The sequence below is a fragment of the Parafannyhessea umbonata genome (genome assembly GCF_900111255.1).
Taxonomy (GTDB): Bacteria; Actinomycetota; Coriobacteriia; order Coriobacteriales; family Atopobiaceae; genus Olsenella_J; species Olsenella_J umbonata_A.
This window is the reverse complement of sequence record NZ_FOGP01000001.1, coordinates 386057-501399: the sequence shown is the minus strand read 5'-3', so window position 1 is coordinate 501399 and position 115343 is coordinate 386057. Positions and strand designations below refer to the sequence as shown.

Annotated in this window: 97 protein-coding genes, 1 pseudogene and 1 riboswitch (2 of these 99 running past the window's edge); of the genes and pseudogenes, 32 read left to right on the top strand and 66 right to left on the bottom strand. The window is 65.6% G+C overall.

The window, feature by feature from the left end:
- The 13 genes from BMY31_RS02130 to BMY31_RS02070 form a co-directional block, all read right to left on the bottom strand.
- Positions 1 to 313 carry the 5' portion of a YqeG family HAD IIIA-type phosphatase gene (locus BMY31_RS02130; protein ID WP_078686675.1) on the bottom strand. It extends 197 nt beyond the left edge of the window, so only the first 313 of its 510 coding nucleotides appear in the window; its start codon is at positions 311 to 313; its stop codon lies off the left edge, out of view.
- Positions 314 to 1663, bottom strand: a complete 1350-nt coding sequence (mltG, locus tag BMY31_RS02125; protein WP_091007809.1) for an endolytic transglycosylase MltG — start codon at positions 1661 to 1663, stop codon at positions 314 to 316. It abuts the gene before it with no gap.
- A gap of 9 nt (positions 1664 to 1672) precedes the next feature.
- A complete protein-coding gene (gene ruvX, locus BMY31_RS02120) occupies positions 1673 to 2086 on the bottom strand; it encodes a Holliday junction resolvase RuvX (RefSeq protein WP_078686673.1) in 414 nt (137 codons plus the stop codon).
- Positions 2087 to 2091: 5 nt separating this feature from the next.
- Positions 2092 to 4740 carry an alanine--tRNA ligase gene (alaS, locus tag BMY31_RS02115; RefSeq protein ID WP_091007806.1) on the bottom strand — a complete coding sequence of 883 codons (2649 nt, stop codon included), beginning with the start codon at positions 4738 to 4740 and terminating at the stop codon, positions 2092 to 2094.
- A gap of 130 nt (positions 4741 to 4870) precedes the next feature.
- Entirely contained in the window at positions 4871 to 6211 is a 1341-nt protein-coding gene (locus tag BMY31_RS02110) for an AI-2E family transporter (protein WP_091007803.1), read from the bottom strand.
- A gap of 4 nt (positions 6212 to 6215) precedes the next feature.
- Positions 6216 to 7046 carry a SigB/SigF/SigG family RNA polymerase sigma factor gene (locus BMY31_RS02105; RefSeq protein WP_091008088.1) on the bottom strand — a complete coding sequence of 277 codons (831 nt, stop codon included), beginning with the start codon at positions 7044 to 7046 and terminating at the stop codon, positions 6216 to 6218.
- Positions 7039 to 7407 carry an ATP-binding protein gene (locus tag BMY31_RS02100; RefSeq protein ID WP_078686669.1) on the bottom strand — a complete coding sequence of 123 codons (369 nt, stop codon included), beginning with the start codon at positions 7405 to 7407 and terminating at the stop codon, positions 7039 to 7041. Before BMY31_RS02100 ends, BMY31_RS02105 begins: the two co-directional genes overlap by 8 nt.
- Before the next feature lie 4 nt (positions 7408 to 7411).
- Positions 7412 to 7960, bottom strand: a complete 549-nt coding sequence (locus BMY31_RS02095; RefSeq protein WP_143327735.1) for a DUF948 domain-containing protein — start codon at positions 7958 to 7960, stop codon at positions 7412 to 7414.
- A gap of 71 nt (positions 7961 to 8031) precedes the next feature.
- Positions 8032 to 9435, bottom strand: coding sequence for a replication-associated recombination protein A (locus tag BMY31_RS02090; protein ID WP_078686666.1), 1404 nt, complete (start codon positions 9433 to 9435; stop codon positions 8032 to 8034).
- A gap of 8 nt (positions 9436 to 9443) precedes the next feature.
- Positions 9444 to 10691: a deoxyguanosinetriphosphate triphosphohydrolase family protein gene (locus BMY31_RS02085; protein WP_091007800.1), complete on the bottom strand. Its 1248-nt coding sequence runs from the start codon at positions 10689 to 10691 to the stop codon at positions 9444 to 9446.
- A 139-nt stretch (positions 10692 to 10830) separates the two neighbouring features.
- Complete coding sequence (locus BMY31_RS02080) at positions 10831 to 12867, bottom strand: GNAT family N-acetyltransferase (RefSeq protein ID WP_091007797.1); 2037 nt, start codon at positions 12865 to 12867, stop codon at positions 10831 to 10833.
- 199 nt (positions 12868 to 13066) lie between these two features.
- Entirely contained in the window at positions 13067 to 14509 is a 1443-nt protein-coding gene (locus BMY31_RS02075) for a 6-phospho-beta-glucosidase (protein WP_091007795.1), read from the bottom strand.
- A 129-nt stretch (positions 14510 to 14638) separates the two neighbouring features.
- The gene (locus BMY31_RS02070) at positions 14639 to 15610 is read right to left on the bottom strand and encodes a MurR/RpiR family transcriptional regulator (protein WP_091007792.1); all 972 of its coding nucleotides are present in this window, start codon (positions 15608 to 15610) and stop codon (positions 14639 to 14641) included.
- Positions 15611 to 15859: 249 nt separating this feature from the next.
- On the opposite strand from BMY31_RS02070, the gene BMY31_RS09070 reads away from it, so the two are divergent.
- The 3 genes and pseudogenes from BMY31_RS09070 (at position 15860) to BMY31_RS09060 (ending at position 16779) form a co-directional block, all read left to right on the top strand.
- On the top strand, positions 15860 to 16045 hold the full coding sequence (locus BMY31_RS09070) for a family 1 glycosylhydrolase (RefSeq protein ID WP_219334834.1): 186 nt from the start codon (positions 15860 to 15862) through the stop codon (positions 16043 to 16045).
- A 31-nt stretch (positions 16046 to 16076) separates the two neighbouring features.
- Positions 16077 to 16280, top strand: a pseudogene (locus BMY31_RS09065) (hypothetical protein); the annotation flags it as partial.
- 205 nt (positions 16281 to 16485) lie between these two features.
- A complete protein-coding gene (locus tag BMY31_RS09060) occupies positions 16486 to 16779 on the top strand; it encodes a family 1 glycosylhydrolase (RefSeq protein WP_307777416.1) in 294 nt (97 codons plus the stop codon).
- Positions 16780 to 16914: 135 nt separating this feature from the next.
- Here BMY31_RS09060 and BMY31_RS02060 read toward each other — a convergent pair whose 3' ends face one another.
- From BMY31_RS02060 to BMY31_RS02050, 3 genes are all read right to left on the bottom strand, one after another.
- Positions 16915 to 17436 carry a GtrA family protein gene (locus tag BMY31_RS02060; protein ID WP_078686658.1) on the bottom strand — a complete coding sequence of 174 codons (522 nt, stop codon included), beginning with the start codon at positions 17434 to 17436 and terminating at the stop codon, positions 16915 to 16917.
- A 3-nt stretch (positions 17437 to 17439) separates the two neighbouring features.
- The gene (locus BMY31_RS02055) at positions 17440 to 20001 is read right to left on the bottom strand and encodes a glycoside hydrolase family 3 C-terminal domain-containing protein (protein ID WP_257612351.1); all 2562 of its coding nucleotides are present in this window, start codon (positions 19999 to 20001) and stop codon (positions 17440 to 17442) included.
- A gap of 75 nt (positions 20002 to 20076) precedes the next feature.
- Positions 20077 to 21156 (bottom strand): glycoside hydrolase family 3 N-terminal domain-containing protein, encoded by a 1080-nt coding sequence (locus BMY31_RS02050; RefSeq protein WP_091007789.1) that lies wholly within the window; start codon positions 21154 to 21156, stop codon positions 20077 to 20079.
- Between BMY31_RS02050 and BMY31_RS08815 the strand changes: the two genes are divergently transcribed.
- On the top strand, positions 21070 to 21345 hold the full coding sequence (locus BMY31_RS08815) for a GHKL domain-containing protein (protein ID WP_257612350.1): 276 nt from the start codon (positions 21070 to 21072) through the stop codon (positions 21343 to 21345). The genes BMY31_RS02050 and BMY31_RS08815 overlap by 87 nt on opposite strands.
- Here the strand turns inward: BMY31_RS08815 and BMY31_RS02040 are convergent.
- A complete protein-coding gene (locus tag BMY31_RS02040) occupies positions 21329 to 21907 on the bottom strand; it encodes a DUF3267 domain-containing protein (RefSeq protein WP_078686654.1) in 579 nt (192 codons plus the stop codon). The genes BMY31_RS08815 and BMY31_RS02040 overlap by 17 nt on opposite strands.
- 285 nt (positions 21908 to 22192) lie before the next feature.
- On the opposite strand from BMY31_RS02040, the gene BMY31_RS02035 reads away from it, so the two are divergent.
- Entirely contained in the window at positions 22193 to 24247 is a 2055-nt protein-coding gene (locus tag BMY31_RS02035) for a methionine--tRNA ligase (RefSeq protein WP_091007784.1), read from the top strand.
- 23 nt (positions 24248 to 24270) lie between these two features.
- Positions 24271 to 25140 carry an alpha/beta fold hydrolase gene (locus BMY31_RS02030; protein WP_091007781.1) on the top strand — a complete coding sequence of 290 codons (870 nt, stop codon included), beginning with the start codon at positions 24271 to 24273 and terminating at the stop codon, positions 25138 to 25140.
- On the opposite strand, the gene BMY31_RS02025 is transcribed toward BMY31_RS02030, so the two are convergent.
- On the bottom strand, positions 25141 to 25806 hold the full coding sequence (locus BMY31_RS02025) for a hypothetical protein (RefSeq protein ID WP_091007779.1): 666 nt from the start codon (positions 25804 to 25806) through the stop codon (positions 25141 to 25143).
- A gap of 289 nt (positions 25807 to 26095) precedes the next feature.
- On the opposite strand from BMY31_RS02025, the gene BMY31_RS02020 reads away from it, so the two are divergent.
- The 5 genes from BMY31_RS02020 to BMY31_RS02000 all read left to right on the top strand — a co-directional run bounded on the left by BMY31_RS02020 (position 26096) and on the right by BMY31_RS02000 (position 32400).
- Positions 26096 to 26578, top strand: coding sequence for a MarR family winged helix-turn-helix transcriptional regulator (locus BMY31_RS02020; RefSeq protein ID WP_078686648.1), 483 nt, complete (start codon positions 26096 to 26098; stop codon positions 26576 to 26578).
- Positions 26566 to 28389 carry an ABC transporter ATP-binding protein gene (locus BMY31_RS02015; protein ID WP_180371326.1) on the top strand — a complete coding sequence of 608 codons (1824 nt, stop codon included), beginning with the start codon at positions 26566 to 26568 and terminating at the stop codon, positions 28387 to 28389. Before BMY31_RS02020 ends, BMY31_RS02015 begins: the two co-directional genes overlap by 13 nt.
- Positions 28382 to 30343 carry an ABC transporter ATP-binding protein gene (locus tag BMY31_RS02010; RefSeq protein ID WP_091007776.1) on the top strand — a complete coding sequence of 654 codons (1962 nt, stop codon included), beginning with the start codon at positions 28382 to 28384 and terminating at the stop codon, positions 30341 to 30343. The genes BMY31_RS02015 and BMY31_RS02010 overlap by 8 nt, the downstream gene beginning before the upstream one ends.
- Before the next feature lie 324 nt (positions 30344 to 30667).
- Positions 30668 to 31384 carry a peptidylprolyl isomerase gene (locus BMY31_RS02005; RefSeq protein WP_219334833.1) on the top strand — a complete coding sequence of 239 codons (717 nt, stop codon included), beginning with the start codon at positions 30668 to 30670 and terminating at the stop codon, positions 31382 to 31384.
- Between the two features lie 17 nt (positions 31385 to 31401).
- Positions 31402 to 32400 (top strand): septal ring lytic transglycosylase RlpA family protein, encoded by a 999-nt coding sequence (locus BMY31_RS02000; protein ID WP_091007774.1) that lies wholly within the window; start codon positions 31402 to 31404, stop codon positions 32398 to 32400.
- 18 nt (positions 32401 to 32418) lie between these two features.
- Here BMY31_RS02000 and BMY31_RS01995 read toward each other — a convergent pair whose 3' ends face one another.
- The 6 genes from BMY31_RS01995 to BMY31_RS01970 form a co-directional block, all read right to left on the bottom strand.
- Positions 32419 to 33693, bottom strand: coding sequence for a galactokinase family protein (locus BMY31_RS01995; protein ID WP_091007772.1), 1275 nt, complete (start codon positions 33691 to 33693; stop codon positions 32419 to 32421).
- Positions 33694 to 33716: 23 nt separating this feature from the next.
- Entirely contained in the window at positions 33717 to 34463 is a 747-nt protein-coding gene (locus BMY31_RS01990) for a TetR/AcrR family transcriptional regulator (RefSeq protein WP_091007769.1), read from the bottom strand.
- A 191-nt stretch (positions 34464 to 34654) separates the two neighbouring features.
- A complete protein-coding gene (dapD, locus tag BMY31_RS01985; protein ID WP_091007765.1) occupies positions 34655 to 35356 on the bottom strand; it encodes a 2,3,4,5-tetrahydropyridine-2,6-dicarboxylate N-acetyltransferase in 702 nt (233 codons plus the stop codon).
- 41 nt (positions 35357 to 35397) lie between these two features.
- Positions 35398 to 36138 carry a 4-hydroxy-tetrahydrodipicolinate reductase gene (gene dapB, locus BMY31_RS01980; RefSeq protein WP_257612348.1) on the bottom strand — a complete coding sequence of 247 codons (741 nt, stop codon included), beginning with the start codon at positions 36136 to 36138 and terminating at the stop codon, positions 35398 to 35400.
- Positions 36131 to 37021, bottom strand: coding sequence for a 4-hydroxy-tetrahydrodipicolinate synthase (dapA, locus tag BMY31_RS01975; protein WP_180371325.1), 891 nt, complete (start codon positions 37019 to 37021; stop codon positions 36131 to 36133). The genes dapB and dapA overlap by 8 nt, the downstream gene beginning before the upstream one ends.
- Positions 37022 to 37155: 134 nt before the next feature.
- On the bottom strand, positions 37156 to 38481 hold the full coding sequence (locus tag BMY31_RS01970; RefSeq protein WP_234970626.1) for a diaminopimelate decarboxylase family protein: 1326 nt from the start codon (positions 38479 to 38481) through the stop codon (positions 37156 to 37158).
- A gap of 46 nt (positions 38482 to 38527) precedes the next feature.
- A riboswitch (Lysine riboswitch) is annotated at positions 38528 to 38696 on the bottom strand.
- Between the two features lie 163 nt (positions 38697 to 38859).
- Here BMY31_RS01970 and BMY31_RS01965 point away from each other — a divergent pair.
- Complete coding sequence (locus BMY31_RS01965; RefSeq protein ID WP_091007763.1) at positions 38860 to 40017, top strand: M20 metallopeptidase family protein; 1158 nt, start codon at positions 38860 to 38862, stop codon at positions 40015 to 40017.
- Here BMY31_RS01965 and BMY31_RS01960 read toward each other — a convergent pair.
- Entirely contained in the window at positions 40007 to 40942 is a 936-nt protein-coding gene (locus BMY31_RS01960; RefSeq protein WP_143802913.1) for a hypothetical protein, read from the bottom strand. The genes BMY31_RS01965 and BMY31_RS01960 overlap by 11 nt on opposite strands.
- A 25-nt stretch (positions 40943 to 40967) precedes the next feature.
- On the opposite strand from BMY31_RS01960, the gene BMY31_RS01955 reads away from it, so the two are divergent.
- Entirely contained in the window at positions 40968 to 42242 is a 1275-nt protein-coding gene (locus tag BMY31_RS01955; RefSeq protein ID WP_159443969.1) for a relaxase/mobilization nuclease domain-containing protein, read from the top strand.
- Between the two features lie 123 nt (positions 42243 to 42365).
- On the opposite strand, the gene BMY31_RS01950 is transcribed toward BMY31_RS01955, so the two are convergent.
- On the bottom strand, positions 42366 to 42863 hold the full coding sequence (locus BMY31_RS01950; RefSeq protein ID WP_078686629.1) for a hypothetical protein: 498 nt from the start codon (positions 42861 to 42863) through the stop codon (positions 42366 to 42368).
- 265 nt (positions 42864 to 43128) lie between these two features.
- Here BMY31_RS01950 and BMY31_RS01945 point away from each other — a divergent pair, with 265 nt between their 5' ends.
- The 3 genes from BMY31_RS01945 to BMY31_RS01935 are packed head-to-tail and all read left to right on the top strand — an operon-like array spanning position 43129 to position 44927.
- Positions 43129 to 43719, top strand: a complete 591-nt coding sequence (locus tag BMY31_RS01945; protein ID WP_091007756.1) for a response regulator — start codon at positions 43129 to 43131, stop codon at positions 43717 to 43719.
- Positions 43716 to 44558: a histidine kinase gene (locus BMY31_RS01940; RefSeq protein WP_159443968.1), complete on the top strand. Its 843-nt coding sequence runs from the start codon at positions 43716 to 43718 to the stop codon at positions 44556 to 44558. Before BMY31_RS01945 ends, BMY31_RS01940 begins: the two co-directional genes overlap by 4 nt.
- 6 nt (positions 44559 to 44564) lie before the next feature.
- On the top strand, positions 44565 to 44927 hold the full coding sequence (locus BMY31_RS01935; RefSeq protein ID WP_078686623.1) for an ATP-binding protein: 363 nt from the start codon (positions 44565 to 44567) through the stop codon (positions 44925 to 44927).
- Positions 44928 to 45071: 144 nt separating this feature from the next.
- Here BMY31_RS01935 and BMY31_RS08810 read toward each other — a convergent pair whose 3' ends face one another.
- The 7 genes from BMY31_RS08810 to BMY31_RS01900 all read right to left on the bottom strand — a co-directional run bounded on the left by BMY31_RS08810 (position 45072) and on the right by BMY31_RS01900 (position 51442).
- Complete coding sequence (locus BMY31_RS08810) at positions 45072 to 45890, bottom strand: LPXTG cell wall anchor domain-containing protein (RefSeq protein WP_078686622.1); 819 nt, start codon at positions 45888 to 45890, stop codon at positions 45072 to 45074.
- The gene (locus tag BMY31_RS01925) at positions 45887 to 46678 is read right to left on the bottom strand and encodes a hypothetical protein (protein WP_143327732.1); all 792 of its coding nucleotides are present in this window, start codon (positions 46676 to 46678) and stop codon (positions 45887 to 45889) included. The genes BMY31_RS08810 and BMY31_RS01925 overlap by 4 nt, the downstream gene beginning before the upstream one ends.
- Positions 46642 to 47556, bottom strand: coding sequence for a clostripain-related cysteine peptidase (locus BMY31_RS01920; protein ID WP_078686619.1), 915 nt, complete (start codon positions 47554 to 47556; stop codon positions 46642 to 46644). Before BMY31_RS01920 ends, BMY31_RS01925 begins: the two co-directional genes overlap by 37 nt.
- A 42-nt stretch (positions 47557 to 47598) precedes the next feature.
- Positions 47599 to 47811, bottom strand: a complete 213-nt coding sequence (locus BMY31_RS01915) for a hypothetical protein (RefSeq protein ID WP_078686617.1) — start codon at positions 47809 to 47811, stop codon at positions 47599 to 47601.
- Between the two features lie 206 nt (positions 47812 to 48017).
- Positions 48018 to 49157: a pyridoxal phosphate-dependent aminotransferase gene (locus tag BMY31_RS01910; RefSeq protein WP_091007753.1), complete on the bottom strand. Its 1140-nt coding sequence runs from the start codon at positions 49155 to 49157 to the stop codon at positions 48018 to 48020.
- Positions 49158 to 49243: 86 nt separating this feature from the next.
- Positions 49244 to 51082 (bottom strand): ABC1 kinase family protein, encoded by a 1839-nt coding sequence (locus tag BMY31_RS01905; protein ID WP_257612344.1) that lies wholly within the window; start codon positions 51080 to 51082, stop codon positions 49244 to 49246.
- A gap of 6 nt (positions 51083 to 51088) precedes the next feature.
- A complete protein-coding gene (locus BMY31_RS01900) occupies positions 51089 to 51442 on the bottom strand; it encodes a phasin family protein (protein ID WP_078686614.1) in 354 nt (117 codons plus the stop codon).
- Between the two features lie 274 nt (positions 51443 to 51716).
- Between BMY31_RS01900 and serC the strand changes: the two genes are divergently transcribed.
- From serC to BMY31_RS01870, 5 genes are all read left to right on the top strand, one after another.
- On the top strand, positions 51717 to 52880 hold the full coding sequence (gene serC, locus BMY31_RS01895; protein ID WP_091007750.1) for a 3-phosphoserine/phosphohydroxythreonine transaminase: 1164 nt from the start codon (positions 51717 to 51719) through the stop codon (positions 52878 to 52880).
- Between the two features lie 100 nt (positions 52881 to 52980).
- Positions 52981 to 54195: a phosphoglycerate dehydrogenase gene (locus tag BMY31_RS01890; protein ID WP_091007747.1), complete on the top strand. Its 1215-nt coding sequence runs from the start codon at positions 52981 to 52983 to the stop codon at positions 54193 to 54195.
- A 74-nt stretch (positions 54196 to 54269) separates the two neighbouring features.
- Entirely contained in the window at positions 54270 to 55505 is a 1236-nt protein-coding gene (locus BMY31_RS01885) for a DUF1015 domain-containing protein (RefSeq protein WP_091007744.1), read from the top strand.
- Positions 55506 to 55735: 230 nt separating this feature from the next.
- A complete protein-coding gene (locus BMY31_RS01880; protein ID WP_257612343.1) occupies positions 55736 to 57235 on the top strand; it encodes a polysaccharide deacetylase family protein in 1500 nt (499 codons plus the stop codon).
- 807 nt (positions 57236 to 58042) lie between these two features.
- Positions 58043 to 60706, top strand: a complete 2664-nt coding sequence (locus BMY31_RS01870; protein WP_143802912.1) for a tetratricopeptide repeat protein — start codon at positions 58043 to 58045, stop codon at positions 60704 to 60706.
- A 227-nt stretch (positions 60707 to 60933) separates the two neighbouring features.
- On the opposite strand, the gene BMY31_RS01865 is transcribed toward BMY31_RS01870, so the two are convergent.
- From BMY31_RS01865 to frlD (BMY31_RS01835), 7 genes are all read right to left on the bottom strand, one after another.
- On the bottom strand, positions 60934 to 62346 hold the full coding sequence (locus BMY31_RS01865; protein ID WP_091007738.1) for a Sapep family Mn(2+)-dependent dipeptidase: 1413 nt from the start codon (positions 62344 to 62346) through the stop codon (positions 60934 to 60936).
- 168 nt (positions 62347 to 62514) lie between these two features.
- The gene (locus BMY31_RS01860; RefSeq protein ID WP_091007735.1) at positions 62515 to 63243 is read right to left on the bottom strand and encodes a GntR family transcriptional regulator; all 729 of its coding nucleotides are present in this window, start codon (positions 63241 to 63243) and stop codon (positions 62515 to 62517) included.
- 1 nt (position 63244) lies between these two features.
- Positions 63245 to 63970: a GntR family transcriptional regulator gene (locus BMY31_RS01855; protein WP_090991458.1), complete on the bottom strand. Its 726-nt coding sequence runs from the start codon at positions 63968 to 63970 to the stop codon at positions 63245 to 63247.
- An 89-nt stretch (positions 63971 to 64059) separates the two neighbouring features.
- Positions 64060 to 64488: a secondary thiamine-phosphate synthase enzyme YjbQ gene (locus tag BMY31_RS01850; protein WP_091007732.1), complete on the bottom strand. Its 429-nt coding sequence runs from the start codon at positions 64486 to 64488 to the stop codon at positions 64060 to 64062.
- 8 nt (positions 64489 to 64496) lie between these two features.
- Positions 64497 to 65348, bottom strand: a complete 852-nt coding sequence (locus BMY31_RS01845) for an amidohydrolase family protein (RefSeq protein ID WP_091007728.1) — start codon at positions 65346 to 65348, stop codon at positions 64497 to 64499.
- Positions 65349 to 65357: 9 nt separating this feature from the next.
- Positions 65358 to 66182 carry a fructoselysine 3-epimerase gene (gene frlC, locus BMY31_RS01840; RefSeq protein WP_078686597.1) on the bottom strand — a complete coding sequence of 275 codons (825 nt, stop codon included), beginning with the start codon at positions 66180 to 66182 and terminating at the stop codon, positions 65358 to 65360.
- 65 nt (positions 66183 to 66247) lie between these two features.
- Positions 66248 to 67048, bottom strand: coding sequence for a fructoselysine 6-kinase (frlD, locus tag BMY31_RS01835; protein ID WP_091007725.1), 801 nt, complete (start codon positions 67046 to 67048; stop codon positions 66248 to 66250).
- A gap of 293 nt (positions 67049 to 67341) precedes the next feature.
- Between frlD (BMY31_RS01835) and frlD (BMY31_RS01830) the strand changes: the two genes are divergently transcribed.
- The 4 genes from frlD (BMY31_RS01830) to BMY31_RS01815 all read left to right on the top strand — a co-directional run bounded on the left by frlD (BMY31_RS01830) (position 67342) and on the right by BMY31_RS01815 (position 71347).
- The gene (gene frlD / locus BMY31_RS01830) at positions 67342 to 68127 is read left to right on the top strand and encodes a fructoselysine 6-kinase (RefSeq protein ID WP_091007722.1); all 786 of its coding nucleotides are present in this window, start codon (positions 67342 to 67344) and stop codon (positions 68125 to 68127) included.
- Positions 68128 to 68136: 9 nt separating this feature from the next.
- Positions 68137 to 69198, top strand: a complete 1062-nt coding sequence (locus BMY31_RS01825) for an SIS domain-containing protein (RefSeq protein ID WP_091007720.1) — start codon at positions 68137 to 68139, stop codon at positions 69196 to 69198.
- On the top strand, positions 69183 to 70142 hold the full coding sequence (locus BMY31_RS01820; RefSeq protein ID WP_091007717.1) for an ROK family protein: 960 nt from the start codon (positions 69183 to 69185) through the stop codon (positions 70140 to 70142). Before BMY31_RS01825 ends, BMY31_RS01820 begins: the two co-directional genes overlap by 16 nt.
- Before the next feature lie 107 nt (positions 70143 to 70249).
- The gene (locus BMY31_RS01815; protein ID WP_091007714.1) at positions 70250 to 71347 is read left to right on the top strand and encodes an SIS domain-containing protein; all 1098 of its coding nucleotides are present in this window, start codon (positions 70250 to 70252) and stop codon (positions 71345 to 71347) included.
- A gap of 246 nt (positions 71348 to 71593) precedes the next feature.
- On the opposite strand, the gene BMY31_RS01810 is transcribed toward BMY31_RS01815, so the two are convergent.
- The gene (locus BMY31_RS01810; RefSeq protein WP_091007711.1) at positions 71594 to 73126 is read right to left on the bottom strand and encodes an amidohydrolase; all 1533 of its coding nucleotides are present in this window, start codon (positions 73124 to 73126) and stop codon (positions 71594 to 71596) included.
- A gap of 184 nt (positions 73127 to 73310) precedes the next feature.
- Entirely contained in the window at positions 73311 to 74825 is a 1515-nt protein-coding gene (locus tag BMY31_RS01805; protein ID WP_091007709.1) for an amino acid permease, read from the bottom strand.
- Between the two features lie 379 nt (positions 74826 to 75204).
- Here BMY31_RS01805 and BMY31_RS01800 point away from each other — a divergent pair, with 379 nt between their 5' ends.
- Positions 75205 to 75993 (top strand): alpha/beta hydrolase, encoded by a 789-nt coding sequence (locus BMY31_RS01800; RefSeq protein WP_078686587.1) that lies wholly within the window; start codon positions 75205 to 75207, stop codon positions 75991 to 75993.
- Here BMY31_RS01800 and BMY31_RS01795 read toward each other — a convergent pair.
- The 3 genes from BMY31_RS01795 to BMY31_RS01785 all read right to left on the bottom strand — a co-directional run bounded on the left by BMY31_RS01795 (position 75990) and on the right by BMY31_RS01785 (position 78731).
- On the bottom strand, positions 75990 to 76670 hold the full coding sequence (locus BMY31_RS01795) for a sugar phosphate isomerase/epimerase family protein (RefSeq protein WP_369821283.1): 681 nt from the start codon (positions 76668 to 76670) through the stop codon (positions 75990 to 75992). The two genes, BMY31_RS01800 and BMY31_RS01795, sit on opposite strands and share 4 nt — an antisense overlap.
- A gap of 236 nt (positions 76671 to 76906) precedes the next feature.
- The gene (locus BMY31_RS01790; RefSeq protein WP_091007704.1) at positions 76907 to 77902 is read right to left on the bottom strand and encodes an SIS domain-containing protein; all 996 of its coding nucleotides are present in this window, start codon (positions 77900 to 77902) and stop codon (positions 76907 to 76909) included.
- 55 nt (positions 77903 to 77957) lie between these two features.
- Entirely contained in the window at positions 77958 to 78731 is a 774-nt protein-coding gene (locus tag BMY31_RS01785; protein WP_078686585.1) for an SDR family NAD(P)-dependent oxidoreductase, read from the bottom strand.
- Between the two features lie 167 nt (positions 78732 to 78898).
- On the opposite strand from BMY31_RS01785, the gene BMY31_RS01780 reads away from it, so the two are divergent.
- Both BMY31_RS01780 and BMY31_RS01775 read left to right on the top strand, forming a co-directional pair.
- Positions 78899 to 79774 (top strand): Cof-type HAD-IIB family hydrolase, encoded by an 876-nt coding sequence (locus BMY31_RS01780; protein ID WP_091007702.1) that lies wholly within the window; start codon positions 78899 to 78901, stop codon positions 79772 to 79774.
- A 77-nt stretch (positions 79775 to 79851) separates the two neighbouring features.
- The gene (locus BMY31_RS01775) at positions 79852 to 80532 is read left to right on the top strand and encodes an HAD family hydrolase (RefSeq protein WP_078686583.1); all 681 of its coding nucleotides are present in this window, start codon (positions 79852 to 79854) and stop codon (positions 80530 to 80532) included.
- A gap of 93 nt (positions 80533 to 80625) precedes the next feature.
- On the opposite strand, the gene BMY31_RS01770 is transcribed toward BMY31_RS01775, so the two are convergent.
- Both BMY31_RS01770 and BMY31_RS01765 read right to left on the bottom strand, forming a co-directional pair.
- Positions 80626 to 82104, bottom strand: a complete 1479-nt coding sequence (locus BMY31_RS01770; protein ID WP_257612335.1) for a Sapep family Mn(2+)-dependent dipeptidase — start codon at positions 82102 to 82104, stop codon at positions 80626 to 80628.
- 186 nt (positions 82105 to 82290) lie between these two features.
- Entirely contained in the window at positions 82291 to 82896 is a 606-nt protein-coding gene (locus tag BMY31_RS01765) for a Crp/Fnr family transcriptional regulator (RefSeq protein WP_090991459.1), read from the bottom strand.
- Here BMY31_RS01765 and BMY31_RS08750 point away from each other — a divergent pair.
- Positions 82858 to 83130, top strand: a complete 273-nt coding sequence (locus BMY31_RS08750; protein ID WP_219334831.1) for a hypothetical protein — start codon at positions 82858 to 82860, stop codon at positions 83128 to 83130. The genes BMY31_RS01765 and BMY31_RS08750 overlap by 39 nt on opposite strands.
- A gap of 944 nt (positions 83131 to 84074) precedes the next feature.
- On the opposite strand, the gene BMY31_RS01755 is transcribed toward BMY31_RS08750, so the two are convergent.
- From BMY31_RS01755 to BMY31_RS01665, 19 genes are all read right to left on the bottom strand, one after another.
- Positions 84075 to 84848 (bottom strand): MerR family transcriptional regulator, encoded by a 774-nt coding sequence (locus tag BMY31_RS01755; protein WP_078686738.1) that lies wholly within the window; start codon positions 84846 to 84848, stop codon positions 84075 to 84077.
- A gap of 140 nt (positions 84849 to 84988) precedes the next feature.
- Entirely contained in the window at positions 84989 to 86392 is a 1404-nt protein-coding gene (locus BMY31_RS01750) for an exopolysaccharide biosynthesis polyprenyl glycosylphosphotransferase (RefSeq protein WP_180371324.1), read from the bottom strand.
- Positions 86393 to 86640: 248 nt separating this feature from the next.
- Entirely contained in the window at positions 86641 to 86844 is a 204-nt protein-coding gene (locus BMY31_RS01745; protein ID WP_013251574.1) for a cold-shock protein, read from the bottom strand.
- Positions 86845 to 87037: 193 nt separating this feature from the next.
- A complete protein-coding gene (locus BMY31_RS01740) occupies positions 87038 to 87436 on the bottom strand; it encodes a hypothetical protein (RefSeq protein WP_091007695.1) in 399 nt (132 codons plus the stop codon).
- An 11-nt stretch (positions 87437 to 87447) separates the two neighbouring features.
- The gene (gene ruvB, locus BMY31_RS01735) at positions 87448 to 88521 is read right to left on the bottom strand and encodes a Holliday junction branch migration DNA helicase RuvB (RefSeq protein WP_091007692.1); all 1074 of its coding nucleotides are present in this window, start codon (positions 88519 to 88521) and stop codon (positions 87448 to 87450) included.
- Positions 88521 to 89153, bottom strand: coding sequence for a Holliday junction branch migration protein RuvA (gene ruvA, locus BMY31_RS01730; RefSeq protein ID WP_078686569.1), 633 nt, complete (start codon positions 89151 to 89153; stop codon positions 88521 to 88523). Before ruvA ends, ruvB begins: the two co-directional genes overlap by 1 nt.
- Positions 89150 to 89803 (bottom strand): crossover junction endodeoxyribonuclease RuvC, encoded by a 654-nt coding sequence (gene ruvC / locus BMY31_RS01725; RefSeq protein WP_078686568.1) that lies wholly within the window; start codon positions 89801 to 89803, stop codon positions 89150 to 89152. The genes ruvA and ruvC overlap by 4 nt, the downstream gene beginning before the upstream one ends.
- A 156-nt stretch (positions 89804 to 89959) precedes the next feature.
- On the bottom strand, positions 89960 to 91909 hold the full coding sequence (locus BMY31_RS01720; protein ID WP_091007688.1) for a nitrilase-related carbon-nitrogen hydrolase: 1950 nt from the start codon (positions 91907 to 91909) through the stop codon (positions 89960 to 89962).
- Between the two features lie 87 nt (positions 91910 to 91996).
- Positions 91997 to 92377 (bottom strand): desulfoferrodoxin, encoded by a 381-nt coding sequence (locus BMY31_RS01715; RefSeq protein ID WP_078686566.1) that lies wholly within the window; start codon positions 92375 to 92377, stop codon positions 91997 to 91999.
- 329 nt (positions 92378 to 92706) lie between these two features.
- Entirely contained in the window at positions 92707 to 96612 is a 3906-nt protein-coding gene (gene dnaE, locus BMY31_RS01710; RefSeq protein WP_078686565.1) for a DNA polymerase III subunit alpha, read from the bottom strand.
- A 286-nt stretch (positions 96613 to 96898) separates the two neighbouring features.
- A complete protein-coding gene (locus BMY31_RS01705; RefSeq protein WP_143802910.1) occupies positions 96899 to 100486 on the bottom strand; it encodes a UvrD-helicase domain-containing protein in 3588 nt (1195 codons plus the stop codon).
- The gene (locus BMY31_RS01700; RefSeq protein WP_091007683.1) at positions 100486 to 103749 is read right to left on the bottom strand and encodes a PD-(D/E)XK nuclease family protein; all 3264 of its coding nucleotides are present in this window, start codon (positions 103747 to 103749) and stop codon (positions 100486 to 100488) included. The genes BMY31_RS01705 and BMY31_RS01700 overlap by 1 nt, the downstream gene beginning before the upstream one ends.
- A 155-nt stretch (positions 103750 to 103904) precedes the next feature.
- Positions 103905 to 104207: a YerC/YecD family TrpR-related protein gene (locus BMY31_RS01695; protein ID WP_078686562.1), complete on the bottom strand. Its 303-nt coding sequence runs from the start codon at positions 104205 to 104207 to the stop codon at positions 103905 to 103907.
- A gap of 104 nt (positions 104208 to 104311) precedes the next feature.
- Positions 104312 to 105691 carry an Mbeg1-like protein gene (locus BMY31_RS01690; RefSeq protein WP_078686561.1) on the bottom strand — a complete coding sequence of 460 codons (1380 nt, stop codon included), beginning with the start codon at positions 105689 to 105691 and terminating at the stop codon, positions 104312 to 104314.
- A gap of 323 nt (positions 105692 to 106014) precedes the next feature.
- Positions 106015 to 107175: a lactaldehyde reductase gene (gene fucO / locus BMY31_RS01685; RefSeq protein WP_091007680.1), complete on the bottom strand. Its 1161-nt coding sequence runs from the start codon at positions 107173 to 107175 to the stop codon at positions 106015 to 106017.
- A gap of 298 nt (positions 107176 to 107473) precedes the next feature.
- Positions 107474 to 108706 carry a coiled-coil domain-containing protein gene (locus tag BMY31_RS01680; protein WP_143327726.1) on the bottom strand — a complete coding sequence of 411 codons (1233 nt, stop codon included), beginning with the start codon at positions 108704 to 108706 and terminating at the stop codon, positions 107474 to 107476.
- A gap of 290 nt (positions 108707 to 108996) precedes the next feature.
- A complete protein-coding gene (gene gatB, locus BMY31_RS01675) occupies positions 108997 to 110574 on the bottom strand; it encodes an Asp-tRNA(Asn)/Glu-tRNA(Gln) amidotransferase subunit GatB (RefSeq protein WP_091008061.1) in 1578 nt (525 codons plus the stop codon).
- A 14-nt stretch (positions 110575 to 110588) separates the two neighbouring features.
- Positions 110589 to 112100 (bottom strand): Asp-tRNA(Asn)/Glu-tRNA(Gln) amidotransferase subunit GatA, encoded by a 1512-nt coding sequence (gatA, locus tag BMY31_RS01670; RefSeq protein WP_091007674.1) that lies wholly within the window; start codon positions 112098 to 112100, stop codon positions 110589 to 110591.
- Entirely contained in the window at positions 112100 to 112522 is a 423-nt protein-coding gene (locus BMY31_RS01665) for an Asp-tRNA(Asn)/Glu-tRNA(Gln) amidotransferase subunit GatC (protein WP_091007671.1), read from the bottom strand. Before BMY31_RS01665 ends, gatA begins: the two co-directional genes overlap by 1 nt.
- A gap of 411 nt (positions 112523 to 112933) precedes the next feature.
- Between BMY31_RS01665 and sufC the strand changes: the two genes are divergently transcribed.
- The 3 genes in view from sufC to BMY31_RS01650 are tightly spaced (each overlapping or abutting the next) and all read left to right on the top strand, a layout consistent with a single transcriptional unit that may run on beyond the window.
- Positions 112934 to 113695, top strand: a complete 762-nt coding sequence (gene sufC / locus BMY31_RS01660) for a Fe-S cluster assembly ATPase SufC (protein ID WP_091007668.1) — start codon at positions 112934 to 112936, stop codon at positions 113693 to 113695.
- Positions 113695 to 115137 (top strand): Fe-S cluster assembly protein SufB, encoded by a 1443-nt coding sequence (gene sufB, locus BMY31_RS01655; RefSeq protein ID WP_091007664.1) that lies wholly within the window; start codon positions 113695 to 113697, stop codon positions 115135 to 115137. The genes sufC and sufB overlap by 1 nt, the downstream gene beginning before the upstream one ends.
- Positions 115137 to 115343: the start of a SufB/SufD family protein gene (locus BMY31_RS01650; RefSeq protein WP_091007662.1), read on the top strand. It continues 948 nt past the right edge of the window; only the first 207 of its 1155 coding nucleotides appear in the window; the start codon lies at positions 115137 to 115139; its stop codon lies beyond the right edge, outside the window. The genes sufB and BMY31_RS01650 overlap by 1 nt, the downstream gene beginning before the upstream one ends.

The following is a 115343-nucleotide window of genomic DNA, read 5'->3' as shown; positions in this document are numbered from 1 at the left end:
CGAGCTCTAGCGCGCGTCTCACCGCGAAGGGGGCGGGCTTCATCGCATGGTGGACGACCTCGCAGCCCAGCTCGCGGGCGGAGCGCTCGACCTGGCTCGAGTGGAAGTTGTTCGAAACGATGCAGGTCTTGATGCCCCGGGCGCGCACGTCCTCGAGCCAGCGAGCGATCTCGGGCGGCGCGACCTTGGCGTCGCGAGGGACGCAGGTGTTGTCGCGGTCCAGGAGGACGCAGCGCACTTCTCCCCTGACGAGGTCTTCGATGGGAATCTGGTCAATGCTCTCGAAGTATCGCCACGCGTCAAACAGTCCCATTTAGACCCCCTGGTCGGCCTGCGCCTTGGCGATGGCCTCCTGATGCTGATCGTACGTCTCGGAGAACGTGTGGTTGGAGTAGGAGCCGTTCTCGATGATGAGGAAGTAGTAGTAGTTGGTCGGACTCGGCGCCAGGGCCGCCTGGATCGAGTCGAGGCTCGGGCTGCAGATGGGCGTTGGAGTGAGCCCCTTGTGCAGATAGGTGTTGTAGGGACTGTCGACCTTGAGGTCGTCGGCCGTCACGTCTCCGCCGGTGACGTAGCCCATGGTCGCGTCGCTCTGGAGGCTCATGTCCGCCTTGAGGCGGTTGTAGATGACCGACGAGACGAGCGGGCGGTCGTCGCTGGTGACGGCTTCGCGCTCGATGATCGACGCCACCTTGAGCACGTCGTAGTCGCTCACGGTCACGCCGTAGCTACTGCTGAGCGAGGCCGCGGCATCGCTCATGTTGAGGGAGTGGACCTCAGCCTTGTACTGGTCGAGCATGGCCCGGATGACAGAGTCGGCCGAGACGTCCTTGCCGCTGAAGTCGTAGGTCTTGGGGTACAGGAAGCCCTCGAGCGAGTCGTCCTGCGCCTCGGAGAGGAACGGGTAGTCGTCCACGTAGTTGGAGGCCTTGGCCTGCGCCAGGAACTCATCGGAACTGATGCCCAGCTGCTTCTGGACGGCCTCGGCGGTCTTGGCGACGGTTAGCCCCTCTGCCACGGTGAGCCTGCCCTCGTCGGAGTTGGGACCCTCGCAGAGCTGCCTCACGATGCCCGAGATGTTTCCGCCCGCCATGAGCTTGTACGTGCCGGGCTTCATATTGGACTCGGCCCGCTGGGAATCAACCTCCTCGAGGAAGACCTTCTTGTCGTCGATGACGCCGGCCTCGAGCAGGATCTTGGCGATGGCGTTGGCGCCCGAGCCCTCGGGGATGGTGACGCTCACGTAGTCACCCTGGCTCACGCCCGACGAGGCGGAATCCTGCTCCCGTCCCAGGCGGGGCAGGACGAAGACGACCAGAGAGAGGGCGAGAAGGACAAGGGCGATGCCGGCGAGGGGAAGGCACGACCTGCGCCCGCAGCGACGCTGTTGGCCGCGCTGCCCGCGGTTCGTTCGGGAGGTGGTACGCGCGCTGTGGGACGAGACGCCCCTGGCCGCGTGTGGCTTCTGGGCACCCGTGCGCGATACGGGCTGGCGGCGCTCCTTGCGGGCGTCCGCGGCCTTACGATTGCCCGCGGCCTTGCGGGCGGGGGCGCCCTTGGCGCCACCCGCGGGCTTGGAGGCCTTGGCGGTGGCGTGCTCGCGCCTGGGGGTGGGCGCCACGCCCGCGAAGTGCGCGGCCCTGCGTGTTGGTTTGTCAGCCATTCGTCTCCCCTACTCCTTGTGAGCGTCCAGCCAGGCCTGGAGGAAGAGCGACGCCGCGATCATGTCGACCCGGCCTCGCATGCTCTTCTCGCTGTATCCCTCCTCGCGCAGGATGCGCTTGGCCTCCTGTGACGAGAGTCGCTCGTCAACGAACTCGACGGGAAGACCGAGGGTCTCTCCGATCTTGCGCCCCTGCTCCATAACCTTCTGGGCCTGCGGGCCGTCCTCGCCCGAGAGGGTCTTTGGGCGGCCGCAGACGAGCACGTCGGGCTCGTAGTCCTCGACGATGTACCTAAAGGAGCGGGCGCAGGAGAGGACCTCCTGCGCCGGCAGAACCTTCACCGGGGACGCAAGCGTGCCGGACAGATCGCTCGCGGCGATCCCGATGCGCGCGTCCCCTATGTCAAGAGCGAGGGCCCTCACCTGGACTAGGCTCCCAGCAGCTTCTTGGCCGCGTCGAGGGCGGCGTCGATGCCGGAGGCGTCCTGTCCGCCGGCCTGGGCCATGTTGGGTCTGCCGCCACCACGGCCACCGACCAGGCCGGAAATCTCCTTGATGACGGAACCGGCCGAGAAGCCCGCGCTCACGGCGCCGTCGGTGGCTGCCGCAAGCAGGCCGACCTTGCCGTCAGCGTCGGACGCGATGACGACCGCGCACTCGTCCTGGATCTTGTCACGGACGGTGTCCCAGACGTTGCGCAGGTCCTTGCCGCCGATGCCTTGGAGCTTGGCGACGACCAGCTTGTAGGAGCCCATGTCGACGGCGCCGGAGACGGCGTCGGCGACCTGGTTGGAGGAGCCGCCGACCATTGCGGCCTTGAGCTTCTTCTCGACAGCGGACTTCTCGTCCTTCAGCTGCTCGACGCGCTCGAGCACATCGGCCGGACGGCACTTGAGGGCCGCAGCGACCTCGTCCATCTGGGCGAGGCGCTCGTCGACGTACTGGATTGCGCCGGCGGCGGTGACGGCCTCGATGCGACGGGCGTTGGAGCCGACGGAGCTCTCGGAGACAATCTTGAAGAATCCGAGCTCGGCGGTATTGCGGGCATGGGTGCCACCGCAGAGCTCGCGCGAGAAGGGCGCGTCGCCGTCGCCGGTGGAGACCACGCGGACGGTGTCACCATACTTCTCGCCGAAGAGGGCGACCGCGCCGGAGGCCTTGGCCTCCTCGATGCCCATGACCTTGGTCACGATTGGCTCGGCCGCGAAGATGTGGGCGTTGACCATGCCCTCGACGCGGGCGACCTCCTCGGGCGTGACAGCCTCGAAGTGCGTGAAGTCGAAGCGGAGGCGCTCGGAGGTGACCAGGGAGCCGGCCTGCTTGACGTGGTCGCCCAGGACGGCCTTGAGGGCGGCGTCGAGCAGGTGGGTCGCGGTGTGGTTGCGGCGGATGAGCTCGCGGCGGCCGTGGTCGACCGAGGCGCTCACGACGTCGCCGAGGGCGAGGCTGCCCTCGGTGACCTCTGCCTCATGGGCCACGAAGCCGCCCTCGCGCATCTTGGCGTCGAGCACGCGGAGCTTGGCACCGTCGGCCGCGAGGGTGCCGGTGTCGCCCACCTGGCCGCCCATCTCGCCGTAGAAGCTGGTCTTGTCGAGCACGACCTCGACCTTCTGACCGGCCTCGACGCGCTCGGCCTCGACGCCGTCGACGACCAGCGCGACGACCTTGCAGCCATCGACGTCGTCGGAGTCATAGCCGCAGAACTCGGTCGAGGCGAGCTTGTCGGAGAGGGCCGCCCACACGTTGTTGGCCTTGCCCCAGGCGTCGCGGTTGGCGCTCTGACGCGCACGCTCCTTCTGCTCGGTCATGGCCTGGTCGAAGGCGTCCATGTCAACGCAGTGGCCGGCGGCCTCGGCGATCTCGCGCGTCAGGTCGATGGGGAAGCCGTAGGTGTCGTGGAGCTTGAAGGCGACCTCGCCGGAGAGCGTTGCGCCCTCGCCGAGCTTGTCGAGCTCGGCATCGAGCATGTTCTCGCCCGCGTTGAGCGTGGCGCCGAAGCGGCTCTCCTCCGCGGAGATGATGCCATCGATGAGGGACTGGTTCTCGACCAGAGCGGTGTACTGGTCGCCCAGGACCTCGGTGACCTCGTGGGCGTAGGTGGTCAGGAAGGCACCCTGGATGCCCAGAAGGCGTCCGTGGTAGACGGCGCGACGGAGCAGGCGGCGCAGGACGTAGCCGCGACCCTCGTTGGAGGGAAGGATGCCGTCGCCAATCATGAACGTGACCGCGCGGGAGTGGTCGGCCAGGATGCGAAGGCTCTTGTCGGTGCTGTCGCTCGAGGCGTGGTACTCGACGCCCGAGAGCTTCTCGCCTAGGGAGATGAGGGAGCGCATGACGTCGCCCTCGTAGTTGGAGCCCTTGTGCTGCATGATGGCCGCAATGCGCTCGAGACCCATGCCGGTGTCGATGTTGCGGTGCGGGAGGTCCGGCATGGAGCCGTCCTCCTGGCGGTCGTACTGCGTGAAGACGAGGTTCCAGAACTCGAGGTATCGGTCTCCGTCGTCGCCGGGGGCGTCACCCTCGAACTCGGGGCCCTGGTCGAAGTAGATCTCGGAGCAGGGGCCGCAGGGGCCGGTGGGGCCGGCTGCCCAGAAGTTGTCCTCCTCGCCCAGGCGGGAGATGTGGTCGTACTCGACGCCGTGGCTGTGCCACAGCTCGATAGCCTCGTCGTCGTTCTCGTAGACCGTCATGTACAGGCGGTCCTTGGGCAGGCCGAGGTGCTCGGGGCTCGTGATGAACTCGTACGCCCAGGCGATGGCGTCGGCCTTGCTGTAGCCGCCGAAGGAGAAGTTGCCGAGCATCTCGAAGAAGGAGAGGTGGCGCGCGTCGCCGATGTTGTCGATGTCGTTGGTGCGCAGGCACTTCTGGCAGGAGGTTGCGCCGATCTCCCTCATGGTCTTGGTGCCCTGGTAGTACTCCTTGAACTGGTTCATGCCGGCGTTGGCAAGAAGCAGGGATGGGTCCTCGGGGATGAGGGAGGACGAGGCGTAGAGCTTGCAGCCCTTCTCCTCGAAGAAGTGAAGGAAGTCAGCGCGGATCTCCGCGGTAGTCATCGTCTTGTAGTCAGTCGTGCTCATGATTCTCCTTGTAGTCTGCCTGATGGCGCACTTGCGCTAAACATCATACGTGTGGCCGCGTGCATGCGTAAGCTCAATTGCCCATAAGTCGAGCTTCTCCAATTAAATAATGCGGGGTGCGCGGCGCGGCCTAGTCGTCGGGGTCCCCTCTGCTCACCACGTCGTGCAGGGAAAGGACCAGAGTCTCGCCCAGGCTCGGATGCGCCCCCTCGGGCCTCTGGGCCGCGACGGGGTGCAGGTTGGCGTCGGAGGGGTCGACCAGACGCGTGTTCTGGAAGAACTTGTCGTCGTCCAGCGCGTCGTAGACCGGCTCGACGTTGCCCAGTTCGTCGTGGAACGGCGTGCTCCTGAATAGCGCGCCGTCGTAGGAGACGAGCTGGCGGCCGCTCTTGGACTCGAAGTAGTAGACGAAGACGCTGCGCAGCGCCGCCGTCATGGGAATCGCGATGGCCATACCCAGGATGCCGCCGAGGGCGTTGCCCACGATGAGGCCGACGAGGGAGAGCGCGGGGTGGACCTTGACCGCCGACTGCATGACGAGGGGAGAGATCACGTTGTCGGTCAGGTTCTGGATGACAAGGGCGGCAACGAGGGTCTCGAGCGCGAGCACGGGGCTCACGAAGAGGGCCAGCAGCGAGGCGATGGCGAGGGCCAGCCACGAGCCGATGACGGGGATGAAGTGCAGTAGCAGCGCCACGATCGCCATGAGGCCGGCGTAGGGATGGCCAATGAGGGCGAACGCAACGAACGAGAGGGCCCCACAGGCCAGCGAAGTGATGACGATGCCGCGCATGTAACCGCCCATCGAACGGCTCATGACGGCCAGCAGGACCGACAGGTCGCCACCCCTCTGAGGGCCGGCGATGGTCACGAGCTCGCGCACTATGACGGGATAGTCCTTGGCGAGCCAGTAGGCGACGATGACCCCCAGCGAGAACGTGACAAGGCCGCTGACGAAAGACGCCGCGCTGGTCATGACGCCGTCCGAGAGCGTCTTGGCAAGCTGGGACGCGGACCGCAGGCCTACGTCGGAAAGGGTCCCGACTGCCTGGTTGACGAAGTACTGGACCTCGGCGGTGCGGAGGTCGCCCAGGCTCGCCCAAAACTCGTTGATGGCGTCGCGCGCCTGCGTGACGTAACTCGGCACCAACTGCAGCACCTCGACGAGCTGCGCGACGAAGGGCGGCACCAGGAGCACGACCACGGCGGAGGTCACCAGGAGCACGACGAGAAGGGCGATGAGGGCCGCGACCCCGCGGCCCACTCCCCTGTCGTCGAGCCAGTTGGTGATGGGGCTGCAGATGAAGCCGAGCAGCACGCCGACGAGAAGGAGCTCAACGGCCGGCCATATGAGCCCGAGGGCCAGGACGACGAGCACGAACACGGCGGCGACGCCGATGAGGGCCCAGCTGCGCATGGCCAGGTACTTGGTCTTCTCCGTGCGCTCGGAGCGGTCGCGCTTCTCGTCCATGCCCCTACTTTCCCATGATTCCGTCGGGATCGATCTTTTCCTGGACCTTCTGGAGCGTCCTGCGCAGGAGCCTCGAGACCTGGACCTGGGAGATGCCGAGCTTCTTGGCGATCTCGACCTGGGTCATCCCCTCGAGGAAGCGCATGCGGATGATCTCCTGCTCGCGCGGGGAGAAGTCCCTGATGGTCTCCTCGAGGACCATGCGGTCATCGGAGGCCGCAAGGTCCTCGTCCTCGGTCACGTAGTGGTCGATGACCGACGGGGCCTCGTCGTCGCCCTGGCCGCCCGCCTCGAGCGGGACCGAGCTGTATGCGCTCGAGGACTCCATGGCCTCGAGGACCTCGTCGACGTTGGAGTCGAGGGCCTCGGCGATCTCCTCGACGGAGGGAGAGCGCTGGAGGTCCTTGGTGAGCTCGTCGGTCACCTGGTTGACCTTGCTGGACAATTCCTGCAGGCGGCGCGGTACGCGAACGGACCAGCCCTTGTCGCGGAAGTGACGCTTGATCTCCCCCATGATGGTGGGCGTGGCAAACGTGGTGAACTCGAGGCCTCGCGTGGTGTCGAAGCGGTCGATGGCTTTGATCAGGCCGATCGTGCCGACCTGCACGAGGTCGTCGAGGGGTTCCCCCCTGTTCTTGAACTTTGACGCAAGGAAGCGCACGAGGTTCAGGTGGCTCATGATGAGCTGCTCGCGTGCGTCCTCGTCGCCCTCCTCCTTGAAACGCCTGAAGAGCTCCCTGGTCCTGTCCTTGTCCCAGGCGAGCCTTCCCTTGGGCATCCGAGAGGAGAGGCGCCTGCGCGGCGACTTTTCCGCTGCGGACTCTTCGCTAGGCATGAACATCGCCAATCTGCTTCGTAAGGTGAAGGACTCCCTCGTCGGTCACGAGGAACTCGTCGCACACGGCACCGAGAAGGAGCTCGACAAGGCTCAGGTCCTCGCTGCCCTCGTCGACCTCCCCGTCACCCAGGGGCAGGTCGATCGAGATGACGCCGTCGGCGATGGCAAATGACACCTCGAGGGACTCGGGACGCGTGGAGCATCCGTAGACGAAGCCCTCCTCGGCGATCATCCTGAGGTCCTCGACGTCGTCGACGCTGAGGCCGCACAGGACGCCGAGGTTGGCGGCCGTCATTCGGACAAGCCGGGCGTACTTCGCCTCGGCCGGAACGCTGAGGCTGACGATCTGGTTCTGCATGCTGTTAGTCCTCGTCCTTCTCGTTCGTTTCCTCCTCGGCCTTGACCGGGGCGTAGGTGACGTATGCGGGGGACTCGGGGGCCGCGTGCTTGGGCTTGCCCTCGAGCTGCGGGGCGGACGCGCCCTCGATCTGGCGCTGCGCGTCAGCCGGCTCCTTGCCGGTGATCTTGTTGACCATGTTGCTCACAGAGCTCGCAGCCGAGCTCGCAACCTGGCTCACCGTCTCGGTCACGCCCGCGGCGGTGCCGGAGACGGAGGAGACGTCGGCGAGAATCTCGTTGAGCTGGCTGATGCTCACGCTGGCCCCGTCAAGGGCGACGTCGACCTTGGCGACGAGCGGGTCGGCCTGCTTGAGGGCCGGCTGGAGGTCGTCCATGGCCCCGTCGAGCTTCGAGATGATGGGCTGCACCTGCTCGATGGTGTCGTTTGCGGTCCGCGTGATCTCGTCAACCGAGCTGCGCGCCTTGCGAATGGTGAGGGCGAGCTCAACCACGGCCCAAACTGCGACCACGACGAGCACCATCAAAAGGATAGTCAGCGGATCTAGATTCATCGTAGTTCTGCCCTTCTCAAACGTTGTCGGCGCAGCGCACGCGGCGCCGCGCCTAGGTGACGTATGCCATTCTACCCATTCGCGCCTGGTTTGCCCGACGCGTCGCCGCCGGCGTCGGCGAACTCCGCACGGTCGCGCGCCGTGGACTCGACCCTCCAAGACTCCCAGCCACGGGGACTGGGCTTGTAGAACGCGCCGCGCTCGAGGCCCTCGGGCAGATAGCGCTGCTCGACCCAGCCCAGGGGGTAGTCGTGGGGATAGAGGTACTCGCCGTAGTCCTCGGAGCCCGGACGCGTGCGGTCGCGCAGGTAGCTGGGAACCTCGCGGCGCGGTCCCTTCCGGACCTCGGCCAGGGCCGAGTCGATGCCGGCCTCGGCGGCGTGGGACTTTGGGGCGAGCGCGATGTAGAGCGCCGCCTGGGCAAGGTTGATGCGGCACTCCGGGTAGCCAATCACCTCGGCGGACTTGAACGCGGCCTCCGCGACCAGCAGGGCCTGCGGGTCGGCATTGCCCACGTCCTCGGAGGCGTGAATCATGATGCGGCGGGCGATGTACTTTGGGTCCTCGCCGGCGTCGATCATGCGAGCGAGCCAGTACAGCGTGGCGTCGGGGTCGCTTCCTCGCATGGACTTGATGAACGCCGAGATGATGTCGTAGTGCATGTCACCCGACTTGTCGTAGGCCAGCCCGTGGCGCGGGTTCGCCTCGAGGACGTGCTCGGCCGTAATGGTGAGGGGCGCACTCGCCTCGTCCTCTCCCTCCCCGGAACCATCAGTCGCGTCGGAATCCCCCTCGACGGGAAGGGCCATCTGGCTCGCGAGCTCGAGCGAGGTGAGCGCGGCACGGCCGTCGCCGCCCGAGAGCGTGACGATGGCCTCGAGCGCGTCGTCCTCGAGCACGAAGCGCCCGGCGAGGCCAAACTCGTCGCCCAGCGCGCGGCGCACGAGCGTGCGGATGGACTCGTCGTCGAGAGGCCCCAGCTCGACGACGCGCGAGCGCGAGATGAGCGCCTGGTTGACCTCGAAGTACGGGTTCTCGGTCGTGGCGCCCACGAGGATGACCACGCGGTCCTCGACCGCATGCAGGAGTGCGTCCTGCTGGGAGCGGTTGAAGCGGTGGATCTCGTCCACGAACAGGATGGTGCGCCGGCCCGTGGTGAGCAGGCGCGACTCCGCGGCCTCGGTGGCCTGCCGCAGGTCCTTCACGGTTCCCGTGACGGCGGAAACCTCGACGAACTCGGCGTGGGTGGTGTTGGCGATGATTCGCGCGAGCGTCGTCTTACCCGTTCCCGCAGGTCCATAGAGAAGGACCGACGACAGCGTGTCGTGCTCTATCGCGCGACGCAGCCACGAGCCGGGCCCCACGGCCTTCTCCTGTCCCACGTACTCCTCGAGCGTGCGAGGCCTCATGCGGACGGCCAGCGGCGCGTTGAGCTTGCGCTTGTAGCGCTCTACCTCAGAGAAAAGAGTGTCCATGGATGCTCCTAACCGAAATAGCTGCGCTGCGGGAAGATTTCGCGCGCCTGGGGGAAAAGCCTCTCGCAGGCGGCGACGAAGTAATCGTCGCTCATGGCGGCGATGTAGTCCACGACCACCTGATCGGGGTCGTCCTCGACCTCGTACGAACGGCCGTAGTACGAGAGGTGGCGCTCGACGGGCAGAACGTGGTGACGGAAGACCGGGGCCTCCTCCCTACCCTCCCGGAGGTCGTCGAGCGAGCTCTGGTACAACGCCGAGAAGAGCTCGCGCACGGGGCCCGAGAAGTCACCGTCGACCTCGCTGGAACCGTAGATCTTCTGGTAGTTCTCGCGCTTGGCGCGGGCGAGCTCGCCAAAGCCCTCCTCGCTCATCTCGATGCGCGGCTTGCCGAAGCTGTTCTGGACGACGTCGGCCGAGAACGCCGAGAGCGCCCAGGCGTTGTAAGCCCCACCCAGGCCGTCGTCGAAGGCGTCCTCGTCGACCAGGTGAGCCCGGATGGCGTCCTGACGGTCCTTGCCAACGTAGGCGATGATGTCGGAGATCCTGACGACGCAGCCCTCGAGCGTCATCGGCCTGAGCCTCCTGATGGCCTCGGCGCCGGACTCCCAACAGCCGGCGACCACGCGATCGAAGGTGTCGAAGTCGTTGAGGCCGCTGGTCTCGAAGCGCTGCTGCTCGAACTCGCCGTTGTGGCAGATGACGCCGTCGAGTGTCTGGAGCGAGATGTTGCGTCCGTAGAGCACGTCGAGCGCGCGGACGGACTGGACGTTGTGGAAGAACCAGCGCCCGGTGCGCTCGTGGAACACGTCGTTGAGGAAGCGCTCGCCCGCGTGGCCGAAGGGCGTGTGGCCCACATCGTGGCCCAGGGCGATGGCGTCGATGAGGTCGAGGTTGAGGCCGAGCGCGGCCCCGATGTCGCGCGCCACGCGGCTGACGAGCTGCTCGTGAAGTCCCCTGCGTGTGAGGTCGTCGTTGGCTCTGAACGAGAAGACCTGGGTCTTTCCGTTGAGACGGTTATAGGCGGGGGTATGGAGGATCTTCTCGCAGTCGCGGACGAAGGCGGGGCGAATCGAGGTGTCGCGATCCCTCTCGGCGACGTCGCGGCGGATGACCGCCGAATTCTTGCAGGCATACGGGCTCATGCGACCCTCGCTGCGCAGCGCGCGGACGCGCTCGTCGCACTCGGGGGTGAGCATGCCCGTCAGGTGGGGCGCGAGCTCATTGGCCGAGCGCGGGGCAAAGCTCTGTGACATGTGAGGCCTTTCTCGAAGTGTTTTCATCGCTAGCCTACACCATGGCGCGGACGCAAAAGCCCCGTGCGGACAATGCGCACGGGGCGGGCCCAACGATGATTTGCCCCCGATGCGGTCCCACGTCCCGGTCGGGACGGCGCTAGCGGGCGGAGCCCCCGGACGGGGCGGTGCCCATCAGGAAGGTCGGCACGCTCCCGCGCGGCGGCTCGGGCTCGGACGCCAAGAGGAAGCACTGCTCGTTGGAGGGAGTGACCTTGAAGCCGAGCTTCTTCTGCAGCCTGACGGAGGCACGGTGGTCGGGATAGACCTCGCACCAGGGCACGTCTCCGCGGTCGAGCACCTGGTTGATCTTGGCGACCTCGAGCGCCTCGCCCCATCCCTGGCGACGGTGGTCGGGAAAGACCGTAAGCATGCCAATGGAGCCGACGTCATGCTCGCCGACGAAGCCCACGAGCTCGGCAACCTCTCCCCCCTCTCCCTTGCGCAGCTCGAAGGCGCCCAGGAAGCGCCCCTCGTCGAGCATGCGAGAAAGGTCGGCGTCGCTCAGGTAGGAGGAGTTCTCGTAGCGGTCGCGGATGGCCGTCGCGAAGCTGCGGTCGAGGGGCCGGATCTCGCGGCGGACGCCCTCGTCCCGTGCGAACTTCACCCGGGCCTTGCCGGAGGCCTTGGCGCGCGGACCCGGGGCTGCGGGCGCCGTCGGAGCCAGGTCGAACAGGGAGGGCGCGACGGCCTCGTTCTTCTCCCAGAGGGCAAGGTGGTACGGGACGACCTTGGTGAGCCCGTGCGCGAGCTCGACCTCGCGCACGAGGGAGGGCTCGAGGACGTCGACGACGCCGGGCTCGACCAGGGCCTTGACCACTGCCGCGCCCACCTTCTGGTCGTCGGCCCAGAGCAGCTGCATGCCGCCGGCGTCCCTCATGAGGACGCAGCCGTCCTGGGCCAGCACGATGTCACCCTTGCCGCGGCGCGCGAGCTCGAGCGCGGGGAACGCCCTTCGCGGCGCGCCAGCGAGGATCTCGAGCGCGCGGGCGCGCCGCCCCTCGTCGCTGCCGCGGTGCGCGCACATGCATAGGTATAGACGCTCGGCAATCTGGGCCGAGCCCTCGGGGTTCGGGTGCTCGAAGCCGTCGGCCATAAGCGTGGACTTGGGGTCGAGCAGGCGCGCGCCGTCGACGAGCGTCATCTGGTCGTGGGGCGCAGTGTGCGCGCTGAGGAACACGCCGACGCTCGAGTAGCAGCTCAGGCGGTGCGAGGGATAGGCGGCCTCGTCGTGCCAGAGCGGCGTGAGCACGTAGGTGGGAACCTCCGGCCACAGGCGGGAGAGCTCCAGCAGGTAGCTGCGGATGTCACGCGAGACCAGGCGCTCGCGGCAGGGCTCGTAGCGGTAGTTCGCACCCAGCTCGACCACGATGCGGACGGGGCTGATGGAGCGGGCGAGCCCGAAGAGCGAGCCGGGCTGGAACACCTGGCCACCGATGCCCTGGTTGACCAGGTCGAGCCCCAGCCTCTGCGCGAGCAGCGACGGCCAGCCCAGCGCGGGGTCGTCGCAGACGAAGCCCTGCGCGATGGAGTCGCCCAGCACCAGGAGCTGCTCCCTCTGGGCGACGGGTTCGATGATCGACCCGTTGCCCACGACGGAGCGCACGGCACAGCCCCTCAGGCAGGGAAGCCAGATGCGCACGTGGTGCGTCTCGCCCATGCCGGGAAGCTGCATGATGCCGCCGAGCGGGGCAGCTTCAGGATCGTCGAGGTCGAAGACCACGTAGCCGTCGCCCTCCCGGGGAAGGCGGGCTGCGAGGTGACGGCCGTCCACGTCGCAGGACAGCCCGTCGTGCGGGAGGGCGCGCCCCTCTCCCCTGCCGTCGACGTAGTCGAGGACGGCACGCGTGCCCGTAGGCTCCGCATCAGGCTTGACCTCGAGGGCGACCTCGGAGGAGTCGGTGGTGAACTCGACGCAGATGCCCGAGGTGGCGCGGCCCATCTGGCGGAAGAGCCCCGGGTGCCACGCCTGGCAGCTGCCGAGGGCGCGCATCTGCTCTGCCGAGAGGCGCCACGGCCGGCACCAGCCGCCCTGCTCCGACTCGACGCGCACGGCGCCGTGCAGGAGTGCGCTGGCGTCCCTGCGGACGAGCATGCTGTCGGGAGACTTCTCCCCTATGAGTTCGCGAAGGCCCATCGACGATTCTCCGATTTATCAACATTTGTGTCTTAGGCATCCCTATTCTGCCATGGGCGCGGGACGCGTGGGAGAAAAAGTCGAATATGTCTACGCTCGCCGGCACGCAGCGGGCGCCGGGCGAGAGAGACGCGGCGGCACAGGGGGGTGTCCTCCAATGCGAGGGGACGCCCGTCGTCACTCTTTGCTTTGGCCCGAGCTAGTCCAGGTCGGCGCCGTTGGTCGCAATGACCTTCTTGTACCAGCCGAAGCTCTTCTTGGGATAGCGCTCGAGCGAGCCCTTGCCGGCGTCGTCGCGATCGACGTAGACGAAGCCGTAGCGCTTGCTCATCTCGCCGGTTGAGGCAGAGACCAGGTCGATGGGGCCCCAGGTGGTGTAGCCCCAGAGCTCGACACCGTCGTAGGTGATGGCGTCGTCCATCTCCTTGATGTGCGAGCGCAGGTAGTCGATGCGATAGTCGTCAATCACGGTCTTGCCGCCGTTGCCGTCGTCCACCAGCTCGTCCTTGGCGCCCAGGCCGTTCTCGACGACGAAGAGCGGCTTCTGGTAGCGCTCGTACAGCGAGTTGAGCGTGATGCGCAGGCCCGTCGGGTCGATCTGCCAGCCCCACTCGCTCGCCTTGAGGTACGGGTTCTTCACGCTGGCGAACACGTTGCCCGATGTCTGCCCGCCCATCTCGTCCCTGTGGGTCGTTGCGCAGCGGCTCGAGTAGTACGAGAACGAGATGAAGTCCACGGTGTTCTGAGCCAGGATCTCGCGGTCGCCCTCCTGCCAGGGAATGTCAATTCCCTCTCGCTCCATGAACTTGAGGGCGTAGGCGGGATACGCGCCGCGGGCCTGGACGTCGGTGAAGAAGTAGTTCTCGTTGTCTCGGCGCATCGCCTCGAGCACGTCGGCGGGGTCGGGGGTTAGCGGGTAGAAGCGACCTCCCGCGAGCATGCAGCCGACCCTGTTCTGCGGGTCGACCTCGTGGGCAATCTTAGTTGCCCAGGCGCTCGCCACCAGCTCGTGGTGGGCGGCGCGGTACTTGGACGCGGTCTGGTCCTCGCCCTCGTCGAACGTGAGCCCCGCTCCCATGAACGGGAGCGCAAGGATCATGTTGATCTCGTTGAAGGTCAGCCAGTAGCGGACGAGACCCTTGTAGCGCTCGAACAGCACGGCAACCAGGCGCTTGTACAGCTCGACGAGCTTGCGGTTCTTCCAGCCGCCGTACTCCTGGATCAGGTGCATGGGGCAGTCGAAGTGCGTGATGGTCACGAGCGGCTCGATGCCCCACTTGCGGCACTCCTTGAAGACGTCCTCGTAGAAGCGCAGGCCCTCCTCGTTGGGCTCGGCGTCGTCGCCGTTGGGGAAGATGCGCGTCCAGGCGATGGACATGCGATAGGTCTTGAAGCCCATCTTCCCGTAGAGCGCGATGTCCTCCTTCCACCGGTGGTAGAAGTCGACGCCCTCCAGCGCCGGGAAGTAGTGCTCCGAGTCGACCTGGCTTATGTGCTTGAGGCCCAGCATGACGGGGAAGCGGTCCTCGCCATGGGGACACACGTCGACGTTGGCCAGGCCGCGCCCGCCCTGGTCGTATCCGCCCTCGCACTGGTTGGCTGCCGTGGCGCCGCCCCACATGAATCCCTCGGGAAATGCCATTGATCCTCCTTCCGGCGCGCCAAAAGGCGCGCAGATAGCTTCCTTTCGGGAGAAGAGCATAGCGTCCGCGGTCCCCACAGCGCGTTCCAAGCTGTTCCCACTGCGCAGCGCGCGGGCAAAGGCGCCGGCCTACTCCGGCAGCACGTCCTTCACCTGGAGCTTGCGCTCGATCGCAACCACCTTCGAGAGCTTCCGTCGCACGTTGGCGTCATAGTGCGCGGCAAAGCAGCGCGAGAACAGCGCGTCGAGCACCAGGTTGGTGGCACGCTCGCCGTAGAAGCTGGCGATCTTGCTCACGAAGTGCTCCCGGGGCCGGAAGGTCAGCGCACAGTCGACGTTGCGCCGCAGCCAGTTGTTGCCGGAGTTCGTGACGCCGATGGTCGGGACGTGGCGCTCGCGCAGGTCCTCGACGTAGGACGAGGGCGGCCTCTGGTTGCTCAGGCCGGAGTACGAGACGATCACGGCACAGCCGCCGGGACCCAGCCCCTTGGCCACCAAGGGGGCCTCCTCCCTGCGCGGAACGACGCAGTCGATGCCGATCTGCCTCAGTTTGTAGGCGAAGAGCTGGCCCTGGAAGTAGTTCTGCTCGATGCCGAAGAACGCGACGTCGTCAGCTTCCAGCACGTACCGCGCCGCCTCGTCCAGCGTCGCGACGTCGAGGCTCTGGGAGGCCTCGTAGATGGCCTGCTGCTCCAGGGAGGCAATGGCGCGCACCGTACCGGTGGCGCTCGTGTCCCCCTTGAAGGGGAAGTTCGGGTCTACGTTGGGCCAGATGGAGCTCGCCTCCTCGTGGTCGCGAGCCTCCTGCGCGAACGCCTCGCTGAAGTCGGTCCAGCCCGAAAAGCCCAACGCCTGCGCAAAGCGCACCAGAGAGGGCTTCGAGGTGAAGCTGAGCTGCGCCACCTCTCCCATGGCGAGGCTCGAGACACCGGACCCCTCGTTCAGGAGGAACTGGGCGATCGACTTCTTCGACCCGGAACGTCCCTGCGAGACGCGACGGACCTCGTCGACCAGCCCGCCCGTCGGGCGTTCGGCACCTCCGGGGTTTCCCGCGCCCCTCGGCCCCCACCCCGTCTTGTCGTGCTCCTCGCTTCGTGGCATGAGCCTCCTCCCGCCGGGGCTAGCAATGACACGCACCTCAGCAAGAAACGCCAAATCGTTTCAGGTTGTTTCAGCAGCAGCGTATCACCAACCGCTCGCCTATTCGTCCTGCACGCCGTTAAATTAACCATAGCGCTCCGTTTCGTTGCATTTCGCATATATTCAAAGACGTTGAGGCGAGGGGGTCTTGTCGATTATGGAACATGAAGATGTTCCGCAACCGATTCGGACAGAGTGAAAGGGAAAGGCATGGCACGGCACGAGAGCATGCTCCCCAAGGGCTTCCTCTGGGGCGGGGCAACGGCGGCCAACCAGTTCGAGGGCGCCTACGACGCGGACGGCAAGGGTCTCTCGGTGCCCGACGTCATCACCGGGGGAACCGTCGACACCCCGCGCCACATCACGCCCGAAGGCGTGAGGGAGGACGTCTGCTAACCCAGCCACGAGGCAATCGACTTCTACCACCATCACGCCGAGGACATCAGGTTCTTCGGCGAGATGGGATTCAAGCGCTTCCGGCTCTCGGTGCAGTAGAGCCGCATCTTCCCGACGGGCGAGGACGCCAAACCCAATCCAGCGCTGGGACAACCCCAAGTTCATCGAGCTGTGGTGCGACTTCTGCAAGTTCCTGTTCACCGAGTACAAGGGTCTCGTCCGCTACTGGCCGACCTTCAACGAGATCAACTGCGCGCTGTTGGGCGGCTTCGGGGGCACCTACGGGCCGGGAATCCTTCCCGACCACGAGCGCGACCTCACCTTCGGCAGCGCCGACTGGGGCCAGCCCATCGACCCCAAGGGGCTCCGCTGGTGCCTCGAGCAGGTCGACGACCGCTACCAAATTCCCCTGATGGTGGTCGAAAAACGGCCTGGGCGCGGTGGACGAGCGCGCCGAGGACGGCAGGTTCCACGACACGTACCGCATCAACTACCTGCGCCGCCACATCGAGGAGATGGCCAAGGCCGTCGAGGACGGCGTGGACCTGATGGGCTACGCCATGTGGGGCTGCATCGACCTGGCCTCCGCCTCGACCGGCGAGACGAAGAAGCGCTACGGCTTCGTCTACGTCGACAGGGACAACGACGGCAACGGCGACCTGCGCTGCGAGAAGAAGGAGTCCTTCGGCTGGTACCGGAAGGTCATCGCGACCAACGGGGCCGACCTGGCCTAGCTCGAGCGCCCACGCCGCTCACACGTCACGAGCCCCACCGAGAAGAGCGTGGCGCCGCGGCCGGAACCCCAGCTGCGGCGCCACGCTTCTGACCATGCGCGATCCGTCACGGCAGCCCGACGGTCGGACGACCCCCTACTCCTTCGGATCCACGTCCTTCTTGCCAGGCGTGATCCAGAACTTCAGAAGCGGGAAGCTCACCACGACGGCGAGCAACGTGTTGACCACGGACGCGACCGTTCCGGCCAGACCCGCGTCCATCCCCCACAGGTCCTGGCAGAGGCTGGTCACGTGCCCGGGCAGAATCAGGTTGACGATGACGATCAGCACCGCAAGCACGGCGAACTTCGGAGCGGCCTTCCCGAAGTCGGCGTCCGACTTGAAGACCCACTTCATCTGCACGAAGAAGTTAACGACCTGAGCCATGACCTCGGCGACCAGGAAGGTCGCAAAGCCGCCCACGCCGTTCGAGCCGGCGCCGGTGTAGTCGAAGATCAGGAAGCGGAAGGGACTCGTGAGCCCCAGGCCGCCGATGAGCACCGCAGTGCCCAGCCACGTGAAGACGAAGCGCGTCGCGGTCGACACGTTGGAGAGCACGTTGAACTTGATGAACTCCCAGAGCGCCTGGTGGCGCTCGGTCCAGTCCCTAAACGACATGAGTTATTCCGCCTTTCCGTGCAGGTTCAGCTTACGTGCAAAAGTGACGTTGCGCAGCGCGCCGACGAGCAGCGCGCCGAGGAGCGGCACGAGCACCCAGGCGAGCCAGACCACCGCGAAGGCACCGAAGCCCCCGTGGGCGAGAAGCGCGATCGCCAGCGCCGGCACGAAGCCGACCAGGCCATAGCCCCTCGCCTCGCGAACGATGGCGTCGACGACGCCCATGGTGACGGGCGGCGCCATCTTGGCGATGGCGTGCAGGGGCATGTTGTAGGCAAACTCGACGTCGAGGTCGGGAGAGTTTCCGGGCTTCAGTCCCTGGCGGTGCCGCCCCTCCAGAACCAGCCAGACCAACAGCAGGATGAGGCTGCGACAGCGGTTGAGGTCGCGCAGGCAGGTGCTCCTTCCCAGGGGCGCGATCGCGTTGGGGGCGGCGTGGCCCAGCAGCGTGGCGAACTCGGCGCAGGTAACCTCGTGGACGTAGCCGGAGCCATACGACGGGAGCTCGCGGCCGGCGTAGGGGTTGGGGGCGCCCGTCCCCTTGAGCTCCGCGCCCAGCGTCTGTCGGACGTCCTCGCACGACAGGCCCAGGCGCAGCTCGTAGCGTCCGCCCTCGACCTCCCAGGAGCAGGTCCCGACGTTGTAGTACTCGAACGCGCGCGGGTCGAGGTCGATGGCGACCGTGGTCGACTCGCCCTTCTCGAGCTCGACGCGCGAGAAGCCCTTGAGCTCCTGCTCCGCGCGGAACACCTCGTGCTCGGGCTTGGCGACGTAGGCCTGGACGACGGTCGCTCCCGCACGGTCGCCCGTGTTCCTGACGTTGACCTCGATGCGCGCGGGGCGGCCCTGCTCCCACTGCGCGATTCGGGCGGAGGACAGCTCGAAGCTCGTGTACGAGAGCCCGAAGCCGAACGGGAAGGCGACGGGCACGTGAGCGCTCTGGTAGTAACGATAGCCGACGTAGATGCCCTCGCGGTACTCAGCCGTGGCGCCGTCGGAGGGATAGCGTCCCGCCGTCGGCGTGTCCTCGAGGGAAAGCGGCCAGGTCTCGGCAAGGTGGCCGCAGGGGTTGGCAGAGCCCGTCAGCACGTCATAGGCGGCCGAGGCGCCCGCCTGACCGCCAAGCCCCAGGTACAGGAGGGCATCGCAGTCACCGGACCAGGAGGTGTCGACCACGCAGCCGCAGCTCAGAAGGACGACGACCCTGTCGCAGCAGGAGCGGACGGCGCGCAGGAGCTCCACCTGGGCCTGGGGCAGGAGCATGTCGCGACGCTCCGCACCCTCGGTCTCCTGTCCACCGGCCAGACCGAGGCACACCACGCACACGTCGGCGCCCGACGCGAGGCTCACGGCCGCCGCACGGCAGGCCGCGTCATCGGAGCCGTCATGGGTGAAGCCGGGCTCGAACCCCAGAAGGTCGAGCTCCCCACGCTCGCCGACGACGTCCAGCAGCGTGTCCAGACGCGTGCATTCCACCAAAGAGGACCCGGCGCCCTGATAGCGCGGCGTCTGGGCGAAGTCGCCGACCAGGGCGACGCGCGTGCCCGGCCTCAGCGGCAGGAGCGCATCGCCCTCCCCTGCCGGAGCCTCGTTCTTGAGCAGGACGACGCCCTCGCGCGCGACGCAGCGGGCAAGATCGTGGTGGGCGTCCCGGTCAAACTCGGGGTCAGCCCCCTCGAGGGCCGCGGCGCTCTCCAGGACAAGGTGGAGCGCCTCGCGGGCGCGGGCGTCGACGAAGTGCTCGTCCAGGCGGCCGGAGCGCACGGCCTCGGCGAGCTCACGCGGCGAGTCCAGGCCCGGGGCCGGCATCTCGAAGGTGGTGCCGGCCTTCACGCCGGAGACATGGTCGACGGAGCCGCCCCAGTCGGTCACGGTCGCGCCCTCGAAGCCCCACTCGCCGCGCAGGACGTCCTGCAAAAGGCGGCGGTTCTGGCTCGCGTACGTACCGTTGATCAGGTTGTAGCTGCTCATGATCGACTTCGGCCGGCCCTCGCGCACGGCGATCTCGAAGCCGCGCAGGTAGATCTCGCGCAGCGTGCGCTCGTCGAGGACGGAGTCGGACGCCTGGCGCCTCGTCTCCTGGCTGTTCGCCGCGAAGTGCTTGGGGCAGGCGGCGATGCCCTTCTCCTGCACGCCGCGCACGAAGCCCGCGGCCATCTTGCCCGAGAGGTACGGGTCTTCGGAGAAGTACTCGAAGTCCCTGCCGCAGAGGGGGCTCCTCTTGATGCACATGCCGGGACCCAGCAGGACGCCCACCCCCAGGGAGCGGGCCTCCTCGCCCAGGGCCGCTCCCATGCGGCCGGCCAGCTCGACGTCCCAGCTGCTCGCCACCGTGACCGCGGTGGGGAAGCAGGTCGCGGGATCGCTTCCGCCAATTCCAAGGTGGTTGGCGCCGTCCTTCTGGTGGCGAAGGCCGTGTGGGCCGTCCGAGAATTCCATGGCGGGTACGCCAAGGTCAGGAAAGTCACGCGTGCCGAAGGGGGTCTTTCCCGAGAGAAGTGCGCACTTCTGCTCGAGCGTCATCTTCCCCAGGACCTCTTCGACCCGCTCATCGATGGTTGACACCAAAACCGTCCCTTCAATCGCTTGTTACCACAAAGATACTCGCACCGGAGCGCGGGCGCTCCGGTGCGCTGGGTCTTACTCGTCAGGCGCGCCGGCGTCGTCGCGAGGCTCCTTCGGCGCGGAGGCCACGGCGGAGCCGGCGGCCTGCTCCTTGAGCGCACGCCCCTTCTTGGCGCTGCGCCAGCCCAGGAACGCGCCAAGGCCGACGAGCGCTGCGGTCGCGCCGTAGACGCCATACTGCCAAGGGGCGATTCCGTACTTCACCTTGGAGCCCGGCACCAGCCCCTGCATGGCGTTGCTGTTGGTGACCGTGTACAGCACGTTGTGCATGGAGCGGCGCAGCTGCGAGACGACGGTCGCGGTGCCGGCGCGCTGGATGTCGCCGGTCATGGCCGAATAGGTCAGCTGCAGATCGCCGCCGGCCGCGAGGGACGCCATCTTGTCCATGTAGCCATAGAGGTTGAAGTCGGTGATGACCATGCCCTCGAAGCCCCACTCGTCGCGCAGGACGTCGGTAAGCAGGCTCTTTCGGCCGCCGGTCCACTCGGTGCCGATGTAGTTGAACGAGCTCATGATGCCCGTACACGCCTTCGTCGTGCGGGTGGCGACGGTTCCCTTGGAGTCGGCGATGTACTTCTCCTCGTAGGACGCCTCCTTGGCGCAGATCTCGAAGGGACGGAGGTAGCACTCGCGCATGACCTGCTCGTCAGCCCAGGTCATGAGGTGCTGAACGCGATAGGATTCCTGGTCGTTAAGCGCGAAGTGCTTGACGTAGGCATAGACGCCGTTCGAGGCGGCGCCGGAGACCTCGGCGGAGCAGATCTTGCCGCCCAGGACGGGGTCCTCCGAGAAGTACTCGAAGTTGCGGCCCGCAAACGGCGAGCGGTGCGTGTCGCAGGCAGGTGCGTACCAGCCGTCAGGGTCGCTCGTCTCGGGCTTCGAGATGGAGGCGACCTCGGCCGTCGTGTACGCGGCATCACCTTGAGCTGCATCGCCGACGGCGCCGCCCTGGACTTCATGAGGCCGTCGGACCTCTACTCGCTCTTCGGCAACGCCCTCGACAACGCAATGGAGGCCGTCGAGGGTCTGGGAGACGCCCAGCGTAGGTCGATCTCGCTCATCGTGCGGACGCGCGGCCAGATGGTCTCGATCCACGTGGAGAACTACTTCGACGGCAAGGTCAACCTGGTGGACGGGCTCCCGCAGACGACCAAGGGCGACCACAGCGCCCACGGCTTCGGGACGAGGTCCATGCGCATGATCGTCGAGAGCTACGGCGGCACCCTAACCTACCTGGCGCAGGACGACGTCCTCCACCTCAACGCGCTCATTCCCTGCCCGTAGGGGCCTCCGGCGTGCCGTCGTCGGCCATCAGCACGATGCCGGTGTCGGTGTCCAGCACGTGAGTGCACCCGGGCGTGCCCAGGACGGCCGCGGCAAGGGCAAGGTCTCCCGTGCAGCCCGCAATGTGGAGGACGACGAGCCACCATGCCATGAGCGGCATCCTCGTCGCACCGCAGACCAAGGCGAAGGCGAACGTGAGGGCGACCGAGGGCGCCAGGAGCACGATGGCGAAGCGCGCACGGGGCAGCATCGCCCCGTCCGCCGAGGTGTAGAGCATCGCGTCCGTGAAGCCGAAGCCGACCTTCACGTCAGGACCTCCCAGCAGCAGGAAGGCAGCCGCGTGGACGAGCTCGTGCACGGGAAGGGCCACGAGCGTGACGACCACCAGGATGACGAACCAGACCAGGTCGACCGCCTCGGCGTCCAAGGCGCCAAGCTCCGCCGCGATGCCCAGGGCCACGCCGCCCGCGACGCCGAGCGCGATGAGGGCCCAGGACCACTCGAGCATGCGCCTCTGCGTGGCCTCGTCCCCAAGCACGTCTATCTCCTGCAGGCGCCTCATGCGACGGCCCTCCCCTCGCCAGATTGGTCGGGCCCGACCCGCGCGGACCCCAAGCCTATCGGACACAGAGCATAGCAGAGGTCGGCGGTGCCCGCCCGACCCGCCGGGGCGCAGACCTTGGGGGTGTGATGGTAGGCACTTCTCGATGCCCAAACGACCGGCCCGTTGTGGGATAATCCCCAACGATACTCACGCGCCGCCCGCCGCCGAGGCAGCACGCCGGGGCCCCGGGACGACGCGGACCAGAAACACGCAGCTCAAGCAAGATTGGAACGAGTGAGCCACATGGCAGACACCACCACGCTCTCCGGCGCGACGCGTCCGGACTTCCCCAAGCGCGCCGTCATCACCGGCGGCATGCCCTACGGCAACAAGAACCTCCACTTCGGACACATCGGCGGCGTCTTCGTGCCCGCCGACTTCTTCGCGCGCTTCCTGCGCGACCGCCTGGGCAGGGGCAACGTCGTCTTCGTCTCGGGCACCGACTGCTACGGCTCCCCCATCATGGAGGGCTACCGCAAGAAAGTCGAGGGCGAGGGCTACGAGGGCAGCATCGTCGACTACGTGAGGCAGAACCACGATGCCCAGAAGTCCGCACTTGACGCCTATGGCATCAGCCTCGACCTCTTCGCCGGATCCGGCCTCGAGCCCGCCTCCGACTTCCACAAGAAGCTGACCTCAGAGCTGATCGAGCGCCTGCACCAGAAGGGCTTCCTGCACAAGATGTCGACTCGACAGTTCTACGACGTCGAGGCCGGCCAGTTCCTCAACGGCCGCCAGGTCAAGGGTCGCTGCCCCGTCAAGGGCTGCAAGAGCGAGAAGGCCTACGCCGACGAGTGCGATCTGGGCCACCAGTTCGACCCCGAGGAGCTCATCGCGCCCGTCTCGCAGCTGACCGGCACCACGCCCGAGCTGCGCCCCGTCGACAACTGGTACTTCGACCTGCCCGCCTTCGAAGGCGAGCTCAAGTCCCTCATGGACGAGTGGGACGTCGACGAGCAGGTGCGCCCGATCGTCACCAAGACCGTGCGCGAAACGCTGGTCGCCCCCGTGATGTACGTCCAGAACAAGTTCCGCGAGGCCTTCGACGCCGTCGCGGGCAAGCTCCCCGCCCACACGCTTCGCGAGGCCGAGAAGGGCCAACAGTCGTTCTCGGTGGAGTTCGCCAACTGGAAGGACCGCGACGAGGCACGCGGCGTCCTCGAGTCCGCCGGCGTGCGCTTCCGCACCGGCAAGACGCTCTTGCCCTTCCGCATCACCGGCAACATCGAGTGGGGCGTTCCCGCCCCCGACATGGAGGACGTCAGCGGGTTGACCGTCTGGTGCTGGCCCGAGAGCCTCTGGGCGCCCATCAGCTTCACGCAGACCGTTCTCGACGCCGACAAGCAGTCCGGCGCCGGTCGCTACTCCACCGACGACTGGCGCGACTGGTGGTGCTCCAAGGACGCCAAGGTATACCAGTTCATCGGTCAGGACAACATCTACTTCTACTGCATCGCGCAGCCCGCGATGTGGGCCGCGCTCGACTGGGGCCTCACGCAGGACACCCCCGTCGCCAACTACCACATCCTGTTCATGAACAAGAAGGCCTCCAGCTCCGGCTCGATCAAGCCGCCCATGGCCGGCGAGCTCCTCGAGCACTACACCGCCGAGCAGCTCCGTGCCCACTGGCTGAGCCTGGGCCTCGACCAGAAGGCCGTGTCCTTCTCGCCCAAGCCCTATGACACGTCCGTGAGCCACGTCGACAAGAAGACGGGCGTCGAGATCCTGGTGAAGGACGACCCGCGCGTGGTCGACCCCGCCCTCAAGGAGAGCGCCTTCCTCACCAACATCTTCAACCGCCTGGCGCGCAGCTGCTTCTATGGCGCCCAGAACGTCTGCGAAGGCCACCTGCCCACGGTCACGGCCCACGACGACGTCAAGGCTGCCTGCGACGAGGTCACGCTTGCCTTCGAGCGCTGCGCCCACGCCTTCGACGCGCACAATGCGCTGGCCGCCGTCGACGCCTTCGCACGCGACGCCAACAAGCGCTGGAGCGACGCCTCCAAGGCCGCACAGGGCGACGACGCCGCCTACGAGCAGGCCCTGGCCGACGCCTTCCAGGCGCTGCGCACCGTCACGCTGCTGATGCATCCCGCCGTTCCCGCGGGCTGCGAGCTCGTCTGCCGCTACCTGGCCTTCGACGAGGGCCTCTTCTTCAGCTGGGACCACGCCTTCGACACGATGGCCGAGCTCGCCGCGGCCGCGGGCGACACGCCCGAGTCCCACCAGATGGTGGAGCTGCCGCCGCGCTTCGACTTCTTCCAGAAGCACCACAGCCAGATGAAGAAGGGCAAGTAGCGACAAAACGTAGGGAGAGACACATGGCCACGCGCCCGCAGCTCCACTTCCCCAGCCCGTATCGCCTTCCCGAGGCAAGGCTCGAGCGCGCCCTCACGCACGAGACCCCCGATGGCGCGAAGATCGCGACGTACGTCTACGCGCCACGGGGGTCTTCCCTTGCACAGACGCGGACCGAGGGCGTAGCGCCCGTGCTCCTGCTTCACGGCAACGGAGAAGAGCACGGCATCTTCGGCGTGGTGATAGACCGCATCTGCGCGTCGGGCCGGGCCGCCATCGCGCTCGATTCCCGCGCGCAGGGCAAATCCACGCGCGGCACGGCCCCCCTCAGCTACGAGCTGATGCGCGACGACGCCCTGGGGGCACTTCGCGAGCTCGGCGTCGAGCGGGCGCACGTGATCGGCTTCTCGGACGGGGCGATCGAGGGCCTGCTGATGGCGCGCGACCAGCCCGAGGCGGTGGCGTCGCTCCTCTCCATCGGCGCGAACGTCACGCCCGAGGGCGTCTCGGGCGACTTCGAGGTGGAGCGCATCTCGGGCGAGCTCGAGTCTTGGGCCGACTGGTGGGAGAAGGGCGAGGGCTCTGCGCTTCCCGTCGAGCGCGAGCTGCTGACGCCGACGCCCTCCGAAGCCCGACGCACGGCCGAGCTGCTGCGCCTGATAGCGAACGAGCCGCACATCGAGGCCGAGAGCCTCCAGGGAATCTGCTGCCCCACCTGTGTGATGGCCGGCGAGAACGATGACATCGACCGCACCCAGACCGACCTCATCCACGCGATGGTCTCGGGGTCGCGCCTCGTGATCGTGCCCGGCTGCGGGCACGTGCTGCCCAAGGAGTGCCCCGACCTCGTGGCAGACGAGGCCCTCGCGCTGATCGGGCGCGCGAACGACTAGCTAGCGCCGCCCGCGCAGGCGAGCGCGGGCACCCCTCCCCTTGCGAACCCTCCTGCGGGTGCGGGCCTTGCTGACGCGCATGCGCAGGCGGGCAAGGCGCCTGTCGCCCCTGCGCTCGCGACGGGCAAACACCCAGGCGCGCTGCGCGTAGTAGTTAACGAAGAACAGAAGGAAGTCGACGGCGAGCTTGGCCACGCTCTCGTTGACGCCAAGCGCCACGTGCGCCGCGAAGACGCCCACGCTCGAGAGCAAAAGCATGGCCACCGCAAGCAGCAGGAAGCGCGGGAGGCTCTCGCGCATGGGACGAACCTCGACCGCGCGGTTCCTGACGGCGTCGTCGGGACCCTCGATGATGTCATCGAAGTCGATGCCGGCCGCCTCGTCGGCATCCTCGACCGACAGCGCGGCCGCAGGGACGACCGAGGACCTTCCGGCACCCTCGGCGAACACGCGCTTTTGGTTTATGACGTAGTTGACGGTGACCGAGCAGGCGCGCGCCACGAGCGTCGCGATGAAAATCCTCAGGTAATCGGCACCAAAGAGCGCGCCGTCAAGACAGTGGAAGAGCACGAAGGCGAGCCCCTGGTCGACGGCCGTGCTGATGAGCGACGAGGCCGCAAAGCGCAGGAAGCGGGGCCTCAGCTTGTCCTTTAGGCCGATGGCCATGCTACGCACGCCCCTGCACGAGGATGCGCGTCGTGGGCCTGGGGCCGCGATTGCCGCCTATGTAAGAGAGCGTCTCGAGCACAAGTCCTCCGTTACTTGACGCAAGACAGCATAGCACCGCCAAGTGCGGCTCCGTCACGCGCACACAAGTGCGCCCCTCTCGTCCACGCCGACATTCGTCCGCCGCCGTCCCAAATTGTTAGGTACCTATGAATTTTGTTAGGTACCTTGCAACTAAATCGTTAGGTGCCTAATATTCTCAATCGTATGTATCGGAGGAAGGACCAACGTGACCAAGGAAGAATTAGACGCGCACTTTAAGGAGGTGGAGAAGAGCCCCGAGCATCGTGTCCTGCACGACTTAGGCTTCTTCGGACACTTCATTCACGTGCACGCCGGTGGGCGCAGTGGCAAGCAGCACATACTGGCAAAGCTGCTCTGCCACGACGGCCATCTGACCCAGCGCGAGCTCCTCGAGCGCTCGCACGTGACCTCGGCGGCGCTCTCGGAGGTGCTGACCAAGCTCGAGGGAGAGGGCCTTGTGACCAAGACTCGCTCGGACCAGGACAAGCGCCAGATGGACATTGCCCTCACCTCGCGCGGCGTGCTTCGGGCGACGCAGCTCGTCGAGGAGCAGCTCAAGTTCGAGGAGCAGTGCCTCTCGGCCCTGTCGCAGGACGAGAAGGTGCGGCTCGTCGACATGCTCGACCGCATGCGCGAGAGTTGGTGCGAATACGAAAAGGAGAAGAAGGAGGCCGAATGCAAGAACTAAGCTACAGGCAAATCTTTCACACGCTCGGCAAGAGCGTTCGCGAGTACAAGAAGATGTCGCTTTGGACTCCCGTGCTCGTCATTCTTGAGGTCGTCATCGAGTGCATCCTGCCGTTCATCACGGCCCAGCTCATCGACCAGCTCCAGGCCGGCTGCGGCATGGACGTCATCATGCACTACAGCGCGATTCTCATAGGCATGGCGATCCTGTCGCTCGCCTGCGGCTCCGGTGCCGGCATCACCTGTTCCATCGCCGCAACGGGCTTCGCCAAGAACCTCCGCCACGACATGTTCGAGGCCATCCAGCGCTTCTCGTTCTCGAACATCGACCGCTTCTCGACCAGCTCCCTGGTTACGAGGCTCACGACGGACGCCAACAACGTGCAGATGGCCTACATGATGATCATCCGTGTCGCCCTGCGCGCCCCGCTCATGGTCGTCTTCGCCATCACCATGGCATTTGTCACCGGCGGCCCCATGGCCGTCGTCTACGTGATCGTCTCCGTGCTTCTGGGCGCGATCCTGTTCGGCATCGCCCTCAAGGTCATGCCCATGTTCCGCCGCATCTTCAGGAAGTACGACAAGCTGAACGACTCCGTCGAGGAGAACGTCTCCGGCATCCGCGTTGTCAAGTCGTTCGTTCGCGAGGATTACGAGAAGGAGAAGTTCAACGCCGCCTCGGGCTCCCTCTACCACGACTTCGTGCACGTCGAGCGCATCCTCGCGTTCAACATGCCGTTCATGTCGCTGGCCATCGACACCATCTACGCCTTCGTCATCTACTTCGGCTCCCAGGCGATCGTCACGACCCAGGGCCAGCTGATGAACGTCGGCCAGATGTCGGCCCTCATCACCTACGGCTTCTCGATGCTCATCTCGCTCATGATGTTCTCGATGATTTTCGTCATGGTGACCATGTCCGAGGAGAGCGCCCGACGCATCTGCGAGGTCCTCATCGAGCAGCCTGACCTCAAGAACCCCGACAACCCGCTCTACACCGTCGTCGACGGCTCCGTCGACTTCGACCACGTAAGCTTCGAGTACTCCAGCAAGGCCGAGCGCATGGCCCTCGACGACGTCGACCTGCACATCAAGAGCGGCGAGGTCATCGGCGTCATCGGCGGCACCGGCTCGTCCAAGTCGACCCTCATCCAGCTCATCAGCCGCCTCTACGACACGACGGAGGGCACCGTCAAGGTCGGTGGCCACGACGTGCGCGAGTACGACCTCGACACCCTGCGCAACCAGGTTGCCGTCGTCCTCCAGCGCAACGTGCTCTTCTCGGGCACCATCAAGGAGAACCTACGCTGGGGCGACGAGGACGCCACCGACGAGGAGCTCGTCGAGGCATGCAAGCTTGCCCAGGCAGACGAGTTCATCCAGCTCATGCCCGAAAAGTACGACACCTACATCGAGCAGGGCGGCACGAACGTCTCCGGCGGCCAGAAGCAACGCCTGTGCATCGCGCGCGCCCTCCTGAAGAAGCCCAAGATCCTGATCCTGGACGACTCCACGAGTGCCGTCGACACCAAGACCGACAAGAGGATCCGCACGGGATTCCGCAGCTACATCCCCGAGACCACCAAGATCATCATCGCCCAGCGCACCAGCTCGGTGCAGGACGCCGACCGAATCGTGGTAATGGACAACGGCCGTATCGACGCCGTCGACACGCCCGAGAACCTGCTGCGCACCAACGCCATCTACCGCGACATCTACCTGACGCAAAACAAGGCGTCTCACGACGAGACGATGAGTGAGCTCGACAACGAAGCGAACGTCCAGGGGAAGGAGGAGATTGCCCATGAGTAACGAGACCACCAACGCAGAGAAGAACCAGAATCCTACCCCCCGGCCCCAGCAGGGTAAGGGAGGAAAGCCCGCGAGCAGGAGGGCGGCCTCCATGGGCAAGGTCCTGAAGATGGTCTTCAGGTACTACCCCGTCCACGCCACCGTCATGGTCATCTGCATCGTGGCGGCGGCAATTCTTACGTCACTCCCCTCCATCTTCATGCAGCAGGCGCTCGTGATCGTGGGCAAGTACTGGCAGTCCGGCGACTGGAACAGCGCCCTTGCAGAGATTGCGCCGCTTGTCACGACGCTCATCGGGGTCTACGTCGTCGCGATCAGCTGCAACGTGCTCCAGACGCAGCTGGGCGCCATGGTCACCCAGGGCACCCTCATGAAGGTCCGCAACGAGATGTTCGACCACATGGAGGACCTGCCCATCCGCTACTTCGACACCAACAAGCACGGTGACATCATGTCGTACTACACCAACGACGTCGATGCGTTGAGGCAGCTCATCAGCCAGGCCCTACCGAACCTGCTGACCATGTTCCTCCAGATGGCAGCGACCCTCGCCATCATGCTGTGGTACTCGATTCCCCTCTCGTTCGTCGTTATGGTCATGGTCGCCCTCATGGCCTGGCTCGTCCGCTTCATGGGCGGAAGGTCGGCGCGCTTCTTCATCGCCCAGCAGAAGACCCTTGCTCGCGCAGAGGGCTTTGCCGAGGAGTCCATGACCGGCCAGAAGGTCGTCAAGGTCTTCACGCACGAGAAGCAGATGACCGAGGACTTCGACAAGGTAAACGAGGAGCTCTTCGTCGCGGCAAGAAACGCCAACATCTACGGCAACACGCTGGGCCCGGTGCTCTTCAACGTTGGCAACCTCGCCTACGTCCTCGTCGCCCTTGCGGGCGGCATCTCGCTCGCGCTCGGCATCCCCAACCCCTCCATCGGCGGCTTCGCGCTCTCCATCGACATCGTCGTCCCCTACCTCAACCTCACCAAGCGCTTTGCCGGGTCGATCGGCCAGGTCTCCCAGCAGATCAACTTCGTGGTCATGGGCCTCGCAGGCGCAGAGCGCATCTTCACGCTCCTTGCCGAGGAGCCCGAGGCCGATAACGGCTACGTCACGCTCACCCACGTCCGCAAGGACGAGAAGGGCAACTACGTCGAGTCTGACGAGCGCACCGACACCTGGGCGTGGAAGCACCCCCACCACGACGGCACTCTCACCTTCCATCCCCTCGAGGGCGACATCCGCCTGCGCGGGGTAGACTTCGGCTACACGCCGGACCACACGGTCCTGCACGACGTGACGCTCTACGCAAAGCCGGGCCAGAAGGTCGCCTTCGTCGGTGCCACCGGCGCGGGCAAGACCACCATCACGAACCTGATCAACCGCTTCTACGACATCGCCGACGGCAAGATCCGCTACGACGGCATCAACATCAACAAGATCAGGAAGTCCGACCTTCGTCGCTCCCTGGGCATCGTCCTTCAGGATGTCAACCTGTTCACCGGCACCGTCATGGACAACATCCGCTACGGCCGCCTCGAGGCGACCGACGGCGAGTGCATCGCGGCAGCCAAGCTCGCAGGCGCGGACTCGTTCATCAGGCGCCTGCCCGAAGGCTACAACACGATGCTGACCGACAACGCGGCGTCGCTCTCCCAGGGCCAGCGCCAGCTCATCTCCATCGCTCGCGCCGCCGTCGCCGACCCGCCCGCGATGATCCTGGACGAGGCGACCTCCTCCATCGACACGCGCACCGAGGCCATCGTCCAGCGCGGCATGGACGCCCTCATGGCGGGACGCACCACGTTCGTCATCGCCCACCGTCTCTCGACGGTCCGCAACGCCAACGTGATCATCGTCCTTGACCACGGCCACATCATCGAGCGCGGCACACACGAGGAACTCATCGCCCAGCGCGGAACGTACTACCAGCTCTACACGGGAGCTTTCGAGCTCGAGTAGCCCAAGGCCCCCTTCGTGCGCCAGCCCCGCGTCCCAAGAGGCCCGCAACTCACATGAGCTGCGGGCCTCTTTCGTAACGCCTCGCGCGAAAGACGACCAGTGGAACCCAATCGCCTCGCGCGTCTCGGTCTGCAGGACCATGCGATAGGGTTACGGTATTTTGGTCATGTAAAGGAATATGATCATTTTGCCGACGCAAGGGAGCGTTGAGGTACCCCCAAATTAGGTAAAACGGGGCCTCTGCGGTACCATGGCCAAGTTGAGCCTCATCGCCTCAGCCTGAACCTGAGGCTTACGACCTGTCCGCCGATCAAGGAGAGCTGCATGACCAACCGCTGCATGAGCCGCCGAGCCTTTGCATCCCTTGCCGGAGCCTCCGGTGCGACAGGGGTCCTCGCTCTCACGGGTTGTGCGGCATCATCGGCAGGCGCCAGCGAGGCGGACGCGTCCTCGACCCAGACGGACTCTCAAGCCAAGGCCGCCTCGGCCACGACGCAGGACGCCCCGCTCATCCAGCAGCCACTCGACAACGGGTACGGCACGGGGACGCACCACGCCACCATGGAGGTCCGAGGCTACGGAACGCTCAGTCTAGAGCTCTATGCGGGAATCGCCCCCATCACGGTCAGCAACTTCTGTCAGCTGGTGAGCGATGGCTTCTACGACGGCCTCACGTTCCACCGCATCATCCCGGGCTTCATGATCCAGGGCGGCGACCCCAAGCATGACGGAACCGGCGGGGCGGACCGCCGCATCAAGGGCGAGTTCTCCGCGAACGGCGTCGCTAACGGGCTGCAGCACAAGCGCGGAACGATCAGCATGGGGCGCACTGCGGCCAGCTACGACAGTGCGAGCTCGCAGTTCTTCATCGTCCAGCAGGATAGGAGCAGTCTCGACGGCCAGTACGCCGCCTTCGGTCGCGTGACCGAGGGAATGGAGGTCGTCGACGCCATCTGCAACAACGTGCCCACACAAGACTCGAACGGCACGACCAACCCCGAGGACCAGCCCGTCATCACGACGGTGAAGATGGTCGACTAGTGAGGAGCACGCTGAACATGTCCACGATCCAGTCAACCATCTGCCCCCTTCGCATGCGCATCGCGCGGGGAGCCGCATGCGCGGGCCTCTCGCTCGCGCTCGTTCTTGCGGCCTGTCCGGTAAGCGCCCACGCGGAGTCGCTCGAGAAGCTCCAGGAGGCCGCGATCGCGGCGAACGACAGCTACGAGAAGGCGGAACAGGAGTCCCAGGACCTCCAGAAGCAGATCGAGGACAACGAGGCGAAGATCCACGAGCTCGAGGCGAAGCTCCCGGGCCTGAGGAACAAGGCCGCCGCGGCCATGCGTGCCAGCTACAAGCTTCAGCAGGCACAGGGTGACCTCGTGATGCTGCTGCTCTCCGCCGAGGACTTCAACCAGTTCGTCACCCAGGCGGCCTACCTCGACATCATAACGGAGTCCAACGCGAACGCCATCAAGGAGCTCAACGACTCCGTCTGGGAGCTCAACACCACCAAGGACGAGCTCACCAAGCAGAAGGAAGACGCGGACGTAAAGCTCGCTGAAGCCCAGAGGGCCAAGGAGGAGGCCGATGCGGCCCGCAACGCCGCCGTCGCCGCCGCGACCGCCGACACCGCCCAGAACGAGGCGGCCTACGCCTCGGGCCAGATAACCGACACGACCTCCCAGCAGATCAGCGCGGCCACGGGCAACGCCCCCGCAAACAACGACGCCCCCGCAAACGGAGGCTCGAACTCCGGCAACGTGGGAACCTCGTACACCTACGTCGGGGCCTCGACCTACGGCGAGGGCGACGGCTTCATGTACGGCAAGACGGCCTCGGGCGCCCTCGTCACGCCCACCTCCATGGGCGTTGCGATGCGCAGCATGCCCCTGGGCACGGTAATCGAGATCACGTACAACGGTCACACCGTGCAGGCGGTCGTCAACGACCGTGGCCCCTTCACGGGCAATCGCCAGATCGACCTCCAGCCCGCCGTGGCCCATGCCCTGGGCTTCAGCGGCGTAGGCACGCTCGGCTACCGCGTCGTAGGCTAGGCGCTTCTCGGAGGTGCGCTAGAGCCACCACGCGCTCGCGCCCTCATCCACGACCTCGTACGCGCGGCAGGCACCCTCTCCGTAGATGGCGTTCATGCCCTGCGAGAAGAGCTCGTACACGGAGTCCGGGACGAATGCCAGGATGGCTCTCTCGGGACTTCCCCCATGGATGCAGGCCGCGCCCTCGTGGCGCAGGTTCTCGTCGGCAACCGCAAGCCCGAGCATTATCGCCTGGCTGCGCGCCACGCGCGGCGTGCCCTGCAGATACATCGCGGTGCTCGCCCCGCTCGCACGCGTCAGCTCCAGAAACGCGTGCATGTCCTTGGCCTTGAGCGCCCTCACGCGGTGTTCCACCATGCGGTCCTCGCGCCAGAAGTGGATGGCCCTCAGTGCGGCGCGGTCGCCAAACTGGTCGCGAATGACAGGCAGATCCATCATGAAGTCGACCTCGCGCACGTCACCCAGGCGCTCTGCTCCCAGGGCACCTGCGACGGCCTGCATCTCCTGCAGGATGGAGGAGCAGCTGGCAGGCTCCGTCACGCGGCCGTCCCCAACCTCGACCAGGCAGACGTTGTAGCCCTCTTGCGCGAAGTCGAAGTCTATGCGCTCCGCGACGGCGCCCCCGGAGTCCGCGAACGAGAGGTGCTGGATGCCGCCAAGCGCGACGGGAAGCTGCCACATGGGGGCAGACGAGCCGCCGAGGCGCTCGCGCGCGACGCGCAGCGCCGCCAGCGCAAGCTCCTCCCCCGAAAGGGTGCCCCCAGCCCAAAGGTTATTGAGGCCCTGGGCAAACGCGAGCTCGAGGGCGGACTCCCCCAAAAGCCCCGACCCGACAGGCTCGTCGAGCGCAAGGTAGGCGTCGAAGCCCAGCGCGTCCCCGGGCGCGAGTCCCCTCTGCAGGAAGAGGGCAACCATGCCGCGCACCATGGCCGACAGGTCATCGAGCCCGCCATCCCTCGCATCGAGGTCCGCGCTGTCAAGTTGGATCGCGGGCAGCCCTCGCCCGCCCACGCGGATGCGCCCCTCGCCGTTGGCCCTGAAGATTCCGCGAGCGTAGGACCCGACCGCGCAGGCGACCGCATGTCCTCCCTGGTGGTCGGTGTGGTTGCCGGCGAGCACGATGCTTCCCGGGCTCAGCACGACAAGCTCCCTCGCGAAGGCGCCTCCGAAGCAGCCGTAGAGCCCCTCCCTCAAAAGGTCGAGGTCGGAGCCAGTGGGAAGACCGCCGACCACATCGTCGCAACACCCGCATAGGTTCTGCCCAGCGTCACGCCCAGCACCCACAGTTGCCATGATCCTCTCCCATCCTCAACCGATCAGGTTGTGCCTTGGCTCAGGTAGCTGACGGCCATGTCGATGATGTACTCGAGCTCCTTGGTGCCGTTGGCGAAGCGGTCCGACGAGATGACCTCGCCGCGCGACAGCTTCTGGGCGACGCCGATGAGCGCATGCGCGACGCTGGTGTAGAAGGTCCTGAAGTCGACCTCTCGCACGACGGAGCCGTCCTGCCTCCCCAGCAGGTAGGCGTCTTCGAACATGAGGTAGAACGAGTCGATCTGCGCACCATACGCCTCGAGGTCATCCGCCTGGAGCCCCTCGGAGAGCACCAGGTGGTCAAACTCGTCCAGAAACGACACGAAGGAGCTGTTCTGGACGTAGCTGGCCGCGTACTCGCCCAGAAGGCGCTCGAGCCTCTGGGCCCCGCTCATGTCCAGGAACTCCGCACTCTCGACCAGCGAGCTTATGCGATCGTTGAAGTACGACCACATGAGCGTGGCGGCGCCGACCGCCAGGGCGGTCTTGGTCGAGAAGTGCCGGTAGAGGGTCGCGACGCCCACCTGGGCCGCATCGGCGATGTCGGTCATCTTCACGCTGGCGATGCCCTCGCGCAGGAAGAGCTCCGCCGCACACTCGACCACGTGGAGGTCGAACTGGCCGAGCCTTAGGCGGCCGGTCGGGGCAAGGTCAGCGAGGCAGCCCTCCCCCGCAAGAGGCCGCGACCAATTTGCGCCGTCGAGGGCGCCGGGAGCAAACCCAGACGCCGCGCCCTTCCGATCCGTCATCCGACCGCTCCCCCAAACATGATGATAGTCTGACTATCAATACGATAGTCAGACTATCACATATAGCACGCGACTCATAGGGATACCTCGCCGACGGGACACCCGAAAAGGCGAACGCCCGAGGCACCGTTCACGGCACCCCGGGCGTTCGAGCTCGAATGCGAGTATGCGGAGTCCAGGCGGCTCCGCGGCTAGATCTGCCTGAGCGCGTCGACGAGCGCAGTCTTGGCGGCGGTGCGCTCGTCCTTCATCTTGATGACGCGCGCGGGGCATCCCGCCACGACGGCCCCCGCGGGGACGTCCTCGACGACGACCGCGCCCGCGGCCACCACGGCACCGGCCCCGACGCGCACGCCCTCGATCACGACAGCGTTAGCGCCCAGCATGACGTCGTCCTCGATGACGACCGGCGTGGCGCTTGCCGGCTCGATGACGCCCGCGAGGACGGTGCCGGCGCCCACGTGGCAACGTGCGCCCACGATGGCGCGTCCGCCCAGCACGGCACCCATGTCGATCATGGTGCCCGGTCCGACGACGGCGCCGATGTTGATGATGGCGCCCATCATGACGACGGCGCCGTCGCCAATCTGGACCTTCTCGCGGATGAGGGCACCCGGCTCGATGCGGGCATTCACGCCCTTGATGTCCAGAAGCGGCACGCCCGAGTTGCGGCGGTCGTTCTCGACCACAACGTCCTCTATGTCGTCGGCCGCGGCCGCGAGCGCCGGCCCGACCTGCTCCCAGTCTCCGAAGACGACCTTGTCGCCCGCGCCGAAGACGTGGGCTTCCGGTCCGTAGTCGACACTGGCCCCCTCACGCTCGCGCACGAAGACGCGCACTGGCGTCTTCTTGGGTGCGCTGGCGATGTAGCTGATGATCTCCTGAGCGTCCATGGCTCTCCCTCACTCGCGGCGGGCGGCATCCGACCCGACGGCTATTCTCCAAACATGAGCTGGTCAAAGGTATAGAATCCGGGTTCGCGGCCCACGATGCGGCGCGCCGCGGCGACGGCCCCGCTCGCGAAGATCTGGCGGCTCGTCGCCCGGTGGGTCAGGCAGACCTCCTCGTCGGTCCCGAAGAAGTGCACCTCGTGCGTGCCCGCAACGGTGCCGCCACGCAGGCTGTGCATGCCGACCTCGCGCCTTCCGCGCGGCCCCACCATGCCTTCGCGGCCGCAGACGACCTCCATCGAGCTCGAGGGGTCAATAGCCCCGAGCAGCAGCTTGGCGGTGCCGGAGGGCGCGTCGGCCTTCTGGTTGTGGTGCGTCTCGACAATTTCGCAGTCCCAGTCGCCCAGACCGCGCGCGACGACCTCGGTGGCGCGGCGCAGGACCGCGACGCCCAGCGAGTAGTTGGCGCTCCAGGTGACGGCACAGGCCTCGCCCAGGGCACGAATCTGTTCCAGCTCCTCGGGTGCGTAGCCCGTGGTGCCGCTGACCAGCGCGGCGCCGGTCCTCCTGACGTAGGCGAGGGCGTGCGGAAGGGCCGCTCGGTTGCTGAAGTCGATGGCGACGTCGGCGCGCGGCGCCTCCCGGTCCAGCTGGGCAGCGTCACGAGACCCGTAGGTGTCCAGGACCTCGAAGCCGCCCTCGGCCTCGAGCGTCTTGGCTATCAGCGTGCCCATGCGCCCGCCGCCGATGAGGATGACGCTCGTGCGTGCGGCTTCGTTAGTCAATCAGACCAGCTCCCTTCAGCGCAGCGGCGAGGCGCGAGCGCGTTTCGTCCGTCGGCTCCCACAGGGGCGCGCGGTAGCTCTCGTAGATCAGCCCCATGCTCGCCAGCGCAGCCTTGACCGGAATGGGGTTTACCTCTGCGAACAGAGAGTGTACCAGCTCGAGATTGCCCAGCTGGATCTCGCGGGCGCGCGCGACGTCTCCGGCGAACCAGGCCTCGCACATCTCGTGCACCGCGGCGGGCGCGACGTCGGCCCACACGCTGATGACGCCCGAGCCGCCCAGCGAGAGGATGGGCACGACCATGTCGTCGTTTCCGCTGAACATGCGGAAGTCGTCGCTCACGTAGCGGGCGACGGCCGTCGCATAGGCGATGTCTCCGCTGGCCTCCTTGATGCCCCAGGCGTTGGGGTGGCCGCAGAGGCGCGCCACGTTCTCTTCGCTGATCTTGCAGCCGGTTCTCCCGGGGATGTTGTACAGGATGCAGGGGATGTCGACGGCGTCGAGGACCGTCTTGAAGTGGCGGTAGATGCCCTCCTCGTTGGACTTGTTGTAGTAGGGCGTGATGAGCAGGAGCCCGTCGAGGCCCAGCTGCTGAAGGCCGAGGCTCTTGTCGAGCGACTCCTGCGTCGAGTTGGAGCCCGCGCCACCGATGACGGGCACGCGACCCGCGACGCGCTCCTTCACGAAGCGCGCGACCTCGTAGTCCTCGATGTCGGTCATGGTTGACGACTCGCCCGTCGTCCCCAGCACCAGGATTCCGTCGGTTCCGCCCTCGAGCTGGTAGTCGACCAGGCGGCCGAGCGCGTCGAAGTCGATGGCCCCCCGCTCGTCAAACGGCGTGACCAATGCGACTATCGATCCCCTCAGCTTGTCCATTCCCATGGCAGCCTCCTCTCGGGCCGCTCCGTGCGGCCCGCTTCGTCATGCGTGTCCGTTGCGATGCGCGAGAAGGGCGTGCGACGCCCCTCCAAAAACGTATGCCAGCCAGCAGATGCTGCCGCTTCGGCATTGCGCCCCTAGGGACGCGCGGGCTTGGGCCGGGCCGCGGAAGACGCCGCCGGCTTGACGCCCAGCTTGGGCGCGATGGGCAGCACGTCGAGCGTCGCGAAGTAGTCGGACGGCCTCTCGGCGCGGCGGATGCAGCGCACGCCGCCGTCGGCCTGGAGCAGGAGCTCGGCCGAGCGCAGCCGCCCGTTGTAGTTGTATCCCATCGAGTGGCCGTGGGCACCCGCGTCGTGGACGAAGAGCAGGTCGCCCACCTCCACCTCGGGCAGAGCGCGGTCGCTTGCGAGCCGGTCGCTGTTCTCGCACAGCATTCCCGTCACGTCGTAGGCGTGCGTCGCAGGCTCGTCCTCCTTGCCCATGACGGTGATGTGGTGGTAGGCGCCGTAGAGCATCGGTCGCATGAGGTTCGCCGCGCAGGCATCGACGCCCAGGTAGTCGTGGTAGGTGCTCTTGCGGTGGATGACGCGCGTGACCAGCGCCCCGTACGGCCCCGTCACGAAGCGGCCCATCTCGGTGAAGATGGCGACGTCGCCCATGCCGGCGGGCACGAGCACCTCGTCGAACGCGCGGCGCACGCCCGCGCCGATGGCCTCGATGTCGTTGGGCTCCTCCTCGGGGCGGTACGCGATGCCCACCCCGCCCGAGAGGTTGACGAACGGCACGCGCACGCCCGCCTCGGCCCGCAGGCGCACCGCGAGCTCGAACAGGCGTCTCGCGAGCGCGGGATAGTACTCGTTCGTGAGGGTGTTGCTGGCCAGGAGCGCGTGGATGCCCACGTTGCGCACGCCCATCGACGCGAGGCGGCGGGCCGCCTCGAGCATCTGCGGCTCCATCAGGCCGAACTTCGCGTCCTCCGGGCGGCCGAAGATGCCGTTGGCGAACGAGAAGTCGCCCCCGGGATTGAAGCGCAGGCTCATGGTATCGGGGAGCGCCTCGCCCTCGATCGCCTCCGCGAACGAGTCGATGTGCGTGATGTCGTCCAGGTTGACGATGGCCCCCAGGCGATGCGCGTGGGCGAACTCGTCGAGCGGGGTGTCATTGCTGCTGAACATGATGTCCTCGCCCGAGATCCCCATGGCCTCGGCAAGCATGAGCTCGGTCAGGCTGCTGCAGTCGACGCCGCAGCCGTACTCGCGCATAATCTGGATGAGCGCGGGGTTCGGCGTCGCCTTGACGGCAAAGAACTGCCTGAACCCAGGGTTCCACGAGAACGCGCGCAGGATGCGCTCCAAGTTGGCGCGCAGGCCCTTCTCGTCGTAAAGGTAGAACGGCGTGGGATAGCGAGTCGCGATGGACTCCAGCCGCTCCCTGCTTGCAAACGGTCTCTTGCGCTCCACGATGCCCCCCGACGCCAGTCCCACAGCTGCGGCCCGCGAATGCTCGCGTCGGGAAAGCGCAACTGTGGGATGCCCCCACAGACAGTCCGGCGGGTCTTCCCCGCTGGCCCACCCCTCGCCCTGCCGGGCCAAGGAGTTCGGCGGATTTAGCCTCCCGCGGGGTCCGCGCCTGCCGGCTCGCCCGCGCTCATCACTTCCGCACCTCTTTCGTTGGGATGATTCTACGGGCTGAAACGCCATTCATCGCAACGGTTAACAAAGTTGACTTATTCGGGCGAATGACAACTTCCGGTCGGATAATTGCAAGACGCATGTCTGGTGAGCCCGCAAGGCGGGCTCCGGGCGCGCGGGCAAGCAGATGGACCAGAGGAGAAGAACATGGCAGAGCCGATCGAGGGGCGGATGCTCAGGGAGCACCGCCGCGCGCTCCACCAGATACCGGAGCTCGACTACGACCTCCCCCGCACCCTCGCCTACGTGCGCGGGATCCTCGAGCCGGTCGCCGGGGACATCACGTCCCGCGGCGGGAGGGCAACGGTCTTCTCGCCCTCGCGCTCCGCGCTCTGCCTCTACGTCGACAGGGGCACCCCGCACGCGACCGCACTGCGCTCCGACATGGACGCCCTGCCCGTCATCGAGCGCACGGGCGCGGCGTACGCCTCGCGCATCGAGGGGCACATGCACGCCTGCGGGCACGACGGGCACATGTCGATGCTGCTGACGCTTGCCCAATGGCTGCCGCAGAACCTGGATCGCCTGGGACGGAGCCTCCTTTTGGTCTTCCAGCCCGCCGAGGAGACGACGGGCGGCGCGCGCGGCATCTGCCAGAGCGGCGCGTTAGAGGAGTGCGGCGTCGACCGCATCTTCGGGCTTCACCTGTGGCCCGGGCTTCCAGAGGGACGGCTTGCCGGCAGGTCGGGGGCGCTCCTGGCAGCGGGAAACGAGACGCACGTGACCTTCCTGGGCCGTGCCGCCCACATAGCCCGCGCCGAGCTGGGGGCCGACGCGGTGGAGGCCGCGGCGCGCTTCCTAACCGCGACCTACGGCCACATCGAGCGGCTGTGCCAGAGGGAGGCCGCGCGCGGGCGCGAGGGCGTCGTCCTCAAGTTCGGCACCCTGCAGGGCGGCCTCGTCTGCAACCAGATAGCCGACAGGGCGCGCTTGGAGGGCTCGCTGCGCACGTTCGACGTCGAGCTGCGCGACGAGGTGATGGCGGAGGTGCGCGAGCTGGCAGCACGCGCCGCGGCGAGCTGTGGCTGCACGGCGGAGGTCGACTTCGCCGAGGGATACCCACCCGTCACGAACGACCCGGAGCTCTTCGGGCGCGTCGCCGAGCGCGTGCCGGAACTCCAGATCCTCGAGGAGCCGTACATGATCGCCGAGGACTTCGCCTGGTACCAGAGGCAGCTGCCCGGCGTGTTCCTGCTCTTGGGCGTGGGAGAAGTGCCTTCGCTCCACTCGGACGGCTTCGACTTCGACGAGCGAGCGCTCGCGGGCGGCCTCGCGGCGCTCAAGGCGCTGGCACTCATGCCGTAGCGGGGCCCGTGCCGCGCGCCGCGGCGTGCCCCTCGCTCCCCGCGTCAGGGGCGCAGCGCCCCCACGAAGTCGCCAAGCCGGTCGAGCCCGCGCACCAGCGCGTCGTCAGCTTTGATTCTTCGCATGTGAAACGTTCGAATGACCCGTCAGGCAGCTCATTAATAATGAACTCCGGGTACTGCTCCTCATCTTCGTCGTAAGGCCAGAGTCCGCAGTCTTCAATAGGGCCAGGTTCAACATAGCTTCTGGCATATATCATCGATAGCAGATAGTTTTCAGTTTCGTTGCCTTGGTACCAGCGATCGAAAATGTAATTTGGGCCAGCATCGCTGTCGTCGCCCATAGGATCTGTATGAAACGGCATATGGCCTGGTGTACTTACCCGCAAATCGACGAATTGGATAAATAGGAATTGCCTGGCGCACATATAGCGGAGTAGGTATTTAGTTTTTACCTTTACCTGGTGTTTCTCAAACACAACAACTGGTTCACGATTGCCACATTCGTCAATCTTGTAGTAATTACCACTAGGGTCTCGATACAGCTCGAAGAGAAGCGCAAATTCTTGGTTCAAATGGAATTGGGCTTCTTCGAGGCTGTGAAAATACTGCTCCATAACTATGAAGTGAAAACCGTCATAGCTGCTTGAATCAAATCGCGCAGAACCGGCGCTCATGCAAAATCCAGGAGAAAAGCTATCAGGATGCTTGAGCCAATTGGATTCCTCTAAGATTTGCGCTTTATGTTCCATATTGGCAAAACAGCAAAAGATTGCCGGAGTGCCGAAAACTTTGTCATTGTGTGTGCATACAACAGTCCACACATCTGATATAGGTTTTCGAATTAAATCAATTACATGGGGTTGTTCAAATTCAACAGGTTTTAGCCCCTGATCAACCAGTATTCGCCTTGCGATCTCGTTCATGCCCACGCCCCTCAATATGGAAACAATGGCAGCCATCGAGCGCTACCTCGAGCGGGGAGGCCGCGCCATAGGCCACGACTTCGTCAACCTCGACTGCATGGAGCGGGGCGGCGGCGAGGCCCGCGGCTGGGCGGCGGAGATGGACGAGCTCAGGGCCGTCTACGGCAACGGCGAGCCCTACCGCGGCAGGCCTGCCATCACGTACCGCCACTACGTCGTGAGCCCCGACCCCGCAGACAAGGTCGACTTGGAGCGCCTGCGCGAGCTGGCGCTCAGCTGGGCGGAGAGACACTTCGGCGAGTACCAGGTGACCATCGTCTACCACGACGACAACGAGCACGCCATCCCGCACGCGCACGTCGTCGTGGGCAACACCAACGTCGAGACCGGAAGGCGCCTTCACGTCCCCGACCCCAAGGGGCTCAACCGCGACCTGCAGCGGATGGCCCGCGAGCGGGGGCTGGGATACCTCGCCGACGAGCACGCGGTATTCGACCGGCGAGCCAAGGGCGGCGAGGCCAGGACGACCCAACGCGAGTACAAGGGGCGAGCCGAGCGCAGAATTGAGCGCAAGGGCGGGTACAGCTGGGTCGCCGACATCAGGCAGCGCGCCCGGACGGCCCGCGCCCTCGCCCACGACGAGGCGAGCTACCGCAGCGTTCTGGGGGCGCTGGGCGTGGAGCTCTCGCTCAACTCCCCCAACGCACGGCGACGCGACTTCCTCTACGCGCTCTCCGACCATCCAGCCCGCAGGGTCGGCGGCGAGAAGCTGGGGCGCTGCTACGGCAAGCAGGCGCTGGAATGGGAGTGGGGGTATCCTACGGCCCTAAAATGCGATGCCATCGACAAGCGCATCGAGGGCGCCGTGCTGGTTCGCGACCTGGACGAGCTCGGCGAGCTGGCGAGGCTCATGGAGGCGCTCAGAGACCCCCGCATCGCCTCGATCGCCGACATCGACTGGCAGATCGGGCTGCTGGAGCGCGACCTGGAAGCCGCCGAAGACGCGCAGGGCAAGGCGACCATAGCCGATAAACTTGGGCGTTTTGGGGACGCCCACAAGTTCGCCGTCGGGCACGGGATGCTGCCCGCCCGCAGGCCCAGGCCGGTCAGCAACCACGAGCCCCGGCACGACTCGGGCTCATGGCACGACCACCACTCCGGCTCGCACGGGGACTCCCCCCTCGCACCAACACTCGGTCAGCCACGACAGGGGCGGCTGGTCCCGTTGAAGCAAAAAAGGGGACATCGGCTTCGGGTGCCGATGCCCCATCATGCCGTCCCGGAACCGGAGCGGTGGTAGTGTACTACGTCAACCAGCGATTTCGTGCCGTCGAGGGCTTCACGCTCCGCGGTGCAAAAGGAGAGCGCCCGGAAAAACACCGGGCGCTCTCCTTTCCAGCGATGCGATTGAAACAGGTGCTCACTACTGTGGAGGGAGCTGGCCATTGCCGGGGTTGCCACCACCAGCATTGTAATCCTTGATGGTCTTCGCTGCCCAGAAGATGCAGGCGGCGAAAACGATTCCGACGACGCCCTCGAGCAGAGACGAGACATTCATAGTTCCGGCAAAGTTCACGATGACGCCGACAACCGAGACGATGAGATCGATAAGCGCGAAGGCGTAAGCCGGCCCGACCTTGCTGAAATCGTTCGACGCACGGACCGAGAAGATACCCAGGAGCAGGGTGAAGATTCCCGAAATCAGGAGGACGATTCCCCCGACCAGCACCAGGCCTGTCACCATGGTGGCGGTCTCCGCATCGGCTGAGCTCATACCGCCCGAGGTGGCAATTCCTCCAGCGAGAACGCCGCCGCCGCCAATCGACATGGCGCCGAGGAGAATAGCCAAGGCACCCAGGAGGATGCTCAGGATGCCCAGGATCTTCAACGTGCTCTTCGCGTTCTTGATTTTCCCATCCATTTTTCAAGCTCCTTTCTCCGCTATTCGTTCTTCTTTGTTTGGCTGGTACCAGCCGTACTGCCAACCAAAGAACCCACTCTTTTTTTTCATTTTCTTTTAAGAATGGGCGGGGGGGATCCCAGAAAGGTGTTTCGTTTCGTGACGGGTTTCATGCAAGCACTTTTGGTGAATGCGGATTTATGTATGTGGGTAGATATTTGACCGAATTGCATTCTGCTTCGAGGCAGCAAAGCTATTCGCGCGGTGGGATGGGACGAGAAGGGCCATGGCAAACTACTTCGGAGAAACGCTGTGTCGCTCGAGGTCCGAAAAGGGTCTGTCACAGCAGCAGCTGGCAAACCGGCTGCACGTGACTCGTTCTGCGGTCGCCAACTGGGAAACCGGGCACCGATTGCCCAACGCCGCCATGATCTCCCATATAGCCAGGGCGCTTGACGCCGGCGCCGCGGCGCTGCTCGCAGCTGCAGACGAGTCCCACGATGCCCCGAACGTCCTGCTGGTGGACGACAGTCCCATTGCCCTCGAAGAGGGCCTCCCCGTTCTGCGGGAGGCGCTTCCGAACGCAAACGTCGTCGGTCTCGCAAGCCCGGCGGAAGCTGTGCGCTATTTCAAGAACAACCCAGTTGCGCTGGTGCTTCTCGACATCAAGCTGGGCAAGACCAATGGACTTGACCTTTGCCAAGAGCTCCTGCAAATTAGGCCGAATGCTAACGTGGCCTACCTCACCGCATACCCAGAATATTCCCTCGACGCATGGAACACCGACGCCTGCGGTTTTATACTGAAGCCGCTGAAGGCGGAGGAGGTCCGCAGGCTGATTCCCAGGCTGCGGCATCCCGTGCGAGGGCTGCTGTGATAACGGAACAGTATTTCTATGCAACACTGGATATGTCCGCGCTCCTGTTCGGGGCGTTTGGTCTGATATTGCTTTATATCGCCCGCGACGTCGAGCGATGGCCGAAGGGCTTGTGCGTCGCCATCCTGATATCGACGATTGCCCGTGCGGTAGTAGGCCTTTTGGGAAACGGCGCTGCACAAGCCGACGTGTCGTACGCGTCCGTGCTTGCTCTGAGCCTTGCCGAAACGCTGATAGCCCCGATTCCCTCCTTGCTCGTGTTCGCGTATTTCGTCTACTGCAGTGGGAGAGACTTCCGAACGAATGCGGTTGTACGCATCGAATGTGTGTTGACTGGCATCCTGATCGTTGCGGGGTGTCTGGCGAAGCTGAGTGGGGAAGCGCGCGTCGTTGCTGGTCAAGATCCCCATTTCGGGCCATGGATTGCCCTGACGTTCGCCTCGATAGCCGCGCTTACGGCAATCAACCTCGTAACGCTTGTCCGGTACTGGAAAGACATAACGAACGTACAGGGCCTTATGTTCCTGGCCTGCTTTCTCGCGGCGCCGCCCATTCAGGTCATTCTCGTGGAGCTCCTCCTTTTGGTTGGCCTGGTCCGTCGCTACCTGGACCAGAAGGAGGAGGTCGCGCAGGAACGAGCACACGTCGCCGTCCTGCAGATGAGGCCCCACTTCATCCACAACACGCTGACGAGCATCTACTACCTTATTGCCAAGGATCCCGAAATGGCCCAGCAGACAACGTTGGACTTCTCCCGCTACCTGCAGAGCAACTTCGAGATCGTTGCGGAGGACGGAACGATTTCCTTCGAGCGGGAGCTGGAGCATACGAAGGCATAACTCGCGGTGGAGCAGGCCTGTTACGAGGGACAGGTGTTCGTGGAATTCGACACGCCGGTCACGTCGTTTAACGTTCCGCCCCTCACGCTGCAGCACATCGTAGAGAACGCCGTCAAGCACGGCATGGACCCCGATTCGGAGCCGCTGCAGGTCTCCGTCGCCACGCGCGACCTTGGGTGCGGCGTGCAGATCATCGTGGAGGACAACGGCCCTGGCTTTACGCCGCCCGATGAGGATGAGCGGCACTTCGCCCTTAACAACGTCCGCGAGCGGCTAAAAGCGCAGTGCGGTGGCACGCTGGAGATCGGAACCCGCGAGGCGGGCGGGACCAGGGTGACGATCTTCGTCCCCACGCAGGCATCGCGATGATAACGTTACGACGCGCATCATGGACACAACAAACTCATCGTAGAGCCAGAATTACCTGCGGAAATGTGTTTGTTTGCAAAAACTAACTCTAGCGGCCGTACCACAGCACTTGCCGGATGCTGGAACCCAGCAATTCGTTCCCGGCTACAATTCGCGTTTTCGCTTCTTCGCAGCCACCGCAACCGTCCCTCCTGACGCCAGCACCGCCAGCAGCAGGAGCGCCGGGTTCAGGAGGTCTCCCGTGCTTGGCGTCTTGCTCGGGCTTGATTTTGTTTGGGCATTCTTTGCTCCACCAGAAGTGTTGTCGTCACCACTGCTGGAGTCGTTCTTCTTCCACTTTGCCGTGAACACATGATCGCTGTCCGCATGATATTGTTGCCCTGGTTGGTACTCAGACCCTTCCCAACATTCAAACGTATAGCCATCGCGCGTCGGGGCGTCGATGATGGCGAACTCGCTTTCCAGTGCGGGTTCGTACTTCCTGACGGCGTCCGTGCCGTCGTCCCACCGCCCGCCGGTAGGATCGAAGCTCAGTTCCGGCTTGACCTCATGCTGGACGTCGTACATGTCCGAGATGGCGAGCTTGACCTCGACGTCGTCTATGCCCAGGTTCGAGTAGCTGTCCTTCACGAGCTCGGCGTTCGTCTTCTCCAGCATGAACATGTCTATGGGGTCCGCTTTCCCAAGGCTCGGATCATTGCAAAGGGCCACCGTCACCATGTCATCGAGCGTATCGAGGGGGATCGGTATCGTGTTGCCGTAGATGTAGATGCTTTTCGCCTTGCCGTTCTCATCGAAGACCAGCTCTCCCGCACCCAAAAGCTGCTCGCCCAAGTAGAAAACTGCGTAAACGGAGTTGTCCGACGCATCGGATGCCAGATGCATTTTCCCATCCGCATCCTTCACGGCATACCATTGCCCGTCGAACTTCGGGATCAGGTAGGAAGAGTCGGTGGCGCTCATGTAATCGTCAGCAGACTCCCCCTCGCGCCGCCGGGCGCCCGGGTGCCGTAAAACGTCCTGGTGGGCTTTTTGAACACCTCGTCTTCCCTGTTGGCCGTCACCGTGAGCACCGGGACGTCGATGACCCGCTTGGGCGTGTCCGCAACGTCGATGCGATAGTAATCCGTCCCATCCTTCGATTCCGTCGCAAGGGAGACCTTGTCGTGATCCAAGACCTCCTCGCGCTGGATGTCTATGATCCCGCCGAGCCATGCCGGCACGTCCCTGTCGCTTCCCTTAAAGGCCTTCGAGATGTACTCCCATCCCCTCTTGACGTGGTTTTCGGACTTCTGGGACTGGAGGTATTCCAGAACCTTGTCGTAGTCGATCTCGTCAGGCGCGCAACCGTTTTCCACAAGGGTCGAGACGGCCACGCCGGCGTTGCAGATCAACTCGTAATCGAGAACTGCCTGCATGTACGTCTCGAGCAGCTCCCTCTCGGTCGAACCTTCCGCATACGACCCAGCCAACTCGTTCATCGCATCGATGTAGAAGGACACTTCCCCTGAAGCATCGCCTTTGGCAGGATTGAAGAAGTGGAAGATGCTCAGCCCGCTTGTCGGGGATTTCGTAGCCCTTATCTTTATGCTCTCGTCATCGTTCCTGCCGAAGAACGCATACGTTTCCTTCGATTTCTGCGTGTGCCTCGAATAGACGATGTCCTTATCATGCAAGATGTTCTGGATCTCGAGCGCCGTTTGCGTGTATGCGTTCAGGAACCCCGGCTCCTGCCAGTCGGTTTCGTACAATCCGATCCCGAGCTGCTCCACCACGGTCGCGAAGTCCTGCAGGTTGGTGATGACGAAATGGTAATCGTCTTTCGGAACGCGGATCTCGTCGTAGAAGCTCCCGGTGTCGCCTCTGCCCTCATCTGCCGTGCGACCGTCAGCAGCTTGTCCACGATCCCACTATCCTTGAGGTCTTTTACGTTGATCGCGCAATGGCCGACCGAACGGCCTACCGATACCTTTTCGGGATGCTCGTCATAGTAATCGACGAAAAGGTCCACGAACTTGCGTCCCAAGTCCCAGGCATCCATATCGGGGGCATCTGCGAGGTAATCGAACAGTGCCGTGAAATCGACCGTTGGGAACGGGTTGACGTCCGCCGACCCGAAATAATAGTCTGTGTAATCCCACAAGGCGAGCGCCGTTTCGAAATTGCCCATCATGCAGCAGTCCAAGTCGATGAAGTCGAACTTGCCCTCATCCCGCACAACATCGCTGTCCGAGATCGCCTGCCGGAGCTGGCGCACGGATATTGACGCATGTGAGTCCCCGGTGTCGTGGTCATCCACGCCGTAACCGCCCTCGGGGCCCATGCCATGGTCGTTCAGGATCAGATCGTATTTGCCCGCCGGCGCGATGCCATGGGCGTAGTTGATGAACTTCTTCAATGTGTTCGGGTCGCTCATGAGCTCGTCTTCGGACTTCTTGGCAGCAGCCCCGTCGTCGCTCACGCCGTCGCCGTCTAACAGCCTCAAGTAGCTTTCGGCGTTATCGGTGGCTCCATACACTTCCCAGACCTGATTGTACTCGCTGCTGATCTCGGTCAGCGTGCCGGTGTGGTCGTCTTTGTCCCGTAGGTAGCCCGCATCCAGATGCCATTTGAGCGAGCCGCCCGTCATGACGATGATGCGGAAATCGCTGCGATTGAACTTCGATGCTATCTATTCCTCGAGCATGTCAGTGCACGCGGAGCCGGTCTCCTCGGAGCTGGCGCCATCCAAGTAAATCATGATGGTGCGAACGGCCTTATCGCCACTGCCAAGAGACGGAGTTTCGGTGGCAGCAAGATCGCCGTTATCTGCAAATGCAGTAGGCGCGCCAGCACCAGCGAGGATTGCCGCAGCCATTGCCAGCATGATGCCAAGGGGAATCAAGAAACGCCTTGCGACTGTCCCGTTCTTCGAATTCCTGGTGAAGCCTCCTCGTACATGTTCCCCGTTTTTTTGCGGCAACACTAAAAGAGCCGTTCTGCACAGGTCGACTCCCGTAAGTATACGTCTCGCGGCGCTCAAGGCGCTGACGCTCATGCCGTAGCGGGGCCCGTGCCGCGCGCCGCGCGCGTGCCCCTCGCCCCCCCGCGTCAGGGGCGCAGCGCCCCCACGAAGTCGCCAAGCCGGTCGAGCCCGCACACCAGCGCGTCGTCCGCGCAGGCATAGCTCAGGCGCACGTGGCCCTCGGCCCCGAAGGCCGCGCCGGGAACCAGGGCGACGCCCGCCTCGCGAGCGGCGCGAACGCAGAAGTCGCGCGAGCCCAGACCAAGCTCCTCGATGCGCGGGAACGCGTAGAACGCGCCTTCCGGACGCACCACGGGAAGCCCCATCCCGTCCAGCCGCTCCAGCACGAGGTCCCTGCGGGCGCGATAGGCCGCGCGCATGGGCGCGACGTCCGTCGAGAGCGCCAGGGCCGCGGCGTCCTGGGTGAAGCTCACGACGCTCGAGACGGCGTACTGGTGGACCATGGCGATCCGGTCGACCAGCTCCCGGGGACCGGCGAGCCAGCCGAGCCTCCAGCCGGTCATGGCGTAGGGCTTGCTCATGCTGTTGACCACAACGGTGCGGTCGGAAAGCTCCGGGTGGCGCAGTGCGAAGCCTTGGACGCCATCCGCATATACCAGCTGGTCGTACACGTCGTCGCAGATGACGTAGAGCCCGCGCCCGGCAGCCGTCGCGACGGCGTCGAGACTCCGCGCGTCAAGCACGGCCCCCGTGGGGTTGTTGGGCGAGGTGACCACGATCGCCTTGGTCCTGGGGCCGACCAGGGCCATAAGCCTCTGGGGGTCGATCTGGAACGAGTCGGGCGCGGTGTCGAGCGCGACCACGCGGGCGCGGCAGAGGGTGGCGACCGCTCCGTAGAGCAGGAAGGCCGGCGTGGGGACGATGAGCTCGTCTCCCGGCTCGAGCAGCGCGAAGAGGGTCGAGAAGAGCGCCTCGGTGGCGCCGTTGGTGACGACCACCTGCTCGGGCAAGAACGAGAGCCCGCCGGACGCCATGTGCGCGCATATGGCCTCACGCAGCCCCTCGCGGCCGCGGTTGGGCGGGTAGTGCGTCTGTCCCGCGTCGAGCGAACGGGCAACCTGGTCGCAGACGGGGCCCGCCGTGCACTCGGCAGGCTCGCCCAGCGTGAGGTCCACGCAGCCCGGGACCTTGCGCGCGAGCGCCGAGAAGCGCCTGATCTCCGATGGGGCAAGCCCCTCTAACGCGGTGTTGGTGCCCAGCGGCATGCCGTCCCCTCTCGCCCGATGGTTTGGGAGACTATAGCGCCGCAAGGTAACGAGACAATGAACGGAGCGCCAGCGCAAGCAGCAGGCTACCTGCGCCTCTTGCCCTCGCTCATGATGCTACGCACCAGCCAGACCCCCATCAGGAACGCGACCACGTAGCCCACGAAGCCGATGACCGGCACGCCGAAGATGACAGGTTTGATGCGCGCGTAGTAGACGACCGACGAGCCGATGAACAGGCCTGCGATGACGATGCCCATGGTCAGGCGGTCGGCCGAGCGCGCGAGGTCGCCCACGGGGTCCTCGTAGCCCACCAGATCGAGGTTCATCCTGAGCTGCCCGCGCGTGAGCATGTTCATGGCGGTCGAGCTCTGCGCGGCGGCGTCGAGCAGGCCGCGCGTCGCCGCGAGCGAGGCGCGAGAGAGGCGCCTGGCCTCGGCCTTTGCGCTGTCCGCAAGGTCGGAGTGCGCCTTAATGTGCTCGCGCACGATCTCGACGATGCTCGTGCCCGGCAGAAGCTCATCGACCACGCCCTCAAGGGTGACCAGCGAGCGGGCCAGCATGGTGACCGTGCCGGGAAGCTCGATCCCGTTCTTGCGCGCCATCGATATGAGCGCGTTCATGAACGCGGAGAGGTCGAGGTCGCACAGGTCCGCCTCGCCGAAGTCCGCGATGATGCCGTCGAGGTCCGCGAGCAGCCCCGGGTGGTCGACGTCCGAGACGTCGGACACCGAGAAGCGCAGTAGCCCACTCTTGAGACGGGCGGCGTCACGCAGGGCGACGGCCTCGACCATCTCGGTCAGGGCCGCCCTGTCGTGCGAGGACAGCCTGCCCATGATGCCGAGGTCCATGTACACGATTTTGCCACCCGAGACCAAAAGGTTCCCGGGATGCGGGTCGGCGTGGAAGAAGCCCTCGTCAAGCATCTGGCTGGCGTAGTTGTCAACGAGCTTCCGTCCGATGTCCCCCAGGTCGTAGCCCAGGCTCGAGAGCTTTCGGGTGTCGCCTATCGAGATGCCCTCCACGTAGTCCATCACCACCACGTGCTCGGTGCAGAGCTTGATGTAGGGCTTGGGGCAGGTGACGTATGCGCAGTCCGCGTTGTTGCGCCGGAACTCCTCGAGGCTGTGGGCCTCGACCAGAAAGTCAGTCTCCTCCCTGAACGACTGCCACAGCTCGTCCACGACGGACTGCAGGTCCAGGAACTGCGCGTCTCCTATGAAGCGAGAGGCGCGCCGTGCCAGCGAGCGCATGATCGATATGTCCTGCGCCATGATCTCCTGCACGTGGGGGCGCTGCACCTTGACGGCGACGAGCTCGCCCGTGGCCAGGCGCGCCTTGTGCACCTGCGCCACAGAGGCCGACCCCAGGGGCACGTCGTCAATCGCGTCGAAGATGTCCTCTATCGGCTCGCGGTACTCGGCGCGCAGCGTCTCGAGCACCAGTTCGCGGTCCATGGGTTCGACGTTGGAGCGCAGCCTGGTGAGCTCGTGGCAGAAGCTCTCGGGAAGGATCTCCGAGCGCATCGAGAGAATCTGGCCCGCCTTGACGAAGGTGGGCCCCAGTTCCTCAAGGAGCTTGCGGAAGGTCAGGGGCGTCAGGCCCCTGAAGATGTCGTAGTGGCTGGCGATGCGCAGGATCTCGGCCAGGCGCGCGGTCTTCTTGGCGCGCGTGATCTGGTAGCGGCTCGCCGCGCTCGACCTGCCCCCGAAAATGCCGATGGTGTCGTACCAGATCGGCTCGTCGTCCTCCCCCAGCATGTCGTCGACCAGCCGGTCGTCGAAGAGGGAGTCCTCGACCCAGTCGGCGGAGGGGTCATCCCCCGCGCCGCGAGGTGCCTCCCCGTGTGCGTTGGGCATGTCCCTCTCCGCGTCGCCCGCGTCGTCACGGCCGGCGCGATGATCTGTCGTGCGGTCCTCAGACAAGGCAGGCTACTCCTTGGCGCCCTCGGCCTCGGCATCGTCCACCTCGACCTCGACGGGCTCCGCCTCGAGGTCCTCGGCGATCTTCTGGGCCTTGGCGACCCACTCGGCGCGCTCCTCGGGCGTCATGGTCTTGAACTTGGCACGCAGGAGCGAGTCGGTGGTGTCCTCGGTGGCCTGCGACACCTTGCGCTTGAGCTCCTCGTTCACGGCCTTGCCCTGCTCGACGGTGAGCTCGCCCTTCTCGATGAGGTCTGCCACGACCTCCTGGGACTTCTCCGCCCCGGTGGCCACGGCACCCACGCCCGCCAGGAAGACCTTGCGGGCAAGGTCGCTCATAGAGTCAAAGTCAACGCCTGCCATAGGAAACCCCTTTCAGACTGCGGCACGCCGGGTCTGGCGCGTCGCGCGTGGCCGGGCGGCACCCGGCCTGCGTACATGTTTGTCCTTTTACCCAACGCATGGCGCGACAATCGCCCGGTGCGCCATAGACGGTAGAGAAGGCGACGCTTGGGTGCGGGCCGCGAGCCCGGCGGGCGCGGGAGCTCCTTCCGGCGATTTCTCGAAGCACTTCGTTATCACCGTCGAAACACTACTGGTATATGGTTTCAAAAAGCCGTTTCCAAAGGAGGATTGCATGCCCCGAGCGTTCAACTTCTCTGCTGGCCCCTCGGCCATTCCCGAGGAGGTGCTGCGCGAGGCTGCCGCGGAAATGCTCGACTACAAGGGCAGCGGCATGTCCGTCATGGAGATGAGTCATCGCTCGCAGGCCTACCAGGCGATCATCGACGACGCCGAGGCAACGCTCAGGCGCATCATGGCAATCCCCGACAACTATCGCGTCCTGTTCATGCAGGGAGGCGCCACGCTCCAGTTCGCGGCCGTCCCGATGAACCTCATGCGCGGCCGCCACGCCGGCTATCTAGTGAGCGGAAACTGGTCCAAGAAGGCCTGGCTCGAGGCGTGCAAGTACGGCCAGGCGGACGTCCTGGCAAGCAGCGAGAACACGAGCTTCGACCGTGTGCCGACGCTCGCCTCCCCCGTCGACCAGGGCCTCGACTACGTCTACCTCTGCCAGAACGAGACTGTCTACGGCACCATGTACCACGACCTGCCCGACACGGGCGGCGTGCCCCTGGTGGCTGACCTCAGCAGCATGTTCCTCTCGTGTCCCGTCGACGTCAGCCGCTACGGGCTGATCTTCGCCGGCGTCCAGAAGAACGCCGGCCCCGCGGGCAACACCATAGTCATCGTGCGCGACGACCTGCTGGGAGACGCCCCCGCACTGGGCGACGTGGTGCCCACCTACATGGGCTACCGTCTCCAGGCCAGCAAGGGCTCGATGTACAACACGCCCAACACCTGGGGAATCTACCTGTGCGGCAAGGTCTTCCACTGGATCGAGGAGTCCGGCGGCCTTGTCGCCATGCGGGAGCGAAACTGGAAGAAGGTCAATCGCCTGTACGACTACCTGGACCAGAGCGCGCTCTTCAGCCCCCTGGCGCAGGGCCCTTCACGCTCCATCGCCAACGTCACCTTCCGCGCCCCCTCGCCCGAGCTCGACGCCGCCTTCGTGGCCGGCGCGGCCGAGCGCAACATCGTGGGCATCAAGGGCCACCGCGTCCTGGGCGGCCTGCGCGCGAGCTGCTACAACGCGGTTCCGGCCAAGGCCATCGACGCGCTCCTTGCCTACATGGCCGACTTCGAGTCCACGCGCGCGGACGCAGCCGACGACGCCGATAACCCGAGCAATGCCAACGCGAACGCCACCTCCCCCTCGGCGCTCCCGCGATCTAGCTAGCCGGCTCGTCCGGCCCCCGCACATAGACCGCAAGAGCGACCGGCGCACGCACGGGTGTCCCCGACACCACGACGCGCCGGCAAAACCCAAGGAGAAGAGCATGCGCTACGTAAAGGTAATGGACAACATCGCCAAGGACATCACCAGGGACGGCGTCGCGAAACTGGGAGACGGATACCAGAAGACGGACGACATGCAGCGCGCCGACGCCATCCTGGTGCGCGCGAGCAGCCTGCATGGGATGGACTTCGGCCCCGACGTGCGCTGCGTGGCCCGCTCCGGTGCCGGCTTCAACAACATCCCCATCGACGAGTGCGCGCGCAGGGGAATCGTCGTCTTCAACACCCCCGGCGGAAACTCCAACGCCGTAAAGGAGCTCGTCGTCGGCATGATCCTGGTCAACTCCCGCGACGCCCTGGGCGGCATGCGCTGGGTGCTGGACAACGTCGAGGACCCCGACATCGTGAGGGACGCCGAGAAGAACAAGAAGGCCTTCGTCGGACGCGAGGCCATCGGGCGCAAGGTGGGCGTCGTCGGTCTGGGCGCGGTGGGAAGCAAGGTGGCCAACGCCCTTCTCCACCTGGGAATGGACGTCTACGGCTACGACCCGTACCTGTCGGTCGAGCACGCGTGGGAGCTGAGCAAGCACGTCAAGCGCGTCGACAGCATGGACGAGCTGTGCCGTGACGCCGACTACGTCACCCTGCACGTGCCCTCCAAGGAGGACACGCGCCGCATGATGGGCACCCACGAGCTATCGCTCATGCGCAAGGGCGGCATGCTCATCAACTACGCGCGCGCCGACATCATCGACGAGGACGCCGTGGCCGCGGCGCTCGAGGAGGGACAGCTGGGCCGTTTCGTATGCGACTTCGCGACGCCCAAGACCACGCACATGCCGCGCACGCTCATCACGCCCCACATGGGCGCCTGCACCTTCGAGGCCGAGGAGCACTGCGCCGGGATGGCCGTCCAGCAGATGAAGGACTACCTGGAGCACGGCATCGTGCGCAACTCCGTCAACTACCCCGACTGCGATCTGGGCCCCTGCCGCACGGGCGGCCGCATCGTGGCGCTCCACGCCAACGTCCCCAACATGATCGGACAGATAACGGCTATCCTTGCAGAGTCGAATGCCAACATCCAGCGCATGGCGAACGAGGCCCAGGCCGACAGCGCCTACACGGTGATCGACCTCGATCAGTTCGTCGAGGTGGAGACCCTCGAGCGCCTGCGCGAGATTCCCGGCATCTATCGCATTCGCAAGATCACGCCGCTGGCGCAGCGCTCGGACTTCAAGGGCATCTGCCAGTAGCGAGTCGCCGGGCGCAGCCGCGAGCCACCGCCGCGCCCGACCGAGAGAGAGCCACCCAGGAAATCGAGGTACCCATGCGCGTCGAGCCAATCAACTGCTATCGTCCCCGCCCCGAGAAGGCCGCCTCGTTCGCGGCCCTTCCCTACGACGTGTTCGACCGCGAGCAGGCGCGGGCCTACGCCCAGGCGCACCCCGGCTCGTTCTTGAGCATCGACCGCCCCGAGGTCAACTTCGAGCCCGGCCACGACATGTACGCGGCCGACGTCTACGCGAAGGCGGGCGAGCTCATTCGCCAGGCCGCGCTTGACGGCGTGCTGCTGAAGGACGAGAAGTCCTGCTACTACGTCTATCGCCTGGAGCAGGACGGCCGTGCCCAGACCGGCCTGGTCTGCGCATGCTCGGTGGCCGAGTACGACGACGGCACCATCCGCCGCCACGAGAACACCCGCGCCCAGAAGGAGCGCGACCGCATCGAGCACATCCGCGCGACCGGCGCCCAGACCGGCCCCATCTTCCTGACCTACCGCGACAACTACGCGATCGACGTGCTGGTCGGCCTGGCCATGACCGCCGAGCCCCTGTACGACTTCACCGACGACGAGGGCGTCCACCAGAGCGTCTGGCGCATCGCGCGCGAGGCGGCGGTCGAGGCGATCCGCGAGACCTTCAAGACCGTGCCCTGCGCCTACATCGCCGACGGCCACCACCGCGCCGCAAGCGCCGTGGCCGTCAGCCACCAGAAGCGTGAGGAGGCGGGCGCCGACGCCCCCGAGATGCCCTCCGACCTCTTCCTCTCGGTCCTGTTCCCGGCAAGCCAGCTGAGGGTAATGGCCTACAACCGCGTGGTCGCCGACCTCGCGGGAAGGACCACCACGGAGTTCCTCGAGCAGGTCGAGGCCGCGGGCTACCAGCTGGAGGACCCCGCGCCCTACGCTGAGCCCCAGGCGCCCGGCGAGCTCTCCATCTACGTGGGCGGCGCGTGGCACGCCGCGCGCCTGGCTGCCTCCGCAGGGACAACGGACGCAGACCCCGCGGCGGCCCTGGACGTCTCCGTGCTCCAGGAGCGCGTGCTCGCCCCCATACTGGGCATCCTGAACCCCCGAGAGGACCCACGCATCAGCTTCGTCGGCGGCATCGAGGGCCACGGGGAGCTCGAGCGTCGCGCGGGCGAGAAGGGCGTGGCGTTCTCGCTCTGTCCCACCTCGGTCGAGCAGCTCATGGCAGTCTCGGACGCCGGTGAGCTCATGCCGCCCAAGTCGACCTGGTTCGAGCCCAAGCTCAGAAGCGGCCTCTTTGTCAGGAGGATCTAGGGGGAGGGCAGCCATGGGCTTCTTGCCCATCACCCCGCTGCCACGAGCGCCTCTTGCCCGGCGCCAGCCGCCGCAACCTCTCCAAATGAGCCCGCTGCCCGCATGCCTTGCGTGTGCGGGCTTTTTTGTCGTGCGTTTCTGTCATGCTGGAAGATGGCTCTATCTTGCCCAGACGGGCACTATAGTGAAGGCGGCTTCAAATCTTCGTACGTTCAGGAGAAGTGACCCACATGACAAACATGGACCATCGCAACAGCAACACGCGCCACTCGGTCCCAACCCCCGGCGGCCGCCGCAGCGCCCGGCACGCCGAGACCCCGCGTCACGCCGGCGCGGCGCACAAGGCGCCAAAGCCGCACGCACGCGCCCAGAGTCCCGCCCACACCAGTCATCACGCGGCAATCAGCCAGGGCGCGGTACACGCATACCGACCCGCAGCCGAGGCTCAGGCCCACAAGCCGGCGGCGCAGGCACCCAAGCCCGCGGCCGCAAAGATGCTCTCGGCGCGCAGGCCCAGCAAGCTCAACAGCACGAGCTCCACGCCCCAGGGCGCGATCATCGTCGTCGCCCTTCTGGCCCTCGCGGTCCTGGGCGGCTTCGTCTTCTGGTCGAACCGCAAGGTCGACATCACCCTCAACGGCAAAGCCACCGAGGTACGGATCGGCTCCACGCTGGAGGACGTCATATCAGAGGGCGACGTGCAGGTGAAGCCCGGCAACCTGGTCTCGGTCAGCGGCAACGTTCTCGAGGAGGGCAAGGGCAGCGCCTACAGCGCCAAGGTGAACGACGCCGACGTGAGCGGGCAGGATGCCGGCTCCTTCCACGTCCAGGGCGGCGAGAAGATCGAAATCGGCGACGGCTCCGACAAGATCGAGGACTACGACGCCACGGAGGAGACCACCCAGCCCAAGCTCCGCATGGAGGGCGGCGCAGGCGCGATCGCCTACGTCAAGCAGTGGGGCATGCCCGGCAAGGTCGAGACCCGCACGGGCAAGCAGTCCGGCGAGACGGCGACCGTGACCGTGAGCGACCCCCAGGACTGCGTCATCTACTTGCACAACGTCAAGCCCGACAACGACAGGAAGATCGTCGCCCTCACCTTCGACGACGGCCCCAGCACCTACACCAAGCAGTACCTGGACATCCTCAACCAGTACGGCGCGCACGCGACCTTCTTCAACCTGGGCAACAGCGTCAAGAACATGCCGGACGCATCCAGGGCCATCGTCGAGCAGGGCTCGCAGGTGGCGAGCCACACCACCTCGCACAAGGACCTCGCCACGCTCGACGCGGCGGGACTTCAGTCCGAGCTCAGCACGGCCTTCCAGGCAATCCAGGACGCGGACGGCGTGACCACCACCATCTTCCGCCCGCCCTACGGCTCCTACAACATCAAGTGCTGGCTCAGTTCCGGAGGCATTGCGTCGGCCTCCATCATCTGGAACATCGACTCGGTCGACTGGAAGCGCCCCGGCGCCGACGCCATAGTGCAGTCATGTACCACCAACGTGAAGCCTGGCTCGATCATCCTGATGCACGATGGCGGCGGGAACCGTGACCAGGACGTCGAGGCCCTCCCCACCATCATCAAGACGCTGCAGGACCAGGGATACGAGTTCGTGACCATCGACGAGCTGATGCAGTCCGACAGCTCCATTCCCGCCGACATCGCAACCGGCTCCGCCACGATGCCCGAGGGAGCCGTCTGGCCCACAGAGATTGCCTCGTAGCCAGCGCCTCCGTCGCGCGGGCGGCTGTCGCTTACAGGAATTTGAATAGATTTGCCCACATACCAATGCGCCGCCCCTGCACAATCGAGGGAGCGGCGCATTTTTCTTACCAAAGATTGTATTCTGATACAGTGTTCGCATTTGCATAAAACGAGGGGGAGAAGACATGGCCCTCTCCCCCTCCCGAGTCAAACCGAGGCCCTGGCTAAACCCAGGGAACCTCGGTTGGGTACGTGGTTTCGTTAGGGTCAGGCTCCACCCGTTTGAGCACCCTGCGAATGATGCATCGGACGACTCCAACCACTACCATCAGCGCAAAGAGCGCCACTACGTAATAGCCGAGCGTTGTGGCAATAAACTGAACCACCGGCATTGAAAAAAAGCTCATCTGACCCTCCAAACACTGACTAGTCCCGAGCGGCTCCCGCCGCCCCCTGTCACTGTTGTACGCGCTCCCAATACAGGTTTCAAGCATGTTTCGAGACTTACTCCGAGCATAGAGCCATGCAGGTAAATGCCAGTAATCATACCCTGGTTGTAAACCCCGTGGCGCACACAATAGAGTGCATAATCATTTGGTGCTATGCGTGCATATGGTGCGGTTGACAGTTTTCCGAAATCCGGCGAACGTTACAATTTCTTATATGAGCGTGCGTTCGCATCGTGAACATACCGCCACGTGTTGCCCGCCCCCAAAGAACGCGCGCGGCATGGGTATAAACTCGCACTGTAGGGACCCTGCGACCAAAGGATGCAGGCGCCCGCCAAGACGAAAGACAACACGAAAGCTCACGGGAAACGCCTGACATGATCTCACGCGACAAAAGACAGCGAACCATCCTCCTTGCAAGCCAGATACTGCTTGCGTTGATCGGCGCTTCGTCCGTATGGGCGGCATTCGCGCTGGGAGGAACCGAATGGATGCTCACCACGCTGGGCGCGCTGTTCGGCATGGCGGTCGCCCTGCTCGTCGTGGCGTTCCGCATGAGCGAGTCGTCCGCGCCCACGGGCGGGCGCACGCGCGGCGAGGCGAACGGGAAAGAGGCGGTCACAAAGGCCGTGGCAGAGGAGGCGCCCGCGGGCGAGGGCGTGGCACAGGCACGGCAGGCGGCCAAGGGACTCTTGGCCGCCACGGGCGAGGACGAGGCTTCCGCCCAGTCGTCCGTCCAAGCGAGCACCCACGCCTCCGTCGCGGCACCTTCCCCCGTTTCGCAGCTCGACTACGAGCGCACCATGGAGACGCTCCTGGGGAGCGCGGACCCCTGGGCGGAGCTCAAGCTCTTCGTCGGGGACATCCGCACGCGCCAGGCCCACACGAGGGCACAGGGTGGAACCGACGACGCGAGCGCCTCGGACGCAAGCGAGGCCGAGGCAGCGATCAACGGGACCCTTGCCCCCTCCGAGCTCGAGCTCTTCGTGGCACGCCAGCTCGAGGAGGCCGGGCTCTTCTCGAAAGACGTCGAGCTTCCCGAGGTGAGGATCGCGAAGTCCGAGCGCTCGGGGCGCATCGACCTGAGAATCAAGGAGCAGAAGTGCGCCTACCTTGCGCGCGTTCGCGTCCTGAGCATCGAGGCGGCCCTGAACGCCATGCGCTTCTCGGACACCTACTTCGACGACCTCTGCGGGGCCACGCAGGTGCAGGCATACAAGCTGATACAGAACCTCACGTCCTCCATCTGTGCGCAGTCGCTCGGCCTCGACGAGCCGCTCGAGGCCGAGGTCGGCGAGGACCCCGACGGCGAGTGGGCCGTGAGGCGCAAGATTGCCCAGGCCATCGACGAGCTGCAGTTACCCTACCGCCTGGAGTGGTCCATGCGCGCCAACGTACGTGACGGCAACGTGAGCTTCAAGGTCACGCTCACTCCCGAGTCGGTGTTTCCCGCCTCCATGTACGTGGAGGGGCTCGGAGTCGTCCAGAGCTCGCGCGAGATGCGCCGCAAGGCCGCGAGCGCCTACGCCCAGCGCATCGCCCTGCTGATGGCTGCCACCGCGTTTCGCGCCTCGTGGCGCATCAAGCACGTGTGGTTCGCCGGCACCATCGACACAGCGACACGCCACTGGTGCTACCTCTCCGTCGACTTTGACCGCTGGCGCTTCTCGAAGCTCGACCTCGCGCACGTGGACGACCTCCCGCGTGCCATGCGTCCCTTCGTCCCGACGATGCGCATCGAGAACGACATCCTGCGCCCCGTCAAGCAGACCTTCGACCCTGAGGAGCCGCGCTTCTGCCCGCCCGAACGCTTTGCGGCCGTCTCGCTCACGTCCCGCCGCCTGAAGCCGCCCCTGGCCCAGGCCCTGGGGACGCCCAGCGTAAATGGCCTCGCCATCGAGGAGGCCGACAAGCGCCGCATGGTCGCCAGCGACATCCTGCTCAACCTGGTGCCCTCGCACGAGGAGAAGTCCACCGAGAGGAACGTCCGCATGGTCATGGAGCTGGCCGCGAACGATCCCGACCCCACGGTCAGGAGCGCCGCCGAGAGGACCGTTCGCGCCCTCATAGACGGCACGGTCGACAGCTCCGAGCCGCTTGACGTGGGTGACCAGTTCGTATCTGGAGACGCGCTCACGCAGGCAGTGCGTGACGCGAAGCGCCTGCTGGCCCACAAGATGGTGGGAGGCGCGTCCAACGCCGCCCCGCGACCCGACGCACGGGACGGAGAGGGTCGGGCAAAGGAGGCGAATGTCCCCAGCCAAGACGCCATCGCCGCGGCCAGGATCCTCACCAAGGTGCTTGCGCCCATCGACGAGAACGGCCTGTATGCCGACTCCCCCACCATCGAGCACCGCTACTTCGGCAACTACGTTGACCGAGCCCTCTACAACCGCATGCTCGCCCGCGAGCGCTCGGTCTTCCTGGTGCCCGACGCCTACTTCGAGGCCCACTTCATCCTCTCGGTCGCGTACCTTGCCCAGCACGACTACGATGCGGCGCTTTCGGAGGCGTGGCGCCTGTTCGAGCTCGCCCCTCTCGACCGCAACGCCAACATGCACCTGGTCCGTTGCCTCGAGGAGTGCGAGAAGATGGACGAGGCGAGGAAGGCGCTGACCGACTATCTCAAGCTGGCGCACGACCCGGACTCCCTGGGAGTGGCCTACTACCGTATGGCCTTCTTCCAGTGGCAGGCGAACAACCTCCTAGCCGCACAGGCCTGCTACCAGCTGGCCATGACCTTCTCGCCCAGCGCGGCGGGCATCATCTCGGTCGAGCTTGCCGCCCTGGCGCTGCAGAACCCGCAGGCCCTCACGCGCGAGCTCTCGCAGGAGCAGGTCGTGGAGGTGCTCGAGGACGCGGGCGTGCCGCTCGCCCCGACCCAGGAGGTCTCGCAGACGTTCATGGAGTGTACGCGCGCTTCGCTGGACGCCGAGGTCTTCCCCGTCGCAAAGAACTTCGCCGCGGTACTGGGCTCCTTTACCTCTGACGACGTGGTCCGAGCGATCATCGACTCGCTGGAGGACGCGCCGGACCGCTGATGCGGGACGCGAGGCAACCGCCTCGTGCGCAAATGATGGCGAGCGGCGTGTCAGAGCAAGCATTCGCAGCCCGAAGGACACTTTTTCGCTTTTTAGGCCGGGCGACAGTCGAAGCGCACCGCTCGGCCTCTTTTGTGCAAGCCATCGCGAAGCGAAGGGAGGCCGCACGAGGCGGCCTCCCAAGTCAGATCGCTATGCTGGCCACGCGCGGTGGCGCGAGGGACGATCTAGAAGTCAAGCTCCATCAGGCGAGCGACGGAGACGATGTAGATCTCGAGCGCACGCTTGAGCTGCTCCTCGCTGAAGCCCTCGTCGGCGGAGTGCTCGGAGCCGACCCACTCGGGCATCGGGAAGCTGGGGTCGTTGGGACCGAAGGAGCCGCCCGCCTTGAAGTGGCGGGAGTAGGTGCCGCCGCCGATGCAGAAGGCCTTGTCGTTGCGACCCGTGTACTCGTTATAGGTGCGCACGAGCGTCTGCATGGCAGGGGTCTCGGGATCGGTCAGGAACGGGACCATGTCGAGGTCGAGGCGCAGCTCGCAGTCGTGCTCGGAGCAGAGCTTGCCAATGCGCTCGGTAATCTCCTTGCCGGTGATGGAGGTGGGATAGCGGCTGTCAAGGGTCTGCTCGAAGTGGCCGTCGACGGTGCGTATGGTGCCACCAATGCAGGTCAGGGGGTCGAAGTACTCGTCCTGGCAGGCAATGCCCAGCGTGGAGCCATCATAGGAGTCGAAGCAGAGCTTCTCGAGCTCGAGGAACTTCCTCTCGGCGTCGGAGCAGAGGCCGTTGTCGAGCAGGTAGTCGACCAGGAGGCCGATGGCGTTGATCGAGCCCTTGGGCAGCGATGCGTGGGCGCCGATGCCGTGGGCGGTCAGCTTGACCAGGCCGTCGCCTGCGGCCTCGACGTCAATGCGGTCGGTGCCCTTGAGGGAAGCGACGTCGGCCTTTACCACGGCGGTCGCCTCGCCGGCGACGGCGTTGCCCACGGTGCCGCCGTCAAAGTCGACGATGACGTCGCTGATGGGGCCTGAGACGATCGTTCCGGCCCAGCCGCCCTTCTCGCCACAGATCAGCGGGAAGTCCGCGTCGGGCGAGAACAGGAACTCGGGCTGCTCGAAGTTCTCGAGGTACCACTCGACGTCTGCCATCTCGGTCTCCTCGTTGTTACCGATGATGCAGCGAAGTGTGTACGGAAGCTTCTTGCCGGTCTTCGCGACCTGCTCGGCAAAGTACTTGGCGCAGTAGAGCTCGAGCACGAGGGGACCCTTGTCGTCCAGGACGCCGCGACCGATCAGGTAGCCGTCCTTGCGCGTGAGCTTGAACGGGTCGAAGGTCCAACCGGAGCCCTCGGGGACTATGTCGGTGTGCGCGATGATCGCTATCTGCTTGTCAGACTCGCCGGCAAGGTCGGCGTAGCCAATGTGGCCGTCGCAGTTGTGCGCGTCCAGGCCAAGGCGGTCGGCAATCTCGACACCCTTGCACAGGGCCTGGTACGGCTCGGGACCGTAGGGCATCTGCTCAGTGGCCTCTGCCATGTTCTCGACGGAACGAATAGCAACGAGGTCCTCAATGTCCTTTACGATGTCTTCCCAGTTGGTCTCGACATAGGCCTTGACCTGTGCCTTCAGCATCTCATCTGCCATGGTGCTCCTTTACATAGATGGCGGACTCTATCGAATACGACTAGCTAGTGTAGCAGTTGGATTCGCAGGTTCTGCGCCTTTCGGGCGAAGGGGGCCTCGAATGCCGAGAAGAGCATGGCCTTCCCCCGCGCCCGCTCGGGCTGCGGCCGCAGCGCTCCTGAGGCAGGGCTATTCTCCGTCGCTCACCTTGACGGTGAAGAAGCAGGCGTCGCTTCGGTTGTAAGAGCGCATGAACTCAATGACGCGCCCGTCCTCGCGGTACGTGTAGCAGGTGAACAGCAGCGCGTCGCGCTCGTCGCCAAGCTTGAGCATGCGCGCGAGCCTCGTTTCGACGGGAACGATCTCGAGGGTCTGCCAGGCGCGCACGGGCGACGACTCGTAGAAGTCGTAGACGTCCTGCATGGGGAAGATCTCGAGGTCGACGTCCATGAGGTTCGGGAAGAGCTCGCAGGGGACGTAGACCTCCTCCATCGAGATGGGCTCACCGTCAGCCAGGTCGAGGCGCTTGATGTAGAAGATCTCATCCTCGGGATCGATGCCGAGACGCTTCGCGTACGCCGATCCGGCGCGCCGACGCTGTCGATCGAGGATCTTCACGCCGGGCTTGGACATCCCGCCCTCGATGGCCTTGCGAAATCCGGTGAGGTGATCGAGGTCTCGCTCGATACGCTTGCCGACAACGAAGACGCCCTTGCCCTGGACACGTTTGAGCAGCCCCTCCTCGACGAGCCCGTCGAGGGCCGCACGGACGGTCAGGCGATTGATGCCATAGGTCTTAGCAAGCGTGTTCTCCGAGGGAATCGCCACGCCGGGAGCGTACTCGCCCGTCGAGATGCGCTCGCGAACGACACCCCTCAGCTGCATGAAGATGGGTGAGCTCTCATCGATGCCCGACATGCTACCTGCCCTCCCCTTCGCTGAACGGACGAAGCTCCGTCCCGAAGACGATACGCTGCGGCATCGCGATGGTCGTGAAGTACTCGAGCGGCTTGCCCTCCTGGTCGAGCATGAGTCCCTCCTGGAAGAAGGCGGTCGTGCCCGCGGGGTAGTCCAGGAGGTCAGCCTCTCGCTCGTCGAGCTTGCAGACGTCGATCCTCTCGGTGCCCCGCGTCGCAACGAGGCCGTATTCCTCGCGGAGAACGCCGTAGAGCGACTCCACCGCGTAGTCATGCCCCTCGATGCCGGGACAGTCCCTTGCGTTGACGATCACGGACTCGATGGCCGCCCTCTCGCCGTCGACGATGCAAACCCTCGTGAGCTCGAAGACGGGCGAGGCCAGCATCACGTGGAGCTGGCGCACTGCGTGTTTGTCGGCCTCGGCAAGACGAGACGAGACGACAATCCGCTCGAGCTCGCCGCCCGCCGCCGCAATGGCCTCGGAGGAGCCGAGCGTGTCCTGAAGGTTTCGAACGATCTTGGGCTTGGCGACGAACGTGCCGAGCCCCACCTTGCTCTCGACGACGCCGAGCTCGGAGAGTCGCTTGATGGCGTTGCGCAGCGTCATGCGATTGACACCCCACTGCTTGCACAGGTCCCTCTCGGAAGGGAGCCTGTCACCAGGGCGCAGGTCGTTATCGATGATGTAGCACTCAATTAGCTCTGTGATCGTGTCTCTGGAACTCAAGGGTCCCCACCTGTCAGACGTCTGAGTCTTGTTTCCTCGATTCTCCTAAATATATAAGACTTGCCGTCGCCGTGCCAACGGCACGCGGGTCATTCGCCCATCACCTGCACCAGAAAGGTCCGCTCAGAGGGTCCGTCGAACTCGCAGAAGTACACCTCCTGGGCCCCACCTTTCTCGATTCGCCCGTCGCGCACGAGAAAGTGCGCGTGATTGCCCGTTAGGAGTGCCTTGAGGTGACCCGTGGGGTTCCCGGCCGTCGAGCCGTAGTCGGCAAGCATACGGGCATGGGCGTAGGGATGATCCTCCGGCACGAGCCGACAGAGGAACTCGTCGATGTCGCTCTCAAGGCACTCGAGCGCCTCGTTGGTGGTGATACCCGTCGTCGTGTGGCGGGACAGAACCGTGACCATGCCGTTGGTGACGCCACTTTCGGCCACGACGCTCTCGATCTTCTCGGTAATGAGCGTGTACTGGTTGTACTCGCTGGTGAGGAAGGTGAAGCTCTTCTCGAAGACCATGGTCCTCCCTAGTCGCGTCCGTACAGGAACTCAAGGGCGTTCTCGCCCTTGACGAGCTCGAGGGTGCTCTCGCGCAGGCCGAGCCCCTCGAGGGCCCGTGCCATGCGGATCTGCTCGAAGCGAGGGTTGTCGCTGCCGAACATGACCTGGTGTCTCAGGCTGCGATCGATCCAGGTAAGGGGAAGCTCCTGCGTGAAGAGGCGGTCGTAGAACTCTCGCGCGCAGTCGAAGTACAGGGCGGCCGTGTCGGCATAGACGTTCCTGTGCTTGACCATGAGCATCGCCGCCTCCTCGAGCCAGGGCCATGCGAAGTGGCCGAGGCAGAAGCGCAGGTTCGGTCGGGCCTCGGCAAGCTCCTCGAACTCCACGGGCCGCCCGAACTTCGCAAGGGCATGCGGCTCCCAGGACATGCCGGCGTGAAACATGACGGGCCTGTCGTGGCGCTCGCAGATGTCGTAAAGCGGCTGGACGCAGTCATCCGTGGGATAGAAGCGCTGCCTGCCGGGGTGCAGGTTGAGTCCCACGAGGCCAAGTTCCGCGAATGCGCACTCGAGCTTCTCGGCGGCGGCGGGGTCGTGCGGGTCGACCGAGGCGAAGCCGATGAAGCGGTCGGGCCGGAGGTCAACGAGCGATTGGACCTCCTCGTTCGAGACGGGGGTGACGCCCTCCTTGACGAGGTAGTCCTGTCCGAGGAGGCACATCTTGTCAAGTCCGGCCAGACGCATCTGGTTCTCGATGTGGGCGAGCTTGGCGGTTCCGTTCAGGTGGATGTCAAGGGCCTCGTGACGCATCTCCTCGCGCACGGGGTCCGAGTTGATGGGCTCATAGAAGGCGGGGTGGACATGGATGTCGATAAACACGCGTGCCTCCTACTCGGCCAGCATCGAGCGAAGGTTCTCGATGGAGCGGCGCGCATAGAGGCGCGGCTCGCTGAGGTAGTTGGTGACCAGCTCGATCGTGGCCGTCCCCTCGAAGGGCAGGTCGCGGATCTCTTGGACGAGCTCACGATAGGGCATGACGCCCTCCCCGGGAACCAGATGCGTCGCATCGACACCGTTGGAGTCGGGGATGTGCAGGTGATAGAGCTTCTCGCCAAGCAACGTGAAGTAGCTCATGATCTGCTCCTGCTGGAGGAACGGGGGCACGACGTCGAGCATCCCCACGAGGTAGTCACTGTCAACATGCTCGAAAAGGTCGACGAGGTCGTTGGCACATTTGAAGACGTTGGACTCCTCGGGGGTAAGCGTCTCGACCACGAGCTTGACCCCAACCTTGGCCGCATGGCCGGAGAGCTCCTCCATCGTGCGATAGAGCCTTTCGCGCATCTGGTCGTGCGTCGCCTCGTAGCCGGCGTGGGCCGGGCTGACGAGCATGAAGTCGCTGCCCAGGGCGCGCGCCTGGTCGAGGCATACCTTGAGGTAGCGCACGGCGTCCTCACGCTGGTGCTCGCTGCCGATCATGAAGTTGTAGGGATATGCGTTGTGCTCGGGCGTGTACCCACGGATGTCGACCCCGTACGCATCCCTCAAGCGAATGATCTCGTCGATCTCGCCCGCGGCAAGGTCGGGGGCGTAGGCGTGCGGACGTCCGCCCCAGAGCTCGATGAAGTCGTACCCGAATCGCTTTGCGTCAGCAAACATGTCCTCGATGTTGCTGCGCTGGTATCCACTCGTAAACAAACCGATCTCAAACATCTTCCCATCCCCTCTGGCGGACGCGCGGCCGCTCGTGCCGGCATCGCCGGCTCAGGTGTATAGAGCTATGCAGTGACAACCCAGGGCTCGAAGACCCCCACGACCTCGCTCGCGATTCGAGCCCCACGATCAAGGCATCCGGCAACGTCATCGCCCGTGAGGACGCCGACGAGGAAGCCCGCGATGAAGGAGTCTCCCGCCCCGACGGTGTTCACGAGGCGTGCGGCCGGGTAGACGGGGCCCTCCCAGAAACGATCGCCGTCCCATGAGAGGCTGCCCCGCTTCCCGAAGGTGGCCGTCGCGACCCTCATGCCGCGCGCCACCTTGTCTTGCAGGAAGTCGCGGATGGAGTCGTCCTTCTCGCCATGGGAGGAGAAGAACCCGTAGTCGACGTAGGGAAGGGTGCTCTCGACGAGCGGGTGATCGAGTCGATCGGCATAGTCGAAGCTCACGAGGGTTCCGGACGCGTGAATCTCGGGCAGCGTCGCCTCGGCGTTGCCCCAGAGCGCCGTGTGGACGATGTCGTGCTCGCACGCGAAGGCGATGTCGTCATCGGAAAAGGAGATGTCGGCCAGGACGCCCTCCAGGTACTCGCCATGCACGCGATCGAGCCCCTCGAGGTCCATGTACGTGATGGCGGTCATGCCCTTGACGACCTTGAGATGCGAGACGTCGAGGCCCTCGCGGCGAAGGGTCTCGACCATCCAAGAGCCATGGCCATCCGACCCCGTGGTCGAGATGATCGACGTGGGCACGCCGAGCTTTTGCATGTTAACGGCCGTATCCACGGCGTTTCCCGTGGGATAGGCGCGCGCGAGATTGCGATAGTAGTCTATGCAGTTGTCGCCGATACAGGCTGCCCTCATGACTCCTCCTTGGTGATACGTGGTATGCCTTTAAAATGTACTTATATACTAAATTCATCTGACGTACAGCTCGCTTATATTCGGCTCATACCGCACGCGGACGATTTCACAACGTTCAGCTTGAAACTCCAAGGATTATCAAACGCATTCACCGAAGCGTAGATTCGCTATACCGCTTATAGTGTTTTTCATACCACTCATCTCAGAGTAGATGCACGCGGCATTCCAATCTGTAGCATTGCCGTGGACGCGCAGCGTGCGCACACGATCGAGACCACCAGAAGGAGAAGCACATGAGAGTTGCCGCAGCAGGAGACAATTGCGTTGACGTCTACCAGGACGAAGGAAAGAAGTTCCCTGGCGGGAACCCCGTCAACGTCGCGGTCTACCTCAAGCGCATGGGGATCGACGCATCCTATACCGGCGCAGTCGGGACCGACCCCGAGGGCGCCTTCCTGGCAGATGCCCTAGAAGCCAAGGGGGTTGACCTCTCCCACCTCCACGTCGATGAGGGGCAGACGGCCGTCACCCAGGTGAAGATCGTCAATGGCAACCGCGTCTTCGGCGACTACACCGAGGGCGTCATGGAGAGCTTCAGACTCACCGAGGACGACCTCGCCTTCGTCTGCGGCCACGACCTCTTTGTGAGTGGCATCTGGGGCCACACTGCCGAGGACCTTCCGGCCATCAAGGCCTCGGGCACCACGGTCGCCTTCGACTTCTCCGACCAGCCCGACGACCCCATGGTCGACTCCGCGCTCCCCTACGTCGACTACGCCTTCTTCGGCCTCGACGCCGACGACAGTGACGAGGTGCGTGCCTTTATGCGAGAGAAGCAGGCTATGGGTCCCAAGGCCGTCGTCGTGACCCTGGGCGAGCACGGAAGCCTCGCCTTCGACGGAACCACCTTCTACAAGCACGGCATCGTCGAGGTCGACCTCGCCGACACCATGGGCGCGGGTGACTCCTTCATCGCCGGATTCATCAAGGGCGTGCTCGAGGGCAAGGGCGTTTCGGATTGCATGGACGAGGGCGCCCAGAGCTCGGCGGTCACCCTCCAGTACTTCGGCGCATGGTAGGGGGCGGACATGGCTAACGAGACCAATCCGATACTCGCCAACATCTTCGAGCAACCCGCAGAGCTCCATCGCGTCCTCGATGACCTCTGCGGCCCGCATCTCGACAAGGTGCGAGAGATCTGCGCCCTCATGCAGTCCTACGACCGCGTCGTCCTCACCTCCATGGGAAGCGCGCTCTACTCCCTCATGCCAATGTACGAGGCGCTCGTCGACGACGGATGGCGCAACGTCGAGCTCGTGGAGACCGCGACCCTGATCCACCATCCCGAGCGCGTCCACCACGACACGCTCTACATCCTGATGAGCCGCTCGGGCGAGAGCCGCGAGGTCGCCGACTTCGCCGCATGGCTCGATGCGCACGGCCACGAGGCCGCGTGCGTGACGATGACGCCGGCCTCCACGATGGCGACGCATTGCGCCCACGTCCTGCACGACGTCGCGAGCTACGACAAGATCGTCTGCATCAAGGCCTACAGCTCCATGGCCCTCTGCGGGCTCTTCATCGCGCACATGGCAGGCCGCACGGAGCCCGACGCCACGCTCGTCTCGGCACTTCACGGCGCGCTCGACTGGATGGAGGCCAACAAGCGCGCCATCCTCGCCCGGCTCGAGGAGGTGCCGTTCCTCTCCGCGACCGACTGCTTCTACCTCATTTCGCGCGACGAGGGCGTCAACATGGCGAGGAGCGCATCGCTCTGGATCGAGGAGACCGCCAAGGTCGGGGCCAACGTCATGACGGCCGACAACTTCTACCACGGCCCGATGGAGCTCGTGCGCGCACAGGGCATCACTCGCACGCGCACCACGCCCGTCCTGATCGACGTCTGCCCGGACGAGCGCTCGCGCATGATCTGGGGCTACGTGAACGACGCCGCGCCGGACTCGCTCTACTTCGGCTTCGACGACTCCGCCCGTGCGGGAGCTCGCTTCACCTTCCCCGAGCTCGGACTCGACGGCCCGTGGATGATGCTCGTCGAGGCGATCTACTTCCAGCTCCTTAGCTACCAGGTCGCGCTCGCCCACGGCGTCGAGCCGGGCATGTTCTTCGAGGACGGATGGGTCGTCAAATGAGCGCGGGCGAGAAGAGCGCGACGCCGATCCGAGTCGTCTGCGGGATCGACGTCGGCGGGACGCGCACCAAGGTCGGGCTCGTCGACGCGTCCAGGCCCGGACGCGTGATGGCGCTGGACGTCTTCCCGACGGAGCGCGAGAGCGAGGGCGCCTTCTACCGCGGCATAGCCGAAAGCGTCTGCCGGCTCGTCGCGCAAACGGGCGCGACGCCCGTAGGGGCTGGCGTGAGCATCGGATCCTATGTCTTCTCGGACGGGACGATCGACGGCCTCTCCTCGATGGTGCCCTTCCTCACCCATGGCCACCCGCTCGGCCAGCAAATGTCGGTCACTCTCGGCCTGCCCGTGCGCGTCGACAACGACGCCCGGCTCATCTGCATGGCCGAGGCGCTGGCCGGAGAGGGCCGGGGCTTCGGCCGCGTGCTCACGCTCACCCTGGGCACGGGTATCGGGTTCGGCCTCGTAGAGGACGGCCGGCTCGTCGAGGGCGAGCCCCGGGGCCACCTCGCCGGGCACGTCTGCGTTCGCGAGCGCGACGACGACCCCTGGATCGACGAGAGCCCCTGCTACTGCGGGCTCGAGGGCTGCCTCGAGCAGACCTGCTCCGGCACGGCCCTCGAGCGCGTCGTCCATCGCGTGCTGGGGCCGGCGGTCACCAACAAAGACCTGTTCCAGCGCTCCGTCGCGGGAGACCCCGTCGCCCGCAGGGTGGTGGACCGGTTCCTGGGCTACCTGCTTCGCGCGCTCAACCAGTACGTATACCTCTACTGCCCCGACGTCATCGTCCTTGGGGGCGGCGTTGCCCGCGGCCTCGAGTCCTACGTCGACCGACTCCAGCGCGGCATCGTCGCCGAGGTGTACCAGGGGCAGCATACCGAGCTGCGTGTCACGCGGCTCAGGGAGGAGTCCGGCGTCATAGGCGCCGCAGGCCTCGTCTCCAGCTAACGCCCTCCTCTGGGGCGACGTGCCCGTTCCCCCGCGAGCACGTCGCCCCATCCCCATGGGAACCACCCACACCATATCGGACCTCAATCGCAAGGAGACCCAGACACATGACCACGGCAAGACCAACCATGCTCACCTACGTCCACGAGACCCCCTCGGTCCTCAGGGCGCAGCTCGAAAGCGACGCCGCCGCCCCGCTCGCACGGGCGTTTCTCGAAGGCACCCACACACGCGTGCGGATCGTCGCCTGCGGGTCGTCCAAGAACGCGGCCACGATAGCCCGCCCCTACATGCGCTCCGTCCTCGGTCGCGAGGTCGACATCGTCGAGCCGTACACGTTCTGCGCCTACGAGCGCGAGGTAACCTCCGACGAGTTCGCCTTCGTCGTCTCGCAGAGCGGTTACTCGACCAACGCCCTCGCCGCGCTCGCCGCCATCCGGGAGGAGGGCGAACGCGCGATCGGCGTCACGGGAGACGTCGCGTCCGACTTCGCCGGCGCGTCCGACCTTCTCGTCGACTACGGCGTGGGCGTCGAGCTCGTAGGCTACGTGACCAAGGGCGTCTCGGCCCTCGCGAACTTCCTCTGCCTGTTCGCCCTCGACGTCGCGCGGGCCGAGGGCCGCATCGACGACGCCGAGCGCGAGCGCGAGGTCGCGCGGCTCTCCGGCGTGGCCGACGCCCTCGCCGACGTGGCGGCCCAGGCGCCCGGCGCGCTCGCCGCGCGCTACAAGGAGCTCACGAGCCTCGAGCGCGTCTTCATGGTGGGCGCCGGCGCCAACTACGGAATCGCCTGCGAGGGCGCGCTCAAGTTCGGCGAGTGCCTCCAGATCCCCGCGACGGCCCTCGAGCTCGAGGAGTACCTGCACGGCCCCAACCTGCAGCTCTCGCCCGACTACGCCGTCTTCTTCAACCTCGTGGGCGCGCGCGACCACGCCCGCGGCCGCCAGCTCGTCGAGGCCACGCGGCTCGTGACCGACCACGTCTTCGTCCTGACCGACGATCCCGCGTCCGCCGACCCCGACGTCGCCCTCGCGCCCCAGGGAGACTCCCTCGCCGCGCCGCTCGCTCTTCTCCCCTACTACCAGACCCTCGCCTACCAGCTCACCGACGACAGGCACCTCTGGCACAAGCACCCACTGGTCTCCGCCTTCGACAGGGCCGTCTCCGGCAAGAGCGAGAACTACGTCGACCGCGAGGTCCTCTAGGGGCGCGGGGAGCCCCCGCCATCGCCGCCTCACGCGCAGCGTCCGCACCACGACCGGTCCAAGCACCACCCACTCGCCGCACCACCACGACCACGCCAGTTCCCATTCAGACCTGCACCAACGGAGTTCGGCCCCACACCAAGCCAGACGGCGGTGCGGGGCCGATTCTTGTCGCGCGAACGACGCGCGGGTGGCATGCCGGCGGGTATGCCGGCATGCGTGCCAGCGGGCGTGCCGGCAGGCGCGCTAGCGGGCGTCGTGCACCACGCGCCCGTCGAAGATCGTCATCTGGCAGGAGCAGCCGCGCGCGTCGGCGGGGTCCAAGGCAAGCACGTTCGTGTCGAAGACCGCGATGTCGGCCCGCTTGCCCGGCTCAAGCGTGCCCACGCGGTCCTCGAGCATGAGGTCGAAGGCGCCGCCCGCGCACCAGGCGCGCACGAGCTCGGCGGGCGTGATCATGTTCTGCGAGAAGAGCGGGCTGCCGCCCTCGGGGAAGAGGCCCCCGCACGCGCAGTAGACGCCCGACCCCAGGTCGTCGAGAGTCATGGGGAGGTCGGTCGCGCAGGCGACCCTGACGCCGGCGTCGAGCATCCCGCGCCGGTTCCAGTAGTGGGCGCCGCGCTCCTCTCCGATGGTGCGCCCGATCATCTCGACCTTTCCCGCTCGGCTTGCGATCGACTGGATGAGCGGATACACCTCGGCGACGACGCCGAGCGCGGCCATGCGGGCGAAGTCGGCGGGGTCGGCCGCCTCGAGGTCGGTCATGGCGTGACGGAACCGCAGCCGGCCGTCGTCGTCGCGCGCGCACCCCTCGAAGATGTCCAGCGCGTGCGAGACGGCTCCGTCGCCCTGCACGTGCAGGGAGAACCGGAAGCCAGCCTCCTCGGCGCGGCGCACCTCCTCCGCGTGATGCCCCCAGTCGATGTCGAGCGAGCAGCGGCCGTCGAAGTCGAGGTAGGGCTCCTTCATCTCGCCGGCATGATCCCCTATCGAGCCGTCGGTCATCTGATTGTACCCGCTGAACGCAACAAGGTCGCTCTTCGCGAGGCGGTCGCGCAGGCCGAGGCCGTAGCCGATGTCGGCGTCGCGCCCCACCGGCTGGCTCATCAGGCTCACGCGCAGGGTGAGCTCGCCCGAGCGCTCGAGGCCGACCACCTCGTCGACGAACCAGTCGTCGTCGTAGCCCATCTCCTTGGTCGACGTCACGCCGTAGCCGTTCATCATCGACAGGTACCTGCGGTAGAGCGGAACGGACGCCGCATGGTCCGCCATGACGGCAGCCAGCAGCAGGTGTGCGCGCTCCGACCAGCACTCCTGGGGCGTGAAGCCAAAGGCGTCCTCGGCGGCGCCGTTCATCACCATCGCCTCGGCGCCCTCGCAGACGAGCACGCACGGCTCGTCGCCGAACACCTCGTCAAGCAGGAGCGTGTCGGTCGTGGCAAGCGCGAGGGGCAGGCCGTGGCCCACGCGAAGGGCGAACCCCTCCTGGGCCGCGACGCGCGCCGCGGCCTCGGCCAGGCTCGCGCAGCCCGAGAGGTCCGCGCCATAGTTCTGAAGCAGCCAGCCCTGGAAGAAGCAGTGCGCGTCCACGAGGCCGGGGGTCACGAGCGCGTCGCCGACGTCGATGACGCGCACCCCGTCGGTGACGAAGGCGTCTCCGTCACCCTCCCCCACGCCCACGATCTCGCCGTCGCGCACGGCCACGTAGCCCGAAAACGGCACGTCGCCCGTGCCGTCGAAAATCGCCTCCGAGCGGAGGACAAAGCTCTTCTCGTCCATCTCAATCCCTTCTGGAGTCGTTACGGTGTCTCGCGCGGAGGACCGCGGCCCGCCACGCAAAAGAGGAGGCCACCCGCGGCGGTCGATGCGCGCGGGTGGCCAGCCGTTGGTTCAAGGAGAGGGGCGGCTCAGCCCTCGGAGAAGAGCCTCTGCCTTGGGCCGGGCGCGCCCCTCGTGGGAGGGACTACTCTCCGTCGCCCTTGGGATCGGGCGTGTCGGATGCGTCTGCGGTGTCGGACGCGTCGGGGGTAGCCTCGGTGGCCACCGCCTCGGCGGCAACGCGGCGCTCGATCGCGGCGCTGCGACGCTCCTCGGCCGCCTCGATGATGTCCGCGTTGACCCTGCGCCAGTGCAGGAAGAACGGGACGGCGGAGATGACGATCAGGATGCCGGCGCTGATCGGGTTGAAGCTGAACAGGGGCACCTCGCCGGAGATGATGCCACCCAGCTCGCCATACATGAGGATGAGCGAGGGAACGATGGCGAGGATCGCCATGACCGGGCCACCGGGGGCCTTGAAGGTCGGGTGGTAGTTATCCTTCTTGCGCAGCGAGAACCAGGCGCAGAAGAGCAGGGCGTTGCGCAGCAGGCAGATGAAGGTGAAGATCGCCACGAGGTCCTGGATGGTCGTCGCCCAGACGAGCACGAGGGCGAAGCCGGACTGCCAGAGCATGGAGATCACGGGCGAGTCGTACTTGGGGTCGATCTTGCCCCAGGAGCGCCACCAGTAGCCCTCCTGCGCGGCCTTCATCTCACCACGGGCCTGGAACATGATGAGCGACGAGAGCGACCCGGTAACCACGATAACCGCAAGGATTGCCGCGATCGTGCCGGCGTGCTCGCCGATCATCGGGATCTGCGAGAACGCCATGGCGATGGGCGCCTCGGAGGCCGCCAGGGACTCGATGTCGACGAGGCCGGTGGCGGAGACGGACAGCAGCACGTAGAGGAGGGTGACGACGAAGACGGTGCCGATGAGTGCGATCGGCATGTTCTTCTTCGGGTTCTTCACCTCGCCGCCCATGGTGACGCAGGTCTGCATGCCGTCGTAGGACCAGGTGGTCGCGGCGACGCCGGCGATGAGGGCGGTCAGGACGCTGCCCGAGGCGGCAGCGGAGCTCGCGACGGGGGCGGCGTCAAAGTTGCCGCCGTTGATGAAGAAGAGGCCGGTGAGGACGAGCAGGAGGAACGGAACGACCTTGAAGGCCGTGATGAAGTTCTGCCACTTGGCGCCAGCGTGCTTGTGGCACATGTGGAGCCAGGTGAAGAAGATGATGAGCAGGCAGGCGATGACGGAGACGACCGTCGCCGACCAGCCCGTGAAGAAGGCGAGGTAGTTGGCGACCGTGAGGGCCATGATCGCAATGCCGACGGGATCGGAGCCCCACCAGCAGGACCAGATGAAGAACATTGCGAGGAAGGGCCAGCCCGCCTCACGGAAGTACACGAACTGTCCGCCGTCCTCGGAGTATGCGGTTGAGTACTCCGCATAGATGAGATTCTGCGGAATCATGATGAGTCCGCCGATCAAAAACGCGAGGATGGTTAAGAACGGCGTACCAGCGGCACCAGCGACCGCGCCTACCGAGGTGAAGATCCCCGATCCAATCGTGGTTCCGACGCCAAGTGCAACGGCGGTGCTGAGGCCAAGGTGACGAGTCATTCCCTCGCCGCCCTTTGCGGCCTGCGTGTCAGACATACACTCTCCCTTCTTGCTGTCATGACCAATCGAATGCGACGGAGACGCCCTCGTCTCGTCGAGACCCAGCGCGTCTCGCTGACTCCATCCGTTAGACTACACGCACTGGAATATTTTTTGCTTACACTTGTTTATTCGTCGGCGAGTGGTATAGAATTACTTCGTACTTACTTAGTTCAATATGATGGGTGCAATTTAGGTATATGCCCCCATCTCGAAGAATTGCCGTCTCGATAAGGCAAGCCCTCTGCGCAACAAGGACATCCTTGCGGAGCCACTGAGCCGACCCAGTCAAAGGCCGCAATATAAGGGATATACCAGCTCTTCGCCAGAAACTGTCAATTAGCGCATGACGCGCGCACGTCAGAAAGGTGGGGCCATGAGCACGCTAAGCGGGGACTTCTACTCGAGATCGCTTCGCGTCACGCAGCATGTGAACGTAATTCTCCCTGACGACTCTGAAGACTTCTGGACCGAGATAGATAATGACCTGAAGGTTCTATACCTCCTGCACGGACTCGGCTCGAACGCTGACGAGTGGGCCCGCTTCTCGATGGTCGAGGCCTTCGCGAAGGTCTATGACTTTGCCGTCGTGATGCCCGACGGCAACCGGAGCTTCTATCTCGACGCACCCACGGGACCGCGCTACTTCGAATGGGTCTCGGAAGAGCTGCCCGAGCTCGTGCACACCTGGTTCAGGCTTCCGCGCGACCGAGAGCACACCTTCGTGTGCGGCGAGAGCATGGGAGGATACGGTGCGCTCAGGATGGCCCTCGCCCACCCCGAGCGCTTCGCCGGGGTGGCAGCGCTCTCCGCCGTGACTGACCCCGCAGCGCTTGCCGAGCACTTCTCTGACCTCTTTTGGGGTGACGCCGAGATGCGTGCCGTCTTCGGCGAGGCGGGACCTGACGAGGAGCACTCGGTCGAGAGCCTTGCTCGAACGGCGATCTCACAGGTCGGAATAGACAGTATCCCGCGCATCATCCAGATGGTCGGAGAGGATGACCCGTTCTGCCCCTACGTAAGAGGGCTCGCCGAGGCGCTTGCGCGCCTCGGCTGCAGGAGCACCTTCGAGAGTTGGCCTGGGCGGCACGACTTCCTCTTCTGGAACGGCGCCCTGGACCGCGCGCTGCGGATGTTTTCTGGCCTCGAGGTACCGAGCCTCTAGCCTTCAAGGCCAAGCTCTTCTCGCAAATACCGACAGGTGGCCTCATGGGGAGAGTGCGGGTCCTCCCAGTAGATGGAATCGTTGATCTCGAGGTCGATCCCATTCTCGAAGTCACGCTCCTCAAGCGTGCGGATGAAACCGGCGAGCTTCTCGCGTCCGTAGGAGCCCGAGCCCACCGCTTCGTGATGGGAGTCGGAATAGTGAATCCACTCGACCTTGTCCCCAAAGCAATCAAAGTAGTCGTCGAGCGTCTCTCCCTGTACCTCCATCGCCGTGAGGTCGACGCACACCCGAAGCGCGGGAGAGGAGACGGTCTCGAGCACCCGACGCACGTCGGGGAGGGTCGTGACGAGGTTGCTTTCGTAGGGCTGGAGCTGCTCGAGGGGCATGACGATGCCCTCCGCCTCGGTGAGGTCGCAGATGGTCGCCAGGGTGTCCACGCAACGCTTGAGCGACTCCTCGCGCGGCAGGCTCCTCAGGCCGCAGCCCGAGTTGACGAAGACGCGGCCGCAGCCCAACTCGTGCGCGTCCTCGAAGGCCCACTTGAAGAACTCGATCGTACGCAGCGTGAGCGCCGGGTTGGGATCGCAGAGGCTATAGGGGTAGCCAAGGGTCTCGGGCGTGTAGATCGTCACGCACTGGCCGCGCTCCTCCATCTGCCGCCGCATGGCGCGCAGGCGGCGGGAGGCCGCCCAGGAGTCAGGGTAGTCGAGCCTGCAGTAGAACGGCTCGGCACCTCAAAGGTCAATGCGCTCGATTCCAAGCTCGGCCATTGAGTCGAGAAAGAACTCGAACGGGTAATGCACGTACGATGTGCCCATGACGGAGACGTCGCGCATCGTTATCGTGCTCATGCGAACCTCCAAACGGGACGGGGCCGCCCGGAGGCGGCCCCGCATGGGGAAACGATGCCCTAGTAGTCGAGGGCACGGTAGTAGCGCCTGATGTCCATCGGGTGGCAGTTGATACGCTCGATGTGCGCGTCAATTCGATTCGTGACCTGATGGGTCACAAGGTGGCTCAGGTAGCCGCGATACTCCGGCGAGATGCCCTCAAGGGCATAGTCCTTGGAGTCGATGATGGTGTAGCGCGCGCAGATCTTCGGGAGGAACCGGGCGACGCGCTCGGCCAGCGGGCGCTCGGCGTCCTCGCCCATGATGACGGTCACGTTCGTGTCGCGGTCAACCACCTCGAGCATGCCGTGGAAGAACTCGGCGGCATGGATCGACTTGGTGCGGATCCAGTGCTGCTCCTCCCAGTAGCACATCGCATAGGAGTAGGTCGACCCATACTGCTCGCCAGCGCCCACGAAGTAGTGAATGTCATCGTCGTGGTGCTCCTCGGCAAACCTCTGAGCGAACTCGTCAGAGGCCTCCGCGACCGAGACGAGCGCATCCGCAAGGTGCGCGTCGAGCTCGGCATAGTAGGCGTCGTACTGCGGGAACTGGCCGGCGTTCCTCATGAAGCGATCGGCCACCATGAAGAACTTGAGCTGCTCGTTCTCGGGATAGACGATGCAGTGGGTCGCCCCCTTTGCAAGCGGCGAGTCCTCGTCGTCAACGAAGCCGATGGTCGTGACGCCACGCTCGTTCAGGGCATCCAGGGCGACGACCATCTCCGCGGTGTTGCCGGAGACGGACGAGAAGACAACGACGCTCTTGTCCGTGAGGCGCTTGTTTCCGAGCGTGTTGAACTCGGCCGCGTTCTCGACGACGACCGGCAAGTCGCTCAGCTCCTTGATGTGCGACTCGGCCTGGAGCGCGGAGGCCCAGGTGCCCCCGATGCCCATGTAGCATACGAGATCGAAGCCACGCTCGCATACTTCGTCCACCATGGCCTCGATTTCGCCGCGAATGGCGAGGGCACCCCTCACGCTGTCCAGCTCGTGCTGCTTGTCATACTTGATCATTCTTACGGTCTCCCAACTAGTCGAGCCCGCGGCCCTCTGCCACGGGCGCCTTTGGCTATTGCTTGCCGAGGTACTTGCCGCCGTCGGCGTGAATGTCTGCACCGTTGATCACGGCTGCGTCGTCAGATGCGAGGAACGCGAACACCGCGGCTATCTCCTCGGGCTCCTCCACCCTTCCGAGAGGCCCGAGATCCACGAGGTCACCCTCGTTCTGGTACTCCATGTCACCGAAGGCGTCGGCCGTGGCGTCCATCATGGGCGTCCTCACCCAGCCGGGGCTCACGCAGTTCGCGCGGAGCTTACCGCCAAGCTCGTTCGCAAGGCACTGCGTCAGGTGAATGACGGCGGCCTTGCTCATGGCATACGGGGCCTCAAAGGCGTAGCAGGCGATACCGTCCACGGAGGCCGTGTTAAGAATCACGCCCTCGCCCTGTTCGCGCATCACGGGAAGCACGTGGTGGATCATGTCGTAGGTACCGAGCAGGTTAACCTCGATGACCTTTCGGGCGGTTGCGACATCCTGCTCCTCGACGGATCCGACCTCACCGCCGATCCCCGCGATGTTGCAGAGGACGTCGATGCGGCCAAGGCGTTCGCGAACCGATGCGACGGCAGAGGCCACCGACTCGTCGTTGGTCACGTCAACGGCGACCGCAACGTAGGCATTCTTGGAAAGACCGAGTTCGGCAGCGGCCGCCTCGACGGCGTCAGCCGACAGATCGAGCATCGCCACGGTCGCGCCCTCGTGCGCGAATCGTCCCGCCGTGGCCTTGCCGATGCCGCTCGCGGCACCGGTGACGACGACTACCTTCCCTTCGATTCCCCGCATGAACGCTCCTTCCCTGGCAGCGAGACCCTCTGGCAGCACTGCCTGATTCGGTACTGGTATATATTTCGTATTAACTTATTTACCGCTCTTATACAAGGTATAATTTTCACGTTCACTTATCTGGCATCTATTCGGGGGCAGGCGGCATTCAGATTAAGGAGAGACCCATGGTGAAGCGATGCGGCAGCAGCAAACGGAAAGTGAGTCTGGGGCCGTTCCAGGACGGTAGCAAGCCACGTCTCGTTGCCACAGATATGGATGGAACGTTTCTAAACCAGTTCGGGGAATATGACCGTGAGCGCTTTGCCCGAGTTCTCTCCGCCATGGCCGAGTCTGACACGCGCTTTGTCGTCGCAAGCGGCAACCAGTACTACCAGCTCCGCACGTTCTTCGAAGGAATCGAGGAAGAGGCGGACGCGTCGCCCATTGCCTACGTCGCCGAGAATGGCGCCCTCGTCGTCGATGACGGGCTCGTAATCGACCATGCGTCCCTCTCGCAAGGCGTCGTCAAGGACGCATGGAGGCTCCTCTCCTCCAGAGTGGATGCCGAGTGCGCCCTCTGCTGCGTGAGCGGAGCCTACGTCCAGCACGGCTCGGCAAGCCAAGGCTTCTTTGAGCTCATGAGCCGATACTTTCCCCGAATCTCCTGGACCGACGACCTTACGTCCCTGAGCGACATCGCGCTCAAATTCTCGATCGAAACGCGCAACGGGACAGAGCAGGCGCTCTCGGAGGCTGTTTCCGACGCCCTCTGCGGGGCCCTCGTCCCCGTTGTCTCGGGCAACGGCTCGGTCGACCTCATGGCGCCCGGTTGCACGAAGGCCACTGGCCTAGCAACCCTTTGCAAGAGATGGGGACTGTCACTCGACGAATGCCTTGCGTTCGGCGACAACGGCAACGACGTAGATATGCTTGCCGCCGTCGGCTGGGGTGCTGCGATGGACAATGCCGCCTTGGACGCGATTCGTGCAGCTGACACAACCTGTCCGCCAAATACGGAGTCGGGAGTACTCGAGACCCTCGAGCAGTTATTCCTCGACTAGCGCCATAGCGCGGGCGCTATCATGAGTCAGTTGTGAAGTGCGCCACCGCGCCCCGGCACCACCTCAGGAGATAACCCTTGACCATCAATAACGACGCCCCTTCGCCGCTGTGGCCGCCCGCCTTCGAGGCAGCCATCTTCGACTTCGACGGCACCATCTCGGACACCGCCGCCCTCTGGAGGCGCGTCGACGAGGAGTTCCTCGGGGCACGCGGATTCGTCGTGCCGGACGACTACGCGCTCACCCTCTCCACACTCGGGTTCTCCAAGGGGGCCGAGTACACCATCGAGCGCTTCGGCCTCGACGAGAGCGTCGAGTCGATTTGCGCCGAGTGGGTCCGCATGGGCCGCAAGCTCTACGAGGCCGAGGCCACCCTCAGGCCGGGCGTCGTCGACTACATCGGGCGACTCCGCGCACGCGGCGTGCAAGTCGCACTCGCAACAACCAACGACCCCGAGGTCCTCGACGGCCTCAGTCAGGTGGACGTGGCGAGCCTCTTCGACGTGCGCGTTCACGGTCGCGAGGTCGCACGCGGGAAGGACCACCCTGACATCTACCTCGAGGCCGCGCGGCGCCTGGGAGCAGACCCCGCCTCCTGCATCGTCTTCGAGGACATCCCGGCCGCCCTCGCCTCGGCCCGCGCGGCCGGCATGCTCGCATGCGGTGTGCGATCAAGCGACCCCGTGCAGGACATGCGCCAGATCGAGCGTGAGGCCGACCTCGTTCTCGACGACTGGCGCGACCTCGCACGCCCCTAGCAAAGCCCGCACGACAAGAAGGGCCGCCACCCGATTGCACTCGGATGGCGGCCCCAGTCGCACCTGATGGACTATCTCGTCGCAATGGCCGGCCTAGAGCTCGAGCTGCATCAGGTTCAGGATCGCGTGGATGTAGACCTTCATGGCGCACTTCAGGCTGGCCTCACTGATGCCCTCGTCGGGACCGTGCTCGGGGCCGACCCACCCGGGGACGACCTCGTCGGGGTCGTGGGGGCCAAAGGCGCAGGCGCGCGTGAACTTGCGGGCGTAGGTGCCGCCGCCAATGGTGATGGCCTTCGAGGTCTTGCCGGTGACTCCGTCATAGGCAGAAAGCAGGGCTTTGACCTCGGGAGACTCGGGGTCGATGTAGAACGGCACCTTCACCGCGTCCACGTCGAAGGTAGCGGCGTGCGCGTCGGCCAGCGTAGCCAGCGCGCAGGCGATCTGCTCGTCGGTGATGGACGTGGGATAGCGAGAGTCCATGGTCTGCCTCAGGCGGCCGCCCTCGGTGCGCACCGTGCCGCCGATGACGGACAGCGCGCCGAACTTGTCGTCGGAGCTCTCGATGCCCAGCGACGCGCCGTCGTGGCCCATGCTGCAGAGCGCGTGCTGCAGCTCGAGGAAGGCCCTCTCGTCCGCAGAGCAGACGCCGTTGTCCAGCAGGTAGTCAACGAGCAGGCCGATCGCGTTGACGGTGCCCTCGGGAAGCGATGCGTGGCCGCCCTTGCCGTGGGACGTGAGCCTCGCCAGGCCGTCGCCCGCAGGCTCGACGTCCACCACGTCGGTGGCAGCGAGCTCGCCCGCGGTCGCACGGACCGTGGCGGTCGCCTGAGACGGGATGGCGTTGGCGACGGTGCCGCCGTCCATCTCGACGATGCGCGAGTCGCCCTTACCGCCGAAGACCTCGGCAGACTCGAAGTGACCGTGGAAGACGCCCTTCTCGCCGCAGATCAGCGGAAAGTCGGCGTCGGGCGAGAACGCAAAGGCGGGCTCATCGTAGTTCTTGAGGTACCAGTCAAGGTCGCCCATGTTGGTCTCCTCGTTGTTGCCAACGAGAAAGCGAAGGGTGTAGGGCAGCCGCTCTCCCCTCTCGCGGGCCAGGCGCGCGACGAATTCGACGGCGTAGAGGCCCATCACGCAGGGGCCCTTGTCATCCAGGACGCCGCGGCCGATCAGGTAGCCCTCGCGGCGGGTGACGTCAAACGGGTCGACGGTCCAGCCAAGTCCCTCGGGAACCACGTCGGTGTGGCAGATCAGCGCAATCTGCGTGTCAGACGCGCCCGCGACGTCGGCGTAGCCAATGCGGCCGCCCTCGCACTCATGAGCGTCCATCCCCAACTTGGAGGCGATGGCAAGCCCCTGCACGAGCGCGTCGTGGGCCTTGGGACCCCAGGGCATGCCCGGCTGCGCAGCCAAGGTGTCCTCGACGGAGGGAATCCTCACCAGCGAGCGGATGTCCTCGATGGCACCCTCCCACACCTCGTCGACGTAGGCGTCGATCTTCTTGTCCAGCTGGTCAGCGTCCAGGCTGCCCGCGTCCAGCAGCTTGTCGCCACTCGGCTCCTTGGCCATGTCTCCTCCTTGCGATCGATGGCGGACGGCACGCCCGCCCCATGTCTAGCCCGCCCATCGTAGCGCATCGCAGGGTACGGCCAAACCCACGCAAGGAGCATGAAACACGACATCGCAGCGCGTTCAAAATTAGCAAGGCAAGGCCAGCAAGAAGGACGTGCCGCCCCGCTCGCGAAGCAATCGACCCTAGACGCCGACCAGGGCGCGCAGCGCTCGTTTGTCAAGCACGTCAACCCGGCCGCGCGAGAGCAGGACGACGCCGCGACGGTCAAGCTGCTTCAGGACGCGCGAGACCGCCTCTCGCGCGCTCCCAATGTGACGCGCAAGCTCGTCGTGGGTAAGACTAAGCGAGTCCCTCCGCCGCCGCGCCACCTCGTCGAGCAGGAACGCCGCCACGCGTGCCTCCAACCGCATGAACAGCACTTGCTCCATAACCCACATCGCATCGCTGAACCTCATCGCGGCCTGACGGTAGGCAAAGGCCTCAGCGGCAAGGCACTCGACGGCGACCCTGTTGTAGACTTCCGAGTCGACCACGAGCAGCTCCGTTGTCCCATCGGCGTCCAGAAAGAGGTCAAAGGTGACGAGCGACAGCAACCTGGAACACGACAGCGCGTAGCATTCGCCCTCCTCCACGCGAAACAGCGTGCACTCGCGACCCGAAGACGACAGCAGGTAGGCGCGGAGGCTCCCCTTAAGAACCATGAGCAGCCCCGTGCGGTCGGTATCATTGCCATGAACGCGCGCGCCATCGTGGAAGCGGATGAACCGCGCGGAGTTCTTGATCATCATGCGCAGACGCTTGTCCAAGCCGGGCGAAACTTCGACGAGATCAAGCGCGTCATCCAGGCACTCCAGACCGCAGACGCACAGGCCTGCGCCACCCCGGCCGACTGGCGTCCGGGCGACGACGTGATCGTCCCCACGGCCGGCTCCTGCGGCGTCGCCAAGGACCGCATGGAGAACCAGACCGAGGAGCAGTACTGCCTCGACTGGTTCCTCTGCTTCAAGAAGACATCCCACTAGCAATCCCGCATGCGCTGAGTGCGTGCCGTCCCCCACTACCGCGTGCGCGGGATTCCCTTGTCTGCTGCCGGATCGCTCCCGCGTGCGATCCGGCAGCTTTCTTCTAATTGTTTTTTTGCTCTTTTGAAGCCGCCAAGTGCATCCAGAAAGACATCCCAAGACTTGGGGGAGCAGCAAATGGCTGACGTTGCCGACATCGCAAATGGCGTTCTTCAATCCACTGGTCCGACTACAAGGTTCATGTCGGACATTACGTCATTTCAAACTCAGGTCAATGCCCTGATTGCCCATGCTCTACCCCTGCCCTCGAGAAGAACGCAGTATCTAAGGTTGTTGACAAGCTCGGAGGCCTAACAAGGAAAGGGCTTCGAGATCTAAGCCATAAAGAGAGTTCCCGGAAGATGGCTCGTGAAGGCTTTTCCACACACGAGCGCTGCGCAAAGATCATTGCGCGCGGCTCAATCAAATCGTTTTACTCTTCTCCTTGTAGCGGCAATCCCCTGTTCGCATCATGAGCGACAGTCTTTGCACCAAGGCGAAATACCGTAAAGCGAGCGAGACCGACGCCGCAATTAAAGAATGCCTGCGCAGAGAGATAAGGCTGGAGAAACGTGAGATGAACGGGGTCTCCGACAAGAATCCCGTTACGAAGAGGATGTTCTTGCTCGCCATCTGCCCTCGTTGGATGATCTCAAACCTGCATATCAGAACATTTATGCAGACAACACCAACAGATTCGTCGAGTGGCTGGAATGTCAGGTGTCATCGAATCAGACGCTGCCGCTTCAGACGCGCCGAAGCACGGCCATATAAATCAACGTATCTTCTGGCAGCAAACCTCAAAACGAAGGAGCTGCATTCAATCTGCAGCCCTGTCACGACTGATAGAGTTCGAGCAACTGGCCGGTTTTTCATACTCCGTTACTCGAATGCAATCGGACAGATCAGCCCATCCTGCAATTGTGCACACCAGTCGCACCGCCGTCCCACTTGCAGTAGGCTTCCACTGCCCTAGACGCGAACTCGGCGGCGCCCTCGCCCGCGAAGCGGTCGATGTTCCGCGTGAACTCGCCGCTGGCTCCGTAGGCCCTGCCAAGGCCCGCGAACGTCTCGAGACTGCACTCGTAGTAGTGCTCGCAGATGAAGCCGCGAATCAGCGCGGCCTGCGCCACGGCTCTCTCACTGGCGGGGTCCGTGCCCTCCTTCGCCATCTTCGCGAACGGAACGAACAGCTCCATCAGCTGCTCCCCCATGGCAGACTCCTCCTCACTCGTGCGTCCCGCGCTGCGCCTCTGGTAGTCGGACCAATCGGGTGTGTCGCCCCAGGCCTCCTTCGCGCGAGCAGCGTACTCGTCCATCTTGCCGGTGTCGAACGCCTCGAAGCTCACCTTCGCCCCCTCCTCCCGCGCCAGCGACCGAGCGAGCTCGATTAGCCCGTCGATGTGTTCCCGCTTGAGCTCCAGGAGCCGCGCCTGCTGCTCAAACGCGCGCCTTCGGTCCCGTGACGTGGCGTCAATGGTCTTGCGGATGTCAGCAAGGGAGAAGCCCAGCTCCCTCAGGAGCAGGATCTGCTGCAGCCGTGCGAGCTCGGCGTCCCCATAGAGCCGGTAGCCAGCCTCCGTGCGCCCAGCGGGACCCAGTAGGCCGATGGCGTCGTAGTGGTGCAGCGTCCGCACGCTCACACCCGACAGCTCCGCGACTTCCTTAACGGTCAGCAAACCGGCCCCCTTCCCGCATCCGCCCTTGTCACGCATGAGGATAAGCCATGACGTAACGTAAGGGTCAAGCGCTTCGGCCAGATTGTTTTCCACTGCAGTGAAGGTCATTCGCACTGAGTCAAGCGAGTCATGATGACTGATTACTTGCCAGTGCCATATATCACAGCGCTAACCGTGCGCTTAATTATTGACCAATCCATCTGGGCGGACTGGTGACGCACGTAATAGAGCTCGAGCTCCTGACGCTTACCCGTGGCATAGGTCGCATCGTTACGAGCCACCACCTGCCACCATCCTGTGATGCCCGGCTTGCAGCTGAGGAACTCACTCAACCTATCCCCGTAGTTGACAAGCTCCTCATCGACAATGGGACGCGGGCCAACAACACTCATGTCGCCTTTGAATACGTTGATGAACTGCGGAAACTCATCCAGCGACGTCTTGCGCAGGATGCGCCCCACCTTCGTGACGCGTGGATCGTTTTCGACCTTGCGCTCCGTCTCCCACTCCCTAAGCTGTTCCGCGCTCAAATACTTCTTGACGTCGTTAGCATCAGCGACCATGGAGCGGAACTTGAGGAGGTCGAAGTGCTTGCCGTCGAGGCCGACGCGACTCTGGGTGTAGAAGGGAGAGCCCTTGGTCTGAAGGTAGATAACGAGACTCAGGATGAGGCTGGGAATGAAGGCGACTACTATGACCGCAAGGCTGAAGAGGATGTCGAACAGGCGCTTGCCGACGTAGCGGTAGAACTTGCTGCCGGTGCTCGAGTAGGTGACCGTAGGAATCTCGCCAAAAGAGTCGAGATGCGCCCCCTGGATATCGGGGTCAGGCAGAACCACCTGCACGTGGCAAGAGGCCGAAAGGCGCTCCGCAGAGTCGACCAGACGTGCCACCTGATCCTCAGTCGCATTGGGGGCCGCAACGAAGACGTCGTCGATGCGCTTGCCCGCAAGGTGCTGGGGAATGGACTCAAGCCGGCAGGCTATGGTCTTCTCCCCCACCTTGCCCTGGACGAAGTCTCCTGAAAGGTCGAGCCATCCTGCGACGTTGTAGGTTGACCCAGTCTTGAAGCGCTTCTGGACAAACTCCCTGCACGTGGGCTCAGCAATCATAAGAACGTGGTAGCGGACGCTCTCACGACCAAACACGAGACGCGTCGCGAGCTTGGAAAGCGCCCTGAGCGCGCACATGACCACGACATCGATGCCGAAGAAGAGCATCACGACGGTACGCGAGGGCGAGACGTCGGGCTCGACGGCAAGCATCACGAGGGCGACGCCGAGCACGAGATAGACGTTGTAGAGGAAGACAAGGCCAAACTCCTGTGTTGCGTTGCGCTTCATGAAACCACGGTTCACGTGCGTGATGAAATTGAAGAACGTGACGAGGAAGACTAGAGTAATGATGGTCAGGCCGGTTGCACTACCGGTGGAAGACAAGATGGGTCCAAGCGCCTTGATGCTCGTCGCATGCCAGAAGCTCAGAACGACGCAGATGACGTCCAGTAGCCAGAGAGATAATTTTCTGAAGTAAGAAGAACCCACCAGCTGCCGCCTTAAAAGAACTTGAACCGTTATTAGGTTTTACTAATCTACCACTATCGTAAAGAAACCAAGCAGATAGAATGGCAGACAGGTTTGTTGCGGCTATAGATGGAACAGTATTTGACACAAGCATTTCAAACGTAAATGAGCCTCGTCGAAACGGGACCATTTTGCGCAAACGCACAAACAAAAAGCCCCCGCGATGCGGGGGCTCATCAGCCTTAAGTATGAATGAGGCTTACGGCTGCTTAGGCCTTGCGGACGTTGGAAGCCTGGAGCTTGCCGTTCTGGCCGGTGGTGATGTCAAACTCGACAGCCTGGCCCTCGTCCAGAGTCTTGAAGCCGTCCATCTGGATCTCGGAGTAGTGGACGAACAGGTCGTCGCCGTCCTCACGAGAGATGAAGCCGTAGCCCTTGTCCGGGTTGAACCACTTAACAGTACCCTGTGCCATGTCGTGCCTTTCTTTCTTGCCCCGAGGGGCGAAAACAGTGCGCTGTACGCGCGATACAAAGTGTGGGTTTTGACCACGAGGGACATATTACCCCAAGACGCTGGGAAAATAGACGAAAATCCGTTCACGGGCAAAATTGAACGCGAATGACCGAGAAGCCAACGCCCCCTGAAACATAGCTGACGCTTGCGGATTACCGGTTGATAATCTGACGCTCAAGGCTAAGGAACTCTTCAGGAACTTGTTCGAGATCGGCGTTGAAGGCATCGGCGATGGCCTGCGCCTGCTCGTGGCGAACGCGGGCAACATTCGGCTTGCCCTCGAGCTCGTAGGCGAGCGAGACTCTCTGGAGGACGTAGGCGGCATAGCCGGCAACGGACTCCCCCACGCCCGAAAGGGACATCATCGTGACGAGCGACTGGGGAGCGAGCGACATGGCCGTCGAGGCGTCGAGGTCGAGGAGCTCGGCCACGGCGGACTCAGCCTCCTCCACGCGCCCGAACTCTCTGTCGCGAAAGACGCTCACGAGGGCGACGGAGACGCTCTCGACGAAGCGGCCGATGATCTCGAGGAGATAGTCGTGTTGGAGCATGGGTTGCCACCTTACTTGACGGCGGGCGGGGTGACACCAAGGTGGTCGAAGGCCAGGCTGGTCGCCACGCGCCCCTGAGGCGTACGGATGATGAGGCCCATCTGGAGCAGGTAGGGCTCGTAGACGTCCTCGAGCGTAGAGGGGTCCTCTCCAACCGCCGAGGCGATGGTGGTAAGCCCCACGGGACGGCCGCGGAAGGTCTTGGTGAGGGCCTCGAGGATCTTGACGTCCATCCAGTCGAGACCCATCTGGTCGATCTCGAAGAAGGAGAGCGCCTGCGAAGCGACCTCCCACGTGATCTCTCCCTCGGCCTTGACCTGAGCGTAGTCGCGAACGCGCTTGAGGAGCCGGTTGGCAAGACGCGGCGTGCCGCGGCTACGCGAGGCGATCTCGGCAGCGCCCTGTGCGTCGATGCGCACGCCCAAGATGGCGGCGGAGCGCTGGACGATGTGCGAGAGCTCCTGCGTGGAGTAGTAGTCCAGACGATACGAGATGCCGAAGCGGTCGCGCAGGGGCCCCGTGAGGAGGCCGGTGCGCGTGGTCGCGCCGATGAGCGTGAAGTGGGGCATGTCGAGCCTGATGGAGCGCGCGGCCGGCCCCTTGCCGATGACGATGTCGAGGAAGAAGTCCTCCATCGCCGGGTAGAGCACCTCCTCGACCTGGTGGTTGAGACGATGGATCTCGTCCACGAAGAGGATGTCGTTCTCGCCCAGGTTGGTGAGGATGGCCGCGAGGTCGCCGGTGCGCTCGATGGCAGGCCCGGAGGTGGTGTGCAGCTTGGCGCCCATCTCGTTCGCGACGACGCCCGCGAGCGTGGTCTTGCCCAGGCCCGGAGGACCCGAAAAGATCACGTGGTCGAGCGGCTCGTTGCGGTCGCGGGCGGCCTGGATGAGCACGCGCAGGTTCTCGCGGACGCGCTCCTGGCCGCAGTAGTCGTCGAGTGTCTTGGGGCGAAGCGTGCGGTCGACCTCGAGGTCGTCTGCGGTGAGCTCGCCGGTCACCGAGCGCGGGCCCGCCTCGCGGCGCACAGGGCGCTGGGGCGCGTTGCCGTCGGCAAAGAGGTCGTCTTCTGGTGCCTCCCACATTAGGCGCCACCTCCCAGGTGCTTGAGCGCGTAGCCGAGCGCCGCCTCGACGGTGCCGGTGCCGGCGTCATCATATCCCTCGAGCGCAAGCTCCGCCTCCTGCTGCGTGAAGCCCATGGAGAGGAGCGCCTCGGTGGCCTCGGCCCCGACCGAAGAAGCAGAGGGGGCGGCAGGCGCGGAGTCGAGCGCGGGCTGCTGCAGGCCGACCAGGCCGCGCAGCTCCGCATCCTTCTGGAAGACGCCCTCGAGCTCGACGAGCAGGCGTTGGGCCTTCTTCTTGCCTACGCCGCTCACCTGAGACATGCGCGATACGTCTTGCGTCGCCACGACGGTAGCGAGCCCGGCGGGACTGAAGGTGGAGAGTACCGCCAGCGCGAGCTTGGGACCCACGCCGGAAATGGCGACCAGGCGGTCGAAGAGGGCGCGCTCTTCTCGGCTGGAGAAGCCATAGAGGTCCATGGCGTCCTCGCGCACGATGAGACGTGTGAGGATGGTTACGCCGGACTGCCCCACGGGCGGGAGCGATGCGGCCGTCGTGGCGGAGACGCCGAGCTCGTAGCCCACGCCCTGGACGTCGAGCACGACATGCAAGGGCAGGACCTCGAGCAGGGTTCCTGTGAGCTGGACTATCACTTGGAGCTCCTTCTGCTGGTGCGGGTTGCGGGAAGGCTCTGGCGCGCGCCACGAGCACGGGCGACGTTTGCCGCCGTGGCCGCCGCCGTGACCTGGCGGGCCTCATCGGCGTCGGCAATGCGCTGCGCGCGCTCCTGGGCGGCCATCTGGTCGGCCGCGACGCGGTGCGCGATGGCGTTGGTGCGCGCCAGGTTTGCGTGGCACACGGCCGCGGCGAGCGCGTCGGCCGCGTGATCCGGGCGCGGCTCGTGATCGAGCGCGAGGATGTTCTGGACCATGTAGATGACCTGGCGCTTGTCGGCGGAGCCCGTGCCCACGACGGCCTGCTTGATCTGCATGGGCGTGTACTCGCCCATCTGCAGGCCCGCCATGGAGCAGGCCACGATGGCCGCGCCGCGGGCATGGGCCGTCGCGATGGCGGAGCGAGTGTTCTCGCCGAAGAAGATCTTCTCGATCGCGAGCTGCGAGGGGTGGTAGCGCTCGATGACCTCGGAGATCTCGTCGAAGATGCGACCCAGACGCTGGTCGAGCGGCTCGGACGCCTTACTGGACACGCATCCGTAGGCGCGTGCACGGCACACGTTGCCGCGCGTCTCCACCACGCCCCAGCCGGTGTTGGCGAGGCCGGGATCGATACCCAGGATGATCACGCGTCCCTCCCTTGCGAGCGCTGCGGGCGGCGTTAGCCTTCCGTTGGTTTAGATGCTATCGAACGTTCGTTCTATAGTATCACAGAGACGCGCTGGGCTTGTGGCAGGCCAACGCCACGCTCGGGATGACCGGAAGTCGGGGGCCAGGCTGCGGCACTAGTTCTCGGAGAACGGGGTGGGCCACTCGTTTCCTGCGGAGTCGCGGAAGCGCGCGACTCCGGAGTCGTCGCCCGAGGCCGCGTCGGGGCCCATGGCGCGCCCAGCGAAGGAGTCTGGCTCGGGATGGCGCGGGCCGAAGGCGCCCCCGACCGCAAAGTCCCTGAGGAACGAGAGCGTACGGCGCATCTCGAGCCCGGACTGTTCGGCCTCTTCTTGACCTTGCCACCCGTCCCCCCGCGCCCCGATGGACTCAGTGAGACGCTCGAGCACGGACTCGATGGAGTCGGCCTGGGGGTCGCTGCCCTGGCGAACGTGGTCGTGCCAGGCGAGCGTGAGCGGACGCCGGGCGTCGTAGAGCGTGGTGGTGCTGACCATGAGGCAGAGGCCCCTGCCGAGACGACGTGCCTCCCCCCTCTCGTACGCCGCAATCACGCCCTCGACCAGCGAGCGCTCGTGGACGTCCTCGTGCACGATGTCGGTGAGCGAGTGCGACCACTCGACGTGGTCCTGGAGAACGGCATCGATTGCGCGAACCCAACTCTCGTCCGAGTAACCGTCACGCAGGAGCCTGCCGATGGTCGGAACCTCCCGAGACGACAGCGACACCGTGGGGAATACGGGACTCATGGCGTTGCGCATGCGCGCGAGGTCGACGACGGCGGAGCGGTAGACGTCGCCGAGGGGCATGAACTGCGCGGCCATGGGCGCCAGATGCGATCTTCCGATGGCAAGCTCGGTCTTGTCGAGCGTGGAGAGCGGCGTCGCGCCGAGGTTTTGGGACGTGGCCGCAAGATACGCCTCGACGATGCCGCGGCGCAGCAGCTCGTCCGCCGGCGTGTCGGCGCGGGGCAGGCGCGGGATGTCCGATGCGCTGCGCGCGTCCAGCCTCAGGTTGATGGCGAGACGCTGGCAGGCGGCCTCGCGCTCGAGGTCACCGGGGCAGTCGACGATGGCATGAACGTTGGACGGGCCGAATGCGTCTGTCGCGAGCGCCGCCGTGACCATGGACGAGAGCGTTCCGTCGATCACGAGGGAGACCTGACGGCCACCCTGCTTGTTCACGAAGTCGCGCAGGCCGAGGACAAGCGCCTGCCAGAGGTAGAGCGGACGGTTGTAGACCTCGGGGGTGAGCTTGGACTGTTCGAGGGCAGAGACGTCAGCGAGGGATGGCGCGTCATTCTCGGCTGTGTGAGCGTCGCCCTCCGTGGCGCGAGCGCAAGGCGTGACGTCGACGACCATGAGGTCCTCCTCGAAGGCCGGGGCGCTCGCGACGAGGGCGCCCTCGGGAGAAAGCGCGAAGCTCGAGCCAGTGTAGACCTGCGTGCCGTAGCCGCCCAGGGAGCCAGCGCCGATGAGCCACGCGCCGGTGGTGCGGGCGTCTCCGACAAAGCGGTTGTCGGTCAGCGCGCCGCCGAGCGCCGACGAGGAGTCGTCCGCGGCGTAGCCGTAGCCCGAGACGAACAGGAGCACGTCGAGGCCGAAGTCGAACGAGGCGTAGTCGTCGAGGTCGTCGTAGGTGAAGGCCAGGCCGAAGCGAAGGCCGCAGACGTCGAACTCCGGCAGGTCCGGCGAGGGGTCGCCGGGAGAGGGCACGGAGTCGGCGTCTCCAACGTTCGCCGCGTAGGCGGTGAGCTTGAGCGGGGCGATGGCGCCATCCTTGAGGAGCATGGCCTCGGGCAGGGTGTCACCCTCGATGTCGCTCACGATGGGGACGATCGCGGGACACGCGAGGCGCGTCGCGGCATCGGCGAGCGCGTCGAAGGTGTCCAGGAGGAAGTCGTCCCTTTGCCCCTCGGCAAGGGGAAATGGCCCCGTAAGGGCCGCCATGGGAAAGACCAGGAGGTCGACCCCATGCCCCATCGCGCGCTCCGAGTAGGCGACCATGCGGTCGATGGTGGCCGCAAGGTCACCGGGCTTCGTGTTGATCTGGCCGACGCCAATCCTCATATGAAAATCCCTCCAAGGGCGCCCCACCCTTGGGGAACACCCTTGGAGGGACTCGGCCGCCCGCGCGGGGCGATGCCTTGGTTAGTGCTAGAACTCGGCCTTCCAGAGCCCATGCAGGTTGCAGTAGGCATAGACCGTGCCGTGCGACCCGGCCGCGACGCGGAAGCGCGCGGTGGGCTCTTCGCCCGGCTTGAGATACTTGATGATAGCCCTTCCGTCGTTGGCGAGCGCGATCCACTCGATGTAGTGCTCCTCGAGCATGGGGTGCTCGACCTCGCCGACCTTGATGCTGATGCGCTCGCCTTCGGGCTCGATGGCAGGCACGTGCTTCTCGACGGCGGCATCGACGGAGCCGGCGACGAGCTTCTTCATGGGTTCGCCGCAGCAGCTAAGCGTGCCGCCACCATCGTTGACCAGCATGACCAGGTTTCCACACTTCGCACAACGGTAGAACGTGACCTCAGCCATAGACCTTCCTCCTTTTGCCACCCCTCCTTGCGGCGGTCGGGCGACGCGCCGCGGCCGGGCGCCCTGGGGCGAGCCGACTGAGTATAGTGTGCCCGTCCAGCAAAAAAAGATACCGACAGAGTCACAGAAAGGACGAAGGGGCCTTCGCTTGCGCAGAACATCGCGATGGCATCGCAAACGCCCCCAAACGGACCCATGCTCACCGCGCTGGCACCCTCGGCTGCCGCGTAGCACAGAAACCCTTACCTGAGCGGGACAGGAAGCCCTCACGGGCCACGTTATGTTTACGCGGCGGTGCGGGCGGAATCGATTCGATTGGGACGACGATGCTATGCCACCTGGACGTGGCCCTCCCTGCCGACGAAGTCGTCGACCTCGGCCAGGAGCACCATGTTCTTGGCATCGACCTTGGTGGGGAGCTCCATGCGCATCATGTCGCCAGAGGCGCTCTCGACCATCAGCTCGACGCGGTCGAGCCCGTCGTAGCGGTCGAAGATGGACTGGAGGCGCTCCATCCTGTCCATGGAGAGCATCTTGGACGGAATGTAGATCTCGATGACCTTGGGGCGGTTGGTCTTCTCGTTGAGCTCCATGGCAACGATCTTCTGGCAAATCAGCTGGTCTCCCCTGTCACCGTGCTCGATCTTGCCCGTGGCCTGGATGAAGACGTCGCCGACGCGCTCGCCGGTGACCGGGTCGACGTCGCCCTGCAGGATCGTGGCGCACTCCGCATAGGTCTTTGGGAAGACGACCAGGGGGATCTCGCCCTCCATGTCCTCGAGGGTGACGATGGCCATCTGGTCGCCCTTCTTGGTGACCTTCTTGGCGACGCCTCCGGCGGGAACCATGCCTGCGAGACGGATGGTCTTGCCGTCCTCGACCTTGTAGCGCGTGCCGGCCGTGCCGGTCGCGGGGTCGACGTACTCCTCGGAGGCCATGGCCTCGCTGACCGTGCAATCGCGTGCCTTGGAGAGCGCGTACTCGAACGGGCGCAGCGGGTGATCCGAGACGTAGAGACCCAGGACGTCGTGCTCGGCCTGGAGCTTGGTGTGGCGGTCCCACTCGTCGCCGTCAGGCTCGGGAATCTCGTCCTGGAAGCCCGCACCCTCGACGGCCGCGAACATGTCGAACATCGAGACCTGGCCGTTGGCCTTGTCCTTCTGGCGCTTGGCCGCCGCATCGATGATGTTGGCGGGATTGTTCTTGTCGACGAACCCCATCAGCTGCTTGCGCGGGTAGCCCATGGCGTCGAAGGCACCCGCCTTGATAAGCGCCTCGACGACGCGGCGGTTGGCCTGGCTGCCGTCGACGCGCTCGCAGAAGTCGTGCAGGTTCTTGAAGGGTCCGTTGGCGTCGCGCTCGGCCATGATGGCCTCGCCCACCGCGGCGCCCACGCCACGGATGCCGGCGAAGCCGAATCGGATGCCATCCGGGGTTGCGGTGAAGTCGCGGCCGGACTCGTTGATGTCGGGGGGCAGGACCGTGGTGCCGTCGTGGTTGCAGGCCGTGACGTAGTGGACGATCTTGTCGGTCTTGCCCATGTAGGAGGTGAGGACCGAGGCCATGAACTCGTTCGGGAAGTACGCCTTGAGCCAGGCGGTCTGCATAACCAGGATGGCGTAGCCGGCCGAGTGGGACTTGTTGAATGCGTAGGACGCGAACTCGAGGACGTTCTCCCAGATCTCCTGCGCGATCTCTCGCTTGTAGCCGTTGTGCTCCGCGCCGTTCATCCAGTGGTCGTAGATGGTCTCGTCGGCGCCGTCGCCCTCCCAGTGGAAGATCTGGTCGGTCAGCATCTTGATCTTCTTCTTTGCCACGGGCTTGCGCATGCGCGAGTCGGACTCGCCGGGCGTGAAGCCGGACATCTTCATGGAGATCTGCATGACCTGCTCCTGGTAGACCATGGTGCCGTAGGTCTCTTCCAGGATCGGCTTGAGGCGGTCGTCGTAGTAGGAGATCTTCTCCTTGCCGTGCATACGGTTGATGTAGCTGTCGACCATGCCGGCACCCAGAGGGCCGGGTCGGTAGAGCGCGATGAGAGCGACGATCTGCTTGTACTGGTTGGGCTGCATGTTCTTGATGGTCTGGGTCATGCCGCCCGACTCGACCTGGAAGACGCCCGCGGTCTGGCCGGAGCCGAGGAGCTCGTAGATCTTGGGGTCCGAGAAGTCGATCTTGTCCGGGTCGATGTCGACGCAGGTGGCGCCGTCCTTGAGCGTCGCCTTGACCGCGTCGGGCATCTTGTCGATGTCCGACGCGTTGGGGTACGAATGCCTGATGTTGGCAATGGCCTTGTTGATGACCGTCAGGGTGCGCAGGCCAAGGAAGTCCATCTTGAGCAGGCCCATGTCGGCGACCGAGTGGCCCTCGTACTGGGTGATGGTGACGTTGCCCTTGGTGTCGAGCTTGGTGGGAACGTGGTCGGTGACCGGTGTGGGCGCGATCAACGTCGCACAGGCGTGGACGCCCTCGCCGCGGGTGAGGCCCTCGATGGCCAGGGCCGAGTCGATGATGCGGTGGGCGTCGGCGTCCTCGTTGTAGGCCTTCTCGAAGTCCGGGGAGTACTGGTCGGGCTTCTTCTCGTTCTTGTGCAGGGCGTTGGGCAGCGAGAGCTTGGGGTCGTTGGACAGCATCTTCGAGAGCTGCTGGCCCTTGTAGACCGGGAAGCCCAGGACGCGGTTGGCGTCGTTGATGGCCTGTTTGGCCTTGATGGTCGAGTAGGTGATGACCTTGCAGACGCGGTCCTCTCCGTAGACGTCGCGCACGTGCTGGAGGACATCCTGGAGGTGCTCGTCGTCGAAGTCCATATCGATATCGGGCATCTCGGTACGCTCGGGCGAGAGGAATCGCTCGAACATCAGGCCGTTGTCCAGCGGGTCGAAGTTGGTGATGTTCATGGCGTAGGCAACGATTGCGCCTGCGGCCGAGCCACGGCCCGGGCCGACGCCGATGCCGTTGTTCTTGGCCCACTCGACGTAGTCCTGGACGATCAGGAAGTAGTTTGCGAAGCCCTTCTCGGTGATGATCTTGTACTCGTGCTCGAAGCGGTCCTTGACGTTCCAGTCGCCGATGGTGATGTCGCGCCAGTTCTCGCCGTAGCGCTTGGCGAGGCCCTTCTCGCACTCCTCGCGGAAGCGCTCGTTTGCGGTCTCGCCCTCGCGCAGGCCAGGGTACTCGGGCAGGAACATGGAGTCCCAGTCGAGCTCGTAGCTGCACTTCTCGGCCACCTCGAGGGTGTTGTCGCAGGCCTCGGGACACCACGAGAAGAGCTCGCGCATCTCGTCCTCGGTCTTCATGTAGAACTCGGTCCCCTCCATGCGCATGCGACTGGGGTCGTCGAGCGTGGTGGCCTTGCCGATGCACGAGAGGATGTCCTGCGTGGGCGCGTCCTCGCGCGAGAGGTAGTGGAAGTCGTTGGTTGCGATGACCTTGATGTCGAGCTCGTGGGCGAGCTTGACCAGGTACTCGTCGAGCTTGCGGTCGTCCCAGCCGTTGCGGAAGTTGAGGCCGTGGTCCTGGATCTCCATGTAGAAGTCGTCGCCGAAGAGGCCCTTGAACTTCTGGGCCCACTCGCGCGCCTCGTCGAACTGGCCGTCGAGCACGCACTGCTGGATGACCCCCTGGACGCAGGCGCTCTGGCAGATGATCCCCTCGTGGTACTTCTCGAGCATCGCGAAGGTGGTGCGCGGCTTGTAGTACATCATCTCGTGGCCAGCGGCCATGGACATGCACTTGATCAGGTTGACGTAGCCGGTCTCGTTCTTGGCGATGAGGATCAGGTGGAAGCGGCGCTGCTTGGTGCCGCGCTCGATGCAGTCGTCCTTGATGAAGTAGGCCTCGCAGCCGAAGAGCGGCTTGACCTTGAGCTTGGGCCGGTTGGCCTTGACGGCGTCAAGGTCGTGGCCGCTGTCCTCCCACACCTTGACGTCGGAGGCCCACTGGTCGTGGACGCGGTCGAAGTAGTCGGCGTCGTCCGCGTCGGCCTCGGGCTCGTCGAGCTCCCAGCCCTTCTGGAAGCACTCGACGTCGTGGCGCCACTGCTTCATGTTCTTCTGGCCGTCGTTGTACTTGCGGCACTCCAGGTCGAGCTCGGGGATGCCGAACATGTAGCCGTGGTCCGTAAGGGCGACGGCCGGCATCTGGAGGTCGACGGCGCGCTTGACCATGTCGGGGATGCGGGTCGCCGCGTCAAGGATGGAAAAGCACGAGTGGTTGTGAAGATGGACGAACGCCATGTGGCTCCCCTTCTGGCCTAAGCCGGGCATGCGCACCGCAGCCTCCCGTCGCATTGCGGGCGAGAAGGGCGTGGCGCGCCGAGTTGTTCCCCAACGATGATAGCGGAAACGCCGTCGCCGCGAACCTGTGACCAAACACGTGTTCGGGCTTCTGAGCTGGGATGACGCGTGGGCGGTAGGGTTTTCGCAGGTGAGGGGGCAACCGACCTGGGCTGCCCCGAGCGGCAAAAGTCCACAACTCGCCCGGCGGTCCGTCCCGCAGTGCCGCCATGGCGCCGATCCCCCGCTAGATGCGCGGGGGGCGTGCGGCGTCGAACTCGTAGCGCGCGACGAAGGGCTCGCCCGGCGCGGGCTCGGCACCCGCGACGCTCTCGGCCGGGACCTCGACGCAGACGAAGCTGCAGCGCACGCGCGAGAAGCCCTGTGCCATCAGCACCGACGCGTAGAAGTTGGCCTGCATCTCGTGGCGCGCCCAGATCTGGCGCGCGTCGAGCCCGCGGTCACCCGTCTTGTAGTCGACCAGGAAGGCCTCGTCGTCAGCGCGGTCATAGGCCAGAAGGTCTATGGCGCCCTCGACGTAGTCGCCGTAGCGGGAGGCCGCGTGGCAGAAGAACGGAACCTCGGCGCGCACGACCCCGTGCGCAAGCGCCTCATGGCGGATAGCGGAGGCCTGCCAGAGCCCGAGGGCCGCGTCAAGGCGCGTGCGCTGGTTGCGGGAGAGGCGCCAGTAGTCCGCCATGCGCGCCACGCGCTCGGCCGAGGGGTTGCGGCCGCTCTCGACCATGCCCTGTGCGAGCAGGTGGAAGGCCGAGCCGAAGCTGGTCGCCTTGTCGCCGTCATCGACCACGGGCGCGCCCTCCTGCCAGGCGTCGCGTTCGGCACGCGTGGGAACGGCGGCGCCGGCGGGCCTCCAGGCGATGTCGTCGTCATCCGGGGCCACGCCTCCCCCTGCGGGGACGAAGCTCTGCTGCATGAGGGCATGCGCGCTGGAGTAGCTGTAGACGCCCTCGCGCGAGGGCACGGGGACGGCGCGCTCGGCGACATCGTCCGGCTCTACCTGGAAGAGGTCGAAGCCCGCATCCTCGCGCTCGAGCCCCTCCACCGGAGTGCCGACGAGTGCGATCCTCGAGACGTCGGGGCCAAGAGGGCCTCCCTCGAGCGCGGGCAGGGCGCCATGGGCGTCGACCGTCGCGAGCTTCGTGGCCTTGTCGACCGCGACGGAGGCCACGCGCACGACGGCGGGCTCCTCTCCCCCAAAGTCGAGCCGGTGCTCACCGGGATCGGGAATGCCGCCCGCGTAGAGACTCTGAGCGAAGTCGGTCGCGAGCCCGTCGGAGCTTCCCTTGCTCGTGCTGATGATGGGGCAGGCGACCACGAGGGCCTCACGCGCACGGGTGAGCGCGACGTAGAGCAGGCGGGTCTTCTCGGCAGCCGCTTCCTCGTCGGACCTCTGCCTCAGGGCCGCGGCCCACTCGAAGGCGCCTTGCGGCTCGCCCACGAGCTCGTAGCCCCCGAGCGTCTTGCTCATGCCCTTGGGCTTCTTGTCGAGACCTCGGAGGTCCGTCCCCGAGCCGGGCACGAGCACGCAGCCGTAGGAGCCGTCGTCAGCCTTGCCCGCGAGCAGCGCGCCGCCGTCGGCCTTGACCGACCAGCAGTCGGCCACCGCGACCACGGGAAACTCCAGGCCCTTGGACGAGTGGACGGTCATGACGCGCACTGCGTCATTCCGACCGCCAGCCAAGGACGAGGGTGCGACGTTCGAGATGGCGAGCCAGCGGTCGAACTCGTCGGCCGCGCGGGCGGGACCGATGGCGAGGTCGGTCGTGAGGTCGCGGATGTAGCGGATTGCGCCCAGCACGTTGGCCTCGCGGGCGCGCTCGGCGGCGTCGCCGCGCTCCAGGCGCGAGAGCCAGCCGGACTCGCGGACCACCTGAAGGCAGACGTCGGCGACGGGCTTGGTCCGCAGTGCGGTGCGGGCGCGCATCATGACCTCGCGCGCGCGCCGAAGACGCAGGCTGGGCTCGGCGTCGTGGAAGAACTCCATGGTCTCGAGGCCGCGGTCGACCGAGCGGTTGGTGGGCGCGTCGAGCCTCAGCTGCGCACGGGTTCCCAGCTGGACCAGGTCGTTGGCATCGAGCGCGAACACCTCGCTCGTAAGCAGGGGGAACAGGCCCGCCTGGGTGTCCTTGGGGTTGGCGAGCGCATGCAGGAGGTGCGCCATCACGGCGACCTCGGGCGCATTGGTGAAGTTGGAGCCACCCGAAACGACGCACTCGAGTCCGCGGGCGCGCATGGCGTCCAGGTAGAAAGAGGCGTTCGTGAACGCGCCGAGGAGAAGCGCCATGTCACCCGGCTTCTGGCCGGCATCGCGCAGGCGGGCCAGGCGGTCCGCAACCATGGCCGCACCGATCGCGCTCTGGGGCTTGCCAACGTTGCCGGAGGCGGAGGCGCCCCTGGTGAGCTCGATGTCGATGCGCGGGATGTCGCGGGCGGCGTAGCCGTCCGTGCGCTTGGGGTTGGGGTCGAGGTGCATGAAGCCGTCCAGCACGCCGTGCTTGCCGCCGCAGACGCGGTCGACCAGCGAGAGCACGTCCGCATGGCTGCGGTAGTTGACGCTCAGGCGCACGTGCTCAGATTCGGGAAGCGCTTCTCCCCTGCCCCTGAAGACGGAGACGTCGGCGCCGCGGAAGCGGTAGATGGACTGCTGCGCGTCGCCGACCGTGGCCAGGTGCCGGGCACCCGCGCCCGAGAGAATCTCGATGAGCTCGAGCTGGCGCTCGTCGGTGTCCTGGAACTCGTCGACCATGACCAGCCTGAAGCGGCCGGCGTAGTCCCGCGCAACGGCGGGGTTGTCGCGCACGGCCTCGAGCGCGAGCGAAATGAGGTCGTCAGCAGAAAGGACGGACTTGGCACGCTCGAGCTGCGCCACGCGCTCCTGGACCTTGTGCGCGAGCGACATCAAAGCCGGCACCAAGGGGCGCACGCGCGCGAGGGCGAGGGCCACCTGCGCAAAGGCGAGCTCGCCCTTGGCCTCGTCCACAGCCTCCTTGATCGTCTTGCTCGATCTGGGCACGTACGGCTTGGCGAGCAGCGCGGCCGCACGCTCGGCCGTGCGCTCCGACGGCGGCAGCGTCAGGAAGTCGTCCATGGCCTCGAGCTGAGAGGCGATCTGCTGGGTCTTCTCGTCGTCCAACTTCAGCGCAAGCAGGCTGCCGTAGGAGCGACTGAAGTCCCTCACGACCGAATCGACGTCATCTGCCTGTGCAAACGTCAGGCCCTCAAGCCCCCGCGGAGCCTTCGAGGCGACCTCGATCACCGACTCGAGCGCACCGTAGAGACCCGTTGCGCCGTGTCCCCCGTCGGGGGCGCCGATGCCGTACTCCGCAAAGAGCGCCGCCATGGCGGGGTCGTCCTTGCGGCGGCGGGACGCCTCGCTCAGCACCTCGTTCAGGGCCTGGGCACGAATCTGGTCCTCCACGTTTCCGGAGGCCATGGAGAACTCCGGGTCGAGTCCAAGGTCGAGCGCGTGGCGCTTGAGGATGCGCCCGCACATGCCGTGGATGGTGCTGATCCAGGCGGAGTCGACCTCGAGGGCGTGCTCCGCCATGCCAGCGTCGCGAAGGGTGGAGCGGACGCGCTCCTTGATCTCCTGCGCGGCGGCATTGGTGAAGGTGATGACGAGCGCCTGCGAGAGGCTGTCGATGTAGGGCCTGCCCCCCTCGCCAGAGCCGGGCGAGAGCGCCCAGGCGATGCGGCGCGTGAGCGTGAAGGTCTTGCCCGAGCCGGCGCCTGCCTCGACGAAGAGGGGCTCGTCGAGCGTGGTGACGATCTTCTTCTGCTCGTCGTTCAGGGTCGAAAGGTCGATGCCGCTCACTAGTTCATCCTCTTCTCGCAGTTGCTGACCGGGCAGTAGTCGCACGCCTTGGCGTCGCGTGGCCTCGCCTCGATGCAGCCGTCCATCATGCGTGCCACCTCTTCGGCGATGGCGGCCTCGGTCGCATCGAGCAGGGCGTCCATGCCGGTCTCGCCCTCGATGCCGAAGTCCGCGCCGCGCTCGACGCCAACGGCCGCCCGTGCGTCCTTTGACGGCAGGCGGTCGCCGTAGACGCGCTCCATCTGGTCGGCGTCGACAGCGCCGGAGAGCGCGTGGTCACGCCCCTTGGTGGAGAGGTACATGGCGCCCTTGACCGAAAGCAAGCCCTCAAAGCGCCGGCGGATGACCTGTCCGTAGACGAGCGACTGCACGCGCCTAGGCAGGACGAAGCCCGCACTGTCCTTCGACGCGAGCAGGGCGCCGTACTCCTTGGCGAAGCCCGAGGACTTCTTGTTCTTGTAGTCAATCACGATTGCGCTGCCGTGAGCGTCAACGTCCACGCGGTCGATCGTTCCGTTGAGCCAGGCGCCGGCATAGCCCACGCGGTCGGCGCCGTGGCCGAAGTTCCACTCGAACATGCGCGGCTCGAAGCCCTCGAGGATTCCCCTCTGGTAGTCCAGAACGCTCAGGACGTCATCGCGCATGGACTCGAGCGTGCCGCGGTCGGCGACGTCGTGCGGGACGAGGGCCTGGTAGCGACTGGACTTGCCCTCGCGGATGAACTGGTGGCGCAGGTGGTCAGCAAGCTCCTGGAGCATGAGGTCCTTGGCGTGCCGCAGGAGCTCAGGGCTGGCGCCGTAGAGCCCCGAGCCGGGAACGCGGACGCGCGGGTCAGCCGCGACGTCGGGCGAGGGCTCCATCGCCCCGAGTGCCTCGGACAGCAGCGTGGAGTGCGTCACCTCGAGCACGCGGTGAACGAAGGTTCCCATCTCCATGGGACCGAAGCCGGCGTCGGCGTTCTGCAGGCGCAGCCGGCGCAGGCTGAACCACTTGTAGGGACACTCGAGGTAGGACTCGATCTGCGAGGCCGAGAGCACGGGCCTGCCGTCCAGCAGGTCGGGCCTCCCTTCGCGCGGCACGTTGACCAGCGCGCGGGCGGGGCCGCTGACGACGCCGGCGGCCGCAGGCGCGTCCGTCGCGACCACCTCGGGCGCGCGGCCGCAGGGCGAGACCATCGCGGCGGCCTCGCACTCAGAGAGGGACTCCGCCACGCAGAGCTCGCCGCCACGCTGACCATAGGCCGCCAGCAGCTCCGAGAGCATGACGGAGGGATAGCGCTCCTTCGAGTCGGCGTCGAAGAGCGTTCGCTCGAGCGAGACGGCACGGCGTGCCACCGAGAGCCGGCGCACGAAGGATGAGCGGGCCTGCCCCACGGCGTCGGGAGCGACCTCGACGCCCAGCTGGACCAGAAGAGCGGTCGCGACGTCGTCGCCCGTGGGCAACGGCTCCTCGACCGAGGTCTGCCCGCAGACGATGACGGCGTCCGCGCTGCGCGCGGGCAGCGTAGCCGCACGGGAGTGATCGACCAGGCGCACGACGGGCGTGCCGGGCCCGGCACCCTCCGGCTCGCAGCGCACGCGCGTGGCAACCTTGACGTGGCTCGCCGCGCGCGTCGCAAGGGCGACGAGCTCGGTCAGGGCGACGCGACGCTCGGCCTTGGGGTCTGCCGTGACGCCCAGCTCCTTGAGAACGCCGGCGATGTCGAGCACGGCCCCCAAGGCGCCCATGGCCTGCTGGTCCGCAAGGGAGTCCTGCGGCCGTTCGACGCTCAGGAGGACCTCCGCCCCGTCGGCAGAAACGACCTCGTCGAGCGGGCCGAACCCGCCCGAGACGAACGGCGCAAGCAGCTTCGAGGCGGCGGAGCCGAGCCTCCCCTTGAGGAGCTCACGCGTGGCAGCGGCCACGGAATCCGAGGTGCGACCCCTGTTCTGCAGGAGGTCAAGCACGTCAGCGGGCGTGAGCAGGCGGTCGGCACGCCAGCGCGCGTCGAGGGCCATGGCACGTCCCGTGGGAACATCGGATATGGACGAGAGGAGGAAGTCGGTGAGGTCTCGCGGCGGCCACCACGACATGTCGCCCAGGTGCACGAGGGTTCCCTCCTGCACCTTCTCGCTCTGAGGCCACTCGTCCCTCAGCTTAGCCAGTCGCGCGACGACGCCGGCGAACTGGAAGAACGCACGGCCCGCCTCAAGCCGGTCGACGCGCGCCGCCATGGTCGCCTGGACGGAAACGCCGCGACATGCGAGCTTGGGAGCAAGGTTGCGCCAGGCGACGGCGGCGTCCGGAACGCTCACGACAACGTCTGCGCAGCCGGCGTCCGCAAGGCGGCGCGCCTCGCGGCAGATCGCCTCGGACTCGGCGACGGGCCCCGCAGGGGTGACGACGGAAACGGCCCCAGCAGGTTCGACGCGCTCCGCGCCGAAGATGTTTTTGATCAGCGCGCGAAGCTCCTGGGCACGTACGCCCCTCGGGTCGGGCTCGCACCCCCCGGCGGCATTGCCCTCCTCCACCGACACGCCTGCCGTGCGGGCGGAATCCAACAGCAGGGCAAGGTCCGCGTCAAGCAGCGCGGTCGCCGCGGCGTTGGAACGGGTCGCGACGACGCTCACGTCAGTCACGGCCGCAAGGTCGGAAAGCAGGTCACGCCTTGCGCGCGAGAGGCTGTCGAAGCCGGCGGCGACCGTGGGCCAGACGGACTTCGCGGCGTCGGCAGCCGTCATGGCGCCGACCAGGCGCACGGAAGCGACGCAGCCCTCGACGTAGCCCATCGACTCGATCAGGCTGGAGTAGGTGCCCAGCAGCCCGAGCGCCACGCACTCCGCCCGAGTCAGGCCGCACTCCTGTGCGAAGACGACATTGACCTGGCCCTGCGGGTCGATGGGAAGCCAGGGCAGGGCCCGCTCGGCCAGGCGGGCGAGCGTGTTGACCGTGCCCAGGTTGTCGCCCAGGGGGCAGCCCTCGGCAGACGCCGCCTGGGACACGACCGTCTGCAGCGCCATGGTCCGCACCATGGGCTCGACCACGTGGGTGCCGTCGCCCCAGACCTCCCAGCGCTCCTTCACCCAGGCCTCGGGCGTGGTCACCGTCACGCCCATCGACAGGCCCTCGACGCCCGCCAACTGACGCGATGCCTCAAGCTGCGCCTGGAAGTCGGGCACGAGCAGCGTGGCGCGGCCATGGGCCGCGACGGCAGCAGAGAGCGCCTCGCGAACGGGAGCGCTGGCCAGGCGGTCGTCAGACGTGTGGATAACGGAGAGAGACATAGGCGTCCTTGTTGGTTGGCATTGTTGGCCTCGACCGACGCGATGGGCGGGGCCGAGCGTTTGACAACCTTATCCTAACGCCGCGAGCGGACATTAAATCCGCAGAGCGGAGGAACGCCACGGGGAGAAGTGCGCGCCCTTCTCGCTGGCGGGCGCTACTCCTTGGGGAGGCCGATGCGATCCAGGACCAGCCGGTAGCCGCCGGCGGCGCCGTTGAGGCACTTCGAGACGCGGCTGACCGTGGTGGACGAGGCCCCCGTCTGGGCGCTGACGCTCACGTAGGACTGGCCGCGGGCGAGCAGGCCGGCCACCTGGAGGCGCTGCGCGAGGTCATCCAGCTCGCGGGCGGAGAGTATGTCGGCCAGAAACGCGCGGGCCTCCTGGGGGGACTCGAGCGCGCACATCGACTCGAACAGGCGGTCAAGCTGGTCCTGCGTAATGTTCTTCTCGCTAGTCATAGGTGCTCCTTGCAAACCGCCCCGCCGCCTCGCGGCCCTGCCTCTCCTTGGTTTCGCTTTACCGTATTAAAGCATAACGGCATGCCGCGCGCGGGCCACGGGCGCTAGGAGCGACCTGCCGCGTCGTCCTCCCCCTTGGAAAGAAACGCATCGCCCCCGCTCGAGAGGGTCTGCGGGATGCTGATGTAGTCCGGCGCCGGAAGGTCGTCCGCGGCGCCTTCGGGCTCGGGGTTGGCATGCCCGATGACCGGCAGCGTCGCCACGAAGTCGGAGAGCGCCCCGGTGATCTCGCGGGCCTCGGCCCCCACGCGGCCCACGGCGCCCTGAGCGAAGTCGGCGGCTGCCTGCCCCGCGGCATCGCGGGCCTCGAGCACGGCTTTGCCCACCGCGGCCCTCGCGCCGTTCACGTTCGCCTCGACGAGCCGTCCCATCAGGTCCTTCGTGCGCGGAGAGACCGAGCCGGCGGCCGCCAGCACCTTCTGGAGGCTCTCGGGCCTCACGAGCTCGTTCAGGTCGGTGGCGCCGCCGGCCTCGAGCACCTCGAAGAGCTCGGTGGTGAGGGCCTCGCGCTCGGCCATGCCCATGCCGGCGAGCCAGCTGGCGAGGCTCTCGTTTACGACCTTGGCGGCAGGCTCGAGCCCCTCGGCCTCCGCCAGAGAGTCACGGCTCACCTGCCAGGTCATGGGGTCGTGCTGCGCAAGACCGCTTGCGTCGCTCCGAACGTAGGTGCGCGGGGTCTCCGGGCGGTCGAACAGCTGGCCTACCACGCTGTAGGCGGGCTGCAGGCGCACGAAGCGCGGGCCCAGGGCGTCGTGCGGTCCCTTGGCCATAAGAGACTCGTCCATGCCGGGGCCGTCGAGGCTCCAGGCGCGCACGATGCCCTCCGCGAGCTTGGGCCCCACCGTAGCCGTGGCGTACGAGACAAGGTTTCCGCCCTTCGAGTGGCCGCCGACAAGGACGCCTCCGTAGGTCTGGAGGGCGTCCCTCAGGTAGGCGCGGGCAAGGGTCTGGGCTCGGGTGATGGTGAAGCCCAGCATGAAGTCCTCCTGCCAGCCGGCAAGAGATAGGTCCGTGCCGCGAAACGAGACGTAGGCGTCCACGGACCTGCCGCCCACGGCGACTCCGCGGCCCGTGAGGTCGACGGTCAGCGCGGCGAACTGGAGCGAGATCGAGTCGTCCACCTCGTCGGCGTACGTGGTGAGCCACAGGTCCCCGAAGCGCCGCGAGCGCGCGAGCCCCTCCAGAAAGGACTCCTTGATCGACGCCATCGAGCGCACGTAGGGCGCCAGGTTGCCGTCGGCCCTCCTCAGGAGCGCCTCGGCCGCGTCGGCGAGCCGGATCCCGCCCTCCCCCGCGCCGGGAACGACGCCCGAGAAGTCGACGTAGGAGAGCGTGCCCAGGACGAGCGCGTCGACGTCGTTGAAGGGTCGCTCGGCAAAGTCGAGGTCCCCCCTCCATGCAAGGTAGTCGACCATGGTCGCCATGTTCTTCTCTCCTCCCGTGCTACGCCCCAGGGTGCCCGCAATGGTCCCGAGACCTTCTTACCATCCAAACATAGCGTTTTACCTCGCAATTTGCTAGGCCCTAACGTTTCTGCTGGTAAACATATCTGTTTCGATTAAACGCGCTGGTAGATGCAATGCAGAATATCGCACGCAGCCAAACGTTCGTCACGCTTCCGCACACCCCTCCGCAAGCCCGCACACCGCTGGAAGGACGTGCCCGCCTCGCAGCAAGCAAGACGGGCACGCGCGATTGCGAAGTGTGGACCCGGGCGGGGCGCCCCGGTCAGACGCCCCGAATAGCGCTACGGCATGACCTTGCGGAAGAGCTCCACCACCTGCTCGTGGGTCGCCTCGCAGGGGTTGCCGGGATAGCAGGCGTCGTTGAGCGCGTCGGTCGCCAGCTGGTCGAGGTCCCCCTCCACCAGGCCGTCACAGGCCTTGGGAATGTTCACGTCGGCCGAGAGCTGGCGCACCGCCTCGATGGCGGCATCGGCGGCCTCGTCCTCGTTCATGCCCGTGGTGTCGACGCCCATGGCGACGGCGACCTCGGCCAGGCGCGCCGCGACGGCCGGCTTGTTGAACTCCATGGCGATGGGCAGCAGCATCGCGCAGGCAACGCCGTGCGGCGTGTCGTAGTGCGCCGAGAGCGTGTGCGCCATGGCGTGGTCGATGCCCAGGCCAACGTTCGAGAAGCCCATGCCCGCGACGTACTGGCCCAGCGCCATGCCCTCGCGCCCGCTGCCCGGCGTGCCGGACTGCGCCTCGGCGTAGGCGTCGCGCAGGTTGGAGCTGATCAGCTGGATCGCCTTGTAGTGGAACATGTCCGAAAGCTCCCAGGCGCCGCGGGTGGTGTAGCCCTCGATGGCGTGCGTGAGCGCGTCCATGCCGGTCGCGGCTGTGAGCCCGGCGGGCATGGACGCCATCATTTCAGGGTCGACCACGGCAACCATCGGGATGTCGTTCACGTCGACGCAGACGAACTTGCGAACCCTCTCGGGGTCGGTGATCACATAGTTGATGGTGACCTCGGCCGCGGTGCCGGCGGTGGTGGGAACCGCTATGGTGAAGGTCGCGTGGTTCTTGGTGTCCGCCACGCCCTCGAGCGAGACGACGTCGGCGAACTCGGGGTTTTCGGCGATGACGCCGATGGCCTTGGCCGTGTCCATCGAGGAGCCGCCACCGATGGCGACGATCATGTCCGCGCCTGACTCCTTGAAGGCCGCGACGCCGTCCTGAACGTTCTTGATGGTCGGGTTGGGCTTGATCTGCGAGTAGAGCTCCCAGGGAATGCCCGCCCCGTCCAGAAGGTCGGTCACCTTCGCCGTGACGCCGAACTTGACCAGGTCGGGGTCGGAGCAGACGAAGGCCTTCTTGTAGCCTCGGCGCAGGATCTCGCCGGGGATCTCCTTGATCGCGCCCGAGCCATGATACGAGATGTCATTCAGAACGAAGCGGTTTGCCATTGTGCAGCCTCCTTGTCAAAACAACACGGACCGAAGGGGTGGGCCGAGCGGTCGCGAACGACGGCCACGACGCACCTGCCACATCAATTATTTCCCTTGCCGAGAAACGCATGCGCTCCCAGTCCCATCTTTTCCGCCAACGCAAGGGCCCCTTTAGCCCAAACGGAAGGTGCTGTCCCACTCACGCCAAGCGCGTCGGGCGACGCGACTCCATGGCGAGTCACAAGAAAAGCCCGACCCCCACCGGGGCCGGGCTTGAGCTTATGCGTTGCCGCCTGATGTTGGCTGCGCGGTCGCCTTAGACGGGCGAGCCACAGCGCGAGAAGCTGTAGAGGCCGCCAGAGACGAACTGGATGCCCTGGCCGGGCGAAAGCGCCTCGATGGTGTTGCCACCGCCCACGTAGATGCCGACGTGACCCGGGCGCCAGACGACGTCGCCCGCGACGGCCTGCGAGATGGGCTTGCTGCAGAAGCTGCTCTGCGAGCCGGAGCTGTGCGAGATGCTGATGCCGGCGCAGCTGTAGCAGTACATGGTCAGGCCGGAGCAGTCGAACTGCCTTGCGCCGGGGTTGCACGCTGCCCAGACGTAGGTGCCGCCAATCTGGGCGTAGGCCGCGCTCACGACCGTGGAGCGCCAGGCGCCGCTCACGCCGTGGTTGCCGCCGCCGTGGTTGCCGCCGCCGGAGTTGCCGCCGCCGGAGTTGCCACCACCGTTGTTGCCACCACCGTTGTTGCCGCCGCCGTTGTTGCCGCCGCCGTTGTTGTTGGTGTTGCCGGAGTTTCCGCCGTTGTTGCCGCCACCGTTGTTGTTGGTGTTCTGCTGCGCGGCGTTGTTGGCCTCCTGCTGGGAAGCGGCCTCGTTCTGCTGCGCTGCGGCCTGGGCTGCCGCCGCCTCCTGCTGGCGCTGCTGCTCGAGGGCAGCCTTGACCTGGGAGTCGAGGCTGTCAACGTAGGACTGGGCCTCCTGTGCCTGGGCGGTAAGCGCGGCCTGCTGGGACTTCTGGCTCTCGAGCAGGGACTCCTGCTCGGACTTCTGCTGCTCGAGCTGGCTCTTGTTGTTGTTCAGCTCCTCGCGCAGGTTCTTGACCTCGGCGATGGCCTCGGCGTCGCTCTGGCTGACCTTGGTCGCGTAGTAGATGTTGCTCGTGAGCTCCTCGAAGGAGTGAGAGCTCAGCAGGAGGTCGAGCAGCGAGGTGGAGCCGGACTTGTAGTTGGCCGCCACGCGGTCCGAGAGCGTGTCCTGCTTCTGCTTGAGTTCCTTCTCCTGCTCCTCGATCTGCTGGTTGAGCGAGTCGATCTGGGCGTTGGTCTCGTCCAGCTTGACCTGCGTGTCGTTCAGCTGCTCGGAGGCCTCCTCGGCCTGGGCGTATAGCGAGTTCAGGCGGGCGTTCGCGGCGTCCAGCTGAGACTGGAGGTCGCTGGCCTCGTCAGCGTACGCGGTGTTCAGGAACAGGGCGGGTGCGGTTGCGCCCGAGAAGGTAAGCGTCGCACTAAGCGCCGCGGCAATGGCTTTCTGTGCCTTGTTCTGCATCGATATGCCTCGATTTCGTTCGACGATAGTATGCATAGGCGTAATGATTCTATCATCACTTCGATTCGTATCCGATAGAGTCTACCCCACGCACGTGCCCAAACCCCAAATACACACGACGCATAGAGACCATTTTTATGCCAACGGCTCACTGTAGCCCCAGCTCAACAGCGGGTTCAGTTTGGTTTAAGTGTTATTTGGGTTTCTTCGCATACTGGGGAGAAGTGCCCGGCAATCGGGCAGCGGCAGCGCACGGGCGCGAGCGTCGGCTCGCCGAGCGCCCGAGCCCCTCAGGAGTCCAGCCGCTCGGCGAGCATCTTCCTGAAGAGCTTGGGATTGCCCGAGCCCGACGACGCCCTCATGCACTGCCCCACCAGATAGCCGATCACCTTTACGTTGCCGTCCCGGTACTGGGCCACCTGCTCGGTGCAGCGGGTAAGCACCTCATTCACCACGGGATCGAGGGCCTCGACGTCGCTCACCTGGCGCAGGCCCAGCCGGTCGACGGCGACCTCGGGGTCCCTGTCGGTCCCGTCGAGCGCGGCGAGGAGCTCCCTTGCCTGGGCGAAGGTGAGCTCGTCGCGCACAAGCAGGAGCGAGACGCCCGCGGCCTGGGCGGAAGTCACGGCTCCAAAGGCGGGCAGCAGGTTCACAAAGACGTTGGCGACGGTGGCGGCCACGCCTCGGGCCGAGGCACCTGCGGAGCCAGATGCGGAGCGCTTCTCACCTTCGGTCGCAAGGGCCACGGCCTCCTCGAAGCGCGCCGAGACGTCGGGGTCGTCGGCAAGCTGGGCCGCGTCGTGGAGCTTGAGGCCGTACTGCCTCTGGAGGCGGTCGCGCTTGGCGTCGGGCAGCTCGGGCATGAGGGAGCGGACGCTCTCGACGAACTCGTCGCTCAAGTCGAAGGGTGCCAGGTCAGGATCGGGAAACAGGCGGTAGTCGTCGGCCGTCTCCTTGCCGCGCATGGCGATGGTGCGCCTTCGAGACGGCTCCCAGTGGCGCGTCTCCTGGCGCACTGGGTCGCCTCCCTCGAGCAGGGAGGCCTGGCGGCGGATCTCGAAGGCGAGGGCGTCGTGCAGGCTCTTGAAGGAGTTGAGGTTCTTTACCTCGGTCTTCGTGCCCAGCTCGCGGCTGCCGCGGCGGCGCAGGCTGACGTTGCCGTCGCAGCGCATCGAGCCCGACTCGAGCGAGCAGTCAGATATGCCCAGCGTCCTGAAGGTGCGGCGGAGCTTCTCCATGAAAAGGCGCGCCTCTTCGGGGGTGCGCAGGTCAGGCTCGGTCACCAGCTCAATCAGGGGCGTGCCGCAGCGGTTGTAGTCCAGGAAGGACTCGGTGGCACCGTCGATGCGACCCTCCTCACCGCCTGCGTGGACCATCTTGGCGGCGTCCTCCTCCATGTGGATGCGCAGGATGCGGACGGGGACCACGTAGGAGCCGTCGGCCGAGCGCGCGAGCGCTTCTCCCCTGGCGTCGGCGTCTGCGCGGGCCGGACGCTCCGCGGCACCCTCCCCCGAGACCTCGAGGTCCAGGCGGCCGTGCATGCAGAACGCGACGGGACCCTGCGTGGTCTGGAAGTTCTTGGCCATGTCGGGATAGAAGTAGTGCTTGCGATAGAACATCGAGCGACGCTGGATCTGGCAGCCGCAGGCCAGGCCCGCCATCACGATGGCCCGGATGGCCTCGCGGTTGGGCACGGGCAGCGCGCCGGGCAGCCCCAGGCACACGGGGCAGACGTTGGTGTTGGGCGCGTCGTCGTGGCTCAGACGGCAGTTGCAGAACATCTTGGTCCTGAGCGACGTGAGCTCGGTGTGGACCTCGAGGCCGATGACTGCTTCCCAGTCGCGGAGCACGTCGGCAAGCGGACGCAGCTTGGGCTCGCCCATCACAGGTCACCTCCCTTCCCGGCGAAGGCTGGCGCGACGGGGGCGCCCTTGCCCAAGCCGAGGCCGCAGTCGACGCCGCGCTCGAGGGCGCGCGCGAAGGCCAGCAGCCGGCAGTCGCCGAACGCGGGACCCTGCAGCTGTGCCGAGACGGGCATGCCCGAGTCGGCCCCCAGCCCCAGCGGGACCGAGACGCTGCCGTTGCCTGCGATGTTGCTCGAGATGGTGAACGCGTCGGCGGCGTACATCTGCGTGGGGTCGGAGACCTCGCCAAAGCGGAAGGCGGTGCGGGGACTCGCGGGCATGAGGATGGCGTCGCATCGCGCGAAGGCGCGGGCGTAGTCGCGCGTGATGAGGGTGCGGACCTGCTGCGCCGGATAGTAGTACTTGTCGTAGGTGCCGCTGGAGAGCAGGTAGGCACCGAGCAGCTGGCGGCGCTTGGCCTCCTGGCCGAAGCCGCGGGCGCGCGAGAGGGCGGTCTGCCGTGCCAGCGACGAGCAGCCGTCCTGCTGGCGGCCGTACCTCACGCCGTCGAAGCGGGCGAGGTTGCTGAACGCCTCGCACGGGGCAATGACGTAGTAGGCGGCGATGGCGCTCGCGATGCTGGGGAGCTCCACCTCGACGACGCGCGCGCCCTGGGACTCGAGCGCCGCGCGGGCGAGGGCGATGCCAGCCCTGACCTCGTCGGTCAGGCCGGGTGTGGCCATGAGCTCGGGCACCACGCCTACGGTGAGGCCCTCGACAGGATCGTCAAGGTGCGCGCGGAAGTCGGGCTCGCAGTCCTGGCTGGTCGCGTCGTAGGGGTCGCGGCCCGCGCAGGTGAGCGCGTCCATGGCGAGGGCGACGTCCTCGACGCGCCTGCCGAAAGGACCCACCTGGTCGAGCGACGAGCCGAAGGCGACGACGCCGTATCGGCTCACGACGCCGTAGCTGGGCTTCAGGCCCACCACGCCGCAGAAGCTCGCGGGCTGGCGAATCGAGCCGCCGGTGTCGGAGCCCAGCGCGAGCGCGACCTGGCCCGAGGCGACGGCCGCGGCGGAGCCTCCGGAGGAGCCGCCGGGCACGCGCGAGGTGTCCCAGGGGTTCGCCGTGGGGTGGAAGGCGCTCGACTCGGTGGAACTGCCGAAGGCGAACTCGTCCATGTTGGTCTTGCCCACGGGCACGGCGCCCGCGTCGAGCACGCGGCGCACGCAGGTTGCGGTGAAGGGCGACTCGTAGCCCTCGAGCATGCGCGAGGCACAGGTGGTGTGGGTGCCCACGAGCTGCATGTTGTCCTTGAACGCGACGGGCACGCCAGCAAGGGGCGGAAGCGCTTCTCCCCTGGCCCTGGCCGCGTCGACGGAAGCCGCCGCCGTAAGGGCGAGGTCGGCCGAGACCTCCAGGAACGCCTGGACCTTGGGGTCGCGAGCGGCGACGGCGTCGAGCGAGGCGCGGGCGACCTCGGTAGCCGAGAAGTCCCCCGCCGCAACGCCGCGCGCGATGGTAGAGGCGGAAAGCTGGTCGAGGCTTGCCATCAGCGGCCCACCTCCCCCGTCGCGCCGTCGTCGGACATGGCGCCGCCGGGCGTGGCAGTCGGGTCGGAGTCTGCGGGCGCATCCTCCGCGGCCCCCAGGATCGACGGGATGCGGAAGAAGCGGCCCCTGCTCGAGGCGGCGGCCGAAAGCGCGACCTCGGTCGGCAGGCTCCGGGCGGGGTCGGGCTCGTCCGGGGCCATCACGTTGGCGAGGCCGCCGATGGGATGGAACGTGGGCTCGACGCCCTCGAGGCAGAAGTGGCGGATGGGCTTGAGCAGCGCGACCGCGTCGTTGAGGTACGCGGTCATCTGGTCGAGCTCCTCCGGCGTCAGCGCGATGCGCGCGTAGTCCGCGATGCCCGCAACGTCATTCCGGGTAAGGGGCGCGTCGGCCTGGGGCGCGTCACGTTCCGCTTGCGGCATGGTTCCTCCCTGCTTGGTGTTTGTCCCAAACATAGTAGAGCAGCGCGTGCGAATCGAGGCGGATTGAGAGCGCGGCGGGGCCGGCCCATGCCATACCCCTCCGCCCCGCTTCGCCTGCCACGGCCCCCTTCCGACCAGCTCAGCCGGCAGGCCGGCGTCGCGGCAAACACGTTCCCTCCGCCCTGCCACTGCGGCCGCCCAGACGGGCGCCCGGAATGCGGTCGCGGTCCAACTCGTAACGTTGGCGTGAATCCTACCTGCAAACTAGAGTTTCTTGTTGTTGGGCCCGTCGATGCGGGGTAATATACCCCCTTGTGAGTAGGAATATCACCGCCAGCCAGCGAGGGGCATCGTCCAGTGGCGCGGCGGCCGCACGAAACGTAAGGCTTTACCAGCACAGAGAGAGGCACCATGGCACAGCTGCTTACCATCAACGGGCTCTCGGCGGGAACCGAGGACAAGCCCATCCTCCATAACATCGACCTGAGCGTCGGCACGGGCGAGACACACGTCCTCATGGGGCCGAACGGCGCCGGCAAGTCGACGCTCGGTCACGTCATCATGGGCGATTCCGCCTACCAGGTGACCTCGGGCGCCATCGAGTTCGACGGCGAAGACGTCACCCAGAAGGGCGCCGACAAGCGTTCGCTCGCGGGCATCTTCCTGTCCTACCAGGCCCCCGTCGAGGTCCCCGGCGTGCCCCTGTACAGCTTCCTGCGCACCATCTGCCAAATGCGTCCCGAGCTCAAGACCACCGCGCGCAAGTTCCGCCAGCGCGTCGCCAAGATCTCCGAGCAGCTCGAGATTGACGACTCCTTCCTCACCCGCGAGCTCAACGTGGGCTTCTCGGGCGGAGAGAAGAAGAAGATCGAGATGCTCCAGCTCCTGCTGCTCAGGCCCAAGCTGGCCATCCTCGACGAGACCGACTCCGGCCTCGACGTCGACGCCCTCCAGATCGTCTCGCGCGGCATCGAGGCATACCGCGCAGACTGCGACGGCGCGCTGCTGATGATCACCCACAACACGCGCATCCTCGAGAAGCTCTCTGTCGACAGGACCCACGTCATGGTCAAGGGCAACCTGGTGGCCGAGGGCCCCGCGTCCCTCATCGACGACATCGACGCCAACGGCTTCGGCCGCTTCGAGGGCGCAGTCGAGAAGGACGAGGCCTAATGAGCAGCAACGATACTCCCGAGCTCGACGAGCGCGGCCGCTCCAAGGTCGCCGACGTCGACCGCTCGCTATACGACTTCACGAAGTCCGAGGAGGGCTACGAGCGCTACGAGGACGGCCTGACGCCCGACATCGTCCGCTCCATCAGCAGCAAGAAGAACGAGCCGCAGTGGATGCTCGACATGCGCCTGAAGGCGCTCGCCGAGTACCACCGCCGCGACATGGCCCCCAACTACGGCCCCTCCATCGAGGGCCTGGACCTCAACAACATCTCGACCTACGTCAGCCCCAAGACCAAACAGGCCAAGGACTGGGACGACGTGCCCGAGGACATCAAGGACACCTTCGAGCGTCTGGGCATCCCCCAGGCCGAGCGCGAGAGCCTGGCCGGCGTCGGGGCCCAGTACGACTCCGAGATCGTCTACCACAACATGCGTGAGGAGGTCGCCAAGTACGGCGTCGTCTACACCACCATCGAGGACGCGCTTCAGGACCCCAAGTGGGAGCCCGTCGTCAAGCAGTACTTCGGCACCCTCATCCCCATGACCGACCACAAGTTCGCGGCGCTCCACTACGCCGTTTGGTCTGGCGGCTCCTTCGTCTACGTCCCCAAGGGCGTGAGGGTCGACTACCCGCTTCAGAGCTACTTCCGCCTGAACGCCCAGGGCGCGGGCCAGTTCGAGCACACGCTCATCATCGTCGAGGAGGGCGCTGACCTGCATTTCATCGAGGGCTGCTCCGCCCCCAAGTACTACGAGGCGAACCTCCATGCCGGCGCGGTCGAGCTCTTCGTGAAGGATGGCGCGCGCCTGCGCTACTCCACGATCGAGAACTGGTCCAAGAACATGTACAACCTCAACACCAAGCGCGCCCGCGTCGCCTCCGACGCAAGGATGGAGTGGGTCTCCGGCTCGTTCGGCAGCCACGTGAGCTACCTCTACCCCACCACCATCCTGCAGGGAGACCGCTCCAGCTGCGAGTTCACCGGCATCACCTTCGCCGGTGCCACGCAGGACCTGGACACGGGCTGCAAGGTCGTGCTGAACGGGAAGGACACCACCGCCTCGGTCGAGACCAAGTCGATCTCGAAGGACGGCGGCCTGAACACCTTCCGCTCCTCCATCATCGTCGGCCGCCACGCCGACCGCGCACGCGCGACGGTCTCGTGCCAGTCGCTCATGCTCGACGACATCAGCCGCTCCGACACCATTCCCGCGATGGACGTGCGCAACGCCACCGCGCAGGTGGGCCACGAGGCGACCATCGGCCGTATCTCGGATGACACGGTCCTCTACCTGATGAGCCGCGGCTGCTCCGAGGCCGAGGCGCGCTCCATGGTAGTAAACGGATTCGCCAACCCCGTCTCGAAGGAGCTGCCGCTCGAGTACGCCGTCGAGATGAACAACCTGATCAAGCTCGAGATGGAAGGGGCGATCGGCTAATGGCAGACAGCAAGATCACGAGCCCGGCGACCATCGCCCTCGTCAACGTCAACGACTCGCCCGCACAGACCTGGAATTACCTCAGGATCAACGACATCGCCTTCGACGTCCCCGCGCCCCAGGCCGGACGCACCGGAGCCGCCTTCAACAGGCTGCCCAAGCTCTTTTCGGCCATCGAGGACGGGCTGGGCGCCGAGGCCACCCGC

What these genes read in the sequence shown, in the direction of transcription:
- BMY31_RS08815 (WP_257612350.1), top strand. Translation starts at nt 21,070, where the DNA reads ATGGAGGCCGTCGAGGGTCTGGGAGACGCCCAGCGTAGGTCGATCTCG.
- BMY31_RS01850 (WP_091007732.1), bottom strand. Translation starts at nt 64,488, where the DNA reads ATGGTCTTCGAGAAGAGCTTCACCTTCCTCACCAGCGAGTACAACCAG.
- BMY31_RS01870 (WP_143802912.1), top strand. Translation starts at nt 58,043, where the DNA reads ATGATCTCACGCGACAAAAGACAGCGAACCATCCTCCTTGCAAGCCAG.
- BMY31_RS01715 (WP_078686566.1), bottom strand. Translation starts at nt 92,377, where the DNA reads ATGGCTGAGGTCACGTTCTACCGTTGTGCGAAGTGTGGAAACCTGGTC.
- frlD (WP_091007722.1), top strand. Translation starts at nt 67,342, where the DNA reads ATGAGAGTTGCCGCAGCAGGAGACAATTGCGTTGACGTCTACCAGGAC.
- BMY31_RS01990 (WP_091007769.1), bottom strand. Translation starts at nt 34,463, where the DNA reads ATGACGGATCGGAAGGGCGCGGCGTCTGGGTTTGCTCCCGGCGCCCTC.
- dapA (WP_180371325.1), bottom strand. Translation starts at nt 37,021, where the DNA reads ATGGGAATGGACAAGCTGAGGGGATCGATAGTCGCATTGGTCACGCCG.
- BMY31_RS01765 (WP_090991459.1), bottom strand. Translation starts at nt 82,896, where the DNA reads ATGATGATCAAGAACTCCGCGCGGTTCATCCGCTTCCACGATGGCGCG.
- BMY31_RS01890 (WP_091007747.1), top strand. Translation starts at nt 52,981, where the DNA reads ATGCGCTACGTAAAGGTAATGGACAACATCGCCAAGGACATCACCAGG.
- BMY31_RS01955 (WP_159443969.1), top strand. Translation starts at nt 40,968, where the DNA reads ATGGCAGCCATCGAGCGCTACCTCGAGCGGGGAGGCCGCGCCATAGGC.
- BMY31_RS01690 (WP_078686561.1), bottom strand. Translation starts at nt 105,691, where the DNA reads ATGGCGACCATGGTCGACTACCTTGCATGGAGGGGGGACCTCGACTTT.
- BMY31_RS01805 (WP_091007709.1), bottom strand. Translation starts at nt 74,825, where the DNA reads ATGTCTGACACGCAGGCCGCAAAGGGCGGCGAGGGAATGACTCGTCAC.
- BMY31_RS02105 (WP_091008088.1), bottom strand. Translation starts at nt 7,046, where the DNA reads ATGCCTAGCGAAGAGTCCGCAGCGGAAAAGTCGCCGCGCAGGCGCCTC.
- serC (WP_091007750.1), top strand. Translation starts at nt 51,717, where the DNA reads ATGCCCCGAGCGTTCAACTTCTCTGCTGGCCCCTCGGCCATTCCCGAG.
- BMY31_RS01770 (WP_257612335.1), bottom strand. Translation starts at nt 82,104, where the DNA reads ATGGCCAAGGAGCCGAGTGGCGACAAGCTGCTGGACGCGGGCAGCCTG.
- BMY31_RS01695 (WP_078686562.1), bottom strand. Translation starts at nt 104,207, where the DNA reads ATGACTAGCGAGAAGAACATTACGCAGGACCAGCTTGACCGCCTGTTC.
- ruvB (WP_091007692.1), bottom strand. Translation starts at nt 88,521, where the DNA reads ATGTGGGAGGCACCAGAAGACGACCTCTTTGCCGACGGCAACGCGCCC.
- BMY31_RS01995 (WP_091007772.1), bottom strand. Translation starts at nt 33,693, where the DNA reads ATGGCAACTGTGGGTGCTGGGCGTGACGCTGGGCAGAACCTATGCGGG.
- BMY31_RS01720 (WP_091007688.1), bottom strand. Translation starts at nt 91,909, where the DNA reads ATGAGGATTGGCGTCGGCCAGATCAACACGAAGCCCGGTGACCTTGCG.
- BMY31_RS02060 (WP_078686658.1), bottom strand. Translation starts at nt 17,436, where the DNA reads ATGTCGTTTAGGGACTGGACCGAGCGCCACCAGGCGCTCTGGGAGTTC.
- frlD (WP_091007725.1), bottom strand. Translation starts at nt 67,048, where the DNA reads ATGAGGGCAGCCTGTATCGGCGACAACTGCATAGACTACTATCGCAAT.
- BMY31_RS01700 (WP_091007683.1), bottom strand. Translation starts at nt 103,749, where the DNA reads ATGTCTCTCTCCGTTATCCACACGTCTGACGACCGCCTGGCCAGCGCT.
- BMY31_RS02015 (WP_180371326.1), top strand. Translation starts at nt 26,566, where the DNA reads ATGCAAGAACTAAGCTACAGGCAAATCTTTCACACGCTCGGCAAGAGC.
- BMY31_RS01825 (WP_091007720.1), top strand. Translation starts at nt 68,137, where the DNA reads ATGGCTAACGAGACCAATCCGATACTCGCCAACATCTTCGAGCAACCC.
- BMY31_RS01815 (WP_091007714.1), top strand. Translation starts at nt 70,250, where the DNA reads ATGACCACGGCAAGACCAACCATGCTCACCTACGTCCACGAGACCCCC.
- BMY31_RS09070 (WP_219334834.1), top strand. Translation starts at nt 15,860, where the DNA reads ATGGCACGGCACGAGAGCATGCTCCCCAAGGGCTTCCTCTGGGGCGGG.
- BMY31_RS01920 (WP_078686619.1), bottom strand. Translation starts at nt 47,556, where the DNA reads ATGACGGGCGGCTCGCTCAAATGGCATCTGGATGCGGGCTACCTACGG.
- BMY31_RS01860 (WP_091007735.1), bottom strand. Translation starts at nt 63,243, where the DNA reads ATGTCGGGCATCGATGAGAGCTCACCCATCTTCATGCAGCTGAGGGGT.
- dapD (WP_091007765.1), bottom strand. Translation starts at nt 35,356, where the DNA reads ATGGACGCTCAGGAGATCATCAGCTACATCGCCAGCGCACCCAAGAAG.
- BMY31_RS01780 (WP_091007702.1), top strand. Translation starts at nt 78,899, where the DNA reads ATGGTGAAGCGATGCGGCAGCAGCAAACGGAAAGTGAGTCTGGGGCCG.
- gatA (WP_091007674.1), bottom strand. Translation starts at nt 112,100, where the DNA reads ATGGCAAGCCTCGACCAGCTTTCCGCCTCTACCATCGCGCGCGGCGTT.
- BMY31_RS01900 (WP_078686614.1), bottom strand. Translation starts at nt 51,442, where the DNA reads ATGGCAGGCGTTGACTTTGACTCTATGAGCGACCTTGCCCGCAAGGTC.
- BMY31_RS01910 (WP_091007753.1), bottom strand. Translation starts at nt 49,157, where the DNA reads ATGCCGCTGGGCACCAACACCGCGTTAGAGGGGCTTGCCCCATCGGAG.
- BMY31_RS01865 (WP_091007738.1), bottom strand. Translation starts at nt 62,346, where the DNA reads ATGGCAGATGAGATGCTGAAGGCACAGGTCAAGGCCTATGTCGAGACC.
- BMY31_RS01785 (WP_078686585.1), bottom strand. Translation starts at nt 78,731, where the DNA reads ATGCGGGGAATCGAAGGGAAGGTAGTCGTCGTCACCGGTGCCGCGAGC.
- BMY31_RS08810 (WP_078686622.1), bottom strand. Translation starts at nt 45,890, where the DNA reads ATGAGCGCCACCGACTCTTCCTACCTGATCCCGAAGTTCGACGGGCAA.
- fucO (WP_091007680.1), bottom strand. Translation starts at nt 107,175, where the DNA reads ATGGCAAACCGCTTCGTTCTGAATGACATCTCGTATCATGGCTCGGGC.
- BMY31_RS02090 (WP_078686666.1), bottom strand. Translation starts at nt 9,435, where the DNA reads ATGGACACTCTTTTCTCTGAGGTAGAGCGCTACAAGCGCAAGCTCAAC.
- BMY31_RS01880 (WP_257612343.1), top strand. Translation starts at nt 55,736, where the DNA reads ATGACAAACATGGACCATCGCAACAGCAACACGCGCCACTCGGTCCCA.
- dnaE (WP_078686565.1), bottom strand. Translation starts at nt 96,612, where the DNA reads ATGGCGTTCGTCCATCTTCACAACCACTCGTGCTTTTCCATCCTTGAC.
- sufC (WP_091007668.1), top strand. Translation starts at nt 112,934, where the DNA reads ATGGCACAGCTGCTTACCATCAACGGGCTCTCGGCGGGAACCGAGGAC.
- sufB (WP_091007664.1), top strand. Translation starts at nt 113,695, where the DNA reads ATGAGCAGCAACGATACTCCCGAGCTCGACGAGCGCGGCCGCTCCAAG.
- BMY31_RS01950 (WP_078686629.1), bottom strand. Translation starts at nt 42,863, where the DNA reads ATGGATGGGAAAATCAAGAACGCGAAGAGCACGTTGAAGATCCTGGGC.
- BMY31_RS01945 (WP_091007756.1), top strand. Translation starts at nt 43,129, where the DNA reads ATGGCAAACTACTTCGGAGAAACGCTGTGTCGCTCGAGGTCCGAAAAG.
- alaS (WP_091007806.1), bottom strand. Translation starts at nt 4,740, where the DNA reads ATGAGCACGACTGACTACAAGACGATGACTACCGCGGAGATCCGCGCT.
- BMY31_RS02110 (WP_091007803.1), bottom strand. Translation starts at nt 6,211, where the DNA reads ATGGACGAGAAGCGCGACCGCTCCGAGCGCACGGAGAAGACCAAGTAC.
- BMY31_RS01680 (WP_143327726.1), bottom strand. Translation starts at nt 108,706, where the DNA reads ATGCAGAACAAGGCACAGAAAGCCATTGCCGCGGCGCTTAGTGCGACG.
- mltG (WP_091007809.1), bottom strand. Translation starts at nt 1,663, where the DNA reads ATGGCTGACAAACCAACACGCAGGGCCGCGCACTTCGCGGGCGTGGCG.
- BMY31_RS02095 (WP_143327735.1), bottom strand. Translation starts at nt 7,960, where the DNA reads ATGAATCTAGATCCGCTGACTATCCTTTTGATGGTGCTCGTCGTGGTC.
- BMY31_RS01665 (WP_091007671.1), bottom strand. Translation starts at nt 112,522, where the DNA reads ATGCCGCAAGCGGAACGTGACGCGCCCCAGGCCGACGCGCCCCTTACC.
- BMY31_RS02030 (WP_091007781.1), top strand. Translation starts at nt 24,271, where the DNA reads ATGGCCACGCGCCCGCAGCTCCACTTCCCCAGCCCGTATCGCCTTCCC.
- BMY31_RS02000 (WP_091007774.1), top strand. Translation starts at nt 31,402, where the DNA reads ATGTCCACGATCCAGTCAACCATCTGCCCCCTTCGCATGCGCATCGCG.
- BMY31_RS01820 (WP_091007717.1), top strand. Translation starts at nt 69,183, where the DNA reads ATGGGTCGTCAAATGAGCGCGGGCGAGAAGAGCGCGACGCCGATCCGA.
- BMY31_RS02100 (WP_078686669.1), bottom strand. Translation starts at nt 7,407, where the DNA reads ATGCAGAACCAGATCGTCAGCCTCAGCGTTCCGGCCGAGGCGAAGTAC.
- BMY31_RS01740 (WP_091007695.1), bottom strand. Translation starts at nt 87,436, where the DNA reads ATGCTCCAACACGACTATCTCCTCGAGATCATCGGCCGCTTCGTCGAG.
- BMY31_RS02025 (WP_091007779.1), bottom strand. Translation starts at nt 25,806, where the DNA reads ATGGCCATCGGCCTAAAGGACAAGCTGAGGCCCCGCTTCCTGCGCTTT.
- BMY31_RS01885 (WP_091007744.1), top strand. Translation starts at nt 54,270, where the DNA reads ATGCGCGTCGAGCCAATCAACTGCTATCGTCCCCGCCCCGAGAAGGCC.
- BMY31_RS01800 (WP_078686587.1), top strand. Translation starts at nt 75,205, where the DNA reads ATGAGCACGCTAAGCGGGGACTTCTACTCGAGATCGCTTCGCGTCACG.
- BMY31_RS01745 (WP_013251574.1), bottom strand. Translation starts at nt 86,844, where the DNA reads ATGGCACAGGGTACTGTTAAGTGGTTCAACCCGGACAAGGGCTACGGC.
- BMY31_RS02080 (WP_091007797.1), bottom strand. Translation starts at nt 12,867, where the DNA reads ATGGGCCTTCGCGAACTCATAGGGGAGAAGTCTCCCGACAGCATGCTC.
- BMY31_RS02070 (WP_091007792.1), bottom strand. Translation starts at nt 15,610, where the DNA reads ATGCCACGAAGCGAGGAGCACGACAAGACGGGGTGGGGGCCGAGGGGC.
- BMY31_RS01810 (WP_091007711.1), bottom strand. Translation starts at nt 73,126, where the DNA reads ATGGACGAGAAGAGCTTTGTCCTCCGCTCGGAGGCGATTTTCGACGGC.
- BMY31_RS02010 (WP_091007776.1), top strand. Translation starts at nt 28,382, where the DNA reads ATGAGTAACGAGACCACCAACGCAGAGAAGAACCAGAATCCTACCCCC.
- frlC (WP_078686597.1), bottom strand. Translation starts at nt 66,182, where the DNA reads ATGTTTGAGATCGGTTTGTTTACGAGTGGATACCAGCGCAGCAACATC.
- BMY31_RS02075 (WP_091007795.1), bottom strand. Translation starts at nt 14,509, where the DNA reads ATGGCATTTCCCGAGGGATTCATGTGGGGCGGCGCCACGGCAGCCAAC.
- BMY31_RS01960 (WP_143802913.1), bottom strand. Translation starts at nt 40,942, where the DNA reads ATGAACGAGATCGCAAGGCGAATACTGGTTGATCAGGGGCTAAAACCT.
- BMY31_RS01790 (WP_091007704.1), bottom strand. Translation starts at nt 77,902, where the DNA reads ATGATCAAGTATGACAAGCAGCACGAGCTGGACAGCGTGAGGGGTGCC.
- BMY31_RS02040 (WP_078686654.1), bottom strand. Translation starts at nt 21,907, where the DNA reads ATGAGGCGCCTGCAGGAGATAGACGTGCTTGGGGACGAGGCCACGCAG.
- BMY31_RS01965 (WP_091007763.1), top strand. Translation starts at nt 38,860, where the DNA reads ATGGCAGAGCCGATCGAGGGGCGGATGCTCAGGGAGCACCGCCGCGCG.
- BMY31_RS02085 (WP_091007800.1), bottom strand. Translation starts at nt 10,691, where the DNA reads ATGTCACAGAGCTTTGCCCCGCGCTCGGCCAATGAGCTCGCGCCCCAC.
- BMY31_RS02005 (WP_219334833.1), top strand. Translation starts at nt 30,668, where the DNA reads ATGACCAACCGCTGCATGAGCCGCCGAGCCTTTGCATCCCTTGCCGGA.
- BMY31_RS02035 (WP_091007784.1), top strand. Translation starts at nt 22,193, where the DNA reads ATGGCAGACACCACCACGCTCTCCGGCGCGACGCGTCCGGACTTCCCC.